At 42.0% G+C, this 115,343-nt stretch carries 99 protein-coding genes and 2 tRNA genes (2 of these 101 running past the window's edge); 44 read left to right on the top strand and 57 right to left on the bottom strand.

Features of this window, described 5'->3' with window-relative positions; all coding sequences use genetic code 11:
• The 9 genes from HDC92_RS13675 to cmk all read right to left on the bottom strand — a co-directional run.
• Window positions 1-18: the 5' end (the start) of a GlxA family transcriptional regulator gene (locus tag HDC92_RS13675; RefSeq protein WP_012781344.1), read on the bottom strand. The gene continues 957 nt to the left of window position 1, outside the view; the window shows 18 of its 975 coding nt (coding positions 1-18); its start codon is at window positions 16-18; its stop codon lies off the left edge, out of view.
• A gap of 161 nt (window positions 19-179) precedes the next feature.
• The gene (locus tag HDC92_RS13670) at window positions 180-371 is read right to left on the bottom strand and encodes a hypothetical protein (protein ID WP_183875273.1); all 192 of its coding nucleotides are present in this window, start codon (window positions 369-371) and stop codon (window positions 180-182) included.
• Between the two features lie 84 nt (window positions 372-455).
• Window positions 456-1,766, bottom strand: coding sequence for a sensor histidine kinase (locus HDC92_RS13665; RefSeq protein WP_183875271.1), 1,311 nt, complete (start codon window positions 1,764-1,766; stop codon window positions 456-458).
• A 23-nt stretch (window positions 1,767-1,789) separates the two neighbouring features.
• A complete protein-coding gene (locus tag HDC92_RS13660) occupies window positions 1,790-2,467 on the bottom strand; it encodes a response regulator transcription factor (protein WP_012781347.1) in 678 nt (225 codons plus the stop codon).
• A 75-nt stretch (window positions 2,468-2,542) separates the two neighbouring features.
• Window positions 2,543-3,949: an efflux transporter outer membrane subunit gene (locus HDC92_RS13655; protein ID WP_183875269.1), complete on the bottom strand. Its 1,407-nt coding sequence runs from the start codon at window positions 3,947-3,949 to the stop codon at window positions 2,543-2,545.
• Between the two features lie 10 nt (window positions 3,950-3,959).
• Complete coding sequence (locus HDC92_RS13650) at window positions 3,960-7,136, bottom strand: efflux RND transporter permease subunit (protein ID WP_012781349.1); 3,177 nt, start codon at window positions 7,134-7,136, stop codon at window positions 3,960-3,962.
• Between the two features lie 42 nt (window positions 7,137-7,178).
• Complete coding sequence (locus HDC92_RS13645; RefSeq protein ID WP_012781350.1) at window positions 7,179-8,348, bottom strand: efflux RND transporter periplasmic adaptor subunit; 1,170 nt, start codon at window positions 8,346-8,348, stop codon at window positions 7,179-7,181.
• 26 nt (window positions 8,349-8,374) lie between these two features.
• The gene (locus HDC92_RS13640) at window positions 8,375-8,962 is read right to left on the bottom strand and encodes a TetR/AcrR family transcriptional regulator (RefSeq protein ID WP_012781351.1); all 588 of its coding nucleotides are present in this window, start codon (window positions 8,960-8,962) and stop codon (window positions 8,375-8,377) included.
• A 152-nt stretch (window positions 8,963-9,114) separates the two neighbouring features.
• Window positions 9,115-9,792 (bottom strand): (d)CMP kinase, encoded by a 678-nt coding sequence (cmk, locus tag HDC92_RS13635; RefSeq protein ID WP_183875267.1) that lies wholly within the window; start codon window positions 9,790-9,792, stop codon window positions 9,115-9,117.
• 271 nt (window positions 9,793-10,063) lie between these two features.
• On the opposite strand from cmk, the gene arfB reads away from it, so the two are divergent.
• On the top strand, window positions 10,064-10,474 hold the full coding sequence (arfB, locus tag HDC92_RS13630; protein ID WP_183875265.1) for an alternative ribosome rescue aminoacyl-tRNA hydrolase ArfB: 411 nt from the start codon (window positions 10,064-10,066) through the stop codon (window positions 10,472-10,474).
• A 19-nt stretch (window positions 10,475-10,493) separates the two neighbouring features.
• On the opposite strand, the gene HDC92_RS13625 is transcribed toward arfB, so the two are convergent.
• Both HDC92_RS13625 and lon read right to left on the bottom strand, forming a co-directional pair.
• Entirely contained in the window at window positions 10,494-11,444 is a 951-nt protein-coding gene (locus HDC92_RS13625; RefSeq protein WP_183875263.1) for a lipid A deacylase LpxR family protein, read from the bottom strand.
• Complete coding sequence (gene lon, locus HDC92_RS13620; RefSeq protein WP_183875261.1) at window positions 11,441-13,900, bottom strand: endopeptidase La; 2,460 nt, start codon at window positions 13,898-13,900, stop codon at window positions 11,441-11,443. Before lon ends, HDC92_RS13625 begins: the two co-directional genes overlap by 4 nt.
• 263 nt (window positions 13,901-14,163) lie before the next feature.
• Here lon and HDC92_RS13615 point away from each other — a divergent pair, with 263 nt between their 5' ends.
• Window positions 14,164-14,790, top strand: a complete 627-nt coding sequence (locus HDC92_RS13615; RefSeq protein ID WP_012781356.1) for a tetratricopeptide repeat protein — start codon at window positions 14,164-14,166, stop codon at window positions 14,788-14,790.
• 10 nt (window positions 14,791-14,800) lie between these two features.
• On the opposite strand, the gene HDC92_RS13610 is transcribed toward HDC92_RS13615, so the two are convergent.
• Window positions 14,801-15,328 carry a hypothetical protein gene (locus HDC92_RS13610; RefSeq protein ID WP_183875259.1) on the bottom strand — a complete coding sequence of 176 codons (528 nt, stop codon included), beginning with the start codon at window positions 15,326-15,328 and terminating at the stop codon, window positions 14,801-14,803.
• Window positions 15,328-16,848 carry a 2,3-bisphosphoglycerate-independent phosphoglycerate mutase gene (gene gpmI / locus HDC92_RS13605; RefSeq protein WP_012781358.1) on the bottom strand — a complete coding sequence of 507 codons (1,521 nt, stop codon included), beginning with the start codon at window positions 16,846-16,848 and terminating at the stop codon, window positions 15,328-15,330. The genes HDC92_RS13610 and gpmI overlap by 1 nt, the downstream gene beginning before the upstream one ends.
• Window positions 16,849-16,983: 135 nt before the next feature.
• Between gpmI and HDC92_RS13600 the strand changes: the two genes are divergently transcribed.
• The 4 genes from HDC92_RS13600 to HDC92_RS13585 are packed head-to-tail and all read left to right on the top strand — an operon-like array spanning window position 16,984 to window position 19,746.
• A complete protein-coding gene (locus HDC92_RS13600) occupies window positions 16,984-17,379 on the top strand; it encodes a DUF4783 domain-containing protein (RefSeq protein WP_143715706.1) in 396 nt (131 codons plus the stop codon).
• A 36-nt stretch (window positions 17,380-17,415) separates the two neighbouring features.
• Window positions 17,416-18,258 carry a carboxylating nicotinate-nucleotide diphosphorylase gene (gene nadC / locus HDC92_RS13595; protein ID WP_012781360.1) on the top strand — a complete coding sequence of 281 codons (843 nt, stop codon included), beginning with the start codon at window positions 17,416-17,418 and terminating at the stop codon, window positions 18,256-18,258.
• 3 nt (window positions 18,259-18,261) lie between these two features.
• Entirely contained in the window at window positions 18,262-18,909 is a 648-nt protein-coding gene (gene plsY, locus HDC92_RS13590; RefSeq protein WP_183875257.1) for a glycerol-3-phosphate 1-O-acyltransferase PlsY, read from the top strand.
• Window positions 18,910-18,918: 9 nt separating this feature from the next.
• Complete coding sequence (locus HDC92_RS13585) at window positions 18,919-19,746, top strand: M48 family metallopeptidase (RefSeq protein ID WP_012781362.1); 828 nt, start codon at window positions 18,919-18,921, stop codon at window positions 19,744-19,746.
• 30 nt (window positions 19,747-19,776) lie between these two features.
• On the opposite strand, the gene HDC92_RS13580 is transcribed toward HDC92_RS13585, so the two are convergent.
• From HDC92_RS13580 to HDC92_RS13565, 4 genes are all read right to left on the bottom strand, one after another.
• On the bottom strand, window positions 19,777-21,030 hold the full coding sequence (locus HDC92_RS13580; RefSeq protein WP_183875255.1) for an anthranilate synthase component I family protein: 1,254 nt from the start codon (window positions 21,028-21,030) through the stop codon (window positions 19,777-19,779).
• A 69-nt stretch (window positions 21,031-21,099) separates the two neighbouring features.
• The gene (locus HDC92_RS13575) at window positions 21,100-22,377 is read right to left on the bottom strand and encodes an adenylosuccinate synthase (protein ID WP_012781364.1); all 1,278 of its coding nucleotides are present in this window, start codon (window positions 22,375-22,377) and stop codon (window positions 21,100-21,102) included.
• A gap of 34 nt (window positions 22,378-22,411) precedes the next feature.
• On the bottom strand, window positions 22,412-22,906 hold the full coding sequence (locus HDC92_RS13570) for a Fur family transcriptional regulator (RefSeq protein ID WP_012781365.1): 495 nt from the start codon (window positions 22,904-22,906) through the stop codon (window positions 22,412-22,414).
• Window positions 22,907-22,969: 63 nt separating this feature from the next.
• Window positions 22,970-25,177: a RelA/SpoT family protein gene (locus HDC92_RS13565; protein ID WP_012781366.1), complete on the bottom strand. Its 2,208-nt coding sequence runs from the start codon at window positions 25,175-25,177 to the stop codon at window positions 22,970-22,972.
• Between the two features lie 238 nt (window positions 25,178-25,415).
• On the opposite strand from HDC92_RS13565, the gene HDC92_RS13560 reads away from it, so the two are divergent.
• The 4 genes from HDC92_RS13560 (at window position 25,416) to HDC92_RS13545 (ending at window position 28,676) form a co-directional block, all read left to right on the top strand.
• Window positions 25,416-26,033, top strand: coding sequence for a DUF4294 domain-containing protein (locus tag HDC92_RS13560; RefSeq protein ID WP_012781368.1), 618 nt, complete (start codon window positions 25,416-25,418; stop codon window positions 26,031-26,033).
• Window positions 26,034-26,038: 5 nt separating this feature from the next.
• Window positions 26,039-26,515, top strand: coding sequence for a glutathione peroxidase (locus tag HDC92_RS13555; RefSeq protein WP_012781369.1), 477 nt, complete (start codon window positions 26,039-26,041; stop codon window positions 26,513-26,515).
• Window positions 26,516-26,530: 15 nt separating this feature from the next.
• Window positions 26,531-27,247, top strand: coding sequence for a bacillithiol biosynthesis deacetylase BshB1 (bshB1, locus tag HDC92_RS13550; protein WP_183875253.1), 717 nt, complete (start codon window positions 26,531-26,533; stop codon window positions 27,245-27,247).
• Window positions 27,248-27,314: 67 nt separating this feature from the next.
• Window positions 27,315-28,676 (top strand): acyl-CoA dehydrogenase family protein, encoded by a 1,362-nt coding sequence (locus HDC92_RS13545; protein WP_183875251.1) that lies wholly within the window; start codon window positions 27,315-27,317, stop codon window positions 28,674-28,676.
• A gap of 3 nt (window positions 28,677-28,679) precedes the next feature.
• Here HDC92_RS13545 and HDC92_RS13540 read toward each other — a convergent pair whose 3' ends face one another.
• The 6 genes from HDC92_RS13540 to HDC92_RS13515 form a co-directional block, all read right to left on the bottom strand.
• A complete protein-coding gene (locus HDC92_RS13540) occupies window positions 28,680-29,084 on the bottom strand; it encodes a hypothetical protein (RefSeq protein WP_012781372.1) in 405 nt (134 codons plus the stop codon).
• Window positions 29,084-30,415, bottom strand: coding sequence for an L-lysine 6-transaminase (gene lat, locus HDC92_RS13535; protein WP_183875249.1), 1,332 nt, complete (start codon window positions 30,413-30,415; stop codon window positions 29,084-29,086). Before lat ends, HDC92_RS13540 begins: the two co-directional genes overlap by 1 nt.
• Window positions 30,416-30,484: 69 nt before the next feature.
• Window positions 30,485-31,825, bottom strand: a complete 1,341-nt coding sequence (gene gdhA, locus HDC92_RS13530) for an NADP-specific glutamate dehydrogenase (protein ID WP_012781374.1) — start codon at window positions 31,823-31,825, stop codon at window positions 30,485-30,487.
• Window positions 31,826-31,940: 115 nt separating this feature from the next.
• A complete protein-coding gene (locus HDC92_RS13525) occupies window positions 31,941-33,167 on the bottom strand; it encodes an RNA polymerase sigma factor (protein WP_183875247.1) in 1,227 nt (408 codons plus the stop codon).
• Window positions 33,168-33,212: 45 nt separating this feature from the next.
• Window positions 33,213-33,551 carry a YciI family protein gene (locus HDC92_RS13520; protein ID WP_183875245.1) on the bottom strand — a complete coding sequence of 113 codons (339 nt, stop codon included), beginning with the start codon at window positions 33,549-33,551 and terminating at the stop codon, window positions 33,213-33,215.
• 54 nt (window positions 33,552-33,605) lie between these two features.
• Window positions 33,606-34,079, bottom strand: coding sequence for a carboxymuconolactone decarboxylase family protein (locus tag HDC92_RS13515; RefSeq protein ID WP_012781377.1), 474 nt, complete (start codon window positions 34,077-34,079; stop codon window positions 33,606-33,608).
• Between the two features lie 172 nt (window positions 34,080-34,251).
• Here HDC92_RS13515 and HDC92_RS13510 point away from each other — a divergent pair, with 172 nt between their 5' ends.
• A complete protein-coding gene (locus tag HDC92_RS13510) occupies window positions 34,252-34,809 on the top strand; it encodes an NADPH-dependent FMN reductase (RefSeq protein WP_183875243.1) in 558 nt (185 codons plus the stop codon).
• Between the two features lies 1 nt (window position 34,810).
• On the opposite strand, the gene HDC92_RS13505 is transcribed toward HDC92_RS13510, so the two are convergent.
• On the bottom strand, window positions 34,811-35,683 hold the full coding sequence (locus tag HDC92_RS13505) for a 1-aminocyclopropane-1-carboxylate deaminase/D-cysteine desulfhydrase (RefSeq protein ID WP_183875241.1): 873 nt from the start codon (window positions 35,681-35,683) through the stop codon (window positions 34,811-34,813).
• 328 nt (window positions 35,684-36,011) lie between these two features.
• Here HDC92_RS13505 and HDC92_RS13500 point away from each other — a divergent pair, with 328 nt between their 5' ends.
• Both HDC92_RS13500 and HDC92_RS13495 read left to right on the top strand, forming a co-directional pair.
• On the top strand, window positions 36,012-37,040 hold the full coding sequence (locus tag HDC92_RS13500; RefSeq protein WP_012781380.1) for an RluA family pseudouridine synthase: 1,029 nt from the start codon (window positions 36,012-36,014) through the stop codon (window positions 37,038-37,040).
• 17 nt (window positions 37,041-37,057) lie between these two features.
• Window positions 37,058-37,894 (top strand): aminotransferase class IV, encoded by an 837-nt coding sequence (locus tag HDC92_RS13495; protein ID WP_183875239.1) that lies wholly within the window; start codon window positions 37,058-37,060, stop codon window positions 37,892-37,894.
• 21 nt (window positions 37,895-37,915) lie between these two features.
• On the opposite strand, the gene fmt is transcribed toward HDC92_RS13495, so the two are convergent.
• On the bottom strand, window positions 37,916-38,830 hold the full coding sequence (gene fmt, locus HDC92_RS13490) for a methionyl-tRNA formyltransferase (RefSeq protein WP_183875237.1): 915 nt from the start codon (window positions 38,828-38,830) through the stop codon (window positions 37,916-37,918).
• Between the two features lie 60 nt (window positions 38,831-38,890).
• Between fmt and HDC92_RS13485 the strand changes: the two genes are divergently transcribed.
• Window positions 38,891-39,940 carry a DNA topoisomerase IB gene (locus HDC92_RS13485; protein ID WP_012781383.1) on the top strand — a complete coding sequence of 350 codons (1,050 nt, stop codon included), beginning with the start codon at window positions 38,891-38,893 and terminating at the stop codon, window positions 39,938-39,940.
• Between the two features lies 1 nt (window position 39,941).
• Here the strand turns inward: HDC92_RS13485 and HDC92_RS13480 are convergent, their stop codons facing one another.
• Both HDC92_RS13480 and HDC92_RS13475 read right to left on the bottom strand, forming a co-directional pair.
• Window positions 39,942-40,154 (bottom strand): hypothetical protein, encoded by a 213-nt coding sequence (locus HDC92_RS13480; protein WP_183875235.1) that lies wholly within the window; start codon window positions 40,152-40,154, stop codon window positions 39,942-39,944.
• A gap of 28 nt (window positions 40,155-40,182) precedes the next feature.
• A complete protein-coding gene (locus HDC92_RS13475) occupies window positions 40,183-41,409 on the bottom strand; it encodes an exo-beta-N-acetylmuramidase NamZ domain-containing protein (RefSeq protein WP_012781385.1) in 1,227 nt (408 codons plus the stop codon).
• A gap of 80 nt (window positions 41,410-41,489) precedes the next feature.
• Here HDC92_RS13475 and HDC92_RS13470 point away from each other — a divergent pair, with 80 nt between their 5' ends.
• On the top strand, window positions 41,490-42,710 hold the full coding sequence (locus tag HDC92_RS13470) for an ABC transporter permease (RefSeq protein ID WP_012781386.1): 1,221 nt from the start codon (window positions 41,490-41,492) through the stop codon (window positions 42,708-42,710).
• 200 nt (window positions 42,711-42,910) lie between these two features.
• On the opposite strand, the gene HDC92_RS13465 is transcribed toward HDC92_RS13470, so the two are convergent.
• Both HDC92_RS13465 and HDC92_RS13460 read right to left on the bottom strand, forming a co-directional pair.
• On the bottom strand, window positions 42,911-45,274 hold the full coding sequence (locus tag HDC92_RS13465) for an ATP-binding protein (protein ID WP_183875232.1): 2,364 nt from the start codon (window positions 45,272-45,274) through the stop codon (window positions 42,911-42,913).
• 192 nt (window positions 45,275-45,466) lie between these two features.
• Window positions 45,467-45,895 carry a VOC family protein gene (locus tag HDC92_RS13460; protein ID WP_012781388.1) on the bottom strand — a complete coding sequence of 143 codons (429 nt, stop codon included), beginning with the start codon at window positions 45,893-45,895 and terminating at the stop codon, window positions 45,467-45,469.
• Between the two features lie 117 nt (window positions 45,896-46,012).
• Between HDC92_RS13460 and HDC92_RS13455 the strand changes: the two genes are divergently transcribed.
• A complete protein-coding gene (locus HDC92_RS13455) occupies window positions 46,013-46,996 on the top strand; it encodes a GlxA family transcriptional regulator (protein ID WP_012781389.1) in 984 nt (327 codons plus the stop codon).
• 64 nt (window positions 46,997-47,060) lie between these two features.
• On the top strand, window positions 47,061-48,350 hold the full coding sequence (locus HDC92_RS13450) for a DEAD/DEAH box helicase (RefSeq protein ID WP_012781390.1): 1,290 nt from the start codon (window positions 47,061-47,063) through the stop codon (window positions 48,348-48,350).
• Between the two features lie 366 nt (window positions 48,351-48,716).
• Here the strand turns inward: HDC92_RS13450 and mazG are convergent, their stop codons facing one another.
• The 6 genes from mazG to HDC92_RS13420 form a co-directional block, all read right to left on the bottom strand.
• Window positions 48,717-49,523: a nucleoside triphosphate pyrophosphohydrolase gene (gene mazG / locus HDC92_RS13445; protein ID WP_183875230.1), complete on the bottom strand. Its 807-nt coding sequence runs from the start codon at window positions 49,521-49,523 to the stop codon at window positions 48,717-48,719.
• 10 nt (window positions 49,524-49,533) lie between these two features.
• Window positions 49,534-49,830: a hypothetical protein gene (locus tag HDC92_RS13440; RefSeq protein ID WP_183875228.1), complete on the bottom strand. Its 297-nt coding sequence runs from the start codon at window positions 49,828-49,830 to the stop codon at window positions 49,534-49,536.
• A gap of 3 nt (window positions 49,831-49,833) precedes the next feature.
• Window positions 49,834-50,946, bottom strand: a complete 1,113-nt coding sequence (locus HDC92_RS13435; RefSeq protein WP_183875226.1) for an AI-2E family transporter — start codon at window positions 50,944-50,946, stop codon at window positions 49,834-49,836.
• Window positions 50,947-51,040: 94 nt separating this feature from the next.
• Window positions 51,041-51,994, bottom strand: coding sequence for an aldo/keto reductase (locus HDC92_RS13430; protein ID WP_183875224.1), 954 nt, complete (start codon window positions 51,992-51,994; stop codon window positions 51,041-51,043).
• A gap of 24 nt (window positions 51,995-52,018) precedes the next feature.
• Window positions 52,019-52,699: a tRNA (5-methylaminomethyl-2-thiouridine)(34)-methyltransferase MnmD gene (gene mnmD / locus HDC92_RS13425; RefSeq protein WP_183875223.1), complete on the bottom strand. Its 681-nt coding sequence runs from the start codon at window positions 52,697-52,699 to the stop codon at window positions 52,019-52,021.
• Window positions 52,700-52,729: 30 nt separating this feature from the next.
• Window positions 52,730-53,035: a hypothetical protein gene (locus tag HDC92_RS13420; protein WP_183875221.1), complete on the bottom strand. Its 306-nt coding sequence runs from the start codon at window positions 53,033-53,035 to the stop codon at window positions 52,730-52,732.
• A gap of 212 nt (window positions 53,036-53,247) precedes the next feature.
• On the opposite strand from HDC92_RS13420, the gene HDC92_RS13415 reads away from it, so the two are divergent.
• Together HDC92_RS13415 and HDC92_RS13410 are read left to right on the top strand one after the other, a co-directional pair.
• The gene (locus HDC92_RS13415) at window positions 53,248-53,964 is read left to right on the top strand and encodes a gamma-glutamyl-gamma-aminobutyrate hydrolase family protein (protein WP_183875219.1); all 717 of its coding nucleotides are present in this window, start codon (window positions 53,248-53,250) and stop codon (window positions 53,962-53,964) included.
• A complete protein-coding gene (locus HDC92_RS13410) occupies window positions 53,961-55,325 on the top strand; it encodes an aldehyde dehydrogenase family protein (protein WP_183875217.1) in 1,365 nt (454 codons plus the stop codon). The genes HDC92_RS13415 and HDC92_RS13410 overlap by 4 nt, the downstream gene beginning before the upstream one ends.
• A 7-nt stretch (window positions 55,326-55,332) precedes the next feature.
• Here the strand turns inward: HDC92_RS13410 and HDC92_RS13405 are convergent, their stop codons facing one another.
• Both HDC92_RS13405 and HDC92_RS25325 read right to left on the bottom strand, forming a co-directional pair.
• The gene (locus HDC92_RS13405; protein ID WP_183875214.1) at window positions 55,333-57,369 is read right to left on the bottom strand and encodes a M13 family metallopeptidase; all 2,037 of its coding nucleotides are present in this window, start codon (window positions 57,367-57,369) and stop codon (window positions 55,333-55,335) included.
• A 250-nt stretch (window positions 57,370-57,619) separates the two neighbouring features.
• Window positions 57,620-58,492 carry a DMT family transporter gene (locus tag HDC92_RS25325; protein ID WP_012781400.1) on the bottom strand — a complete coding sequence of 291 codons (873 nt, stop codon included), beginning with the start codon at window positions 58,490-58,492 and terminating at the stop codon, window positions 57,620-57,622.
• Between the two features lie 76 nt (window positions 58,493-58,568).
• Here HDC92_RS25325 and HDC92_RS13395 point away from each other — a divergent pair, with 76 nt between their 5' ends.
• The 5 genes from HDC92_RS13395 to HDC92_RS13375 all read left to right on the top strand — a co-directional run bounded on the left by HDC92_RS13395 (window position 58,569) and on the right by HDC92_RS13375 (window position 66,227).
• Window positions 58,569-60,731, top strand: coding sequence for a S9 family peptidase (locus HDC92_RS13395; RefSeq protein WP_183875212.1), 2,163 nt, complete (start codon window positions 58,569-58,571; stop codon window positions 60,729-60,731).
• A gap of 98 nt (window positions 60,732-60,829) precedes the next feature.
• Window positions 60,830-61,945 carry a FecR family protein gene (locus HDC92_RS13390; RefSeq protein ID WP_183875209.1) on the top strand — a complete coding sequence of 372 codons (1,116 nt, stop codon included), beginning with the start codon at window positions 60,830-60,832 and terminating at the stop codon, window positions 61,943-61,945.
• Window position 61,946: 1 nt separating this feature from the next.
• On the top strand, window positions 61,947-62,510 hold the full coding sequence (locus HDC92_RS13385) for an RNA polymerase sigma-70 factor (RefSeq protein WP_183875207.1): 564 nt from the start codon (window positions 61,947-61,949) through the stop codon (window positions 62,508-62,510).
• 64 nt (window positions 62,511-62,574) lie between these two features.
• Entirely contained in the window at window positions 62,575-65,238 is a 2,664-nt protein-coding gene (locus HDC92_RS13380; RefSeq protein ID WP_183875205.1) for a valine--tRNA ligase, read from the top strand.
• Window positions 65,239-65,243: 5 nt separating this feature from the next.
• Window positions 65,244-66,227: an N-acetylmuramoyl-L-alanine amidase gene (locus HDC92_RS13375; protein WP_012781405.1), complete on the top strand. Its 984-nt coding sequence runs from the start codon at window positions 65,244-65,246 to the stop codon at window positions 66,225-66,227.
• A gap of 4 nt (window positions 66,228-66,231) precedes the next feature.
• On the opposite strand, the gene HDC92_RS13370 is transcribed toward HDC92_RS13375, so the two are convergent.
• Complete coding sequence (locus HDC92_RS13370; protein ID WP_183875203.1) at window positions 66,232-66,843, bottom strand: helix-turn-helix transcriptional regulator; 612 nt, start codon at window positions 66,841-66,843, stop codon at window positions 66,232-66,234.
• A 264-nt stretch (window positions 66,844-67,107) separates the two neighbouring features.
• Between HDC92_RS13370 and HDC92_RS13365 the strand changes: the two genes are divergently transcribed.
• Genes HDC92_RS13365 through HDC92_RS13355 form a run of 3 tightly spaced genes read left to right on the top strand, consistent with a single transcriptional unit; the run spans window position 67,108 to window position 72,832 of the window.
• Complete coding sequence (locus tag HDC92_RS13365; protein WP_255484528.1) at window positions 67,108-68,253, top strand: efflux RND transporter periplasmic adaptor subunit; 1,146 nt, start codon at window positions 67,108-67,110, stop codon at window positions 68,251-68,253.
• 31 nt (window positions 68,254-68,284) lie between these two features.
• Window positions 68,285-71,419 carry an efflux RND transporter permease subunit gene (locus tag HDC92_RS13360; protein ID WP_183875199.1) on the top strand — a complete coding sequence of 1,045 codons (3,135 nt, stop codon included), beginning with the start codon at window positions 68,285-68,287 and terminating at the stop codon, window positions 71,417-71,419.
• A gap of 30 nt (window positions 71,420-71,449) precedes the next feature.
• Window positions 71,450-72,832 carry an efflux transporter outer membrane subunit gene (locus HDC92_RS13355; protein WP_183875197.1) on the top strand — a complete coding sequence of 461 codons (1,383 nt, stop codon included), beginning with the start codon at window positions 71,450-71,452 and terminating at the stop codon, window positions 72,830-72,832.
• A gap of 381 nt (window positions 72,833-73,213) precedes the next feature.
• Here the strand turns inward: HDC92_RS13355 and HDC92_RS13350 are convergent, their stop codons facing one another.
• Window positions 73,214-73,675, bottom strand: a complete 462-nt coding sequence (locus HDC92_RS13350) for a type I restriction enzyme HsdR N-terminal domain-containing protein (RefSeq protein ID WP_012781410.1) — start codon at window positions 73,673-73,675, stop codon at window positions 73,214-73,216.
• 56 nt (window positions 73,676-73,731) lie between these two features.
• Here HDC92_RS13350 and holA point away from each other — a divergent pair, with 56 nt between their 5' ends.
• A complete protein-coding gene (gene holA / locus HDC92_RS13345) occupies window positions 73,732-74,757 on the top strand; it encodes a DNA polymerase III subunit delta (protein ID WP_012781411.1) in 1,026 nt (341 codons plus the stop codon).
• Here holA and HDC92_RS13340 read toward each other — a convergent pair.
• Entirely contained in the window at window positions 74,741-75,328 is a 588-nt protein-coding gene (locus HDC92_RS13340; protein WP_183875195.1) for a DUF4230 domain-containing protein, read from the bottom strand. The two genes, holA and HDC92_RS13340, sit on opposite strands and share 17 nt — an antisense overlap.
• A gap of 241 nt (window positions 75,329-75,569) precedes the next feature.
• Here HDC92_RS13340 and HDC92_RS13335 point away from each other — a divergent pair, with 241 nt between their 5' ends.
• Complete coding sequence (locus HDC92_RS13335; RefSeq protein WP_183875193.1) at window positions 75,570-76,883, top strand: sialidase family protein; 1,314 nt, start codon at window positions 75,570-75,572, stop codon at window positions 76,881-76,883.
• Window positions 76,867-78,921 (top strand): beta-L-arabinofuranosidase domain-containing protein, encoded by a 2,055-nt coding sequence (locus HDC92_RS13330; protein ID WP_183875191.1) that lies wholly within the window; start codon window positions 76,867-76,869, stop codon window positions 78,919-78,921. The genes HDC92_RS13335 and HDC92_RS13330 overlap by 17 nt, the downstream gene beginning before the upstream one ends.
• A gap of 39 nt (window positions 78,922-78,960) precedes the next feature.
• Here the strand turns inward: HDC92_RS13330 and HDC92_RS13325 are convergent, their stop codons facing one another.
• Window positions 78,961-80,334: a thioredoxin family protein gene (locus tag HDC92_RS13325; RefSeq protein ID WP_012781415.1), complete on the bottom strand. Its 1,374-nt coding sequence runs from the start codon at window positions 80,332-80,334 to the stop codon at window positions 78,961-78,963.
• Window positions 80,335-80,557: 223 nt separating this feature from the next.
• Here HDC92_RS13325 and HDC92_RS13320 point away from each other — a divergent pair, with 223 nt between their 5' ends.
• The 6 genes from HDC92_RS13320 (at window position 80,558) to HDC92_RS13295 (ending at window position 90,420) form a co-directional block, all read left to right on the top strand.
• Window positions 80,558-81,007: an SRPBCC family protein gene (locus HDC92_RS13320; RefSeq protein ID WP_183875189.1), complete on the top strand. Its 450-nt coding sequence runs from the start codon at window positions 80,558-80,560 to the stop codon at window positions 81,005-81,007.
• Between the two features lie 201 nt (window positions 81,008-81,208).
• Window positions 81,209-81,751, top strand: a complete 543-nt coding sequence (locus HDC92_RS13315; RefSeq protein ID WP_012781417.1) for a hypothetical protein — start codon at window positions 81,209-81,211, stop codon at window positions 81,749-81,751.
• 18 nt (window positions 81,752-81,769) lie between these two features.
• Window positions 81,770-83,935 (top strand): cation:proton antiporter, encoded by a 2,166-nt coding sequence (locus HDC92_RS13310; protein ID WP_183875187.1) that lies wholly within the window; start codon window positions 81,770-81,772, stop codon window positions 83,933-83,935.
• A 405-nt stretch (window positions 83,936-84,340) separates the two neighbouring features.
• Window positions 84,341-87,661, top strand: coding sequence for a SusC/RagA family TonB-linked outer membrane protein (locus tag HDC92_RS13305; protein ID WP_183875185.1), 3,321 nt, complete (start codon window positions 84,341-84,343; stop codon window positions 87,659-87,661).
• A gap of 24 nt (window positions 87,662-87,685) precedes the next feature.
• The gene (locus HDC92_RS13300; protein ID WP_183875183.1) at window positions 87,686-89,734 is read left to right on the top strand and encodes a RagB/SusD family nutrient uptake outer membrane protein; all 2,049 of its coding nucleotides are present in this window, start codon (window positions 87,686-87,688) and stop codon (window positions 89,732-89,734) included.
• A 266-nt stretch (window positions 89,735-90,000) separates the two neighbouring features.
• Window positions 90,001-90,420 carry an EVE domain-containing protein gene (locus HDC92_RS13295; RefSeq protein ID WP_012781421.1) on the top strand — a complete coding sequence of 140 codons (420 nt, stop codon included), beginning with the start codon at window positions 90,001-90,003 and terminating at the stop codon, window positions 90,418-90,420.
• A 25-nt stretch (window positions 90,421-90,445) separates the two neighbouring features.
• On the opposite strand, the gene HDC92_RS13290 is transcribed toward HDC92_RS13295, so the two are convergent.
• Window positions 90,446-90,970 carry an acyl-CoA thioesterase gene (locus HDC92_RS13290; RefSeq protein WP_012781422.1) on the bottom strand — a complete coding sequence of 175 codons (525 nt, stop codon included), beginning with the start codon at window positions 90,968-90,970 and terminating at the stop codon, window positions 90,446-90,448.
• 120 nt (window positions 90,971-91,090) lie between these two features.
• Here HDC92_RS13290 and HDC92_RS13285 point away from each other — a divergent pair, with 120 nt between their 5' ends.
• Window positions 91,091-92,575 carry an alpha-amylase gene (locus tag HDC92_RS13285; RefSeq protein WP_036674249.1) on the top strand — a complete coding sequence of 495 codons (1,485 nt, stop codon included), beginning with the start codon at window positions 91,091-91,093 and terminating at the stop codon, window positions 92,573-92,575.
• Here the strand turns inward: HDC92_RS13285 and HDC92_RS13280 are convergent.
• Together HDC92_RS13280 and HDC92_RS13275 are read right to left on the bottom strand one after the other, a co-directional pair.
• Window positions 92,564-93,832, bottom strand: a complete 1,269-nt coding sequence (locus HDC92_RS13280; protein ID WP_183875181.1) for a DUF5103 domain-containing protein — start codon at window positions 93,830-93,832, stop codon at window positions 92,564-92,566. The two genes, HDC92_RS13285 and HDC92_RS13280, sit on opposite strands and share 12 nt — an antisense overlap.
• Complete coding sequence (locus HDC92_RS13275; RefSeq protein WP_012781425.1) at window positions 93,829-95,745, bottom strand: ABC-F family ATP-binding cassette domain-containing protein; 1,917 nt, start codon at window positions 95,743-95,745, stop codon at window positions 93,829-93,831. The genes HDC92_RS13280 and HDC92_RS13275 overlap by 4 nt, the downstream gene beginning before the upstream one ends.
• A 90-nt stretch (window positions 95,746-95,835) precedes the next feature.
• Here HDC92_RS13275 and HDC92_RS13270 point away from each other — a divergent pair, with 90 nt between their 5' ends.
• A complete protein-coding gene (locus tag HDC92_RS13270; RefSeq protein WP_012781426.1) occupies window positions 95,836-96,870 on the top strand; it encodes a quinone-dependent dihydroorotate dehydrogenase in 1,035 nt (344 codons plus the stop codon).
• A 72-nt stretch (window positions 96,871-96,942) separates the two neighbouring features.
• On the opposite strand, the gene HDC92_RS13265 is transcribed toward HDC92_RS13270, so the two are convergent.
• The 3 genes from HDC92_RS13265 to HDC92_RS13255 form a co-directional block, all read right to left on the bottom strand.
• A complete protein-coding gene (locus tag HDC92_RS13265) occupies window positions 96,943-97,119 on the bottom strand; it encodes a hypothetical protein (RefSeq protein WP_012781427.1) in 177 nt (58 codons plus the stop codon).
• A gap of 28 nt (window positions 97,120-97,147) precedes the next feature.
• Window positions 97,148-97,221: transfer RNA gene (locus HDC92_RS13260), tRNA-Cys, on the bottom strand.
• A 48-nt stretch (window positions 97,222-97,269) separates the two neighbouring features.
• A complete protein-coding gene (locus HDC92_RS13255) occupies window positions 97,270-98,019 on the bottom strand; it encodes a TrmH family RNA methyltransferase (RefSeq protein WP_183875179.1) in 750 nt (249 codons plus the stop codon).
• On the opposite strand from HDC92_RS13255, the gene HDC92_RS13250 reads away from it, so the two are divergent.
• Entirely contained in the window at window positions 98,010-100,388 is a 2,379-nt protein-coding gene (locus HDC92_RS13250) for a BamA/TamA family outer membrane protein (protein ID WP_049772221.1), read from the top strand. The genes HDC92_RS13255 and HDC92_RS13250 overlap by 10 nt on opposite strands.
• Here the strand turns inward: HDC92_RS13250 and HDC92_RS13245 are convergent.
• The 5 genes from HDC92_RS13245 to HDC92_RS13225 form a co-directional block, all read right to left on the bottom strand.
• On the bottom strand, window positions 100,385-100,915 hold the full coding sequence (locus HDC92_RS13245; protein ID WP_183875177.1) for a hypothetical protein: 531 nt from the start codon (window positions 100,913-100,915) through the stop codon (window positions 100,385-100,387). The two genes, HDC92_RS13250 and HDC92_RS13245, sit on opposite strands and share 4 nt — an antisense overlap.
• Window positions 100,912-103,200, bottom strand: coding sequence for a patatin-like phospholipase family protein (locus HDC92_RS13240; protein WP_255484527.1), 2,289 nt, complete (start codon window positions 103,198-103,200; stop codon window positions 100,912-100,914). Before HDC92_RS13240 ends, HDC92_RS13245 begins: the two co-directional genes overlap by 4 nt.
• A gap of 60 nt (window positions 103,201-103,260) precedes the next feature.
• Window positions 103,261-103,734, bottom strand: a complete 474-nt coding sequence (locus tag HDC92_RS13235) for a TspO/MBR family protein (protein ID WP_012781432.1) — start codon at window positions 103,732-103,734, stop codon at window positions 103,261-103,263.
• Window positions 103,735-103,777: 43 nt separating this feature from the next.
• Window positions 103,778-104,542, bottom strand: a complete 765-nt coding sequence (locus HDC92_RS13230) for a glycoside hydrolase domain-containing protein (RefSeq protein WP_183875173.1) — start codon at window positions 104,540-104,542, stop codon at window positions 103,778-103,780.
• Window positions 104,543-104,622: 80 nt separating this feature from the next.
• On the bottom strand, window positions 104,623-105,912 hold the full coding sequence (locus HDC92_RS13225) for a PAS domain-containing protein (RefSeq protein WP_183875171.1): 1,290 nt from the start codon (window positions 105,910-105,912) through the stop codon (window positions 104,623-104,625).
• A 144-nt stretch (window positions 105,913-106,056) separates the two neighbouring features.
• Between HDC92_RS13225 and HDC92_RS13220 the strand changes: the two genes are divergently transcribed.
• Window positions 106,057-106,572, top strand: coding sequence for a DUF2911 domain-containing protein (locus tag HDC92_RS13220; protein ID WP_012781435.1), 516 nt, complete (start codon window positions 106,057-106,059; stop codon window positions 106,570-106,572).
• Between the two features lie 45 nt (window positions 106,573-106,617).
• Window positions 106,618-106,689: transfer RNA gene (locus HDC92_RS13215), tRNA-Arg, on the top strand.
• A gap of 375 nt (window positions 106,690-107,064) precedes the next feature.
• Here HDC92_RS13215 and HDC92_RS13210 read toward each other — a convergent pair.
• Window positions 107,065-107,205, bottom strand: a complete 141-nt coding sequence (locus HDC92_RS13210; protein ID WP_221270963.1) for a hypothetical protein — start codon at window positions 107,203-107,205, stop codon at window positions 107,065-107,067.
• A gap of 115 nt (window positions 107,206-107,320) precedes the next feature.
• On the opposite strand from HDC92_RS13210, the gene HDC92_RS13205 reads away from it, so the two are divergent.
• Together HDC92_RS13205 and HDC92_RS13200 are read left to right on the top strand one after the other, a co-directional pair.
• Entirely contained in the window at window positions 107,321-108,151 is an 831-nt protein-coding gene (locus HDC92_RS13205) for a hypothetical protein (RefSeq protein WP_183875170.1), read from the top strand.
• Between the two features lie 53 nt (window positions 108,152-108,204).
• On the top strand, window positions 108,205-109,731 hold the full coding sequence (locus HDC92_RS13200) for a WG repeat-containing protein (protein ID WP_183875167.1): 1,527 nt from the start codon (window positions 108,205-108,207) through the stop codon (window positions 109,729-109,731).
• On the opposite strand, the gene HDC92_RS13195 is transcribed toward HDC92_RS13200, so the two are convergent.
• The 4 genes from HDC92_RS13195 to HDC92_RS13180 all read right to left on the bottom strand — a co-directional run bounded on the left by HDC92_RS13195 (window position 109,725) and on the right by HDC92_RS13180 (window position 114,822).
• On the bottom strand, window positions 109,725-111,239 hold the full coding sequence (locus HDC92_RS13195) for a WG repeat-containing protein (protein WP_183875165.1): 1,515 nt from the start codon (window positions 111,237-111,239) through the stop codon (window positions 109,725-109,727). The two genes, HDC92_RS13200 and HDC92_RS13195, sit on opposite strands and share 7 nt — an antisense overlap.
• 1,034 nt (window positions 111,240-112,273) lie before the next feature.
• Entirely contained in the window at window positions 112,274-112,774 is a 501-nt protein-coding gene (locus tag HDC92_RS13190; protein ID WP_183875162.1) for a DinB family protein, read from the bottom strand.
• 114 nt (window positions 112,775-112,888) lie between these two features.
• Window positions 112,889-114,034 (bottom strand): FAD-dependent oxidoreductase, encoded by a 1,146-nt coding sequence (locus HDC92_RS13185; protein WP_183875160.1) that lies wholly within the window; start codon window positions 114,032-114,034, stop codon window positions 112,889-112,891.
• Window positions 114,035-114,063: 29 nt separating this feature from the next.
• Window positions 114,064-114,822: a helix-turn-helix domain-containing protein gene (locus HDC92_RS13180; protein ID WP_183875158.1), complete on the bottom strand. Its 759-nt coding sequence runs from the start codon at window positions 114,820-114,822 to the stop codon at window positions 114,064-114,066.
• A 390-nt stretch (window positions 114,823-115,212) separates the two neighbouring features.
• Between HDC92_RS13180 and HDC92_RS13175 the strand changes: the two genes are divergently transcribed.
• Window positions 115,213-115,343 carry the 5' end (the start) of an RNA polymerase sigma factor gene (locus HDC92_RS13175; RefSeq protein ID WP_183875156.1) on the top strand. It continues 454 nt past the right edge of the window, so 131 of the gene's 585 nt are visible here — the first part of the coding sequence; its start codon is at window positions 115,213-115,215; its stop codon lies off the right edge, out of view.

Here is a 115,343-nt window from a genome sequence, read left to right as displayed (position 1 = left end):
CAAAGCTACTTGTATCATTTCATTCGGGCTTAAACGAAATGCAAATTAAAAAAAAATCATGCTTTTACTGTTTTTTCTTTTTACATGACACCCTGAAAATCAAAAGCCACAAATTATAGACATAAAAAAGGCCGCCTGCTATGGATGATGCAGACGGCCTAAAACTACATTTGTAATTATTATTTACCTGATTTTTTAGTTTCAGCTGGTTTAGCCTCTGCTTTAGCTGCTTTTTTAACTGCTTTTTTGTGATGTTTTGGTTTTGCAGTTTCAGTTGTAGCTGTTGCAGGTTTTGTCGCTGGAGTAGTGTTTTGTGCAAATGCGCCGAAAGTTGTTGCAACTAATGCTAACGCTAAGATTGTTTTTTTCATGTTTATAATTTTTTAGTGTTTTTTGTTATATCAAAGTTGCAAACACAACATGAAGATTTGATGAAGAATAGATGCTGGTCTTTTTTATGCAGGAAAGCTAATGTATACCTGAGTACCCTGGCCTTTTTTTGATTTGATGTCAATCTGCAGGTCATGAAAAGCGGCAATGCTTCTTACAATGGCCAGGCCCAGACCATGACTGTCTTCTTTTTCCGATTGAAGTTTTTCAAAACGGATGAAAGCATCCTGTACCAATTCGGCATCCATGCCTATCCCGGTATCAGCTATAACCAGCATATAGGCCCCGGCGGTTTCTTCACTGTAAATATTTACGTTACCTGATGGTATATTGTATTTTATGGCATTATTGATCAGGTTCATCAGCAGGGTATGGAACAGCGATTTATTACCCCTAAGACTATGGTCTTCAGGCAGGTCAATATTAATTTTAAGCTTCATCATCAATAACCGGTGTTCCAGTTCTTCGTATACTTCCTCCACTGTGTGTTTTACAGAAATGAGGTCGGGTTTACTGTACTGGTTATTTTCTACTTTTGAAATGAGCAGCAAACTGTTGATGATTGCTTTCAGGCGGTTTAATGTTTTTAAACTGGCAAAAAGTTTATTCTCTCCCTCCTGTGTCAGCTGTTCATCGTTAAGCAGGTTTTCCAGGCGCGTATTAAGTACTGATATGGGGGTAAGCAACTCATGAGAAACATTGGCAATAAACTCTTTTTCGGTCAGAAAGAGTGTCGCAATCTTATTCATCAGTACACTGATGCTGCGGTCAAGGATCCTGAAGTCTTCTGTAGTGGTTTTTACCGGCTGATAGTTAAAATTTATAGGGTCATTCACCTTGTTTAATTTCTGATCGATGATCTGATAAAAGGGGGCCAGTAAAAATTGGGTAAAGGCAAGATCGGTAATCAGGGTAAGAATGACGGCCGCGACCAGGATGCCAAAAGTAAACATGGATATGGTCCGCTCCAGTTGGGCCAGGGTAGACATCGTTTCGCCAAGTTCAAGCCGGTAGTTTTTTCCCCCGTAAGTAAAGTCAGACATCAGGATCTGAAATTCATCCTGGTTCCCTTCAATGCTGCGCAATTCTCTGCTGAACTTTTGCTTTATGGGCTTTTCACTTTTTTTAATCTCTTTTAGAATGATGTACTCTTCACGCAACAGGTTATAATCTGTATAGATTTTCTGTGTGAGCAGGTCGTTGATCTCTATACTGGAAAGATTGGTTACCAGTCTGGCCTTTTTTTGCAACAGCCGCTGCTGAATGTGATTTACAGAAATCCGGTTGATGGATACCAGGATCAGGATGCCGAGCATGGTAATGATGGCTACCTTGGTTAAAGTATTATATAAAGCAAGTTTGAACTGGAGCTTCATCGGGCCGTTTTTCTCATGGTGCACTAAAAATTAATCCTGTAACCAATGCTCCTTACGGTTTCAAACCAGTTTATCGTAGCATATGCAGTTAGTTTTTTACGCAGGTTTTTTACATGAACATCCACAAAATTAGAATCCGAATTCACTTCAAGTATATCTCCCCAAACATGTTCGGTTAAGTTCACTCTGGATATTACCCTGTTTTTGTTCAGCACCAGGTAGTTGAAGATCTCAAATTCTTTATTGGTAAGGTTAACCCGTTTCCCTTCAAAACTTACCTGATGGTTTTTAATGTCGAGTATGAAATCATGCACATTTACTTCATTCCGCTCCAGTTTATGTTTGCGCCGGATGATGGCATGCATCCTTGCCAGTAACTCTGTTAAGGAAAAGGGCTTTGCCAGGTAGTCATCTGCCCCAGCTTCCAGTCCTTTAATGCGGTCGTCAACCTCGCCGCGTGCAGTAAGTATAATTACTGCATCTTCACGTCCCGGCATCTTTTTTAACTGGTGCAGCAGCTCAAATCCATCTCCTCCGGGCAAACCCAGGTCCAACAGTATAAAATCGTAGGAGTTGACAAAGATCTTCTCTTCTGCTGAAGCTTTTTTCCAGGCATGTTCAATGGTATAACCTTCTTTACCTAAAAAATCGGCCATTTCCAGGCCCAGGTTTTTTTCATCTTCAACAATCAGGATGTTCATTGGCATTACAATATAATGGTATGAAGCTAATAAAAATAGCTGATAAAAAAAGAAGCGCTTTAAGCGCTTCTTTTTTTATTCCTTCCATCCACCTCCCAGCGCCCGGTATAAATTTACTACCGATTGTAGCTTTTGCAGCCGGTCGTTAATGCCGCTCAATTGTGCTGCCAGTAAACTTTGCTCAGAGGTGAGCACATCAGTATAATTTGTAGCAGAACTGTAGCGCAGGAGTTCCTTGGTATAATCTACGGCTTTGGTCAGTGATGCCACCTGCATTGCCCTTGTTGTTTCTTTCTCTGCTGCCGTTTGATAGGCATATAAAGCATTCGACACTTCCTGGCCACTGGTCAGCAGCGTTTGCTGAAAGCTGTAAAATGCGATCTGCTTTTGGGCTTCAGCTGTTTTTAACCTGGCCTTATTCTGTCCTTTATTAAATATCGGCTGGGTAATGCCGCCGATTAAATTGTAGAAAACCGAATTGTCGAAAAAGTTTTTGAGGCTCAGACTGGATAAGCCACCATTGGCTGTCAAAGTTAAGGCGGGATAAAAATAGCTCCGGGCTACATTTTTATTCTCGAAAGCTGCCCTGAAGGCAAACTCAGCGGCCTGCACATCAGGTCTGTTCTGTAACAGCTGGGCCGATACGCCTGTTTGCAGGTTGCTGTAAACAGTTTGCTGATCAATTGTGCCCCGTTCAATTTTTCCAGGGCCTTTTCCTAAAAGGATACTCAAAGCGTTTTCTGTTTCCCTGATGTTTCTTTTCAGATCGGGCAGGGTTACCTGTGCGGCATATAAATTGGCCTCACTTTGCACCACGGCAGCACCATTTACCACGGCACCTTCCTTTAAAGATTTCATGGTCTCTACATCTGTCTGCCTGATCCTGATGGTCTGCTCTGTAATGGCCAGCTGCTTATCTAAGGCCAGCAAATTGTAATAGCCATTGGCAATATTGGCAATCAGTTGCGTTTGCACAGCCCTTTTTGCAGCATCACTTTGCAATAAAGAGGCATAAGCCGATCTTTTAGCACTGCTCAGTTTGCCCCATATATCGGCTTCCCAGCTGGTGCTCAGCTGTGCTTTGTAGGTTTGGGTTTCCGTATTGATGTTGATGCCGGGAGGGAAGTTTAAAGCTGCCCTGGACTGTTTGGCATCTGTTACCGATAAATCAGCGGTCAGGCTCGGCAATAAAGCACCCTTGCTTTGCAATAAAGTAGCTTCGGCAATTTTAATCCTTTCAATGGCCTGTTTTAAATCCAGGTTTTCGTTGATACCCTGCTGTATCAGTGCCTGTAAAGCCGCATCAGCAAACAGGTTTTTCCAGGGAAGGCTGGCTATGGTCGTACTGTCGCCAGTAGTATTGTCGCGGTATAAATCGTTACTGTTTACTGCCGGGCGTTCATATTTTCTGCTTACGCAGGCCGTTAAGGTCAGTATAGAAAAACCGATAATGAAATAATATTTATGATATCTGGTGTTCATGTTCTTTAAATTAATGTTCACGGGTGTCAACTTCAGGAAATTCTATAACCTCTTGCCTCGGACCGTAGCCTTCATCGAAAGGCGATTTGCTGCTCACTTTTTCCTGTATGCTCTGGAAAACGATAAATAATGCAGGAATCACAAATACACCAAATAAAGTTCCGATAAGCATGCCACCTACTGCACCTGTACCGATAGATTTATTACCTGCAGCACCTACACCGGTCGACAGCATTAAAGGTAGCAGACCAAGGATAAAAGCAAATGAGGTCATCAAAATGGGACGTAAACGTGCGGTGGCACCGCTAATGGCCGCGCCTACAATGCTCATTCCTTTTCTTCTCCGGTCTACTGCAAATTCAACAATCAAAATGGCATTTTTGGCCAGCAAGCCCACCAGCATGATCAGTGTAATCTGGGTATAGATGTTATTGTCAACTTTAAAGATCTTATCGAAGATGAATACACCTGCCAAACCGATAGGAAGGGATATCAGTACTGCCAAGGGTAAAATATAGCTCTCATATTGAGCACATAGCAGGAAATAAACAAAGATCACGCAAAGCAGGAAGATAAAGATCGTCTGACTGCCGCTCGACATTTCTTCACGCGATAAACCTGAAAATTCATAACCATAACCTGTAGGAAGGTGTATCGCTGCTTCTTCCTGCACTGCCTTCAGGGCATCGCCAGAGCTATAGCCCGCATTCGGGTTTCCGGTTACGGCAATAGAAGTGAAGAGGTTAAAGCGTGAGATGGCCTGAGGACCGTATACCTTTTTTAAGGTAATGAAATTGCTGATCGGCGCCATTTGTCCACCCGAGTTTCTCACGTAAATATTGTTCAGTGTCTGCTCATTTGCACGGTACTGGGCATCTGCCTGGTACATTACCCGGTATTGTTTTCCAAATTTGTTAAAGTTTGAAGCATATACCCCACCATAATAACCTTGCAGTACGGCCAGCACATCGCTTACCGATAAGCCAGCCTGTTTTACCGTAGCCACATTTACATCAATCTGGTACTGGGGGAAATTGGGGTTAAATGAGGTAGATGCATATTGGATCTCGGGCCTTTTGGCCAAAGCTGCCAGGAAGCCGTTGGCAATATTACTGAATTTATTGATATCGCCACCGGTTTTATCCTGTAGCTGGAACTCAAAACCACCACCGGTACCAAAACCCTGGATGGTTGGGGGGGCAAAGAAAATGATCCTGGCTCCTTTTATACTGGCTGTTTTGGCAAAAAGTTCTGCAATAATCGCTTTTACATCCCGCTGGCGTTCATCCCAGGGTTTCAGTTTTCCGATCACCATTCCATAGGAACTTCCCGTACCACTGATCATACTTCGGCCCACTACGGTCAGTGAAAATTTAATCTCAGGAATGGTATGGGCTATGCTGTCAATCTTTTTAATCACCAGGGCTGTTTGCTCCTGTGACGTGGCCGGAGGTAAAGAAATATCCGACATCACTGTGCCCAGATCTTCGTTGGGTACAAAGCCTTTTGGAGTGGTACTCATTGTCCAGATCAGCACTATAGTAAACAATACAATACCCAGGCCTGCAATCCATTTTCTGCGCGCTAAAAAGCTCACTGACCTTTTGTACCTGTTGGTCATGGCATCAAAAGAAGCATTAAAAGCGGTGTAAAAACGCTGCATAAAGTTTTTAGGCTTGTTGTGGTCTTCTGCATGTGGCTTTAAAAATAAAGCACAAAGTGCAGGGCTTAGCGTTAGGGCATTGATGGCTGAAAGAATAATTGCAATGGCAAGGGTTAAACCAAACTGTTTGTAAAATACGCCTGATGAACCTTGTATAAAACTTACAGGGATGAACACTGCCGCCATAACCAGGGTAATGGAAATGATGGCACCTGTAATGTCCTCCATCGCATCAATAGTTGCCTTTTTTGCCGAGGTATAGCCATGGTCGAGCTTGGCATGGACTGCTTCTACCACCACAATAGCATCATCTACCACAATACCGATGGCCAGCACCAGTGCAAAAAGCGTAAGCAGGTTAATGGTAAAGCCAAATAAGCTCAGGAAAAAGAAGGTACCTATAATGGCTACCGGTACACTGATGGCCGGAATTAAGGTAGAACGGAAATCCTGAAGAAAAATAAATACAACAAGGAAAACCAGGATAAATGCTTCAATCAGGGTATGGATCACTTTTTCGATAGAAGCGTCCAGAAAGTCGTTTACGTTGATCAGCGCCGTATAATGAACGCCTTTAGGGAAATTGACAGACGATTCATCCAGTACCTTAATGGCCCCTTCAATTACCTCTTTGGCATTGGAACCCGCAGTCTGGTTAATGGCGATACCTAAAGCCGGTTTACCATTAAACTTTACCGAACTGGAATAACTTTGTGCACCCAATTCGATACGGGCGATATCTTTTAGCCTTAAAACCTGTCCGTTTTGGGCAGTTCTTACAATGATATTGCTAAACTCGGTCTCATTTTTTAAACGGCCGGAATATTTTAAAGTATACTGGAACGACTGGTCGCCCTGCTCTCCAAACTGGCCCGGAGCAGCTTCAATGTTCTGCTCGGCAAGTACCACACTAATGTCGTTAGGTACCAGTCCATAAGTTGCCATTACTTCCGGCTTCAGCCAGATGCGCATGCTGTAATCCATCAATCCGAATGCTGTAGCATCACCAACCCCGTTGATCCGTTTGATCTGGGGGATCAGATTGATATTGGCATAGTTCTGCAAAAACTTCTGATCATAAGAGGCGCTATCGCTATAAATAGCAAATATCAGTACGTTACTGGCTTGTTTCTTTGCGGTAATTACACCGGCACGCGTAACCTCTGCGGGTAGCAAACTGGTAGCCCTTGCCACCCTGTTCTGTACGTTTACCGCTGCCAGATCAGGGTTAGTGCCCAGCTTAAAGTTTACAGTAATGGTTGCTGTCCCGTCGTTACCGGCGCTAGAAGTCATATAGGTCATGTCCTCCACACCGTTGATCTGCTCTTCCAGCGGTACCACCACACTACTCATTACCACATCGGCATTGGCGCCCTGGTAAGAAGCCGAAACCTGCACTGTGGGCGGTGCAATTTCAGGATATTGTGATACGGGCAGGGTAATTAAACCCAATATCCCCAGTATAACAATGATAATGGATATGACCGTTGATAAAACCGGTCTTTCTATAAATTTCTTAAACATATCGGATAATTTTCGATTGTGGATTTAGGGTTTACGATTTGTTTATTTGTTTTGGAGATCAGCAAAGACAGAATCTGCACTTTTTTCTTCAGGTTTGATCTGTGTACCATCTTTCAGGGACTGGAAGCCTTCAAGTACCACTTTATCGCCGGTCTTAAGGCCTTTGGTAACCACATAAAAATTACCTTTCGTAAGCTCCATAACCTCCACTTCCGTATTTTTTACATTTCCCTTTTCATCCAGCACATACACAAATTTTTTGCCCTGCAGGTCGGTCGTAACCTTTTGGGGAATAAGGATGATGTTCTCCAGGTGCTGCGGAATCCGCACGGATGCACTTGCACCACTCCTTAAAAGCGTTGCCGGGTTCGAAAAAGTAGCCCTTAAACTGGCCGAACCCGTGCTGGTATTGATCAGGCCGTTTATAGATTCTATCTTACCGTTTTCAGCATAAATTGTGCCGTCTGCCAACACCAATGATACCGCAGGGATGTTTTTTAATTTGGTTGCAAGGTTAGTGCCTTTATAATGACGCGAAAACTCCAGCAGTTGTTTTTCATTCATAGAGAAATAAGCATATACCCTGGAAATGTTGGATACTGTAGTTAAAGGGCTTGCGCTGCTGCTACTTACCAGGCTTCCGGTTTTAAAAGGAATGCTGCCTATTACACCGTCAACAGGACTGGTGATGCGGGTATAGCCTAAATTTACTTTGGCATTTACCAGTTCTGCTCTGGCTTGTGCCAGGGCTGCCTTGCGGCTTTGCAGGGTTAACTGGGCGGCATCAAGATCGTATTTGCTGATGATGTCCTTATCTACCAAGGGCTTGGTCTTGTTAACCTGCAACTGGGCACTGTTTACATCGGCCTCGGCACTGCTGATGGCAGCGGTGGCTGTTCTTACCAATTGTTCGTATTGTGGTGCATTGATACTGAACAGCAGCTGGCCTTTTTTAACGGTAGCTCCTTCGTCAACATATATCTTTTCAATAAAACCATCCACCTTCGGTCTGATGTCTACATTCTGAATCCCTTCAAGTGTAGCCGGATAATCTGTTTCCAGGTCGGTAGATTGTGTTGTTATGGTAAAAACCGGGTACGACTGTACCTGGTCAGCAGCTGCACCGGGTTTTTTCTGATCGCTGTTGCCACATGAACTGATGATCAGTAATACAGGGATTAATAAATAAAAAGATTGGATTGTAGTTTTCATATTTTAGCGTGGTATTGTGTATGTATTTAGGGAAATATAAATTCAAATATCAGTTGTTTTCTTTCTTCCATTAAGATGTTGTATTCATCATCCTGCATGTCATAAAGTATTTTATAGAGCGGTGCGGTAATCAGCGGGTAGGCCATTAGCGAGAAAAGATTCATACAAAAATGCCTTGGATTCATTTTTTTGATGTTACCCTTATCCATCTCCTGCTGAATTTCTTCCAGAAACGCGTTTACCTTTTTAACACGTGCCCGCTTGGCATCGATCACATCGTTCCTGTTCATTTGGGTAATGATAAAGATTTCCCGGTAGGGGAAGTGCATGGCTTCTTTGAGAAATACATCGATCAGGTTTGCGATCTTTTCTTTGAAAGGCCGTTCAGATTCCATCACCCCGTCAAGAATTTTTACTACTTTTTCCTGTGCTTCATTGAATACCTGGTCGAACAGCGCATCCCTTGATCTGAAATAATAATTAACAAGTGTACGATTTACACCAGCTGCATCTGCAATTTCCTGTGTGGTTGCATGTATTTTGCCTTCTGCAAAAAACAAACGTTTGGCCGTATCCTTAATTAATTGTTCTGTACCGGTATCTTTTGCGGTCATTTACCTGAGTTTGACAAAATTGTTAAACAAAAGTATTGATCGGATATTTTAGTTAAAACATCGAATTGTAATGTTTACATTAAGCTGCTTATTGTAACCAAATATTTGCAGAAAAGAAGAAGGTATAATTGTGGGATTTAATACTAAAATTATTAAGGGAGATGCTGGTGTACCATGTTCAGGGCAAAATCAAGTTGTTCGGTTTCTGTAAGCTCGGTGTTGTCCAGTACAATCGCGTCTTCAGCCCTGGTAAGCGGACTTTCTTCTCTTGTGGTATCGGCATAATCCCTGTGGGCCAGGTTCTCAAATACTTCTTCCAGTGTGGTTAAGGTATCGCCCTTGCTCTGCAGTTCCTTATAACGGCGTTCGGCCCTTATTTTTGGATCAGCGGTCATAAAAAATTTAACCTGGGCATCTTCAAATACTGTAGTACCTATGTCACGCCCGTCCATCACTATGTTTTTCGATTTTCCCATACGTTGTTGCTGCCTTACCATTTCCTTCCGTACCTGCTTATTGGCCGAAACTTCACTCACGTGTTCAGAAACAGGCATTTGCCTGATCTCCTCAGATACTTCTTCACCGTTAAGCGTAATGTGCGACTGATAGTCCCTGGAATGAAAGTTCAGTTCTATATGTTGCAGGGCATCGGTAACCGCCTCAGGATTTTTTACGTCTACCTTGTTGCGGATAAAATAAAGGGTTACTGCGCGGTACATGGCACCGCTGTCAATATAGATAAAACCCAGTTTCTTAGCTAAAGCTTTTGCCAGGGTGCTTTTTCCACAGGATGAATAGCCATCAATGGCTATAACGAGGTTTTTTCTCATACAGGGCAAAGTTAGCGTTTTGCCCAATTGTTTTAGCTGAATTTTAATTAAATGTATTCAATTTGCATGGTAATGCCGGGATTTCTTTCTTTGGATAAAGAAAGAACATCACTGACCACTTTTTCACGCAATTTATTTACTAGGGCAAGACCTATCCAAATGTTCTGGTGCTGGAACTGTAGTGGATTGGAGGGGCTGCATACACACCAGTCTGTTATCAGGACAAGGGCTACAGGGTAACGGAAATAGAATAAATTGCTATTTTTGCGGCATGATACCCGTTAAAGAAGATATACTCAAGGCTGTTACATTCAAAACTTCACGTAGTGGAGGAAAGGGTGGGCAAAACGTGAATAAAGTTTCCAGTAAGGTTGAGCTGATATTTAACATTGCCGAAGCCCCCTTTTTTAATGAGGATGAAAAGACCTTGTTAAGCCAAAGACTGGCCGGGCGTCTGGATCAGGAGGGTAACCTGCATGTGGTGTCACAGGAAGACCGTAGTCAGCTGCTCAATAAGGAAAAAACAATTGCCAAGCTGATTGTTCTTTTAAAATGGGCACTGCATGTTCAAAAAAAGCGAAAGCCTACTAAAATACCCAGGGCTGTAATCAGGAAAAGGCTGGCAGACAAACAAGTTGTTGCTGAAAAAAAAGCCTCCCGAAAACGTCCCGCTATGGAGTAGGGTTTATAACCTTGTGTGCTTAATTAAACCTGTAAAACATACTGATAGACCCATACTGATGGGCCTTTGCCGTACTTTTTACTTCTTTGGTTTTGAAGATCATCCCAAAATCAAAGGTAAAGCGCTGTGAACTGTAGTTAAAGCCAATTTGCTGGGCAAATACTATGGGTTTTACGCCGAAGGTAACCGGATCGTTGTTGCTGAACATACTGCCTTGTATAGTGGCATCGTAAGCCACAAAATTAAGCTGTGGTTTGGCGTAAAAAAAGACTTCTCTTTTTACCAGCCCTTTGGTTTTTGGGTTATGGCCAATTACAGCATTGGTATAGGCCGAATTGAACAGCTGGTTCAATCCGCCAGCCCTGAATAAAATGCCCCCACCTGCCCCGCTAAATGTTGTTCCTGCATTTGCGTAACCCTCAACAGAGAAATCTGTTGCATTGTTTGAGGCCCGGTGCAGCAATTTGGTGTACTGGGCCGAGAGGTTAAGGGCTATTGCATTTTTGATCTGGTACTGCCAGCCGTCAAGCGCATAAAAACCCACTACATCGTGTAACAGTTCCTGTCCGTCTTCGGCCAGTGAATTCGGACCGGTAGTACCCACTTCAGCGCTTATTTTTAAAATATTTTCATTTTTGCGAAACCAGCTCAACGCTCCGCCCGCATATAAATAACCGGCAAAAGGCCTGTCCTGTCTGGCTGGATCGGGGGCATAACCAGACATGGGGTTGTACATTTTCTGACCTGCCGAGATCTCGTAAATCTTTTTCTCCAGTTTATCGTTCAGCTTTTCCTGGTTAAGGGCATGGCGAAAATAAATAAACAGACCGTTGGTATAATAACGGTCTGATCCCTGTGCCAGGTAAGAATCGTTGTCACTGCGAAAGCCAAACTCATTTTTATAAGTTTGGGCACAGGCAGCTGTGCCCAACAGGATCAATATAACAAGTGCCGGAAATTGGTATTTCATTTGGGCTTTACAGTTAAATTTTGCGGGTTCCTTACTTTTTCTTTAGTTAAGGCCAGGTTTATCACTTCCTTCATTTCTGTAACATAATGGAAATTCAGGTCTTTGATATAGCTTTCTTTAATTTCCAGAATGTCCTTACGGTTCGACTTACATAAAATAATGTCTTTGATATTGGCACGTTTTGCCGCAAGGATCTTTTCTTTGATACCACCAACAGGTAAAACTTTTCCCCTAAGGGTAATTTCGCCTGTCATTGCCAGGTTAGATTTTACTTTACGCTGGGTAAAGGCCGATGTAAGTGCTGTTAGCATGGTTATCCCTGCCGACGGGCCATCTTTAGGTGTTGCACCTGCCGGAACATGCACATGCACATCCCATTGATCAAACAGGGCATAATCTATGTTAAACAATTCGGCATGGGCACGTAAATAGGCTAAGGCAATAATAGCTGATTCTTTCATTACCTCGCCCAGGTTACCTGTAAGGGTCAGTTTGCCCTTACCAGGGCTTAAGCTGGCTTCAATGAACAGAATGTCGCCACCTACCTGTGTCCAGGCCAAACCGGTTACCACACCCGCTACTTCATTGCCTTCGTATAAGTCTTTATCATAAAGGGGGGCACCTAAAATGCGCTCTACATCATCCAGGCTAAGTGCCGGATCATAGCTTTCCTCCATAGCAATTTTTGTGGCCACACCGCGTACCAGTGAGCCGATCTTTTTCTCGAGTCCCCTTACACCAGATTCCCTGGTATAGTCTTCAATCACCTTTTCAATTAAATTATTTTTTAAGGTAATATCTTTTGTTTTTATGCCATGTTGCTCTTTTTGCTTAGGTAAAAGATATTTTTTGGCAATCTCTATCTTTTCTTCAATGGTATAACCATTTACTTCAATGATCTCCATACGGTCTAACAGTGCCGGATGGATGGAGCTGAGTGAATTGGCCGTTGCAATAAACAGGACATTGGACAGGTCATAATCTGTTTCTACATAATGGTCGTTAAAAGCACTGTTCTGTTCCGGGTCCAATACCTCAAGCAGGGCAGAAGAAGGGTCGCCCCTGAAGTCTGAGCCCACTTTATCAATCTCATCCAATACAAATACTGGGTTAGATGCCCCGGCCTTTTTGATCGACTGTATAATACGGCCCGGCATGGCCCCTATATAGGTTTTTCTATGACCACGGATTTCAGCCTCATCCTTGATACCTCCCAAGGCCATACGCACATATTTACGGTTCAACGCTTTGGCAATTGATTTTCCCAGTGAGGTTTTACCTACTCCCGGAGGGCCAACCAGACAAATAATCGGGGCCTTCATGTCACGTTTTAGCTTCAATACTGCTAAATATTCTATAATGCGCTGCTTCACCTTTTCCAGTCCGAAGTGGTCTTTGTCGAGTACACGCTGTGCACGTTTAAGGTCGAAATTATCTTTGGTAAACTCGCCCCATGGCAGGTCAAGCAACAGTTCCAGGTAATTGATCTGAACAGAATAATCGGGGGCAGCAGGGTTCATTCTGCCCAGTTTTTCCAGTTCTTTGTTAAAATGGTCCTTAACATGAATGTCCCATTTTTTCTTTTTTGCACGGCTTTCCAGCGCTTCGTATTCCAGGTCGGAAGAGTTGCCGCCCAGTTCTTCCTGAATGGTTTTTAACTGTTGGTTCAGGAAATAATCCCTTTGCTGCTTGTCGAGGTCGGTACGTACTTTCGACTGGATCTGGTTTTTAAGTTCCAGCATCTGAAGTTCCAGGGTAAGCAGCTCCATTACCATCATGGCACGTTCGCGCAGGTTTGTCATTTCTAGCATCTTTTGTTTATCAGTTACATCTGCATTCATGTTAGAAGAGATGAAGTTGATTAAAAAAGAGGTGCTTTCTATGTTTTTTAATGCAATTCCGGCCTCGCTTGGAATATTAGGCGATAGCTGGATGATCTGGGCAGACATTTCCTTGATAGAGGCCACCAATGCTTTAAATTCTTTATCGGATTTGTGCTTGGTCTCGGCAAATTTGCTGATGGTAACTTTAATATAGGGCTCAGATTGTACCTCTTCCAGTAAGCGGAAACGTTGTTTTCCCTGAATAATTACCGTAGTGTTGCCATCTGGCATTTGCAGCATTTTGATGATATGGGCAACGGTACCTACACTGTTCAACTGCTCAAATGTAGGGTCTTCGATAGAAACGTCACGCTGGGAGACCACGCCAATGATCCTGTCACCTTTGTAGGCTTCCTTTATAAGTTTGATAGATTTGTCGCGGCCCACAGTAATGGGGATAACCACACCCGGAAAAAGCACCGTGTTCCGGAGCGGAAGTATAGGCAGAATTTCAGGGGTATCCTCATTATTCATCTCATCTTCATCCTGTTGGGACATCAATGGAAAGAATTCAGTGTCTTCGTTTATGATAGGTAATGCATTGCTAAAATCGAACGGATCTTGTTTACTCATTAAATAAGTCTTTCTAAATAAAAAACGACAATCTGACAGCATGTCGTTTAAAAATTATTAATTGTATTGTACAGGGATATTTTCAACTCCTGTGCCAAAAAAGGTTTAGGGGCTTTTCCCTGTTAAAAAGTCATGCCGGCAATAATAATTAATTAGTATATCATAATTTGAATTATTTGACGTTTTAGTTAGATATTTGCAAATGGTATGATAGTTGACAGTATCGAACCTTTTAGATATATTTATTTTTTAAATAAAAATTGATGAACTATTTCAAGCAAACAATCTTATTGTTATTTGTTTTTTCTGCAGGTACCACTTTAGCGCAAAACAGCGGATACGACAAACTGGGTATGCAGGCAATGATGAAGGGCGATTATAAGGTAGCTGTTAACCAGCTGGAGAAAGCGGATGCGAAAAGCCCAAACAATGCAGCTGTGCTGAAAATGTTGGGATATTCTTATTTTCAATGTGGGGATTTTGAAAACTCAATTAAAACCTATAGCAATCTGATTACACTGAAACCTTCGGATTACTCTGCTTATTATTACAGGGGCAAGGCCAGACAAAATGTAGCCAACGATCCTAAGGAATCTTTAAATAACTTAAGAGAGAACTTTTATCTGGCAGCAATTAAAGATTTTGGCAAAGCCATAGAGATCAATGGGGAAGAAGATCCTCAATTGCTCCAGAACAGGGCATTGGCCTACAAGGACTACGCCATCTATAAATCGTATAAGATTAAAACAAAAGCCGAAAAAGCGGCCTGTATTGCCCTTTTTAACAATTCTATTGCCGATTTTCAAAAGGTTTTATTGGTTCAGCCGCAAAGAAAGGACATACTTTCTTTAATCGATTATGTAAAAGCCCAGGTGGCCAGTTTAAAATAGCCGGCGGCTATCATTTAAATTTTCCTGTGATACTGTAATTTTTTTCAGAAAGCAGTTTGATGTGTTGCTTTTTCTTCACCTGGTACAGGCTGTCGGGGTAATAGGATAGTGTGTCTGCAGAACTGTATAAAACATTGGCATTCCTGACAAGGATTTGTATACCATACAGCTGAGTACCCTTTTTTAGGATCAATACTTCTTTTACAGGTACCTTTTCATTATTGGACGTGTAAAGCTCCCTTTCCTTACTTTTTTCTGTGCTGAACAGGCCTGCCCATGCTGCCCGGTTGATGTCAGCATCCAGAAATATGGCAAATTCTTTTTCCCAATCGGCAATTCTGATCTTTTTTTTCTCAGCAGCGCCATTTACCGATACGGTTTTTGTAAGCACAGGGTTGTTTTTTTTAAGCCTTTGCGCTTCTTTCTGAAAATATCCTTTAAGGTCAAAATAGGTTAAATTGTCCTGTTGTTTTTTTACGGATGGTGTGCAGCCGTAAAAAAACAACAAGACAAGGACTGATGATAATTTTTTCTTCATTATACCAGACTGTTACCAGTCATAATTGCCGGTTTGGGAATGTCCATAATGCTTAAAATGGTAGGCGCAATATCACCCAGTTTACCATCAGCAATACTGCTGAAATCTTTATCCACCAAAATACAGGGTACCAGGTTGGTGGTATGCGCAGTGTTTACCGAACCGTCCCCGTTGATCATAAATTCAGAATTTCCGTGATCGGCCAGGATGATGAACGAATATCCGTTTTCAAGACCTTTGTTTACCACAATTTCAGCGCAGCTATCGGCCGTTTCAACAGCTTTAACTACTGCGTTAAAAACACCGGTATGACCAACCATATCCGGATTGGCAAAGTTCAGGCATACAAAATCTGCCCAGCCGGTTTCCAGCTCTTTGCAAATGGCCTCGGTAATTCCCGCTGCGCTCATTTCAGGCTGTAAATCGTAGGTAGCTACTTTAGGAGAGGGGATCATGATCCTTTTTTCGTTTTCAAAAACCTGTTCCCGGCCTCCTGAAAAGAAAAAGGTTACATGCGGGTATTTTTCAGTTTCCGCAATGCGGATCTGGTTTTTATGGTATTTCTCTAAAACTTCTCCCAGGGTTTCAGAAAGGTCATCTTTGGTGAAAATGACTTTTACATCTTTAAAGTTTTCATCATAAGTGGTCATGGTCACATAATACAAGGGCAGTTTATGCATCCCAAATTCAGGATAATCATTCTGGGTAAGTGCTGCCGTAATTTCGCGGCCACGGTCTGTCCTGTAGTTAAAGCAGATGACCACATCGCCAGGTTGTATAGTGGCAACAGGTTGTCCGCTGGACTGTGTAACTACAACGGGTTTAATAAACTCATCCGTTATGCCAGCTGCATAAGACTGTTCAATAGCCATAGCCGGATCTGTAGCCGGTGTCCCGATGCCCTGAGTAAGCAGGTCGTAAGTCAGTTTAACCCTTTCCCATCTGCTGTCCCTGTCCATTGCATAATAACGGCCAATCAAACTGGCTATTTTAGCTGAGGTATTTTGCAGGTAATGCTCCAGGTCTTTAATAAAATTTAGCCCCGAGTTCGGATCTGTATCGCGCCCGTCCATAAAGGCATGTACAAACACTTCTTTCAGTCCCTGTTCTGTTGCTGCATCACACAAAGCCTTTAAATGGTTGATGTGGGCATGAACGCCCCCATCAGAAGTCAGGCCTATAAAATGAACCGCTTTATTGTTGTTTTTTGCATAGCTAAAGGCAGCTGTTAAAACAGGGTTATGATGCAATGTCCTGTCGCTGATCGCTTTATTGATCCGGCCAAGTTCCTGATATACTATTCTTCCTGCACCAAGGTTCATGTGGCCAACTTCAGAGTTTCCCATCTGGCCGGCCGGTAAACCTACTGCTTCACCGGAGGCTTCTAATTTCGAATTAGGCCATTTTTGTAATAAAGAATCAAAAAAAGGGGTGTTTGCCGCATAAGCTGCATCAGAATTGTCTTTTTTTCCGTATCCCCAGCCATCAAGAATAAGTAGTACTAGCTTTTTATTGTTCATTCACGTCTGCTTTAATTAAGGTGTCGATAGACACCACAAATATAAGGGTATTGCTTGTTTTTTTTGAACCAATTTGAGTTTTATGATCTATTAATGGCATAGTTTATGTGCGTTCAAAACATTAGCTATATAGAGATGATAAAGCCCTTACTTTTTTTGTTTGTTTTTTTTCTTGAAATCCCCCACTCTTATACGCTTCAAGGCGATATTATAGATAATTTATCTGCGCATTTTAAGGCCGGGAACGCAAAAGAGATCGCGGCAAACTTCTCTTCTTCTGTCGAATTAATCATCATAGATGAGGAGGATGTCTACTCAAAAGCTCAGGCCGAACAAATTTTAAGAAATTTTTTTACCAAATATGCACCCCAGAAATCGACGGTGATCCATCTCATTAATACCAATCCAAATTTCCGCTTTGGTATACTTTCGCTCCAAACTAAAAATGGTAAATTCAGGGTCTCCATCACCATGAAAAAATCAGGGGCTGCTTTTTTTATTACAGAATTAAGAATAGAACCTGATAAATAATGCTAAAAATACTATTTTTGGGTTTAAATATTAATTTTGGATAAACAAGTCATAGATCAATTCATAAAGAATGCTATTGCCGAAGATCTGGGCGATGGCGATCATACCTCTCTTTCTACCATTCCTGCCGATGCAAAAGGACAGGCAAGGCTGCTGATTAAGGACAACGGAATTATAGCCGGAGTAGAACTTGCACTTGAAATATTCAGGCAGGTTGATGCAGGCCTGGTTACGGAAGTATTTATTCATGATGGTGCTGAAGTAAAGCACGGAGATGTGGCCCTTACTGTTTCAGGAAATACGCGCGCTATTCTTTTGGCCGAACGTTTGGTATTGAACTGCATGCAGCGCATGAGCGGGATTGCCACCAAAACCCATCATATTGTAGCGCTGCTGACAGGTTACGGAACGCGCTTACTGGATACCCGGAAAACAACCCCGGGGTTAAGGTATCTGGAAAAATGGGCGGTGCGGATAGGTGGCGGTGTAAATCACCGTATTGGCCTGTACGATATGATCCTGATCAAAGATAATCATGTAGATTATGCCGGCGGTATAAGCAATGCCATTAAAGCCGCCAACCAATACCTGGCAGAAAAAGGCAAAAAACTCCAGATAGAGATCGAAGTCAGAAATATTCAGGAACTTAATGAAGTGATGGCAACAGGTGGTGTAAACAGGATCCTGCTTGACAACTTTAGTTTCGCCGACCTGAAAAAAGCCGTTGGTATCATTAATAAACAATACATTTCAGAAGCATCAGGCGGCATTACAGAAGAAAATGTAGCTGAGTATGCTGCCTGCGGGGTAGATTACATTTCCATGGGCGCATTAACTCATTCTGTTAAGAGTTTAGACATGAGTTTAAAAGCCTTTTAGGTTATGATTTCTATCTATTCTATTTCAGCGGTTCTCCTGGCCTATTTATTTGGCTCTATTCCTACTGCGGTTTGGCTGGGACAGGCATTTTATGGTGTTGATGTAAGGGAATATGGCAGTGGCAATGCCGGTGCAACCAATACATTTAGGGTATTAGGTAAAAGAGCAGGTATTGCTGTAATGACCATTGATATTGCAAAAGGGTACACTGCCACTAAACTGGCCTATTTTATAGGCCTGTCGGTTACGGGGCCCCAGCACTCGGCTCAGTTTGTAAATTATGAACTTGCATTGGGTGTAACTGCTGTAATGGGGCATTTGTTCCCGATATTTGCAGGATTTCGGGGCGGAAAAGGGGTGGCCACGCTTTTTGGAATGATTTTGGCAGTTAACTTTCCGGCAGCGATGCTTTGTGTTCTGGTATTTATTACCGTCCTGTTGATTACAAAATATGTATCTCTGGGCTCTATATGTGCAGGTTTTACCTTTCCATTGAGCATAGTGTTCATATTCCAGTCGTCCATAAAATCAGAAGTACTGTACGGTATGTGTGTATGTGTCCTGATTTTGGTAACCCATCAGAAAAATCTGGAACGGTTGCTTAAAGGAAAAGAATCCAAAGTATATCTGTTTAATAAGAAAACTAATTAAACAAAACTTATGAAAAGATTATTGATTGTTGGCACAACCGCTGTATTGCTGGCGCTATCATCCTGCTCTACAGTTCCGCTGACCGGCAGGAGCAGATTAAACCTGGTTAGCAATGATCAGGTATTACCGATGGCCTTTCAGGCTTACAACGAGTTTTTAACGGAAAATAAAGGTGCGGTGCTCTCGGCCTCTAATGCAGATGCCCAAAGGGTAAAGCGGATCGGGAATACCCTGATCGCATCGGTTAAAAATTATATGAACAACAATAACTATGGAGATCTGATCAAAGATTATAAATGGGAAGTGAATGTAGTTCAGAGTAAAGAGTTAAATGCCTGGTGCATGCCGGGCGGTAAAATAGTCGTTTACACAGGCCTGTTGCCCGTTACAAAAGACGATGCTGGTTTGGCTACTGTAATGGGGCATGAGATTGCCCATGCCATAGCCGGGCATTCAGCCGAACGGATGTCGCAGCAAATGGTTGCGCAGGGGGTTGGTGTTTTAGGTAATGTGGCTACAGCCAACAATGAAAAAAAGCAATCTGTATTTAATACGCTTTATGGTGTAGGAACACCCCTGGTGATGTTAAGTTATGGTCGTAACCAGGAGCTCGAAGCAGATAGGCTGGGGCTGATCTTCATGGCAATGGCAGGTTATAACCCTCAAACTGCTATTGCTTTCTGGCAAAGGATGGCTGCAGCATCGCAAAGCGGACAAAAACCACCTGAATTTTTAAGTACGCACCCCAGTGATGCGACCAGGATTGCGCAGATACAAAGGATTTTGCCCGAGGCCCAGCGATACTATAAATCTACCAACGGGAAACCGGTTAACTGATAGAGAAAAAGACAGCCTAAGGCTGTCTTTTTATGTTTTAAGGGTTTGGATAATTGCTGATGCCTTGAGCAGGCATTCTTCATATTCATCCGCTGCATTGGATGCAAAGGTAATAGCCCCGCCTACCTGAAAGGACAGGTAGCGTGTATCAGCATGGTACAATATACTGCGTATGATGACATTAAAATCGAAATCACCCTGGGGATTGATATAGCCCATTGCCCCTGAATAGGCACCCCGCTTGCTGGATTCATAGGTTTCTATGAGTTCCATGGCTTTAACCTTTGGTGCCCCTGTCATAGAGCCCATAGGGAAAGCCTGTTTAATGGCATCAACAAAATGGACAGCAGGGTCCAGTTTACTGCTGATGGTAGAGATCATCTGGTAAACCTGCGGAAAGCCGTAGATGCCAAAAAGTTCATCTACTTTTACACTTCCTTTTATGGCACTTTTAGTCAGGTCGTTGCGTACCAGGTCTACAATCATCACATTTTCAGCCTGTTCTTTTATATTTTTACGCAGTTTATTTTTAATGCGGGCATCTTCTTCTTTATCCGGGCTTCGCTTTGCTGTACCTTTAATGGGCTGCGAAATCAGCTGACCGGCCCTTTTACAAAGGAACCTTTCCGGACTGGCAGAGAGGATATACTGGTCTCTTATTTTAAAGAAGCCCGAAAACGGGGTGGGTGAAACTTCTGACAGTTTGCAGTAAATGGCTACAGGGTCTACGGCAGCGTGCATGGCGTAGAATTCCTGACAAAAATTAATTTCATAAATGTCGCCGCGTGCAATGTGTTGCTGTAACGTTTCAACGGTTTTTAGGTACAGTTCTTTCGAAATCCGGCTTTGTATAGAAATATCTTTATTATAGGGGGCAATAAGCGGGGATATGCGGTCAATGGTATCAATAATTGCTGGCTCGCCAACCAGTACTTCTGCTTTTCCGTCTTTAACCCTCAGCAGGTAACGTGGTACAAAGAAAAACAGGTCGGGGAAGCCAAGCTGATCAGCATTGCAAGAGCTGAGCTGTTCTACCTCATTTTTCAGGTCGTAACTCAATAAGCCAAACATCCAGCTTTTGTGTTGTTCGTAAAATGCTTTCAGTTCCGTAAACTTATCTTCAGACCGCGCATTTAACTCTTCTTTTACCCCTACTGCCAGTATCAGATCAAATGCACTGTAAGGGTCGGTATAGTCGTTGGAATCGAGCACACAGCATACTTCAAAGGAACTGGCCCAGGTCAGCGCTTTTTGCTTAAATGAATATAAATCCTGCAGGCTCATTTTATTTGCGCAAATGTAGAACAAAAAAGGCAGCCAATGGCTGCCCTTTGCTAATTTATGTATATAAAATTAGTTCAATATTAATGTTTGTACCCTGTCTGGTCCAACAGAGAGGTACTTAACAGGAACTTCCAGTTCTTTTTCCAGAAAAGCAATGTAATCTGCCAGTTTAGCCGGAATTTCTTCAACCTTGCTTACCTTGGTGACATCAGTTTTCCAGCCTTCTATTGCTTTTAACACAGGTTTTGGTTTAACTGTAATGATGTCATAGGGCATATAGTCGATCGTTTCCCCATTGTGCTCATAATGTGTACAGGCATAAATGGTATCAAAACCATCCAGTACATCAGCCTTCATCATGATCAGTTCCGTAACCCCATTCAGCATAATGGCGTATTTTAATGCAGGCAGGTCAATCCACCCGCAACGGCGTGCACGTCCGGTTGTTGCCCCAAATTCATGGCCAACTTTACGCAGGGTTTCGCCCACCTCATCATCCAGTTCTGTAGGGAAGGGGCCACCGCCAACACGTGTGCAGTAGGCTTTGAAAATGCCATATACACTGCCCACTTTGTTTGGTGCAATACCCAATCCGGTACATGCACCGGCAGTTGTGGTATTAGAAGAAGTTACAAAAGGATAAGAGCCGAAATCCACATCCAGCAAGGTGCCCTGGGCACCTTCGGCCAGTACGGTCTTTCCTTCTTTCAGATAGCCATTTACGAAATGCTCGCTATCTACATGCGGAATATTTTTAATAAATTCTATGGCTTCAAAGAAGGCTGCTTCTTTCTCTGTAAGATCGTATTCAAACTCATAATGAGAAAGTATTTCTTTGTGTTTTTCAACCAGCTTGTTGTAACGTTCTTTAAAATCAGGAAGGGTAGTGTCGCCAACCCTTAATCCGTTGCGGCCGGTTTTGTCCATATAAGTAGGGCCAATTCCTTTCAGGGTAGAACCAATTTTATCTTTACCCATTTTTTGTTCGTTTGCTGCATCCAGCAACTGGTGCGTAGGTAAAATCAGGTGGGCTTTGCGGGCAATAACCAGTTTGCCTTTGGCAACAGGATCATGACCTGCTTTTTTCAGGTTATCCAGTTCCCTTTTTAAAATGATGGGATCTATCACCACACCATTTCCGATCAGGTTCATTGTTTTTTCATTGAAAATCCCGGAAGGAATGGTGTTTAAAACGAATTTTTTGCCATCAAACTCTAAAGTATGGCCGGCATTCGGACCGCCTTGAAAACGAGCTATCAAATCATATTGCGGACTCAGTACATCAACAATTTTTCCCTTGCCTTCGTCGCCCCATTGCAGGCCCAGAAGCACGTCTACTTGCGTCATTATTTAAATTTAAAAATGGAAATATTATAATTGGTTAACTTGCATGCTTAATACCTGCGGCAGTTTGATTGTTCATTGATGCTTTTGCAGAGCAATCAAAACAAACGCCATAAAGATTTAAAGAGTGGTGCTTGATGTCAAATTTCAGCAGTTCACCTACCATACTCTGGATTTGCTGGATACGCGGATCGCAGAATTCCACAACTTTGCCGCAATCAATACAGATCACGTGGTCGTGCTGGTGGTAACCGTAAGATTTCTCAAACTGGGCCATGTTTTTACCAAACTGGTGTTTGGTAACCAGGTCACACGAAACCAGCAACTCTAAAGTATTGTATACTGTAGCCCTGCTTACACGGTATTTCTGGTTTTTCATGTGGATGTAAAGGGTCTCTACATCGAAATGGTCATCTCTTGAGTAAATTTCTTCTAAGATGGCAAAACGCTCCGGTGTTTTTCTGAGACTTTTATTTTCGAGGTAGGCTTCGAATATTTTTCTAACCAACTCGCTGTTGTGGTTTGTCGACATAGTTTTTAAACTCCTTTCAAAGGTATCAATTTTTTATATAAACGCTATGATTTATTGTTATTTTTAGGCATCAAAACGTGTAACTCCAGTTACCCCTTTAACTTCTAACAGATTTTTAATCAGGTTGTCCAGGTGGTCCTTGTCGTTTACAAAGATCATGATAGAGCCATCGAAGATCCCATTATCAGTGTCTACAGTTATAGAGCGCATATTTACCTTAAAATCGTTCGAGATCACCTTGGTGATGTTATTGATCAGCCCCACATCATCAATACCTATAATGTGCAGCCCGGTCAGGAAAGTAAGCTCTTTTTGTCTGTTCCATTTTGCTTTAACCACCCGATAACCATAGTTCGCCATCAGCTGTGCCGCATTCGGGCAATTGGTGCGGTGTATTTTTATGCCTTCATTAACGGTTACAAAACCAAAAACATCATCACCCGGAATTGGGTTACAACAGGCTGCCAGTGTATAATCTATTTTTTGCAGGTCTTCGCCAATCAGTAAAATGTCCGATTCAGGTCCTTTTACCTTGTTCAGCAGCGCATCTATCTGCTGGTGCTCATTTTTCTCGGCACCACGGTTCTCTATTTCCTTTTCACTGGCCAGGTAATCTTTCAGGTCTTTTAATTCAATTTTTCCCTTTGCCACCGCAATAAACAGTTCCTGGGTAGAAGGCAGTTTAAAGAAGTAGCTGAGTTTATTTAAATTATCGGTATTGTAGGTGATCTTTAATGATTTCAGCTTACGTTCCAGTGTTTCCTTGCCCAGTTCGGCAATTTTTCTCTTTTCTTCTTTTAAAGAAGATTTGATCTTTGATTTTGCCTTGGCAGTAACAACGATATTGAGCCAGTCTTCTTTTGGCGATTGCTTGCTGGAGGTAATGATCTCTACCTGGTCGCCGTTCTGCAATTTATAAGACAGGGGCACCAGTTTATGGTTCACCTTGGCCCCGATACATTTTGCGCCTACATCTGTATGGATCTCAAAGGCAAAATCGAGCGCAGTAGCGCCCAATGGCAGCTGGAGCAAAGCCCCCTTGGGCGTAAAAATAAAGATCTCATCCGAGAAGAGGTTCATTTTAAAATCGTCCAGAAAATCTAAGGCATTGGCTTCCGGGTTGTTCAGCATTTCCCTTACTTTCATGATCCACTGATCCAGTCCGTTGTCGTTGCTCGACTCTTTATATTTCCAGTGCGCAGCAAAGCCTTTCTCTGCAATTTCGTTCATGCGCTGTGTACGGATCTGTACTTCAACCCATTGCCCTTTAGGGCCCATTACTGTGGTATGTAACGATTCATATCCGTTTCCTTTGGGCGATGATACCCAGTCGCGCAAACGGTCGGGATTAGGCCGGTAAAGGTCGGTCACAATGGAATAGGCTTTCCAGCAATCTGCTTTTTCATTTTCAGGCGGGCTGTCCAGAATAATCCTGATGGCAAAAAGGTCATATACTTCCTCAAAAGGTATGTTTTTGCTTTTCATTTTATTCCATATGGAATGGATGGACTTTGGCCGGCCATAGATATCAGCTGTCAGGCCCTGTTCTGCCAGGATCTCGTTGATCGGTTCCACAAATCTTTTGATGAACAGTGTCCGTTCTGCTTTTTTCTCGTTCAGCTGAGTGGCAATGTACTTATAGGTATCCGGTTCCAGGTATTTCATGGAAAGGTCTTCCAGCTCAGATTTAATGGCGTACAATCCTAAACGGTGTGCCAGTGGTGCATACAGGTAAATGGTTTCAGATGCAATTTTAAGCTGTTTTTGCCTCGGCATAAAATCCATGGTACGCATGTTGTGCAGCCGGTCGGCCAGTTTAATCAGGATTACCCTTACATCATCTGCCAGGGTCAGCAACATTTTTCTGAAATTCTCTGCCTGCAAAGAGCTGTTATAGTCAAAAACGCCCGAGATCTTTGTCAGCCCATCAATAATTTTTGCTGTCTTTTTACCAAACTCCCGCTCAATGTCCTCCAGCGTAATGTCTGTATCTTCCACCACATCGTGCAATAGCGCACATACTATGGACGTGGTGCCCAGCCCAATTTCTTCTGCTGCAATCTGGGCCACAGCAATTGGATGATAGATGTAAGGCTCCCCGGATTTTCTCCGCATGTTTTTATGGCTCTCCAATGCCATGTCAAAAGCCTTCCTGATTTCCTTTTTATCCCCTCTTTGCATTGTTGGCTTACAAGCACGCAAAAGGGCACGGTATCTTTTCAGTATCTCCTGCTTTTCTGCTTCTAAATCAATAACTAATGCATTCTTCATTTATATTCCTTTGTTTTTCGTTAACAGTTGATCCCCTTAATATAATGTTTTTCTATGGCATTGTGTAAAATAATCCATACAGCGGGGTTTTTAGGGGTATTACCCCATTGCTGTTGGTCAATTGTCATTTTGTATTATTTACGTAAAAATTATACCCGTTTATCGTTAAATGGGTATATTAGATCAGTAAAGGAACAAAAATATAAAATTAGCCCTAAATTTGCCTGGGTATAAAATTATGAATTTTTATAGGCTGTTTATTCTTTCAATTGTCATTATTTCAGGTGCTTCCGCTAAAGCGCAGGTAAGCACTGTGCCTGTTAAAATGCCGGTATTGGGAAAGAATGATACGATCAGGGTGGCCTCAACAAATGACAACGGAGAAATGATCCCCTGGATTCCGCTTAATGAAGTAGAGATCTTTGCCATGCGGCTCTTTAAATCGCCGGCGGACCGGGCTGCATTTAACAGGTTGCGTTATAATGTAATGAAGGTGATGCCTTATGCCTTATTTGCCAAAAGAAGATATGAGCAGCTGGAAAGGGACCTGGCACTGACAACGGAAAAAAAGGAACAGAAAAAACTGGTTAAGCAGTGTGATAAAGAGATCAAGGAAATGTTTAACAGGGAGATTAAGGAACTGACAATTACCCAGGGACAAATTTTAACCAAACTTATAGACAGGGAGCTGGGCAGAACTACCTACGATATTATAAAAGAAACAAAAGGAGGGGTTACTGCGTTCCTGTACCAATCGGTTGCAAGGGTGGTAGGCCACAACCTGAAAAGCACATATAGCCCGCAGGAAGATAGGGACATCGAATCCATTATCGTTTCCTCTGGGTTTTATCAATAGAAACTATGTCTGACCAATCTAAAAGCATACACCAGTTTAAGGTGAAACTTATTAATGGGGCTGAAAAGAACCTTTCTGCATATAAAAACAAAGTGCTGCTGATTGTAAACATTGCTTCAGCCTGTGGTTTTGCTCCGCAGTTAAAGGATTTACAGGAACTCAGGGAACAATTTGGGACAGAACATTTCGAGGTACTGGCTTTTCCCTCTAACGATTTTGGCAGGCAGGAGCCTTTAGAGGGGGCAGCCATTGGTAATTTTTGTGAAGCAAATTATGGTGTACACTTTCCGGTTTTTGAAAAGATTATGGTCCGGGGTGAGCAGGCACACCCTCTGTTTAAATTTTTAACACAAACGGCTACGCCACGCTGGAACTTTCACAAATACCTTGTAAATAAGGAAGGCGAGGTGGTAGATTATTTTTTTCCCTTCACCAAGCCGCTTTCTTCCAAAGTGAAGAAGAAAATTCAACGCTTGCTTTAAATTAAAAAGAACTTTATGAAGTTAGATCTATTGGTGCTCGCTGTCCATCCGGATGATGCTGAACTGGGCTGTTCAGGAACGATTGTAAAACACATTGCCATGGGCAAAAAAGCTGGGATAATTGATTTTACAAGGGGCGAACTGGGTACCAGGGGTACTGCCGAAACCCGTGACGAAGAAGCTGCGGATTCGGCGAAGATTATGGGCCTGCATGTACGTGAGAACCTGAGGTTCAGGGATGGTTTTTTTAAGAACGACGAGGCCCATCAGCTGGAAGTGATCAGGATGATCCGTAAGTACCAGCCCGAAATCGTGCTGACCAATGCACTGCATGACCGGCACCCGGATCATGGCCGGGCAGGGGATCTGGCCGAAGAGGCCTGTTTTTTATCGGGCCTGGCCAAAATAAATACAGCACTGGATGGGGCTGCACAAGGGGCCTGGCGCCCGCGGCTAGTGTTGCAGTACATTCAGGACCGTTACATTAAACCGGATGTAATTGTAGACATCACGCCTTATTTTGAAACCAAACTGGCTGCCATTAAAGCCTTCAAAACCCAGTTTTTCAATCCTGATCTCGACGCACCGGATACTTATATCTCCTCGCCGGAGTTTTTTGAGAGTGTAATTGGCCGTGCAAGGGAATTTGGCAAAACCGTTGGGGGTACTTATGGTGAAGGATTTACTTCACGTAAGCTTTTAGGGGTTGACAACCTGTTTAACCTGAGCTAGTTTTGGTAAAAATTGAGGCCGGGCCAACAAAAAGTGGTATATTCTGTTTTATTCTAAACAATTTACTATGGCCAATATTTTCTCTTCCTTAAAAAATGCTTATACTCTTTTTAAACATGTAGACTTCCGGAAACTGGAAGCTTTATCTAAAAAAGTAGACCTCACCAAAATGGTTGATTCTGTTTCCAACCTGGATGAGACCCAGTTACAGGGGCTGATGAAAATGATGGGCGGCCAGGGTAAAAAAAGGGAACTGCCACCAATTGAGGGCGATTTTTATCAACTCGGAGAGGAGGCCTTAAAAGATGAAGACCGGGCCCTGCAGCTAAAGGTAAGGACGTTTTTAGAAAAGGAAGTAAAACCTGTGGTGAACAAATACTGGCTCAAAGCGGAATTCCCATTTGAGCTGATCCCTAAAATTGCTGAGTTGAACATTTGTGGTTTAACCTATCAGGGCTACGGCTGTCCGGGTAAATCTAACCTGATGGAGGGCATGCTGGCCATGGAAATGGCCCATGTGGATACCTCTATGTCCACCTTTTTTGGCGTACAAAGCGGACTGGCCATGGGCGCTATCTATTTATTGGGTTCGGAAGCTCAGAAGCAGCAATGGTTACCGGATATGCAGCAGATGAAAATTATTGGGGCCTTTGGCTTAACAGAACCTGAAGTAGGCTCTGGTGTTGCAGGGGGCTTAACCACCACAGCCAAAAGGCAGGGAAATAAATGGCTGTTGAACGGACAAAAGAAATGGATAGGTAATGCCACGTTTTCAGACATTACCGTAATCTGGGCAAGAGATGTTGACGATAACCAGGTTAAGGGCTTCCTGGTAAGAAAAGGGAGCAAAGGCTTTGCAGTAGAAAAGATGCAGGACAAAATGGCTCTGCGTATTGTCCAAAACGGTCTGATTACCTTAACCAATTGTGAGGTAGATGAGGAAGACCGCCTACAAAATGCAAATTCCTTTAAGGATACAGCCAAAGTGTTAAAAATGACCAGGGCAGGAGTAGCCTGGCAGGCTGTGGGCTGTGCCAGGGGTGCTTATGAAAGTGCTTTAAATTATACGCGGACCAGGAAACAGTTTGGCAAACCCATTGCCTCTTATCAACTGATCCAGAATCACCTGGTAGAAATGTTGTCTAACCTTACCGCTATGCAAACCCTGTGTTTCAGGCTCTCGCAACTGCAGGACCAGGGCCTGTTGACCGATGAACATGCCTCGCTGGCTAAAGTATTTTGTTCAATGCGCACAAGGGATGTAGTAAGCAGGGCCCGTGAAGTAATGGGTGGCAACGGTATTTTGCTGGAATACGATGTCGCCCGCTTTGTAGCCGATGCTGAAGCCATCTATTCCTATGAAGGTACGAAAGAGATCAATACCTTGATTGTGGGGCGGGCCATTACTGGCTTTTCCGCATTTGTATAGACTTTATCTGAAAGGATTTTTTTCAATACTTGCATTGCCCATAGCTGTTTTCTCATACAGGGCAATGCAATAAGGATTAAATGCCGGGTCAAAGTTCGGCTTTCCCGGATATAGCTCATCCGGCACTGGATTTCCTGCTGCAAAGAAATAAACTTTGGTATTACCGCCCTTATGGTGGGGCATAAAGTTGCCATAGGCCTCAAGCTGGGCCGCCGCCGTATCTTTTACCGTAACGGTAAAAACATGCTGTATCGGGCCGGTATTGTTCTCGTTCCGGTAATGGGCTACTTCTGTAAACCCACCTTTAAGGCTGCTGATGCCGGGCTGCATAAAGGTACCCCTGATCATCCATACCACTAAAACTACAACCAATATCCCTAAAAAGGTGTTCAGTTTTTTATTACCCATTATAAGGCAGGTAATATACGTTCCATCACTGCCATACCTTCATCAATGTGTTTTTTCTCTATACATAAGGCCGGCCTGAAACGTATGGTCTGGTTCCCGCAGCCTAAAAACATCACATTGTTTTCCATTCCTTTTTGTATAAAGGCATCACGCATGGCCTTACTGGCAAAATCGAAGGCACAAAGCAAACCTTTTCCTCGCACATTGCCCATTTTATCGTATTTAGCAGCAAGCTGTTCCAGCTGCTCCTGCAAGTAACGGCCAACTACAGCGGCATTGTCACATAAATTGTCTTCCGCTACAATCTGCAGGATCTGTGAAGAACGTACCATATCTACCAGGTTACCACCCCAGGTAGAGTTAATGCGCGAAGGAACTTTAAAAACATTACCTTCCACCTGCTCCACCTTATGGCCAACCAGTATGCCACATACCTGCATCTTTTTGCCAAAGGCGATAATATCCGGACGTGCTTTTTCGCTGAAATGCTGGTGGCACCAGAATTTGCCGGTCAGGCCAACTCCGGTTTGTACCTCATCATAGATCAGGAAGGCATCCTGCTCATCAGCAATACTTTTCAGACGTGCCAGAAACTCTTCCCGCAGGTGGTTGTCGCCCCCTTCAGATTGTACAGGTTCTACTATAATGGCGCAGATATCATCTTTATGTGTGGCAAAAGCCTGTTTAATCTGGGCAATTGAGGTCTCTTCAGTTTCGATGGCCAGTTTTAAGTTTTCAGCCTGTAAAGGAAATTTAACTGTGGGTACCGACACCCTTGGCCAGTCGAACTTGGCAAACCATTTGGTTTTATCAGGCAGGGTATTGGTCAGGCTCAAAGTATAACCGGTACGGCCATGAAAGGCTTTTTCAAAATGTAAAACCTTAAAGCCTTTTTCTTCTTTATAGCCTTTGGCAAAATTCTTTTGCACCTTCCAGTCCATCGCTACCTTAATGGCATTCTCAACAGCCAGTCCACCGCCGGCAATAAAAAAAGCATGGGGCAGGTATTCAGGAATACCATGTTTAGAAAATGTATCTACAAACTGTGCATACTGCTGCGTATATACATCAGAGTTGGAAGGGTTGGCCAGTGCTGCCTGTAAAAGGTTACTTTTGAAAGCTTCATCATTGATCATTTTAGGATGGTTGTAACCTAAAGGGACCGAAGCAAAGCAGGTAAAAAAATCGAGCAGCTTACGGTTATATTTGGAATCATAAATATAAGCCCCCTGACTTTTTTCCATGTCGTAAGTCAAATCAAAACCATCAGCCAGAATGTGTTTGCTTAGCGTTTCGTTTACCTTATCGGGAGCTACAGTGAGTTGATACATAAATTCTGTTCTTGGTGTATTCCAAATGTAACTAAAACCGCCAAATTAACAAATCCGGCCCATTTAGTTTTACACGATTCCCTGCGCAATCATTGCATCAGCTACTTTAACAAATCCGGCAATATTGGCCCCTTTGCCGTAATTGATATAGCCATCTGGTTCTTTGCCATATTTCACGCAGGCAAGATGGATCTGTTCAATGATCAGTTTTAGCTTGATGTCTATTTTTTCCCGTCCCCATGAATAGCGTAAAGAATTTTGGGACATTTCCAGTCCGGAAACCGCTACACCACCTGCATTTGCGGCCTTACCTGGCGCATATAATATCTTAGCCTTTTCAAATACGTGTATGGCTGCAGGTGTAGTTGGCATGTTTGCCCCTTCAGCTACACAAAAACAGCCATTTTCCGTTAGCAAAACGGCATCTGCCTCGTCCAGTTCATTCTGTGTAGCATTCGGAAATGCAATGTCACATTTTACGCTCCATGGTTTCTGGCCGGCAAAGAATTCGCAGTTAAATTTATCTGCATATTCTTTGATGCGTCCCCTGCGGTTGTTTTTAAGGTCCATAATGAAAGCAAGCTTCTCCTTGTCAATTCCCGCCCGGTCATATATATAACCATCTGAATCTGAAATGGTAAGTACTTTGGCGCCAACTTCAATACATTTTTCTACCGTATACTGTGCAACATTTCCTGATCCCGAAATGATGACATTTTTACCTTTCAGCGAATCGCCCCTAAGCTTCAGCATTTCTTCTACAAAATAAACTACGCCATAGCCGGTTGCTTCAGGTCTGATCAAACTACCGCCCCATTCAGGTCCTTTGCCGGTTAACACTCCTGTAAACTCACCCCTGATGCGTTTATACTGCCCAAATAAATAGCCGATCTCTCTGGCACCTACACCAATATCTCCGGCCGGAACGTCCATGTCAGCGCCAACATATTTATACAGTTCGGTCATAAAGCTCTGGCAAAATTTCATGATCTCATGATCTGATTTTCCTTTCGGATCAAAATCAGCACCACCTTTTCCGCCACCCATTGGCAGTCCGGTCAAACTGTTTTTAAAAACCTGCTCAAATGCCAGAAACTTCAATACACTCAGGTTTACCGAAGGATGAAAACGCAAGCCTCCTTTATACGGGCCTATGGCACTATTCATCTGTACCCTAAAACCACGGTTCACTTCTACTTCGCCTTTATCATTTAACCAGGGTACCCTAAATATGATCACCCGTTCCGGTTCAGCAATGCGTTCTAAAATTTTATGGATCTTATATTTTTGATTTTCTTCACTAAACGGAATAATTGATTCTGCTACCTCAAATACTGCCTGTAAAAATTCTGGTTCATGTGCATTCCTGAGTTCAAGTTTATCCATGAACTCCTTTATCAAATTATTCATTGCTCGTTTAAATTTTTAGGTTTTTTTTATTGTTTGTCGGCTAAAAATAGTTTTTTTTAAAAAATAATAGTGTAAAAAAGAGATTTTTATAATTAATCTCATCCTTGATCATTTTTTATAGCTCCTTTATTTTCTGACGGATGAGCTGTTGCTCTGCCGATGTCTTTGCCAGTGCCAGTGCCCTTTCAAAACAGTTCATCGCTTTGCTTTTGTCTATGTTTTTATAGAGTTCTCCCAGCAATACGAAATAGAAATGGTTGTCTTCAAGTTTTAACTTTTCTGCTTCCCTCAGGGCCGGTTCTGCTCCGTTTGCCTTGTATAAGGCAAATGTCCTGTTCAGTGCAGCAGCAGGAGAATAGCTGATCATTAAAAGCTGGTTATAAAGCTGTAAGATCTCTTCCCATTTTTCTGCAGTATCTTCTTTGCTGCAATGGCAATAAGCAATTTTGGCCTCCAGGTGGTAAGAGCTCAATTCTTTGCCACTGGCAGATAAGTTCAAAAAATGGATGCCCTGGTTGATGAGTGCTGTGTCCCAGCGTTTTTCATCCTGCTCTTCGTATAAAACCAGCTCGCCTTCAGTATTTCGCCGGGCATCAAAACGTGAAGCGTGGAAACACATCAGGGCAATAAGGGCATTTGTTTTTGGCAGATTGGTCTTTTCGTATTCCGTAAGCATTAAGCCCAAACGTAAGGCTTCGATGCAAAGTTCTTTTCGCAGGATCTGGTTCTGGGTTTTGGAATAATAACCTTCGCTAAACAGCAGATAGATGATATGGAGCACATTGTCCAGACGTTTGGTGATTTCATTCTCAGGAGGAAATACCAGCTGGATCTTCTCGGAACGCAGCTTTTCTTTGGCCCTGAACAGCCTTTTGTTAATGGTCTCTTTGTTAGACAGGAAAGCTTCTGCAATTTCATCGATACCAAAGCCACAAAGGATGCGCAATGCAAGGCCTATTTGTGCCTCACTGGCAATTGCTGGCATACATATCGCAAAGAGCATTTGCAGCTGGCTGTCTTTAATATTTTGTTGTGAGAAATTCAATACTTCAGGTTGGTCCGGCAGTTCTTGTTTACGCCGGATTTCGGGAATTACCTTGTCTTCAAAAATTTTATTTCTCCTGAAATAGGAAAGGGTCTTTTGCCTGGCTACAGTATACAGCCATGCCGCCGGATTTGCCGGCAGCCCTTTTGTTCCCCAGGTCTCCGTAGCCAGCAAAAATGTTTCACTCACAATGTCTTCTGCTGTTTCTATGTGCTGCAGGCCAAAGCGCCTGCTGATTACAGCAACCATTTTCGAAAACTCCTGCTGAAATAAATGCTTTAGAAATTCCTGTTCCATCCAAATGATCAGCGCAGCCGTAGCTGAACACGGCTGCGCTATAATTTAAGCAAAAATAGGCCTTATTTCAACGCTGCCATCCGCCTCCAGGGCCGGACAGCCATGCGCCAATGTAGTTGCCTCATCAAAAGTGTCGGCTGTAACCACAATAAAACCACCTAATCTTTCCCTGATCTCAACGAAAGGGCCATCGGTAACTACGCCACCTGGTTTAAGTACTTTACCAGCCGGGTCCAGATGGGCGCCGTGATTTTTTAATTTTCCCTGTGCAGCTATCCCGCCTATCCAGTCGTTCCATTTCTTGTTAATGGTGTCCGCCTCTTCGGCTGAAACACTGTTTTGTCCCGAATCGGCCTGGCGAAATATGAATACGAAATCTTTCATCCTATTTGTTTTTATAATGTTTGAAGATATGAATTTGATCTGTTGTACTGCTATTTATTTTACCTGTACTTTATGCTGGCCTACGGTATAACTGCCGGCAACCGTACGGAAAGCAATATTGATGCGGTTATAAGTATTAATGGTTGTAATGCCTAGTGTCAGGTCGATCAGTTCTTCTTCAGAAAACTGTTTGCGTGCCCTTTCATATACTTCATCGGCTACATTGCCATCCCTTATCCGGGTTACTGCTTCTGCCCATGCCAGGGCTGCACATTCGCGCTCACTAAACAAGGGGGCCTCTCTCCAGGCATCCAGCACATACAGGCGCTGTTCTGTTTCTCCCGCTGCACGCAGGTCTTTAGAATGCATATCCAGGCAATATGCACAGCCATTGATTTGCGATACCCTGAAATAAAGCAGGTGTAAAAGTTTCGGTTCAATTGATGATTTGCTCAGATAAGCACCTATACCGTACATTGCTTTCATTGCATGCTGACCTTTTTCGAAGGCATTGATTCTCTGTTCCATGTTATTGTTGTTTTTAAATTTATTGATTTATACCACCATAATGCATGGCTTTAAAGAAATTGGACAGCAAGCTTAATTTTTTTTTAAATAAAATATAAAAGGCTGATCATCAGGCATACCGGCTGTCAAGAAAAAACACGATATTTAGTGTTAAACCCTAATCAGAAAAGAAATGCCACATATTGCCATCCTATCCGCCAGTGTAAGAAAAGGGCGCAACAGTCACCGCACCGCCCTGTATTTCAAAAAATTCATAGAATCGGAAAACCTGGCTTCGGTCGAAATTCTGGACCTGCAGGAATATGATTTCCCCATTTTTGAAGAACGCCTGCGTTTTTTTGAAAACCCGACTACGGAGATGCTGGATTTTGCTGCAAAAATTAAAGCTGCTGACGGAGTGCTTATCGTTACGCCGGAATACAATGGTGGCTATCCGGCAAGTTTAAAAAATGTGGTCGATCTGCTGTATGATGAATGGCGTAAAAAGCCTGTTGCCATCTGTACCAATTCTGCCGGCCCCTTTGGCGGGGCACAGGTGATGGCCTCTATACAGTTTTCCTTATGGAAAATAGGGGCCTGGACAGTTCCTGCCATGTTCCCTGTGCCAAAGGTGCAGGAAACATTTGATGAAAGTGGCCAGCCCGCTGATCAGGCTGCAACAGATAAGCGCGCTATTGTATTTATAAATGAACTGCTGTGGTGTATTGAAGCAAAAAAAAGAATGACATGATCTAATGAAATTTCTCTTTCATGCCCAGCAGGCCTAGTAAGCCGCCGGTATGAAGGGCTACTATTTTATCATCAGGTTTGAAATGGTTATGTTTCAGCAGATCAGCCAATGCATAGCACATTTTTGAAGTATAAACCGGATCTATCATAATGCCGGTATGTGCAATGAAGTACTTTATAAATTCAATTAAAGCCGGACTTGTTTTGGCATAGCCACCAAAATGGTATCCGGTATGTACCCTGAGCCGATGGTCAGGACCTGTATATTTTAAAATTTCAGGGCTAATAAAATCGTCGCCTTTTAGCACGGGAACCACATGCAATATGGTTTTTAGCTGAGCAGCCTGTATGCCTTTTAGTAAACCAGCTGCCGTAGTCCCGGTTCCGGCGGCACAAAATAAATGACTTGTATCTGCAGGCAATTCCGCAATAATTTCTGCGCAGCCCTTCACCGCATGGGGGCCTGCACCGCCCTCGTCAACAAAAAGAGCGGCATGGTCGCCCCCAAAATACCGGTCAAATAATAAAGGTTTATTCTGGTAACTTAAGCGGTCGGTAAACCGCAGTTGCATACCATAAAGTTTACATAGCAGGAGCATTTCATTTTCAACTGCTTCTCCACGTACAAAGGCGGTACTTTGTAAGCCATTCCTGGCACAGGCGGCTGCGGTAGCTACCAGGTGATTGGAATAGGCACCACCAAAGGTAACCAGGTGATTTTTTCCGGTCCGGTCAGCTTCGGCTAAAATGTATTTCAGTTTGCGCCACTTATTCCCCGATATAAAAGGATCAATCAGATCATCCCTTTTTACCAGTACCTGATAGCCATGAAAGAAATTTAAGGGTTGTAAGGGGCTATGTATATCTGCAAACATGCTGGCAAATATAAATCCCTTTTACGCTACAGCTATACTTATTGTTTAAAATAAATCTTTTTAAGCAGGTAGGGGAAGAAGTTAAGTATGATTTTGACGTTTTGAGTAAAGTTTTTCATAAGCGTAGTCTTTTGTTTTTCATTGTTTATACAGCCTTATCATTAGCTCCATAAACGTTTATATTAGGTATGTGGGTAGGGTTCACAAAAAGCAGACCAATTTCTTTTTTAAATATGTAATTGTTAAAGATTAGTTTTGCAGCCTGGAACCTGTAAAGCTACGAAAGCAGCGGAGGCCCCCATTATCTGATCAAAACAATAGAAACTCAATGGAAAACAGTTATACCGGACCGGAATTAGAAGAGCAGGATTTATACGAACACTTTAATATTGTTGTTGATAAAGGACAGTCTTTATTGCGGATAGACAAGTTTTTGATGCACCGTATGGAAAATGCGTCACGAAACCGCATACAGAATGCAATAGAGGCAGGCAACGTACTGGTCAATCAGAAAACGGTTAAAGCCAGTTATAAGGTTAAGCCTGCCGACGAGATTTCTATCGTGTTTCCCCATCCGCCACGTGATACCGAAGTTTATCCGGAAGACATTCCTCTTGACATTGTATATGAAGACAATGACCTGCTGGTGGTTAATAAACCTGCAGGTATGGTGGTGCATCCCGGATATAACAATTATACAGGCACACTGGTCAATGCACTTGCCTTCCATTTTGAACAATTGCCCCAGCTGCCGGGCAATGAGGGCCGTCCGGGCCTGGTGCACCGGATTGACAAGGATACCTCCGGATTGCTGTTGATCAGCAAGAATGAAATTACAATGACCAGGCTGGCCAAACAGTTTTTTGACCATACCATTACCCGTAAATACGTGGCGCTTGCCTGGGGCGATATCGAAAAAGATGGCACGGTTACAGGCTATATTGGTCGCAGCGCAAAAAACAGGATCGTGATGGATGTATACGATGATGAAGAAAAAGGTAAGTGGTCTGTAACACATTATGCCGTGTTGGAACGTTTAGGTTATGTAACCTTAATCAGCTGCCAGCTTGAAACTGGCCGTACACATCAAATCAGAGCGCATATGCAACATATTGGCCACCCTTTGTTCAACGATGCCAACTACGGCGGTGATAAAATTTTGAAAGGCACTACTTTTAATAAGTACAAACAATTTGTACAAAACTGCTTTGAATTGCTCCCCCGACAGGCACTTCATGCACAAACACTAGGGTTTATTCATCCAGGTACTAAAAAGTATATGGAATTTGAAGCACCTTTGCCTTCCGATTTTGACTCGGCACTGAATAAATGGAGAAATTATATCGTACAACCCTAATACATCGTACCCAATAAATGCAGGAATATATTTTACATAATGATGAGTTTGTGGCCATCAGCCAGCCTATCCTTACAGCCCATAACCGGGGGTTTAAATATGGCGACGGCCTCTTCGAGACCATGCGCATGTGTAACGGTAAGCTGCAGTTTGCCGGGCAGCATGCCGACCGGTTACATGCAGGGATGAAAGCCCTGAAAATGGATGGCAGCACTTTGCTGGATGAATATTTTTTAAAACAAAAAACCGCAGAACTCTGTAAAAAGAACAAACTGAAAGAGAATGTGCGTTTCAGGCTGTCAGTTTACCGGGATGGCGACGGGTTATATACCCCAAACAGCAATAAGTCGGGCTATGTGCTGGAAGCCGGCCCACTCCCCGATAACCATTATGAACTGAACAAAAGAGGACTGATCATTGATGTATACGATGAAATTACCAAACCGGTAAACAAATTGTCCAATTATAAAACCACCAACTCCCTGCTGTACGTAATGGCTGGCCTGTACAAAAAACAGCACCGCTTAGATGATGCATTTATATTGAACCAAAGCGGATTTTTATGTGAAAGCATCAGCTCAAATGTATTTGTTGTCTATGATAAAAAAATATATACACCGGCCTTGTCCGAAGGTTGTGTTGCAGGTGTAATGCGGGCTGTGGTCATGAACATGTGCAGGATAAACGATATTGAAGTGGTAGAGGCACAGATCAACCCCGAGATCTTAAAAGCAGCAGAAGAGGTATTTGTAACCAATGCGATTAGTGGCATCCGCTGGGTAATGGGCTATGGCCGCAAACGGTATTTTAATGAAATGACCAAACTGCTGAGTGTAAAGCTGAACCTGCTGTAAGCACATTTCTTTTTGTAGCTTTTACAAGCGCATCCCTCTCAAAAATTCATCTACGGTCATCCGTTTTTTGCCTTCATATTGCAGATCTGTGAGTTTAATGAACCCATCTTTTGCGGCAAACTTAAGATAGCTCTTTCCGTCAGACAGGAAGGCACCGGCAGCCAGGCCTGTTTCTTTTTCTTCCAGTTCTGCTTTAAATATCTTAAGGGCCTTGTCGTTCAATCTGGTAAAAGCGGTAGGATAGGGGCTTAACCCACGGATAAGGTTGTAAATGTTTTTTGACGGCTGGTTCCAGTCAATCAGGCAATGCTCCTTAAATATTTTAGGGGCATGTTTTAATTCCTCCTGTGCTGCATCAGGCTGGGGCTGTTCTTTATAGTCCCCGGCTTCAATGGCTTTTACGGTCCTTACCAACAGGTCGGCACCTGTATGCATCAGTTTGTCGTGCAGATCTCCGGCGGTATCTTCATCAGTAATTTCAACTTTTTCCGAAAAGATCACATCACCCGTGTCAATTTCGTGTTTCAGGAAAAAAGTGGTTACACCGCTCTCTTTTTCGCCATTTATGATGGCGTGGTTAATGGGCGCAGCACCCCGGTACTGGGGCAGTAGTGAAGCATGCAGGTTAATCGTCCCTTTTGGGGGCATGTTCCATACCACTTCGGGTAACATCCTGAAAGCCACCACCACCTGTAAATCGGCATTTAGTGCTTTCAGGTCTGCCAGAAACAAAGGGTCTTTTAATTTTAAGGGCTGCAGTACTTTCAGACCATGGGCAACAGCATATTGCTTTACCGCACTTTCCTGTAGTTTTTGTCCCCGGCCGGCAGGTTTATCCGCCGCAGTAACCACACCTGCTACCTCAAATCCGGCTTTTACAAGCGCATCCAGCGCAGCAACAGCAAAATCGGGCGTACCCATAAAAACTAATCTCATTGTCCTTTGTTTTAGCTAACAAAATAACTAAAAATTTAACGCATTTTTTAAACAAACCGTATGACAGGCAGTCCCGAGGAAATTAAAGAAATTGGTCTGGTTTACCTAACAGATAGCCAGCCAGGGATATACAGAAAGGGGAAGCCCGGAAAATTTTATTATACAGACAACCATGGTAACCGCATTACCGATCCCGGTCAGCTCGACAGGATCAAAGCATTGGTGCTGCCCCCGGCATGGACCGGGGTTTGGATTGCACCAAAGAAAAATGCGCATTTGCAGGCTACCGGTATGGATGCAGCGGGTCGGAAACAGTATAAATATCATGCAGTGTGGACTTCCCGCAGGTCGGACAGCAAATATTTCAGACTGCTGGAATTTGGTAAAGTTTTGCCCCAGGCCCGTAAAAGGATAGCTAAAGATTTGCGGAGAAAAGAGCTGGATGAACAGAAAGTGCTGGCAATTTGTGTACAGCTCATGCAAAAAACATTGATCCGTGTAGGTAATGAGGCTTATAAACAGCTATATGGGAGTTACGGATTAAGTACTTTAAAAGACAAACATGTGAAAATTAATGGCCATGCCATGAAATTGAGTTTTGTGGGAAAAAAAGGCGTGAAACAAGAGGTCGTACTGAACGATAAAACCCTCAGCAGGCTGGTAAAAAAGTGCAGGGACATTCCCGGGCAGGATCTTTTTCAGTATTATACCAATGGCAATGAACATAAGCCCGTAGATTCCGGACGGATTAACAACTACATCAAAGAAATTACCGGAAGTGATTTTACGGCAAAAGATTTCCGTACCTGGGGTGGTACACTGGAGGCCCTTAGGCAGCTGGCAGTTTGCAGTATTGCCGCTGATGAAAGGCCAAAAAAGAAATTGGTAGTGGAAGTGCTGGATTGTGTGGCCGCAAAACTGGGCAATACGCGTGCAGTTTGCAAAAGTTCGTATGTTTATCCCTTACTGCTGCAGACCTTTGAGGATAATCAGCTGGACAAGTACCTGAAAATGATCAGTACAGATCAGCCGGATACAATTAAGGCCCTGGAAAATGATGAAAAAGTATTGATGAAGTTTTTAAGGGCCGCCCAAAAGAATAAATTGTAGTTTATTCTTTTGGCGCTTTTTTTATAGGATGTACGGGTTGCTCGCTTTCCTCGCGTTTTTTAGCAGGGTTTTTAAAGTGTGCGTTTTCCCGGTTATAATCTTTGTCTTCCGGTTTTTTTACGGCTTTATTCCCGGCAGGAACTTTACCTTTTGGGATTTCTTCCCGGTAGTTGCTGCCCGGGCTTTCGTTTTTCTTTTTCGCTGTGTTGTTCATCGTGGTATGCTTTAGTTGTTAGCAGATACTACGGATACAACAAATATTTTTTACGCATTGTTTTATACTTGCTTAAGCCGGGTTCCCAGCTGGCCCTGATCTCTTTTTCTGATTTACCTGCAATGATCTGTTGCCTGAATTCTGCCACCCCGATCAATTTTTCAATAGTGCCCATCTGATTGCTCAGTTTGGAGTTAAAAAAATCTGCCTTATTTGGCGAATTCTTATAAAGTTCTATCATCCAGCCCAGATTGATCTGTTTGGTCTTCCTGAAGTTACCGGTGTCATAATTTCTAAGGTCCAGCCCGTAACAAACCTGGTTCATGAACAATGGGCTTTCCGACATACCCTTGATGCTTACAGGTGTAAAAGAAAAACTGTATTTACCTTTTAAGGCGGGGGCACCTACAATGGTAAAGGGAAACTGGGTGCCGCGGCCATAATTTAAGTACGTGCCTTCAAACAGGCAGGTAGTTGGGTAAAGCAAAATAGATTGCGGGGTATTTAAGTTTGGTGAAGGGCTTACCGGCAGCTCATAGGGGGTATCATGGGTATAATTGGCTACTTTAATGATCCTGATCTTGCATTTTAGCTTGTTGTCCAGCCAGTTTTCACCATTTAACATCTGGGCATATTCACCAACTGTTAAGCCATGTACTGCCGGAATTGGTTTTAACCCAATGCCCGATTTAAACTTGGGGTCCAGTATAGGGCCATCAATATAAAAGCCGTTGGGGTTGGGCCTGTCCAATATCAGTACCTCTTTGTTATTGGCAGCACAGGCTTCCATTACGTGTTGCAAGGTATTGATATAGGTGTAAAAACGTACACCAACATCCTGTATGTCGAACACCATAATGTCTATGTTTGCCAGCTCTTCTTTAGTCGGGATAGCGTGCTTTCCATATAAGGAGATCACCTTGATCCCTGTCTTTTGGTCAACTTCATCGTCTACATGTGTACCGTTACTGGCGTTCCCCCTAAAACCGTGTTCGGGGCCAAATATATTCACAATGTTCACACCAAGCTTAAGCAGGCTGTCGACCGTAGTTTCTTTGCCAATAATTGAAGTAGGGTTTACCACCATCCCTACCCGTTTACCTTTTAAATAAGGTACGTAAAGGTTTGTTTGCTCTGCACCGGTAAGTAGTTTTCTTTTCCCTGGATTGGCTGCTACCGATGTTGAAGGACCACAAGCCTGAAGCAGGATCGATACCAGAACAATGTGCAGGGTGTTTGTGAAGAATTGTGCCATTTAAGAAGCTTTTTTATTTTAAATACTTTAAATCAAAATCAAATAACCATTTTTGCTAAGTTACAATTTATTGCAAAAGATTGAATACAGAATATTTTATTGCAGGACGCATAGCCATTAAATCGGAGCGTACCTTTTCTAAACTGATTGTTCGCATTGCCATAGCGGGGGTAATGCTCAGTCTGGCTGTGATGATGCTTTCTGTAGCCATTATAAAAGGTTTTAAAACCGAGATACAGGAAAAAGTAAGAGGATATATAGGCGATGTAAGGGTTTTTAAATATGATCTGAACAATTCTTTTGAACTCTCCCCTTTTGTACCTGCCAAAGAGACTTTGGCCCAGCTTAAAAATAACCCTGATGTTGAGTTCTTTCAGCCCTACGCTACTAAACCAGCTATAATTTCAGCCAACAATGAAGTTGAAGGGATCAATTTCAAAGGGATCGACAAGACCTTTAACTGGGATTATATCCGCAGACACCTGGTTAATGGTAAGGTCATCGATTTTACCGATAGTGTGAAGGCCAGTAAAGAGATCCTCATCTCGCAGTTTACCGCCAACCGCTTAAAGCTAAAGGTAGGCGATGATTTTATCATGTATTTTGTACAGAACCCACCGCGTAAGCGACCTTTTAAGATCGTGGGGATTTATGATATCGGCGTAGAAGAAATCGATAAGAATTTTGTAATCGGTGATTTAAATATCATCCGCAGGTTAAACAACTGGAAAGCCAATGAAATAGGCGGACTGGAAATCAGGATTAAAGATTTCTCCCGATTAAAGGAAGTCTCAACACACATTTATGAAAATATGGAGCTGAAGCTGAAATCGGAGTCGGTTTCTGATTATTTTCCTGCAATTTTTACCTGGCTGTCCTTACTCGATGTGAACACCAAAGTGTTATTGGTTTTAATGATGGTGGTTGGTGTCATCAATATGGTTACCGCCTTGTTGATCATGATCCTTGAACGTACCAATATGATCGGTATCATGAAGGCATTTGGCATGACGGATTACAGTGTGATGAAAATATTTTTGTACAATGCCGCTTATCTGGTAGGGCTGGGCTTATTGCTGGGCAATATACTGGGGCTGGGGCTGGGCTTCCTGCAAAAATATACACATATTTACAAACTGGACCAGTCTTCTTATTACCTGTCGTATGTGCCCATCGAGCTTCATTTGGCAGATGTACTGCTCCTGAACCTGGCTACTATGGTGATCTGTGTGCTTGTACTGATCCTGCCCTCTATGCTGGTCAGCCGGATCAGCCCTTTAAAAGCCATCAGGTTTAAGTAAGCAGCTTGTTATAAAGTTACATCATCCACGATCTTTACTTCCCCAACTTTCATTACACGGTCTTCAAACAGGTGGGTTTGCGGACCGCAATAATCTCCGGACAGTCTTTACCCAATACCAAACTTTTTAAGCTCATTTAGATATTTGTATTTAGTTGGTGTAAATAACCGATTTTTTTTCGAAGAAACCGGTAAATGGAATTATAGACTAAAAATATGGTGCAGTACTTTCCTGTACAGCTCATCAGGCAAAAAGGGTTTGATCACCATATCGTTAATGCCTGCTTCCTTTACCCGTAATGCTATTTCATCAGGCAAGTTGGCTGTAAGGGCAACAATAGGGATGGTCACTCCATTCTCACGCATGGTTGCAGCAGCTTTATAGCCATCCATTATGGGCATGTGCAGGTCCATCAAAACCAGCTGATGTCTGTTCACATCCAGTTTTTCCAGGGCTTCCTGTCCGTTTAGGGCAACATCTATCGTTGCTCCCCAGCGTTCCAGATATTTTTGCGCCACCAGTACGTTCATCAGGTTGTCCTCTACCAGTAAAATAGGTATGCCTGTAAGCGGTTTATCATTCTCGTTGGGCAGGTGTTCCGGATCCAGACGCTTTAAAATTTTGGTGCTTTTCTCAAAAGTTTGTATAAAATAGAAAGTAGAGCCCCTGCCCTCGTCGCTAATCAGGTTTAGGGATGAATTTTGGAGTTCCAGGATCCTTTTACAAATAGAAAGGCCCAGTCCTGTACCACCAAATCCTCTTGATGTAGAAGAGTCAACCTGCGTAAACCTGTCGAAAATAACTTTTTGCTTATCTTTTGAAATGCCGATACCGGTATCTTTAACCTGGATATTTAAGGTAATATCAGTTTCCGTCTGCGCAGCTACAATCAATCTCACTTCTACAGAACCCTTATTTGTAAATTTTATGGCATTGTGTACCAGGTTGGTAATGACCTGAGAACTGCGGGTCGGGTCGCCCATTAGTTTGTTCTTTAAAGCCGGGTCTACATGCAATGTCAATTCAATCCCTTTATCATGCGCAGAACTTTGAAGTCCCGAAACAATATTTCCGGCAATGGCCGGAATGTCCATTTCTATGTGCTCAAAAGAAACTTTTCCCGCCTCAATTTTATTATAATCCAGAATGTCATTTACAATAGAAAGTAAATTATTGGCAGAAAAGAGCATCACATCAAGCTGTTCTTTCTGGTCTTCCCTTGGCCCGTTTTTCAGTAGCAAATGACTCATTCCGATCACCGCATTCAGTGGTGTCCTGATCTCATGGCTCATGGTACTCAGAAATTCACTCTTGGCTTTTAAGCCCTGCTCTGCCTCGGCCCTGGCCTTTTTCTGTTCAAAAGAAACCCTGTGCGAGAGTATCAGTGACTGAAGGAAGAAAAAACTGATGTAAAAAATGAAAGAGACCAGCTGAAAGGCTGGTACGACATTCCAGTAATGCAATAATGAAATGGCAAATACAGGCATAAGGGCAAATGCGCTCATTAAGGTATAAATAGCTCCCGGTCTCTTTTTTCTATAGGCCATTGTATATACATAGGGAACGTACACCAGACAAAAGATCATGATAACCAGAAAAGGATTTATCAATTGGGTAAAATACAGGGGGTTCAGACAAAGTACGGCCAGGGAAAAGCCAAAGCAAAGGCTGGAAATGGTGCCTATAACGATTATACTCGTATCCTGAGGGTATAAATACCGGGTATACAAGGCAAACATGCCTATGCCTAAAAACAAGCTCAGGTATTCCATCCTTACCGTAAGGTACCAGTCCATCTGGGGTAGTACGGTATGCAGTACATAATTGTCTATCCCAATAATCCTGTAACTGTAAACAATAGAGTATAAGGCAAACAATAGGATGGCCTTGTCCCTGCTCCCCATCAGGTAAAGGCCAAGAAAGAAAAGTCCGCCCATCATCAGACAGCCGGTCAACAATAGGTCAACTGCTTCAGCTTGTTTTCTTTTTAAAATGACAAAACCTTTTTCCCCAATTAACAGTGGCTTTTTAATTCCGCCTTTGCTATGGCTAAAATTTGCAATTTGCAGCAGGATGTTTAAGGTATCGGTATGCTGCGGGATTTCTATGATCTTATTTTCCCAGTAGGGAATAAAATCGGTTGCGGTCCTGGCCACGCGTCCGTTGGAAGCGACCTCCTGCGCGTTGATAAACAGGCGATAGGCCGAATAAGCTTCGGGCATGGACAGGCGTAATGATGGCGTGTTTTTTGGCAGCAATACAGTAAGCCGGTAAGTGGCGTAACCATACGAAGGATAGGTTTTTCCGGAAGGTGAGCGGTCGGTCCACCTGTAAGGAAAGTCTACCAGTTCCCCTTTATGTTTAAGGTGGTCATTTGGGCCTATAAGCTGGCCCCAATAAAAAAGCCACTGACCATTGAGCGCAATTTTTCCATCCATTGACTGCGCACGAAGATCTATTATGCCACCTTTTGCAAGTTGAGCTGTTGTCTCAGCTGCAAAACCATAATTTGTCAAGCAGCAAAGCAAAAGCAATGCGCTATAAAAATATTTCCTTACCCTCATTAAGAATGATTATCTCACTTAATTAAAAATGTAGTGTTTTTAATTTGCGCGCAAAGATATGGTAATTAAAAAGTTAATAACCAATGAAATTTACAATATTCACCTGACATTCGTCAGGAAATATCTTTTTAAGAGAGTAAGGCGTATGGAAATTACCCCTGAAATACTAAAAATATTGCAGGGGTAAGTAGATTATTGTGCCTGACCTGAATTGTAGCTGATCATCCACTGGGTGCCAAATTTATCGGCAACGATGCCAAAATAATCGCCCCAGAACATGTTTTCCATAGGCATTTCTACCTTACCACCATCCGCAAAGGCCGCAAATATACGGTCTGCATCTGCAGTGCTTTGTACGCCGAGCGACAGGTAAAAATTATTGCCCGGGGTTAACTTCTGGCCCAGAGATTCCAGCGTATCGGTAGCCATCAGCATGGTGCCGTTAGGAAGCTGGAGCGACATATGACAGATTTTGTGCTTTTCATTTTCTGGTGTCTGATCATCCGGCATATCGCTGAAACGCATGGTCATCACAATTTCGCCGCCAATTACCGATTTATAGAAATTAAAGGCTTCTTCGGTTGTTCCCGGAAAGTTTAAATAAGGGTTAAGCGTGATCATAGTATCTGGTTTTATTTTGTTTATCCAAATGTAGTGTCAATAACCCAATATTCAGGGGTGCTAATACGCCAATATGAGGGGTTGACTGCGACAGATTTTTACCTTAAATTTGATAGAATGAAACACATATCAGTTCTGGTACCAACAGGGGCTGCAGCATTAAGCTGTATTGAAGGCCCGTTTACTTTGTTCAATAAAGTGAATGATTTTTTAGCTGCTATCGGTAAACCCCCAATGTTCATTGTCCAGCTTGTTGGCCTCAGTAAAGAGCCCCGGGTTTACGACAGGTTGTTCAGGGTGTACCCTGATCTGGTGCTTGCTGAGGTTTACAAAACAGACCTGATCATTATACCCGCTGTAAATGGGGATATGGAAACTGTCATTGCCGAAAACAATGATTTTTTTCCCTGGATAACGGCCCAATATAAAGCAGGGGCAGAAGTGGCCAGTTTATGCGTGGGTGCTTTTTTACTGGCGGCAACGGGTCTGGTAAAAGGAAAACGCTGTGCCACGCACTGGCTGTCGGCCCATCAGTTCAGTAAAATGTTCCCCGATGTGGAAATGGTATCTGATAAAGTGGTAACCGATGAAAACGGAATTTATTCGAGCGGCGGGGCAAACTCTTTCTGGAACCTGTTGTTGTACCTGATCGAAAAATATACCGGCCGCGAAATGGCCATCCTTTCTGCAAAATACTTTGCCATTGAAATAGACCGCAGTAACCAGTCCTCCTTTATCATGTTTAAAGGGCAGCGCGACCATCAGGACGATTCTGTAAAAAAAGCCCAGGATTTTATAGAACTTAATTTCCAGGAAAAAATAAGTGTAGACCAGTTGTCGGATATGCTGGCCATTGGCCGTAGAAGTTTTGAACGCCGTTTTAAAAAGGCCACCACCAATACGGTGGCCGAATACATACAGCGTGTAAAAATAGAAGCGGCAAAGAAGGATTTTGAGACCAGCCGTAAAAACATTACAGAAGTGATGTGCGATGTGGGCTATTCAGATACCAAGGCCTTTAGAACGATTTTTAAGAAAAACACAGGGCTATCACCTATAGAATACCGAAATAAGTACAATAAAGAGGCCCTGGCACTGTAAAGGCACCCTGCTTATTGAAGTAATTTCCGTAAATTTGCAGCTTCATCAATTAATTAAAGATACTGTGTCCTTAGATAAATTAAAATTAAGCAAGCCGCTGGTAACAGCAATGAATGATGCCGGGTACATCTCTGCAAAAGAAATTCAGGCAAAAACCATGTCCCGTATTATTGGGGGGCAGGATATCATTGCGGTTGGTCCCGAAGGCTGTGGTAAAACCACAACTTATGTGCTTGGCGTTTTAATGAAGCTAAAGTACAGTACAGATGAGGCACCAAAAGTGCTGATCCTGGTGCCTGATGGCGAACGTGTGGAAGCGGTAATTGCAGAATTTATGCTGCTCAGCAAAAACAGGGACCTGCGCATTATAGGTTTGTATGGTACCGGCGGGATGGAAGAAGAGATCAATACGCTTTTAGATGGTATCGACATTGTGGTGGCCACGCCCACGAGGGCAAGGGCAGTTTACCTTAAACTGGGCCTGAACCTGAACAGGCTGCAGACCTTTATTGTAGATGATGCTGAGGTAATTGTAAAACAAGGGATGCAACTGCCTGTGGCCGAGCTGGCCAGAAGTGCGGGTAAAGTGCAGCACCTGATATTTACTACAGTAGTGCACGATAAGCTGAACCTGATGATCGATCAGTTTATGAATTTCCCTGTTACCATTGAAGTAGAAGACCTGGGTGAAAGCAAGGCTGAAACGCATGCGCTTCTGTTGTACCAGGTGCCTAATTTTAAGACAAAGATTAACCTGCTGAACCTTTTGTTAAGGGATGATGAGGTATTTGATAAAGTGATCGTATTTGTAAACAGCCGTTTAACGGCACAAAAACTGTCCAATAACCTGCATGCTGCAAAGCCGGGCGCTGTAGCTGTATTGAACCCCCTGTTTTTTGATGAGGAAGGTTTTGACCATATTGACGATTTTAAAGTTACACCTGAAGCAAGGGTGCTGATTGTGGCCAATGAAGGCTTTTCCGGGCTAGACCTTTCGGGCATCCATTTTATGTTCCATTTTGAGCTGCCTGAAGAAAAGGAAACCTTTTTAAGCAGGGCCGTAAAAGAGGGGGAAGAGGAAGTAGTGGCCATTACCTTTGCTACCGATCTGGAGCTTGCAGAAGTAAGAAAGATAGAGCAGTCGCTAGGCAAAAAGATCGAGGTGGCAGCATTGCCGGATGACCTGGTGATCGATAAATCGGTAAAGGTGCAGGCCGTTAAAACCAGGAAAGAAACTGAGGACGCGCCTAAAGGCGGCGGTGCTTATCATGAAAAGAAAGAAAGCAACTCCAAAAGCTACAATTACGGAATAGGGCAGAAGGCCAAAATGACGATGAAGAAAAAGCACGGTTAACTCCTGGTTACTCATACAGCTCCCCAACATACAAGCTATCCCCCCTGCAATTTTCCATTGGCCGAGGCAAAGCTCTTGTGATAGTATTAAATCAAGAGAAGGCCTAATACAGGGTTACATATAAAGATATAGTAACAATTAAATGATTATAATATGAATACATAATTATGATACTGTTAAAATACCCTTGAGATACCGTTGGAATACCCTATAAGGTATTCCAACGGTATCTCAAGGGTAAGGGAAAGGTAAGTTAAAGGTATTTTAATTCTGTATTCATTATGTTTTGATATTGTACTTACTATATCTTTATATGTAACCCTGTAGTAAGAGAGATCCGATCGTTTCCGTTAGCTCAAAAATTGTTTATATCTTCTTCGCCTCGTTCCAGTATACATCCATTTCTGCAAGTGTCATGTCCTGTAAAGCTTTGCCATTTTCTTTGGCCTTGCTTTCCAGGTACTGAAAGCGCCTGATGAATTTTTTATTGGTTTTCTCTAAGGCATTCTCCGGATTGATGTTGATAAAGCGGGCATAGTTGATCAATGAAAACAGCAGGTCGCCAAATTCTCCTTCTGCCTTTTCAATATCAATGGCGCTGTTGTACACCACATTAAATTCTGCTTTAAACTCCTGCATCTCTTCTTCCACTTTTTCCCAAACCTGGGCTTTGTCTTCCCAGTCGAAGCCAACACCACGTGCCTTTTCCTGGATGCGGCTGGCTTTTACCAGCGAAGGTAGTCCTGCAGGTACACCCGCCAGAACAGATTTATTGCCCTCTTTTAGTTTTATCTTTTCCCAGTTTCGTTTCACATCCTGCTCATCGGCTACTTCAACATCGCCATAAATATGCGGATGGCGGTTGATCAGCTTGTCGCATACACTGTTCAGCACATCTACAATGGTAAAATCATTGGTTTCTGAAGCAATACGGGCATAAAATACCAGGTGCATCATCACATCTCCCAGTTCCTTTTTCACTTCTTCCAGATCGCCTTCTAAAATGGCGTCCGACAGTTCATAGGTTTCTTCAATGGTCAGGTGCCTTAAAGTTTCCATCGTCTGTTTTTTGTCCCAGGGACATTCGGTACGCAGGGTATCCAGAACATTTAACAATCTGAGGAAGGCTGAAGCAGGGTCTGCGGCAGTTAAAGGTGCGATGTGGTTGGGCATGGGGAACAAATTATTTGATGACGTTAAAGGTAACCATCATTGTGGTTAAAAAAAGAACAATGAGGCCGGATAAGAACATAAAATCTGCTATCTTTTCTAAATGGTCTTCCATACCTGCATCTTTTCTCATCGAAAGAAAGGAAAAAATGGAACTTGCCATAAACAAAATGATGGCCAGGGCAGTGGTTTCATCAATCAGGGTGCTGTCCTGCATTTTCGATACTTTAATTGAGGTAAGCACAACAAAACACAGGCCCAGTAAAGTTGCAGAAGTGTTCAGGATATGCGGTGATCTGTTCTCGGCCATAAATTATTCTTTTTCTTCCAGTTTGATCTTTTTGGTAATGCGGTATACCCTTCGTTTCTTTTGCGGCCTCTCTTCCCCACCCAGTAAAATTCCCCAGGGCCTAAGCTGCTCTATCTTATCAAAAATAATTTTAAGCATGGCCAGGTAGGGGATACATAAAAACATACCAGATATGCCCCAGATCATTTCGCCCACTACAATGCCGATGAAAGCAAACAGTGCATTGATCTTTACCTTAGAGCCCACTACCAATGGCATCAGCACATTTCCATCAAGTGCATGGATGCTTACAAAAGCAATTAAAACCAGCAATACCTTGGCCGCTCCGGCAGTCGCAAAAGTGATCAGCACACTGATCAGTAATGCGGTAAATATACCCAGGTAAGGTACAATGTTAAAAATCCCCGAAATAAGGCCCAGCAAAACGGCATATTTTACGTTCAATACCCACAGGGTAAATATCATCAATACGGTAACGATAAACATTTGTAAAAAAAGCCCTGTGATGTATTTTTTTATGATGTACTGGATCTGTCTTACAATTTCGCTTACTTTTTGTTTATGTTTTTCCTCGAACACAGAACTCAGGAAGTTAAACAGAATGCCCCTGTAATTGAGTATAAAAAAGGTGAACAACAGAAGGAAAGATAAGAACAAAAGGGTAGAGGAAACGGTAAGCAACGTAGCGCCCAGCACCGTTGCACTGGTGGCTACAGCGCTGCTGGCACTATTCTTAAGGTAATCTATCTGTTTCTGTGCATTTACGCCAAATGTTCTGGAAATCCAGTGTTGCACATCATGGAACGAGGTTTCGGCCTGGTGCTTAAGCAAGGGCCAGTCTTTCCACAAATCGGTCAGCTGGTTGGCCAGGAAGTACAGGATGGAAGAGATTACCCCAATCATCAGTACCACTGATATGATGGCTGCAATGCTCCTTTTAAAGCGCCATTTTTGTTCCATAAAATTGGCCATCGGTAACAAGAGCAGGGCCAGTAAAAATGAAGTAAGCAGTGGCGCCAGGATGGTTTGTCCTAAAATGGCCAGGTAACCTGCACTTATGATGGAGAACAACACCATAGCCAGTTTGGTGTAAAAGGGTAGGGAAACTTGTGTCATGAGCAGCAGGATTAATAATGATGTAAATTAACCAAAAACAAATGCCCTGCCAAAATATTTTGACAGGGCATTCTATTCATTTTTCGGGATGTGTTTACTGCCAGTCGCTGGCCTCGTCAAGTATCGCTATGTCTTCCACATTTAATTTCAATGTGGCGGCTTTAACCAGGTCTTCCAGCTGCGCCAGGCTGGTTACACTGGCAATAGGTGCAGTAACGGATGGCCTTGCCAGCAGCCAGGCCAGGGCTATACTGGCCGGATTGGCATTGTACTGTTCGGCAACCTGGTCCAATGCCTTTAATATTTTAAAGCCCCGGTCGTCAAGGTATTTTTTGATGCCGGCGCCACGCTTGCTTTTGTCCAGATCAGCTTCAGACCGGTATTTTCCGGTTAAAAAGCCACTGGCGAGTGCATAATAATTGATTACGCCCAGCTGATGGTCTACCACTACCTGTTCCAGCTCTTTTTCATAAGCCTCGCGCTGGTAAAGGTTATATTCGGGCTGAAAACTCTGGTACCTGGGCAGGCCCAGCCTGTCGGCAGTTTCCAGTGCAGTGCGCAGGCGTACCGCCGAAAAATTGGAGGCGCCTATCCAGCGTACCTTTCCGGCCCTGATCAGGCGGTCATATACTTCAAGTGTATCTTCAATTGGTGTTTCCGGGTCGTCATAATGCGACTGGTACAGATCGATATAATCGGTTTTCAATCTTTTTAAAGATGCATCAACAGATTTAAGGATATAATGTTTGGCCAGGCTTTTTTTATCTGAACCAGGTATAGAACCTACTTTGGTGGCCAGGATTACCTGCTCACGGTTTTTTCTCTGTGCCATCCAGTTGCCGATGATGGTTTCAGATTCACCACCTTTATTTCCGGGTACCCAATGCGAATAGGAGTCGGCCGTATCAATAAAATTGAACCCGGCTGCGGTAAACCCGTCCAGGATTTCGAAGGATTGCTGCTCATCTATGGTCCAGCCGAATACGTTTCCACCAAAGGTGATGGGATAAACCTGCAGGTCTGACTGGCCTAATTGTCTTTTCTTCATGAATTTAGATTTATGGTCTTTAGCTTAACAACCGAACCCGCCTTTTGTTGCCCTTAACATCTCTCTTTTTCCGGGAGCGCCGGGCAGTTTTTCTATGCTGAACCCAATGGTCTTCAGGGCACGTTTAAGCTTACCGGTAATGGCATAGGTAACAAAAATACCGCCTGGCCTTAAAAAACTGCAGGCATGGGCAATCACCTCATCTGTCCACATTTCAGGCTGGTGCTGTACTGAAAAAGCATCGTAATAGAGCAGGTCAAACCGAAGGTCCGTTTCATACCGGTGAAGGTAGGTATGCACAATCCTGAGTTGCTGATCTGCACCAAGGTTTACAGCTTGCTGAAAGGCTTTTCCGTAGTTGCCGGTCAGGCCATTCCATATATTTTCGGGTACGTACTGATCGTAACCTGTTGATTCCAGTTCTTCTATCGTGAGCGGAAAAGCCTCCAGTGAAATGTATTTAAGCGCGGTTTGATGTTTTTCACACCAGGCGGCACTCAGCAAAAAGTTTAACCCTGTGCCAAAACCAATTTCCAGCACCTTGATTTCCTGGCCGGGAAAACAGCTGAGGGCATGTTGTAGGCCGGCATCAATAAATACGTGTTTGCTTTCCTGCAGGGCACCGTGTTTGGAATGGTAATGTTCGCCAATGGTTTCATTGTACAGCGTATTTGAGCCATCGGCAGTTAAGGTAATTCTGTTCATTGCCTACAAATTTAACCAAAACTGGTTAAATTATTTGAACTTATACAGATCGATCCCTTTCCAGGCAATGTAGCCCAGCTTTGCACACTTGTCTGCCACCACTTCAGCAATATATGCCGGAACATCACTTACAATTGTCCAGCGAATGGCATAGTTGCTATTGTAACTCATATAGATGACCAGATCGCCGCCATCGGGGCTTTCCAGCAGTTGTTTATCCAGATAGGCCTGTAAATCTGCTGCAAAACCTTCCAGCCGCTCATTCATCATTCTTGTCAGGGGCGCTTTAGGCCTGGCCTCAAAATCAATAATAGGTACTACGGTAATGGTGGTCATCAATTGTGGTTATGGTTTCAAATATGCAAGAACTTTGCCAATATAGGAAGGGAGGCCAGCTATAAATTGAAATATTTATCCGGATTGCCCTTATGCACCTTTAATTAAAGGAATGCTTATATCCAAATAATCCAAAACCTGTATCGCTGGAAGATTTTAAACAGTTATATTTAAAGGCACTTTAGTCATGGTAGAATTGTTAAAAGCAGCCAATGAAGAAAAAAATAGGCATAAGTTACACGGAAACCAATTTTCAGAACTACTGGAACTGGTTTACACCAGAGGACCTGGGAGGAGAGCTGGAACTGTTAGAACTTTCATTTGAAAAGAACAACAGGGACGACATTGAAAAATGTGATGGCTTTGTGCTTACCGGTGGTATTGATGTACTACCAGCTATATACGGCGGGGCAGAAGAATATCCCTACCGCCCCGACGAGTTTTTACCGGAAAGGGATGAATTTGAACGGTTGATCTACAACTATTCGCAGGAGGCAAAAATTCCGGTATTGGCCATTTGCAGGGGCATGCAGTACATCAATATCATGGAAGGCGGAAAAGTTTTTGAAGACAATGGCGAAAAGCTGAACCGCTTACATAAAAAGGGAACGGAGGATAAGGTGCATGAGGTAATTGTGAATACCCATAGTTTGCTTTATGCGGTAACTGGCGAAAAAAGGGGGCTGGTAAACAGTGCGCACCACCAGGCGGTAAGGCCCGATAAACTGGGCAATAACCTGATGGTTAGTGCTTATGCGGATACCGAGGACCCGATTATTGAAGGCTTGGAATTTAAGGATAAAACGGGCAAGGCCTTCATGATAGGCCTGCAGTGGCATCCGGAAAGGATGAAAGAAAAGGAATCGAATCCCTTCTCCCAGAAAATTAAGGAAGAGTTTGTTAAGGAAGTGAAAAAACATACACGATGAACATTGTAAACCCTGCTACAGAAGAAGTTATTGCAAGCGTAAAAGAAGATGACAGTAAATCGCTTGCCCATAAGCGCAACCTGCTTAAAGTAGGGCAAAAAAACTGGGCAGCCAGAAGTTTAGCAGAACGTCTGAGGATAATTACGCAGTTTTATAATTTGCTGGATGCAGAAAAAGAGAGGCTTGCAGCGCTGCTTACTTCGGAAGTGGGTAAACCTTTGCAGCAGTCGCGCAATGAAATTAACGGGGCCGGAACAAGGATCAAATGGATGCTGGACCATGGGGCAAAGTACCTGTCGGACGAGCTGGTAACCGATACGCCGGAGCTGAAAGAATACATTTCGTACAACCCGCTGGGCATTGTCTGTAACATTTCGGCCTGGAATTACCCTTACCTGGTGGGGGTAAATGTTTTTATCCCGGCCTTAATGGCGGGCAATGCTGTGCTGTATAAACCATCCGAATATGCCACTTTAACAGGATTGGAAATAGAAAAACTGCTGAAGCAGGCAGGTGTACCCGATGATGTGTTTAAAGTTGCGATTGGGGCCAAAGAAACCGGCGAACATTTGCTGGACATGAACTTTGACGGGTATTTTTTTACCGGATCTTATCGTACCGGAAAGCATATTTATGAGCGTGTGGCACCCAAAATGGTTCCCTGCCAACTGGAACTTGGAGGTAAAGACCCCCTTTATGTTGCAGGTGATGTAAAGGATGTTGCAGCGGTAGCTGTGTCGACGGCCGATGGGGCTTTTTACAATAACGGACAAAGTTGCTGCTCGGTAGAGCGTATTTATGTGCATGAAAAAGTGTATGACGATTACCTGGCTGCTTTTGTAAAAGAAGTAGAATCGTGGAAAACAGGACTGCCTGACGAAGAAGGGGTGTACATTGGGGCGCTGACCAGGAAGGAGCAGCTTAAGGTACTGGAACTGCAGGTTAAAGATGCGCTGCAATATGGTGCGGTATTGCTGAGCGGAGGTAAAAGAAAGGGAGAAAAAGGCAATTATTTTGAGCCCACGGTATTGACCAATGTGACCAACCAGATGAAGGTGATGCAGGAAGAAAGTTTTGGCCCCATCATTGGTATCATGAAAGTAAATGATGATGCAGAAGCACTTTATCTGATGCAGGATACAGCTTACGGACTAACGGCATCAGTTTATTCTGACAGCTGGGAAAGGGCGGAAAATATTCTTTCACAGATAGACTCGGGCACGGGGTACTGGAATTGCTGCGACCGGGTAAGTGCTGCACTGCCATGGAGTGGCAGGCGGCACTCAGGAATTGGCGCAACCCTTTCCCATCAGGGCATAAGGGCTTTTACCAGGCCGAGGGCCTGGCATTTAAAGCGCTGAGGGCTGGTTACCACAACCTGATCCGCTCTTCCGGTTTTTTATAGAGTTTATCCCCTGGCTGCACATCAAATGCCCTGTACCAGGCATCCATATTTACAGGGGCACCAATGGTTCTGTACGGGCCCGGGGAATGCGGATCTGTTTTGATCATCTGTGCAGCTATTTCGGGTAAGATATTGCCTCTCCATACCTGTGCCCAGGAAAGGAAGAAACGCTGGTCTGGTGTAAAACCATCAATTTTTTCGTCAGACTGGCCTTGCCTGGTCATTTTAAACGCTTCATAAGCTGCGTTTAAGCCACCTAGGTCGCCTATGTTTTCGCCCATTGTAAACTTGCCGTTCACCGGGATGGTGTCCAGCACTTTGTAGCCATCAAACTGTTCGCCCAGTTGTTTGGTCTTAGCATTGAATTTTTCACGGTCTTCGGCAGTCCACCAGTTGCGCAGGTTGCCATCTTTATCGTACTGGCTACCACTATCGTCAAAACCATGCGACATTTCGTGACCGATAACGGCACCAATGCCGCCATAATTTACGGCATCATCGGCATTTGGATCAAAGAAAGGGAACTGCAAGATCCCGGCCGGAAATACGATCTCGTTCATGGTAGGGCTGTAATAGGCATTCACTGTGGGTGGGGTCATCCCAAATCGGGTACGGTCTACCGGTTTACCCAATTGGCTAACCATTTCCTTATAAGCCCAGGTGCCGGCATTCCGCAGGTTCTGCAGATAGGCATTAGGGCTGATGACCAGTCCCTGATAAGTTCTCCATTTTGAAGGGTAGCCTATTTTAGGTACAAAAGCATGCAGTTTTTCCAGGGCCTTTTGTTTGGTCACTTCGCTCATCCAGTCCAGGTTTTTGATCCTGATCTCGAAAGCTTTTCTCAGGTTGGCGATCAGCTCGTCCATCCTCACTTTGGCATCGGGCTTAAAGTACCTGGCTACATACAGCTGTCCTACCAGATCTCCGATGGTACCATCTGTGAGCTGCGACATCCTTTGCCAGCGTGGGGTTTGTACTTTTTGTCCGGTTTGTGCCTGGTTAAAGGCAAATGTAGCATTTACAAAGGGGCTGCTCAGATTGGGGGCGGCACTTTTCAGTACGTTCCATTCCAGATAGGTTTTCCATTCGTTCAGCGGGACATTTTTCAGCATGTCATTCAGGCTGACAAAAAACTTTGGAGAGGAAACAAGTACTGTATCCTGTCCGTTTACCAGAAGTTTGCTGAACAACTGGGGCCAGCTGATCCTGGGTGTAGTTTTATTAAAATCAGTCAGCGTAAACTTATTATAGGTTTTATAAGGATCACGCATTTCCAGTCTGGTCATCTGCGCTTCAGCAAACTGCTTTTCTATCGCCATTACCACTGCTGCTTTTTTGGTAGCCTCGGCCGCAGTGCTTCCCGTTAATTTAAACAGGGTAGTCAGATAGGTGGTATAAGCTTCGCGGATCTTTACACTTCTGCTGTCATCTTTCAGGTAATAATCGCGGTCGGGCAGGGTGGTGCCACCCTGGCCCAGCTGTGGAAGGTATTTGTTTACATTTTTGCGGTCCTGGCCAACACCAAAGCTGAACATAGGAGCGGCAATGCCATTTACACGCAGGTAAGCGGTCTGGTCGAGTACCCCGCTTATATTTTTGAGCTGCCTGATCTTTGCCAGTTCTGCTTTGATGGGGGCATAGCCCAGCTTTTCGATGGTCAGGCTATCCATTGCTGCAGTATAGAAATCGCCCACCCTTTTTACTACCGAGCCTGGTTGGGCCGATTTGCTGGCGGCGGCATCTTCTACCAGGCCTTTTACGGCATTGATGTTGAAATCCCTTAAGGCATTAAAGCTGCCCCATCGGGTTTCTTTAGCAGGGACCGGATTGTTTTTGATCCAGGTGCCATTCGCATACCGGTAAAAATCATCTCCGGGTTTTACGGAGCGATCCATATTTGCAGGGTCGATAAATTTTGTGGCAGATTGTGCATGGGCAGAATAGCTGATAGCAGCAATTCCCAAAACGGTAAAACAAGTTTTGAGTGATAAAAATTTCATAAATGATAATTGAAAGGATAAAAGTAGTAATTGTGCCTAAATAAGCACCTTGTATCCCAAAATTATTACTTGTTAAACCAATAGTAAAGCTTGGTGAGGCCAAGTTTTCTGAGGATGGTATGGGTTATAGAAAATACATTTATAGATTTCATCTCTTCGCATTTTATATCTATTTAACATATTTTAACAAAAAATATTGTGCAGACCTTTAAATTTTTGTTATAGCCGCCAGCGGGTTTAGCAGGTAATTTTAAGCTTTCAGCTTTTTGCGCTGACCAATATATAAGCCAACGATAACCAGGCAGGTTCCGAAAACTGTATACAGTGTAATGGGCTCATTGAGCAGCCACCAGGCATAAAAGAAACCGAAAAGCGGACACAGGAACAGCCACAGGGAAGCTTTTACGGTATCTATTTTTAAGAGGTAGAACCAGCAGATGAGGCCGGCTACAGATACGGAAAGGCTAAGCCACAATACAGAAGAGATGAACCTGTGGTCGAAATTTAAAGCAGAGAAATCGCTAAATGCCAGGGTAAAGGGTAAAAGGAATAATCCACCCAGGGTTACCTGCCAGCCATTGATCAGCAGGTTGGGTAAGGTCCATTGTATCCTTGCATAATAAACACTGGCAAAGGAAACGGCAACCATGCTTAACATGAGTATGGCTACACCTGAAATGGTAGTATTGCTGTTTTTAAGCAGGGGATAGGTAGCCAGAGCAATGCCCAGCATGCCAATGATGATGCTGATGATTTCTGCCTTTGCCGGCCGGCGGCCCATCAACCAGGAAGAAAGCAGCACAATGAGCAAGGGATTGGTAGAGGTAGACAAACTGCCGATGCCTGCTGCAGTATATTTCATGGCGTATACATACAAACCAAGGTATACTGTTGTGTTCAGAAAGCCAAATATGGCCAGCTGACGCCATTCGGTATACGTAGGCAGGCGGTATTGCTTGTCCCTGCTGATCAGGTAACAAAAGCCCAGCAGCACAAAACCTGCGATAAAAAAACGCAGGTTGCCCAGGATTAAAGGGGGCGATGACAATATGCCGAATTTAGTTGCTACAGATGCTGATGCCCACAGCATGGCAAAAAGTAAACCGATAAAGATGTTCTTCACACATCAAAGGTAAGGCAAGAAAGGATGATAATTGCTACATTTTATCTAAGTTTGGCGCAACTAATTTTTTTTTATAATGAAAAGACTGATTTTACTGATCTATCTGTTGGCTGTAGCATCTGGTAGTTTTGCACAGCAGCAGCAATTGAGCATGCAGGATGCGATGAGCAATGCCCGGACAACGCTGGCACCCGAAAACTTATCCCAACTTCAATTTATTTATGGAACGGAGGATTATGTATATGCCAAACGCATAGGCAATAGTCCGGTATGGTTAAGGGGTAATGCCAAATCAAAGGAAGACCAGCCTTTTCTGACCTTAACACAATTAAACCAGAAATTAAGGAACGCGAAGAAGGATACTTTGAAGATGATGCCCGTGATCCAGTTTAACCAGGGGCCGGAATGGATTTTAAACCTTAACGGTAGTAAAGTAGCGATCAACCCGGTTAAAAATACGGTAGATGTACTGGTAGACCAGTCGTTAATGGCAAAAACAAACGCAGAGGAAAGCAAGGCCGGTTATGTGGCTTATCTGGATAATTTCAACTTGTTTGTTGCTAAAGACGGGGATCGGAAACAGGTTACCACTGATGGTAACAGTGATATTGTTTACGCTTCTTCGGTACACAGGGAAGAGTTCGGGATCAGTAAAGGAACTTTCTGGAGTAATAATGGTAAGGTGCTTGCTTTCTACAGAATGGACCAGCAAATGGTTACAGATTATCCGATCATCGACTGGACCAGCCGGCCTGCTCACAATGTAAACATCAAATATCCTATGGCGGGTGACAAGAGCCATCATGTTACTGTGGGGGTGTATCATGCAGAAACTAAAGCTGTAGTGTATTTGAAAACCGGCGAGCCGGCAGAGCAGTATTTAACAAATATTGCCTGGAGTCCGGACGATAAATATGTTTATATAGCGGTATTGAACCGTGGACAAAATCACATGAAGCTAAACCAGTACGACGCCGCTACAGGCGATTTTGTGAAAACCTTATTTGAAGAGAAAGATGATAAATATGTAGAGCCACTGGTGCCGATGTTATTCCTGAAAAATGATCCTTCAAAATTTATATGGCAAAGCAACAGGGATGGCTGGAACCATTTATACCTGTACGATTTAAAAGGCAGGGTGGTAAAACAACTAACGAGGGGGGCATGGGAAGTGCTGGAGGTAAAAGGTTTTGATGCTAAAGGTGAGCGGCTGTTTTACGTTTCAACAGAAGAGTCGCCGGTAACCAGGAATTTATATGTATTAAATGTGAAATCTGGTCAGTCGCGCAGGCTTACATCTGCTTTTGCGGTACACAATATGCAGGTAAGCATTTCAGGAAATACTGTAATTGATGTTTACAGTACACCTGATGTGCCCAGGGTGATCCAGCTTGTAGAAACAGCGGGTTCAAAAGCTAAGTTATTGTTGAAGTCTGCAAACCCCTTGTCGGCTTATGCTACAGAAAATTCATCGATATTTACCATAAAAAGTAAATCGGGTGAGGACTTGTATATGAACCTGTACAAGCCGGTAAATTATGATGCCGGTAAAAAATATCCTGTAGTGGTTTACTGGTATGGCGGTCCGCATGCACAGCTGATCACCAACAGCTGGAATGCCGGTGCAGGCGATTACTGGTCGCGGTATATGGCGCAACGGGGTTATGTAGTGCTTACGGTTGATGTAAGGGGTAGCGACAACAGGGGCAGGGCCTTTGAACAATCTATGTTCCGCAGGGCAGGTGAGGTACAGATGGAGGATATGATGAGTGCCGTGGATTATCTGAAAGCCCAGCCTTATGTAGATGCAGCCAACATGGGCTTATTTGGCTGGAGCTTTGGTGGCTTTGCCACTACAGATTTTATGCTGACCCACCCGGGTGTGTTTAAAGCTGCCGTAGCTGGCGGGCCGGTAATAAACTGGGCCTTTTATGAGATCATGTATACCGAACGCTATATGGATACCCCACAGGAAAACCCTGAAGGTTATGCCGCTACCTACCTGAGTAACCGTGTTGATCAGCTGAAAGGAAAGTTATTGCTGATCCATGGATTACAGGATCCGGTTGTAGTGCAGCAGCATTCGGTCGATTTTGTGAAACATGCGGTTGATAAAGGTGTACAGGTAGATTACATGATCTATCCTGGTCATGAGCACAATGTATTGGGTAAAGACCGGGTGCAGCTGTATCAGAAAGTAACGGATTATTTTGAACTGTATCTGAAAGGGGGAAAATAACCAGCCATATTTTTATTTTACTAAAGAATGCAGCTTTTTTAGGTATGGACTAAGGGATTGTGTATTTTCAGGAGACCTATGGTTAAAGGAACAGAAATATGAACCATTCAGATGAAAATGACCACTATCCTGAACTTGCAGCCAGATGGCTTGATGGAAGTATAAGTGAGCAGCAAAGGCATACGTTTAATGCCTGGTATAACCGGGATCAGGATCAGCCGCTTATTATTCCGGCTTCTTTTGCCGCCGATGCGGAAATCCACAGGGCACGCATCTACCAAAAAGTCCTGATGGGCATGGAAGATAAAAATACACCTGCGCCGGTAAAGTTTTGGATTAAGCTGGGCATTGCGGCATCAATTTGCATTTTGTTTTCGGTAGCCCTGTATTTTTATATGCACCAGTCTCGGGTATTTGACCTGGACCAATTGGCCAGACAATATGGTTATGGCAGCGATGTAGCTGTTTTAACAGATCAGAATGGGAAACAGCACCTGCTGGAAGGTTCTGTTTTCAATATGTCCGAAGGGAAGAGCAGCCTGACCTCCGGAAATGGCTTTGCCAGAATTGCAACACCCCGGGGATCACGTTATCAGATACAGCTGGAGGACGGGACGCAAGTTTGGCTGGGGGCCGCCAGTTCCATTACTTATCCTGTTACATTTAGGGGCCAGACCAGGACCGTCCGGCTTTCGGGAGAAGCTTATTTTGAAGTTGCACATCAGGCAAAAAAGCCTTTTCAGGTTAAAATGATGTCCAATAAACATCAACTTGATCTCAGGGTAATCGGAACCAAATTTAATGTAAATGCTTATCCGGAAGATCAGGAAGTACAAACACGTGTGTTTGAAGGTTCGGTAAAACTGAGTTCGGGTAGGTATACCGCTGTTTTAACAAAAGGGGAGAAAGTAGTTTTTAAGAATGGGGTGCTGCAGCCTAAGGTACAGCACCTTGAGGAAGACTGGATGCGGTCTGGAACGTTGCATTTTGATAACGATAATATGAAACAGGTGATGCGTATGCTGGCGAGGGAATATAATGTAGAACTGGTGTATAATGGCAGGGGAGGGAAGAGGATGTATCTGACAGGTGAGATTAGCCGGAAAAATCCACTGAAAAAGGTTTTGCATCTTATTGAACTGGCAACTGATTATCAGTTTTTGCTTGAAGACGGGCGTGTAACAGTTTTTGAACCCCATAAAACCCCTTACTGATATGGACCGATACAAGATTTTTACAGATGTTGAATTGGTAGCGTTATTAAAGAAGGGCGATAAAGTAGCGTTTGCAGAAATTTACGACCGTTACTGGGATAAACTTTTTAGTATAGCCGGGCATAAGCTGGAACAGTTGGAAGATGCAGAGGAAGTGGTACAGAACATCTTTATTGCTTTGTGGAACCGGCGTGAAACTTTGAACATCACCTCTACCTTGAACAGCTACCTTGCGGTATCAGTGAAGTACCGCGTAATTAAGGTGCTGGAAAAGCTGTATCGTCAAAAAAAATATGCAGACAGTTTGGGAAAGGAATGTGGGCTGGATGATTCTACCCAGGAATGGCTTGAGTTTACGGCACTTAAAGCATCGTTGGAACAATTGGTAAAAAAACTTCCCGATAAATGTCAGCTGGTTTACCGGATGAGCAGGGAAGAGGGCTTTAGCCAGAAAGAAATTGCCGGAAAACTGGATATTTCTGAAAAAACAGTGGAAGCTCATTTAGGTAAAGCTTTAAAAACAATCAGATCAGGTTTGAACATTTTGATATCAATGCTTTTGTAAGCTCAAAGCTTTGTATTTTTTTCACTAATTTTACGCCTTCAAAAATCTGATACTTTTCAAAATAATGAGCATTTCAACAAAATACGATCCGGCGGCAACAGAAGATAAATGGTACAGTTACTGGCTTTCAAAGAAATTTTTTCACTCTGAGCCAGATGAACGCGAACCTTATACCATTGTTATCCCTCCGCCAAATGTGACCGGTGTTTTGCACATGGGGCACATGCTGAACAATACCATTCAGGACGTATTGATCCGCAAGGCACGTATGCAGGGGAAAAATGCATGCTGGGTTCCGGGTACCGACCATGCTTCTATTGCAACGGAGGCAAAGGTGGTTGCCATGCTTAAAGAAAGGGGTATCAACAAGGCTGATATCAGCCGCGAAGAATTTTTAAAATATGCCTGGGAGTGGAAAGAGAAATACGGAGGTATTATTCTTGATCAGCTGAAAAAACTGGGGGCCAGCTGCGACTGGGACCGCACGCGTTTTACCATGGAAGACGATCTTTCGGATGCCGTGATCGATAGTTTTATCCACCTGTATAAAAAGGGCTGGATTTATAGGGGGATCCGTATGGTAAACTGGGATCCGGCAGGCAAAACCGCTGTTTCTGATGAGGAAGTGATCCGTAAGGAAGTAAACCAGAAACTGTATTACATTAAGTATACGGTTTCCGGGTCAGATGATTTCATTACGATAGCCACTACACGCCCTGAAACCATTATGGCAGATGCGGCAGTCTGTATTAACCCAAATGATGAGCGTTATACCCATCTTAAAGGCAAAAAGGTGTTTGTGCCTTTAATTAACCGCGAAATTCCGGTAATTGAAGATGAGTATGTGACGATGGATTTTGGTACGGGCTGCTTAAAAGTTACGCCTGCGCATGACCTGAACGACTATGAACTGGGTGTAAAACATAAGCTTCCGGTAATTGATATTTTAAATGATGATGGTACATTAAACGAACTGGCTGTTGTTTTGGTTGGTGAAGACCGTTTTGTGGCCAGAAAAAAGATTGCCAAACTATTGGATGAAGCCGGTCATTTAGACAAGGTGGAAGACTATAAATCGCAGGTAGGTTTTTCGGAACGTACAGATGCGGCTATAGAACCTAAACTGTCTATGCAATGGTTCTGTAAAATGGACCAGATGGCAAAACCAGCTTTGGAAGATGTATTGAATGGTGATGTAAAGCTGATCCCTGAAAAGTTTGTGAACACTTACCGTCACTGGATGGAGAATGTGCGCGACTGGAACATTAGCCGCCAGCTGTGGTGGGGCCAGCAGATTCCTGCCTGGTACGATAACCAGGGCAACTGGGTAGTGGCCAAAACCAAAGAAGAAGCTTTGGATGAGTTTTTAAAACTCAAAGACCCTGAGGGACAATTTACAGCAGAAGAGAAAGCTGGTTGCAAAAATCAGCTTGCAGCCTTTATCAAACAGGATCCGGATGTAATGGATACCTGGTTCTCGTCCTGGTTATGGCCGATCTCGGTATTTGACGGTTTTAAAAATCCCGACAATAAGGACATCAACTATTATTATCCGACCAATGACCTGGTTACTGCACCCGAGATTTTATTTTTCTGGGTAGCCAGGATGATTATGGCGGGGCATGAATTCAGGGGGCAGAAACCTTTTACCAATGTTTATTTAACAGGAATTGTTAGGGATAAACTGGGGCGTAAGATGTCTAAATCTTTGGGGAACTCTCCTGACCCGATCGGGCTGATAGAAAAATATGGTGCAGATGGTGTCAGGGTAGGGATGTTATTGTGTTCACCTGCCGGTAACGACCTGATGTTTGACGAAAGCTATTGTGAACAGGGCCGTAATTTTGCCAATAAAATCTGGAATGCCTTCCGTCTGGTGAAAGGCTGGGAAGTAGAGCCTGCATTGGAAAACCCTAATCAGCAGGCCATATTGTGGTTTGAAAACCGCTTTAATGAGGCCATGGCTGAAATAGAAGATAATTTTAAACAATATCGTTTATCGGAAGCCTTAATGGCTACCTATAAACTGGTATGGGATGATTTCTGTGCCTGGTACCTGGAAATGGTTAAACCAGCTTACCAGCATCCTGTAGACGCAGAAACTTTAAAGGCAACCATTGCTTTCTTTGAAAAGATATTGACATTGCTGCATCCATTTATGCCCTTTATTACAGAAGAGCTATGGCATGATGAGCTGTTTGGTGAAAAAGGAGAAATGGACTGCTGCATTGTAGCCAGCTATCCCGCTGTAGGTGCTGTTGATACAGCTTTGCTGAAAGATGTTGAAGTTGTTAAAACACTGGTTGCAGAAATCAGAAATGTGAGAAATACAAAGCAGATCTCGCCTAAAGAAGCTTTGCCACTGGCTATTAAAGTGAACTCTGCACTGGATTATGAGAAATGGCTGAACATTGTTTTCAAACTGGCCAATATCAGTGAGGTAGAACTGGTGAATGATAAGATTCCTGGTGCCGTAAGCTTTATGGTAGGAAACGACGAGTTTTTTATCCACCTGAATGAAGCCATTGATATAGATGTGGAAAGAGAACGTTTAAATGCCGAACTGGTGTATTTACAGGGTTTTTTAAAATCTGTAAATGCCAAGCTTGGAAATGAGCGTTTTGTACAGAATGCCAAGCCGGAAATTATCCAGAATGAGCGGAACAAGCAGGCAGATGCAGAAGGGAAGATTAAGATCATTGAAGAAAGTCTGGCGGCTTTAAAATAGAAGGTATGTACAACTACACAAGATTTTTTATCCTGTTGCTGCTGGGCATAATCTTGAGTGGTTTTGGATTAAAAGATAATGTGCTGAAGGGAAAAGTGATTTGTATAGATGCAGGACATGGAGGTACCGCGCAAACAGATCTTTACAGGCAGGGACCAACTGGTGAACGTGAAGAATGGGTAAATTTAAGGGTAGCCATTTTACTGAAAGCGCTGCTGGAAGCTGAAGGTGCAAAAGTGGTCATGACGCGTACCAGCGATGATTTTGTACCCCTGGCAACCCGTTCCAAAATAGCAAGGGAAAATAAGGCGCAGCTGTTTCTGTCCATTCATCACAATGCTACTGCCGATTCGACGGTAAATTTCCCTATTGTTTATTTTCACGGCAAATCCTCAGAAAACAAAGCCGGGGTTGCTTTTGGAAAGGAAATTGCCAGGGCCATGCAATCGGAATTTTATGAGGTTAAAACACCGGTAAGTGTGGTCTCAGACCATACCGTTTTTGCTCTTGAGGGTGCAAGTGTGCTGCGCAATACCTACGGTATCCCGGGTGTACTTTCTGAAGCTTCATTTTTTACCAATCCAAAGGAAGAGAGACAGCTGAAAGATCCTGAGCATAACAGGAGGGAGGCTGTAGCTTATTTAAAAGCCATAAGGTTTTTTTTCAGCAATAAGGTCGAAATCATAAAAGACAAGGACCCGAACTTTGTTATTCCGCCCTTTCAGGGCTTACAGGAAGCTGAACGGATGAGTGAAGTGGCTAAAAAATGGCTGGATGATTACCGGAAGGGATCATTGCTGATGAAAAGTAAAGATACTGCTGCCCTACAGGAGGCTTATGAGCTATTTACGCGTTCCGCACGATCTTTTCCTGATTCCTATGTAGCCAGGCAATGCCATGAGCAGCGGGTTTATTTATTGAAAAAGTTGGGGAAAAAGGAAGAAGCCAGACAGGAAAAACTGCGTTCAGCTGAGTTTTATGTAAAATAAGGCTTTAAAGAGAAATCCTATAGGCACACCTTCTGTCGCCTGCAATGATGTGGCTTACCCTGCTGATGTTTACATCTTCTCCAAGTACAAATTTAAAGGTGTTGAGTTCTGAAATACAGAAGCCCTGACAGATCTGCGCTGCGGCACAGATAGGGCAGTGGTTTTCTATCAGCAGAAAACCTTTGTCATCTTTGGTGTATTCGGCCATATATCCTTCGCGGCTTCGGATTTCGGCCAGTGTACGGATTCTTTCTTCCAGTGAATTGTTTTGGTTCAGTTGCTGCTGATAGCGTTGTTTCGCTTTTTGTTCTCCGGCTGATATGACCGTTTGCAAGGCTTCCTCTCCAAGTGTATCTTTCATCAGCTGGATGAGCTTTACGGTAAGTTCTGCGTGCGTGTCCGGAAATCCCTTATTGCCCAAATCGGTTAGACTGAAATATTGGGTAGGCCTGCCTACGCCTTTCGACTCCTGACTGGATTGGATCAGTCCTTCTTCAGTTAGTTTAAGCAGTTGAAGCCTGGCACCCTCAGTGGTGATATTCAGTTCTTTAGAAATCTCGGTCGCCGTTAAAGCACCTCGTGTCTTCAACAACATCAAAAAACGATTTGTCTTCATAATCTAATAAAACAAGTCTTTACTTGTTTTATTGACAAAAGTACTAACTTTGCTGAACAATTAAGCACATAAAGGAATTATAGTTTCGCCATGCAAGTCAGTATACTCCTTTATCATACCGGACCACCGCTAATTTAACCCTGGCCGTAGCAGGTATCCAGTACTAATTTTAATGATAGCTGATTCCGGAAACCCTGGTTTTTTGGGTTGAAGGGAAGTATTGGCTTTTTTTTTAAGACAATGCATAAAACAAACACAATAAATATGAAAGCAACAATACAATTACCACTATTTATAACCCTGCTTTTTTTAATACAGTCCTGCGGACCAGAGCAGCAGACTGCGCAGCAGGAAAGCATACAGGAATATCCTGTGACAACGATCGTGAAGGGGGAGACGATCATCAATACAGAATATCCGGCCACAATTGAGGGGCAGCAGAACATAGAGATCCGTTCTAAGGTAGACGGTTTTGTGGCGCAGATTTTTGTAGATGAGGGTGCGGCCGTGAAAAAAGGGCAATTGCTGTTCAGGATCAATGCCCCTCAATATGAGCAGGAGGTAAGGACTGCCAGTGCGGCCATTAAAAATGCGGATGCTGAAGTAAATACGGCTAAAATGCAGGTAGAAAAAACCTTGCCACTTGTAAGGGAGGGTATTGTAAGTGAATATGAACTGAAGTTGGCAAACTTTAATTTACATGCCAAAGAAGCCGCACTGCTACAGGCGAGGGCTGGTCTGGCCAACGCCCGTACCAATTTAGGCTATACAGCGATCAGCAGTCCGGCCGATGGTGTTGTAGGTAGTATTCCCTACAAAACCGGCAGCCTGGTAAGCAGTACCTCGGTGCAGCCACTTACTACAGTATCCAATATTGCGCATGTTTTTGCCTATTTCTCTTTCAATGAAAAGCAATTTCTGGACTTTACCGACAGTTTTACAGGGAAAAATATGAAAGAAAAACTGAAGCATTTTCCCGCCGTTACGCTGTTACTGGCTAATGGAGCTGAATATAAAGAAAAAGGCCGTATGGAAAGTATTGGCGGACTGATCAATACAGAGACCGGTGCGGTAAATTTAAGGGCAGGTTTTCCTAACCCCGAAGGCATCATCAGAAGTGGCGCCAGTGCTACCATCCGTATCCCTTTGCAGGTAAAAGATGCCTTGTTGATTCCGGCCAAAGCGACCTATGAAATGCAGGAAAAGCTGATGGCTGTAACCGTAAATAAGGATGGAACAGTAAAGGTTACGGAGATAGAGGTTATGGATAGCCCTGCAGGTGAATTTTATGTGGTAAAAAAGGGCCTGAATGCGGGCGACCATGTGGTAATTGAAGGTATGGGTGGTTTGAAAGATGGTACAAAGATCAAACCCGTATTTGCCAGTAAGCTCAGCGCTGCTAAAAAATAGACCACATTTTAGACAAAATATTTAAACAACGATGTTAAAGAAATTTATAGACAACCCGGTATTATCTACAGTAATATCGGTGATCATTGTCATACTAGGCTTACTGGGCCTGTTTTCCCTGCCCATATCCCAATATCCGGATATTGCACCGCCCGCTGTTGAGGTCAGTACAGCTTATCAGGGCGCAAGTGCGGATGTGGTGATGAAAAGTGTGATTATCCCTCTGGAAGAGCAGATTAACGGGGTGGAAAACATGACTTACATGACCTCTAAGGCCAGCAATGATGGCAGTGCAAGCATTACGATTAATTTTAAGCAGGGTACCGATCCAGATATGGCCGCTATTAACGTACAGAACAGGATTACCAAGGCAACCAGTTTATTACCTGCAGAGGTGGTAAAAATGGGTATTACGACCAGCAAAAGGCTGAACAGCGAGGTGTTTAGTTTTCTACTGTATAGTGAAGATGGAAAATATGACCAGAAGTTTCTGGACAATTACCTGAAGATTAACATTATCCCTCAGATCAAAAGGATCCAGGGTATTGGAGATGCACAGGTTTATGGGGGTAAAGATTACAGTATGCGAATATGGCTGAAACCAGATGCCATGGCAGCTTATGGTCTTATTCCGGCTGATATTGTGAATGCCCTGGCAGAGCAGAATATTGAAGCCGCACCAGGTAAGGTGGGTGAAAACAGCAACCAGAGCTTTCAGTATACCCTAAAGTACACCGGCCGCTTTGAAAAAGCGGAAGAATTTGAACACATCATCCTGAAATCGGTAGGTAACGGGCAGGTGTTAAAACTGAAAGATGTAGCAGACATCAACCTGGGTTCATTTACCTATTCCAGCACACTGACGGCACAGGGGCAAGAGTCACCTTATGTTGCTGTGAGCCAGACTTCAGGTTCGAATGCGCATGATATTATCAGGCAATGTGAAAAGATATTAAAGGATGCGGAGAAAAGTTTTCCAAAAGGGGTGAAGATAGGGGTATTTGCAAATGCCAATGAATTTCTGGATGCTTCCATTTCCAAACTGATCTTTACCATTATAGAAGCCTTTATCCTGGTATTTATTGTGGTATTTATTTTTCTTCAGGATTTCCGTTCTACGCTGATACCGGCCATTGCAGTTCCGGTAGCTATTATTGGTACTTTCTTTTTCCTGAAGTTATTTGGGTTTACCATAAACCTGCTTACTCTATTTGCGCTGGTACTGGCCATTGGTATTGTGGTAGATGATGCCATTGTAGTGGTAGAAGCGGTGCATGCCAAGCTGGACCATGGGGCTAAGTCGGCCAAAAAAGCGACCCTGCATGCGATGAGCGAGATCAGTTCGGCCATCATTTCCATTACCCTGATCATGGCTGCGGTATTTGTTCCCGTAACCTTTGTGACAGGATCGGTAGGTGTATTTTACAAGCAATTTGGTTTAACACTGGCGGTAGCCATTATCATATCGGCAGTAAATGCGCTTACCCTGAGCCCTGCTCTTTGTGCTTTGTTGCTTAAGCCACATCAGGGACATGACCAGGTTAAAAAAGGCTTTATGCAGCGGTTTTATGACGGCTTTAACGCCTCATTTTCAGCCATGACCAACCGCTATAAAAAATCTGTGGTGTTCCTGGTGAACAGGAAGTGGATTGCTTTTATGGGTATAGCCTTGTTTTCGGTATTGTTCTGGTTTTTGGTGAAGACTACCCCAACTGGTTTTGTACCCAATGAGGACAGTGGTTCTATTTATGGTAACGTGATCCTTCCACCGGCAACATCACTGGAGCGAACAGAGGTAATTGCCAACCAGATTGACAGCATAGCACGTTCCATCCCTGAGGTAGAATTGTCGTCGCGGCTGGCGGGCATGGATTTAATGAGTGGTACGGGAAGTTCTTACGCCGCTATATTTATCCGTCTTAAACCCTGGAAGGAAAGAACAAAGGAGGGGCAGGATATTAAAAGCATAGTGGGACAGCTGTTTGCCAAAACTGCCAATATTAAAGGAGCCAGTATTATATTTTTTGCAGCGCCAACCTTACAGGGCTTTGGAAATAACGATGGGTTTGAATTTCAGCTGCAGGATAAGACCGGTGGTAGTTATAAGGCTTTTGATGCTGTAATTGGCAAATTTATGGGTACGCTGAACCAGCGGCCAGAAATTATGTATGCTGCTACATCCTACAATACCAGCTTCCCGCAATATGAAGTAAGTGTAAACGTAGCGAAATGTAAGGAAGCCGGTGTTGCGGTGAGTACTGTATTGGGGACCTTACAGGGTTATCTGGGTGGTATTTATGCTTCTGATTTTAACCGTTTTGGTAAGCAATACCGTGTCATGATCCAGGCAGCGGCCGGACAGAGGAGCAATAAAGAAGCGATCAGCAAAATATTTGTCAGAAATGAGCGCGGTGTAATGGCGCCGATATCAGCGTTTATAACTTTAAAGAAAACCTATGGTCCGGAATTCATCAACCGCTTTAACCTGTTTACGGCTGCTGCGGTAAATGGTGCACCTAAGCCAGGATACAGTTCTGGTGATGCAATTAAAGCCATACAGGAAGTGGCGGCGCAGACTTTACCACAGGGCTATACTTTTGAATTCTCGGGACTGACGCTGGAAGAACTATCGAGCGGAAACCTGACCCTGCTGATCTTTATACTGAGTTTGCTGTTCATTTACTTTTTGCTAAGTGCCCAGTATAAGAGTTATATTCTGCCCTTTTCGGTTCTGCTTTCGCTGCCTATTGGTTTGGCCGGTGCGTTTTTGTTCGCCCGTTTATTTGGGCTTGACAATAACATCTTCCTGCAGATCAGCCTGATCATGCTGATCGGATTGCTGGCTAAAAATGCAATCCTGATTGTAGAGTTTGCCCTGATGCACAGGTTAAGTGGAAGAAACCTGGTCCAGTCGGCCATAGCTGGTGCCACGGCCAGGTTAAGGCCTATTCTGATGACCTCATTTGCCTTCGTTTTTGGTTTGCTCCCTTTAATGGTTGCAACAGGTGCGGGGGCCATCAGTAACCGCTCGATAGGTACTGCAGCTGTTGGCGGGATGCTGATCGGAACAGTGTTTGGGGTGTTTGTGATCCCTGTGTTATTTGTGGTTTTCCAGGCCCTGCAGGAAAAGATCAGTGGTAACCCAAAAACTGTTGACATAGAATAATAAGAGAAATAAGAACTAAAATATACACTGATGAAACCATATATAGGACTACTGCTGCTATTGATAACGCTTGCTTCCTGCCGGATATCAAAACCCTATCAGCAACCGGAGTTTGATACGGGTAAACTGTACCGGGATGCTGAAGGTAGAGATACCACAAACATAGTATCGGTACACTGGAACAAGTTTTTTGGTGATACCATTCTGACAGGGCTGATTGCAGAAGGTTTAAGCCGGAATATTGATATGAAAATTGCTTTGCAGCGTATTGATGCGGCAAGTGCTAATTTTCAACAAAGCAAAGCGGCCTTTTTACCGGATTTAAATGGCAATGCCAGTATTAAACAATCTAAACTCGCTTTTCCGCAGGGTTTCGGACTCATCAACTCGTCTACGCAGTACGATATTGGCCTGAGTGCAAGTTGGGAAGCCGATATCTGGGGTAAACTAAAAAGCACCAAGCGAAGTGCCCTGGCAGGACTGCTGCAAACAGAGGTGGCACGAAAAGCTGTGCAAACCCAGTTAATTGCGGATATTGCCAATCGTTATTTTACTTTGCTAGCCCTTGATCAGCAATTGCAGGTTTTGGAACAAACTGTAAATAACCGGAAAACTGATGTGCGTACAATGAAGGCCTTAAAAGCCGCCAATATAGTAAACGGTGCAGCAGAAGTGCAAAGTGAAGCCAGTCAGTATGCGGCTGAAGTGGCTGTCCCACGCTTAAAAAAGCAGATCAGGGAAACGGAAAACGCATTAAACATATTGTTGGCGAGACCTCCATCGGCAATTTATAGGTCATCTTTGGATGAACAACAACTTTTGATAGATTTAAAAGCCGGTATTCCGGCACAACTGCTGCAAAACCGCCCGGATATTAAACAGGCTGAGTATGCTTTTATGGCTGCTTTTGAAAATACCAATGCTGCCCGTAAATTGTTCTATCCCTCGCTTAACCTAACAGCAGCGGGTGGTTTTACCAGCTTCAGTTTAAAAGACTGGCTAACGCCAGATGGTTTATTTGGCAATATTGCGGCGGGCTTAGCGCAGCCAATTTTTAACAAAGGCTTAAATAAGGCAAGGTTAATCACTGCCCGGACTGTGCAACAGGAAGCGGCCTTAAATTTCCAGCAATTTTTACTGAAGGCCGGAGAGGAAGTGTCTAATGCATTGTTTGCTTATCAGACGGCTAAAACGCAACAGGAAATCAGGGTAAAACAGTTAGCCGCACTTCAGAAATCAGTTGATTTTACAAAGAAACTGCTGCGTTACAGTTCGGCTACCAATTATACGGATGTGTTGACCTCTGAGCAGAATCTGCTGTCGGCACAAATGGAGGATATTGACGATAAACTGCAGCAGTGGCAGGCGGTAATTGCATTGTACCGTTCTCTTGGCGGAGGTAGTGAAAATTAGGTATTCTCTTCGAAGTCTGCATAATTGCGCTGAAGAAGCGCAAAGACGCCAGGACTTCTCTGAGAAATCAAATTTTCTGTTGAGCAGGGGTACTAGCTTGGTGTCCGGTTATGCGGTGTTGGCGTTACATTCAGTTATATGGGTTAGCATTGCGGTCAGTTATAATTGTAATATAGGCCATTAAAACTGGATGGTCTTTTTAAGCTGTTCGTGTTTTGCCAGAATGACCGAACAATAGATGGTGCTATAGTGTTAAGTATCCCGCTAAAAGAAAAATCTGCCTTCTGTGAAGGGGCATAGCGTCTTCGCGCTTCTTCAGCGCGATTATGCAGCCCCTGAGCAGAATGGCTTTATTTTTCTCAGAAAAAGCTGGGAAAATCTTTACAGCATTCCGTAATCTGGTAATTCGGAAACAAACGCGAACTGCCCCTCCTGGTGGTTTATGGTAGCGTAGCAATGCTTTAAACCATTGGTTACCACAAGCCACCTGGTTTTGTGTACAGAGTTGTACCTGGCGGCCTGGTCAAACACAGATTGGGTAATTTTTACAGCGGGAGCCTTACATTCTATGACCATGATCCTTTGGCCCTGGTTGTTAAAAATTACAATATCTGTTCTTTTTTGCAACTGGTTGAGGTTAAGCCCGCCTTCTATCTGGATGAGGGATTTGGGGAATCTTTTTTCAAGGATAAGGTACTGGATAAAATGCTGTCTTACCCATTCCTCTGGTGTCAGTACCAGGTGCTTTTTCCGTATTTCATCAAATATAAAATGCCTGGTGTCCTTTAAAGTGATTTTAAAAGGATATTGGGGTAGGTTTAGCGGGGTTGGTATAAATGACATTTGTGCAAAAGTAGATATTTTTTTTATCTAAGTTTTATCTAAGTTTACGCCATCATATGAGTGCGGCCGACATAATAAAAGACATCAAAGCAAGGAAGTTTAAGCCCATTTACCTATTACATGGTGAAGAGCCTTATTATATAGATCAGATTATCCATTATATGGAAGAACATATCTTGAATGATATGGAAAAGGGGTTTAACCAGACGGTATTATATGGGAAGGATACCGATATGGCTACCATTATGAATGCAGCCAAGCGTTATCCGATGATGTCTGATTACCAGTTGATTGTAGTGAAGGAGGCCCAGGATTTAAAATGGGCCAAGGAAACTGAGGGTAGCAGTAAGCAGGCAGAATTTGTACTGAATTATTTTGAAAAACCTTTGCCGAGTACCATTCTGGTACTGGGATATAAGTATGCCAATTTCGATAAGCGTAAAAAGATCTATAAGGCAATAGACAAGCATGGGGTGGTTTTTCAGTCAGACCTGGTGCGAGATTATAAACTTGCCCAGTGGATAGAGGAGCTGGTTAAGGAAAAGGGCTATAAAATAGCACCTCAGGCATCGGCATTGATGGCTGAATACCTGGGCGCCGATCTTTCTAAAATAGCCAATGAGGTTGAAAAGCTGCTGTTAAATATTGGTAAGGAAACTATTATTGATACCGATATTGTTCAGAAAAACATTGGGATCAGTAAGGAGTACAATGTTTTTGAACTGCAAAAGGCATTGGCTGTAAAAAATGTATTGAAATGTAACCAGATCATCAATTACTTTGGTGATAATCCTAAAGCCAATCCAATGGTGATGGTAATGGCTAACCTGAGTGCTTATTTTACTAAAATACTGAAATACCACTACTTACCGAATAAAGGCGATGCAGCTAAGGAGCTGGGTGTGAACCCCTATTTCGTAAAAGATTTTGAAACAGCAGCCCGAAGTTACAGTTTGCCCAAAACTTTTGATATCATTAGTCTGTTGAGGGAATATGATTTGAAAAGCAAGGGTGTAGACAGCACAGGAAATACCACTGATGGTGAACTGTTAAAAGAATTGTTGTTTAAAATGTTGCATTAATTTTTCCGACGTTTTCAAAAGTCAGGTTCATTTTGCTGAAACCCAAACCGGTTAAAATAGGTCTGAGTACATTTAAAGCATTTACACGGGTTTGTTGCAGGATATCGGATTTTCGAACTTCATCTGCAATTTTTTGTTCCGCATTTTTATAGGCTTCATCCACCAGATCAGCCTCTCTAAAAAATGCCATTTTTGTATCGTATACACGCGAAGCTTTATGGTCTATTTTAATGTAACAAATTTCAGGTTGTGGCAACTTGATCACTGCTGAATCTCCATAGACCTGGATGTCTTCCGATTTGAGCTTGGTTAGGTCTATACAGCCCACCGCATCGGCCTTAATGATCAGTAACACACTGGCCTCCGGTAAAAAGGGGGTTTTGTTTTTATGTTCCAGGATATCACTGATGCGGTATTTTATCAGTTCCAGCTTACCCATGGATTCTACACGGTCTAATAAAAGCTGATGTTTGCTTTCTACTGTTGTTTTTAAACTGAATTTAGCTGCAATAAACCAGGCGATGGCACCGATAACCGCTACAACAACTGATATTTTTAATAACTTAATCATATTTTAAAGCTACCAATTTACAGACCAGTTTTTGTGTTTTCATATAAAATGTCTTTGTTTCTGCTAATGCCGGTAATATTGCAAGATATAATAGGATAGGGTATTATTTTACCGGAGCAGCAAAAGAGTAGATAGATATTTGCAAATAGTCTAAAATATTCATTATCTTCGGTTACGTAACCGAACTAATCCCAATCCGTTAATTTGAATAAACTTCAAATTAACTGGATCAACCATAACTATGACCAAACCTGAAATCCAATCGGATGAATGCTTATTCAAATTGCTGAAGCTGGGTGGCAGTATTGCGTTGTGCTTTGTCATTTTTGCTACAGACCTCCCGGCACAGCAGGCCCATAGGCAACAAACTGCATTAAGGATCTCGAGTAGAAAAGTAACCAATGACATGCCACATATCCATGGAAGTATATATACCGATAGCAAGGCATCCAGTTTGCGTTCGGGAGATTTTATTTCAACGGATAATGGAGAAAGCTGGGAAAATCGTCCAATGACACCTGATTTTGGCCTGAAACTTCCTGTTGGTTTTCGCAGAGACCTTGTTGCCTCTATATTTGATGCACGTCATGGAAGGATCTTGGCAGTGCTTAACGCCTTAGATCTTGAAAATCTGGATCCTGGTATCCGCGAACCCCCTATAGCGCAAAAGTCCTATTATCTGAGATACAGGGTATCGGATGATGGGGGTAAAACCTGGAGGTTTGATGAACCTATTATTCAAAAAGGTGATTTTACGGCAAAAAATCCTTTACCCGGTGTTTTTATCGGAAAGAATTCTATCTATATAGGGGATAAGGGATCAATGCCCCTCATTACCAACAAGGGAAAAATTCTTGTGCCTGCGCAAACGACTATAATAGGGGAGAAAGGAGAACTGTTTAATCCCGGCAATGGCCATACCTATACCGATGCGGTTGTATTGATCGGAAGCTGGACAAAAGACAATAGGATTGCCTGGAAAATGTCTGAACGTATAGTAGGTGATCCAAAACGGTCAACCAGGGGAATGATTGAGCCCACGCTTATAGAACTTAAAAACGGGCATTTGGTTATGGTAATGCGGGGTAGTAACGAGCAAAAAGGAAGCAAGAGTCATACCTTACCCGGCTACAAATGGTTGTCGGTCTCGAAAGATGGCGGAGAAAGTTGGGCCAGGCCTGAGCCACTTACTTTTGAAGGTGGAAAAGAACTATATTCTCCTTCTTCCATGTCTACTTTATTTAAGCACTCCAGTGGTAGATGCTTCTGGATAGGAAATATGACTAAGGATAATAACCAGGGAAACCTGCCCAGATGGCCGCTGGTCTGTGTCGAACTGGACACAAAAAGCTTTAAGTTAAAGGATAAGACTTTATTGATCTTAGACACCCAGCAGGAAGACGATAAGTCCAAAGGAAGGTTAGATATTTCGCATTTCTCGGTGATGGAAGACCGGAATACAAAAGAGATCATCATCACGTATCCACGGTCCTATAATGCTTATAAGTCACAAGAATGGGTCACTATCCGTATGACAAATGAATTTAAGAAATAAACTGTTTTTGACCATAGCATCTGTAGTACTTAACATTGGATTTGCCAAAACCATGGATAAGACTGTCCAACCGATTCAAAAGCCTTCAAAAGCAAATATTTCCAAGCCACATTATCAGCCAGTTTCTTTAGGTGATATTAAGCCTAAAGGCTGGCTTTTAGAACAGCTAAGGGTAATGAAGAACGGCTCTACCGGCCAGATGGATAAAATTTATGATAAAATAAAAAATGATAATGGCTGGTTGGGCGGCAAAGGGGACAATTGGGAAGAAACACCCTATTGGCTGGATGGTGCAGTTCCATTGGCCTACCAGTTGAATGATACAGAACTAAAAGCTATCGTGCTCAAATATATCAATTGGTCCATACATAATCAGCGTCCATCTGGCTATTTTGGCCCGATCACCAAATGGGAAAGAAAAACAGGAAAGCAGATTGACCTTGCCAATTGCGAACAGGGAGAAGACTGGTGGCCTAAAATGATTATGTTAAAAGTGATACAGCAATATTATTCTGCTACACAGGATGAAAGCGTAATCCCTTTCATGACCAAATATTTCAACTATCAAAAAGAGGCATTAAAAAAATGCCCTATTGGAAAATGGAGTGAATGGTCACAATCTCGCGGAACAGATAACGTAATGATGGTACAATGGCTTTATGGCCATACAAAAGATGAGTCGTTATTGGAGCTGGCCGGCCTTATCAATTCTCAGTCTTTTGCCTGGAGCCAATGGTTTGGTGGCAGAGATTGGGTAATCAACGCTGCCGCCCGCCCTAATGGAAAGAAATGGATGAGCAGGCATGGTGTAAACGTTGCTATGGGTTTAAAAGATCCGGCTATTAATTTTCAGCGAACGGGTGACAGCACTTACCTAAAAAGTTTAAAAACTGTTTTTAATGATTTGATGACTCTGCATGGCCTGCCCAACGGCATTTTTTCGGCCGATGAAGATTTACATGGCAACCAGCCGACACAAGGCACTGAGCTTTGTGCTACCGTAGAGGCGATGTATTCATTAGAAGAAATTATAAACATTACCGGAGATACACATTACATAGATGCATTGGAAAGAATGACTTTTAATGCCATGCCTTCGCAAACAACCGATGATTATCATGAAAAACAGTATTTTCAGATGGCCAACCAAATAGAAATCAGTCGTGGTGTTTTTGCATTTACTTTGCCTTTTGACAGGAAAATGAATTGCGTTTTAGGCGCAAAAAGCGGATACACCTGTTGTTATGTAAATATGCATCAGGGCTGGACAAAGTTTAGCCAAAATTTATGGCATAAAACCGAAAATGGTTTAGCTGCTTTAATTTACGGCCCCAATACCTTAAGTACAAAAGTTGGTGCTCAACAAACCGATGTAACAATTGAAGAAGTAACAAACTATCCTTTTGAAGATCAGATCAATTTCAATTTATCATTAAAAAAAGCAGTAGCTTTTCCTTTCCAGCTACGCATTCCGACCTGGTGTAAAGAAGCGGTGATTTTGATCAACGGTAAAATATACAGTAAAGAAAAGGGCGGAAAGATTATTACCGTAAACAGAACCTGGCAAAATAAAGACCGGTTGACTTTGCAATTGCCAATGGAAATCGCTGTTTCTGAATGGGCAGATAATTCAAGAGCGGTAGAACGTGGTCCATTGGTTTACGGTTTAAAAGTTCAGGAAAAGTGGACTGAAGGAACGGATGAAAAAGAGGGAAAATATTTCGAAGTTCATCCGGCATCGGCCTGGAATTACGGCCTTTTAGAGGCAGTAAGTAAAAATCCTGTTAAAGAAACAACAATAACGGTTAAAGCGCTTAAAAAAGATTTTAGGTGGAATTTAGAAAATTCTCCCATAGAAATTATAGTAAAAGCGAAAAAAATACCGGGATGGAAATCACAGAATGGTTTGGCCTATCTTCCGGTTACTGGTCGGGAGGGGTTTTACAAAGGAGCAGTAGACAGCGATATAGAAAATGTTGCTTTAGTTCCTGTCGGCTTTACTAAATTAAGAATTATAGCATTTCCGATAGTAAAATAGGTGATAGGAATAAACGCTGTACTATTATGGGAAAGAGGCTTATAGCTGCCTTTGCTTCATTTTTTCTGCTGCTGCCCGGAGCCTTGCAAGCCTTTCTTTTGCATTTTTTTGTTTAGCCGCAATCTCAATTGCCTTGTGCTGGTTAATCAAGGCCTCATCATAGAGCTGCATACGGTAAAATATATGGGCCATGGTATCGTAGTACTCTGCTGCAGGTACCAATTCAATAGCGCGTTTACTCCAAAGCAATGCCTTGCTTAAATAATCTGTTTTACCGGTACCTAAAATATAAAAATCCCATGCCGCATTATTCAGGATCATTGCTAAGCTTTTTGCCGGATCAGGACTGCTACCTACTGACGTATAGGTGTAAGTAGTGCTTTCTGTTTGAGGGGCCTGCTTATCGGCAATTATTTTACGTTCTTTAAATGAGGCCATCAGACTATCTCTTTTGCCTTTTAATCTTTTTGTCAGGTTGTTGATGGAATCGGCAGTAATCCTCATATAATACTGATCGTAGTAGTACTGGGCCTGGCGATAATAATTGTTGGTGTCTTTTACAGCTTTGTAATAATTGAGCAGAATGTAGGCGGACTGCTTATTTGCTGCTGCATAATTTTTTGAATAGGCGCCACGTACAAAATTGGACAATGAGTTGGCCAGCGTTAAATTTTTGGTAGCAATTGCTTCGTTTTGGGTATTGTTGATGATCCTGGTGTTCAGGTCAACCCGTTCCCTTAAAGGAAGCGTCTTATAAATGCTATCTACGATCTTGCGGTTGGTATACGCCAGCCGGTATGCTTTGCCATAGGCAAATGGTCCTGCTTTTAAAACAAACAGTACCTCATTATAATCGTTAAAAGAACCTACAGTTAAATATTCAACATATTCATCAATTAATTTAGCATTATCGAACAGGCCAAGTTGCTGTTTTGCACTGATGTATTCTTTTAAAAAATCTTTATTCCGGTTTCCATTTTTGTATTTCTCTTCATAATCGGCCAGGGAAGAACCACTTGAAAGCCTGGTTAATGCCTGATTTGCGAGTTCTAAATAATGTTTTGATGCGTTGCTGCTTTTGGCACCTTTGGCAATTAACTGTCCCTTCTGATCAAGGAAAATATAAGCAGGGAACATTTTAAGCTGGTATTTTTTCATGAAAGCTACTGCTTCTGTATTGGGCAGGCTAACCATATAACTCACAAAATTGTTATTATAAAACTCAATTACATCGGGATTATCAATTGCACTTTTACCCGGTACCTTGGTGGTGGCGCCTATATTTAAGAATAAAGGTTTGTTGGTTTCGGCAGCTTTCTTTTGCGCGCTGTTAAAATCTTTCTGGTATTTGATCTGGGCGAATGAGAAACTGGTTTTAACCAATAGGAGGGATAGCAGCAGGATTTTATGCATAGCGCAGTTGTGTTAAATTTTTGGTTAAGATAAGGATTATGGCGAATATTTCTTGGACAGTAAGTTAAAATTCTGTCGTAAATAGCCCTTAAATTGTCGTATTATCCCCCGCCTGATATCTGTTTTTACCAGCATCTTTGTTAAGTAATGGTGGAGCAGCAACCACTTGTAAAAACGGGCGGGCCGAAAAGCCAAAAGAGTAGGAACACAAAAAAATAATTTTATGTCAGAAAATAAAGTTTCATTGCACAGAGTTATTAAAGCATCTCCTGAAAAGGTATATCGTGCTTTTACGGAAGCCTTAGCTATCGCTTCATGGTTGCCACCTTATGGCTTTCTTTGTACTGTACACAGTATGGATGTTAAGGTAGGTGGTACATTTAGGATGTCGTTCCAAAATTTCACAACCGGCAATGGCCATTCATTTGGCGGGGAATATTTAGAGGTTAAAACAGCTGAGTTTTTGAAATATACAGACAAATTTGATGATCCAAACCTGCCAGGGGTAATGACTACATCGATATGGCTTCAAAAAACATTGGTAGGTACGGAGTTAAAAGTATTGCAGGAAGGGATTCCTGCTGTAATACCAGCCGAAATGTGTTATCTGGGTTGGCAGGAATCACTGGAAAAACTGATAAAATTGGTAGAACCTGAGATACCGGATGCTTGATAAGAGATTTGGTGTTGGATGAAAAACAGGCTTTAGGTGTACCCTAAGGCCTGTTTTATATAATCTGGTTTTTGAAAAAGCCATTATGCGCCGGCCCGCAAACAAATCTGTATATGCGGATAGCCTGAATATCCCTGCCACCAATGCTGTGTATTCAGGCAGATTTTTGTAAGTTTATCCGAAAACAGGAGAACGACAATTATGAAGCCGATATACATCCCTCTATTTTTTTTGGCAATTTGTCTGCAAAGCTGCGGATTAAACGAACGTGAAAAGAAAGCTGCTCAGAAAGAACAGGAACTGCTGGCCTGGGAACAACGTTTAAAGATAAAAGAGCAGGATTTAGACAATATTAAACATGCTTTGGACAGTGCAAAAAAGCAAATTGATTCGGTTTCTACGGACAATCCGGCAATTATTGGAAAATGGAGTGTTAAAATGAGCTGTACTGAAACTTCTTGTGAGGGTTCTGCGTTAGGTGATACGAAGACAGAGCAATGGGAAATGAGTTACAAGGAAAATCACATCGTCGTTAAAGCATATTCGGGATTGGTGCTGACCAGGGTATATACGGGCAGTTACAAGGATAACGTATTAAAAATAGTAGAAGAGAAACCAAATTCAGATGCTTTAATTAGCGCTACACTTAATTTCCTCGCAGAAGGAAGAATGGATGGAAGCAGGGAAATTGTACAAAAGGATTGCAAAATTGTTTATGCATTGAACGCCAAAAAGTTAAAATAACGTTCACAACAGCTGCTTATGATCTTATTATCTTCATTAGACTTTTCCTTACCACTGCAAAATCCAGTGATTATTTTTTCGCTGGTTCTGTTTATCATCCTCTTTGCACCTATATTACTGAACAAAATAAAAGTACCACATATTATCGGACTGATTGTTGCCGGGGTAATTGTTGGGCCTTATGGTTTAAACCTGCTGAAAAGGGACAGCAGTATTGTTTTGTTTGGTACAGTAGGTTTATTGTATATTATGTTTCTGGCCGGACTGGAAATTGACCTGGCCGAGTTTAAAAAGAACAGAAAACGAATCCTGGTATTCGGACTGCTCACCTTTGTATTTCCGTTGGTTTTTGGCTCACTGGCCAGCTATTACTTGCTTGGATATGGATTTTTGTCATCATTGCTGCTGGCCAGCATGTTCTCTACGCATACACTGGTCTCTTATCCCATTGCCAGTAAATATGGTGTGATCAGGAACAGAGCGGTAAGCATGACGGTAGGAGGTACGATGATTACCGATATACTTGCCCTGCTTATTCTGGCTGGGATTGCCGGGATGACCAAAGAAAGCGTAACCACGTCGTTCTGGTTACAACTGGCGGGCTCTACAATTGTTTTTGTAGTTATTGTTTTTGCGGTATTTCCAATCATCATCAGGTGGTTTTTTAAACATTTTGAGGACAGCATTTCTCAATATATTTTTGTGCTGGCAATGGTGTTTCTGGCTTCGTTTTTGGCGGAAGCAGCTGGTATTGAAGCTATTATCGGGGCCTTTTTTTCGGGTTTGGTGCTCAATAAGTTTGTTCCACATACTTCGCCCTTAATGAACCGGATAGACTTTGTAGGCAATGCCCTGTTTATTCCTTTTTTCCTGATCAGTGTGGGTATGTTAGTTGATGTTACCGTGCTGGTAAAGGGCTGGGGTGCACTTAAAGTTGCCGGTATCATTATTACTGTTGCCCTGGTAACCAAATACCTGGCAGCCTGGCTTACACAGAAAATATTTAAATTAAGTACAGCTGAAGGAACAATGATATTTGGTTTGAGCTCTTCCCATGCTGCGGCTACACTGGCAATTATCCTGGTGGGTTACAACATTATTACCGGTGAAACAGCTGCAGGTGAGCCCATCAGGCTGCTGAATGAGGATGTGCTGAACGGAACAATTCTGCTGATTCTGGTTAGCTGTGGAGTGAGTTCTTTTGTTGTAGAGGGTGCATCAAAAAAACTGGCATTTGAACAGGATGAACTGGACACAAATGTGGTGGATGGGCAGGACGATGAAAAGATCCTGGTTTCGCTGGCCTATCCGGACATGGTGACCCGGTTGGTAGATTTTGGGATCGTCCTTAAATCAAAAAAAAGGCACACCTCAGTGTATGGTCTCAATGTAATTGACGATGAGACACCTGGAAATAACCATGCGGGAGCTTCAAAGAAGATATTGGAAAAAGCGATTTCGCATGCTGCTGCTTCGGAGAACAACATTATTCCCGTAACCAGGTACGATTCCAGCATCAGCAATGGGATTGTATATACCATTAAAGAGCACAATATAAGTGACATTGTCATTGGTATGCACAAACAGGCAGACCAGCATACTTTTCTAGGCACCAAGGCAGAGAATATCATCAAAAGGGTATATGAAACCATTTATATCTATAAGCCCACCCAGCCGCTGAATACGTTTAAGCGGATTGTAGTAGCCCTGCCACCCAGAGCAGAAACCGAACCCGGATTTTTACATTGGCTGAAGAAACTGGTAATGATTGCCAGGGAGGCAGCAATACCGGTGATCTTTTATGGCCATGAGGAAACAAATGATGCGATAGCCAGGATTGCGGAAAGAACACCTGATATGGTGAAAATACAGTTTAATGAATTTAACAACTGGGATGATTTTCTGATATTTACGAGGGAATTGAAGATGAATGACCTTTTTATTATCATATCGTCCCGTAAGGGGCACAATTCTTATGTCCCGCAAATGAGCAAGCTTCCTTATTACCTGTCAAATTATTTTGTGGAACAAAGCCTGATCGTCCTTTATCCTAAACAACTGGAATCTGGTATCAATATGGGAAATATCGAGCAGACCGATAGTTACCTGATAGAAACCATTTCTGAACAGTTTGGTGTCATCGGAAAGGCCGGAAAGTTTGTGAAGGGCCTTTTTAAAAAATAGAATTTGAACGGCTTCGGCTACCGTTTTGCTTCGTGTTAAAGAGGGTAATCGAAAAAAAAAGAAAAAAAAAGAAGATTTTCGAAGGTTTTAAATTTGGATTATAGAAATATTCTGTATATTCAACGATTGTTTGCCGGAGGTATGGATAAAATGGGGGTGATTGATTGTCAATGTAAAGTAATCGAAGATAATCAAAGGAAATAGAAAATACTTGCTGAAGGTAAACAATAGTTAAAAGTATTAAAAGGATACTGCTTTATTCAGGACCCTAAGACCAAGTATAAACATCGCTGCGGCATTATTATGAATGTAGTGTTCATAAATACGAAAATGAAATGTTTTTTCTTCTGGTTGGTAAGGTATTGGATTTTGCGTTTTATAAACCAAATATTTAACCAATTATTGATGAAAACTATGAAAGAAAAACTACTCAGTAAATGCCATTGGAGAACACAATCAGGCGCCAGGTTACTGGTAGCGATGGCAATTTTACCGCTTGCCTCTTTTGCAGCAGAAAAATCTACATCGGCTAAACCTAACAGTGCCGTTTTTTTTGTGCAACAACAGATAACTGTCAAAGGGACGGTTGTTGATAGTAAAGGTCTTCCTCTTATTGGGGTAAGTATCAGGGTTAAAAATGCAACCGGGGGAGCTTCAACCAATAATAAAGGTGAATTCAGCATTAATCTGGACAACCAGAACAGCATACTGGTATTCAGTATGATCGGCTTTAAAACATTAGAAGTTGTTGCATCCAACAACATGAAGGTAGTATTGACAGACGATGTTGCCGAACTAAGCGATGTGGTGGTTATTGGTTATGGTACTACCAGAAAAAGAGACCTGACCGGTTCTGTTGTATCGGTAAAGACTGAAGAAATCACGGCCAGGCCAGGTCCTAACCCTATGGAGTCGCTACAAGGGCGTGTGGCTGGCTTGGACATTACCCGTTCATCCGGGCAAGCCGGAGAGGGTGTTAACCTGCAATTACGTGGGACCAGGTCAATTGCCGCCAGTGGCTTGCCTTTATTTATCATCAATGGTTTGCCAGGGGACTATGCTACTTTAAACCCTTATGATATAGAAACTATCGATGTTCTAAAAGATGCTGCGTCAACTGCTGTATACGGTGCAGCTGGAGCAAATGGGGTAATCATCATCACTACAAAAAGTGGAAAAGCAGGCAAATTAAACATCGATTTCAACGCTTATTATGGCTATAATGGCTGGTCGGTTGTTCCAAAAGCACTTAACAAGGATCAATATTTAACAGCTAAAAGAGAGGCTTATAAATACAACTTCGATGGCGTAACCAGAAGCTGGGTGACCACTGCAGTTACTGCAGCAAATGGATTTCCTGCAGCTGCCCAACCGCTATGGCAATCCCCGGCGAACGACGCAGATATTTTTGGGGCTGAAAGATATAAATTGTTTAATGAAGGTAACTTTGTGAATTGGGCAGATATTTTCATGAGAGATAATGCTGCTTTGCAAAACTATAGCTTAGCTGCTTCAGGGGGTACTGATGCTACAAAAGCTTACGTTTCATTGAACATGAATAATGAAAAAGGCCAGTATATTGGAGATGATTATAAGCTCTATTCTACCAGTATGCGTCTGGATCATAAGATCAGGAAATGGCTTTCTATAGGGGCTAACCTTCAGGCTTCTTATGTAGACAGAGACAAAGCCCAGGACAAATTGGAAAATGCAATTGTTACTGATCCCCTGGTGAAGCCTTATAGAGCTGATGGATCTATAAACCCTGACCTGGGTAGTAATGTATACAATCTTTTACTTGATTATCAGCCTGGTGTTTATGGCAACGTAGACAACAATACAAAAATATTTTTTAATCCATATATAGAAATCAGACCGATAAAGGGATTAACTATTTTAAGTCGTGCGGGTGCACGTATGGATTATTCAAATACCTATCGTTTTGATGGGGTGGGTTCAGTGAATTATACCTATATTAATTCAAATATTGCCAGAGCAAGGATCAACCAGAACCGTTATCAGGAGTATCAGTGGGAGAATGTGTTGACCTACAACTACCTGCTTGGAAACGATCATGACTTTACCTTTACGGGTGTTACTTCTTACTTCCATAAGCAGACTACGTCCACTGAGATGGGGCAGGCCGTCGCCAATAACAATTTTAAATGGTACAGGTTTACCGGCGATGTAAACAGTACTGCGATATCCCTTTATTCGATGCAAAAGACATTTGGTTTGATGGGACGTCTTAATTATGCCTATAAAGGCAAGTACCTCTTCTCGGCTTCAGTACGCAGAGACGGGTCTTCGGTATTGTACAAAACCAATCAATGGGATACCTTCCCGGCAATGTCTGCTGGCTGGAGGATTTCTGATGAAGACTTTATGGCGGGTACGAAGAAATATATCAATAACCTGAAAGTTCGTGCTTCATGGGGTGTTGCGGGAACCGCCTATATTCCACCTAATTCTTCTTCGGCTTTTGTTGAGCAAGCTAACATGTCATTGGGTGGTGAACTTATTCCAATTTACCGTAATTCGCAGTATATTACTAATCCGAACCTGGAATGGGAGAAATCTAAAACCTTGAACCTGGGTCTGGATCTGGGCTTATTCAACAATCGCATTGATATGGCCGTAGATTATTACAATACCAGTACCAAGGGGGTAATTTATGACTTCAACTCTCCTATTATTTACGGAGCATACAGGTCTGGTAGTACACCTTACAAGACCTATCTCAATATCGCAGAGACCAATAATAAAGGTTTCGAAGTCAGCATGAATACACGTAATATTGTAAGTAAAAATTTTGAATGGAGTTCTTCTATTGCCTTTGCCCGAAATAATGAGAAAATTTTAAAATTATCAGATGGTGTAGCTAACAACATTACCAATAATGTGGCGGCAGGAGAGAACCGTGCAGGGGGAAACTATGCATTGACGATTGGCGAACCCATTGCTACATTTAGAAATTACAAAATTGATGGAATCTGGCAAATAGGCGAGGAAGCTGATGCTGGTGCGTTTGGAAGACGTCCGGGAGACTTAAAGGTAAACACTCCTGGTATTGTTAAACTGGCTGACGGCGTATTCAGAAGAGAGGGTACCGAGCTTTATTATTATACCAATCTTGCTGATGCGCAAAAATTTAACCCTGCATTAACAGCAGCATCTTCTCTTTATACCTATAACAATACCAATGATTTTCAAACCATAGGACATAATACGCCTGATTTTTCGTTGGGTTTCCAGAACAATTTTAAATACAAGAACTTTGATTTAGGGATCTATTCTTATTTGCGTTGGGGACAGACTATCAACTATGTGATGATGGGATGGTACAATCCAAGTGCATTGGCAACTGTAGCCAGTCCTGCAAGAACTTTCCTTTCAGATTTCAATTACTGGACACCGGAAAACCCTTCCAATGATTTTCCAGTAATGAATATTCTTGCATCACCTACAAGTATGCTGGGATTTTCAGGACTGAATTATGTAGACGGTTCCTTCTTTAAAATTAAAAACATCACGCTGGGCTACACCTTGCCTGAAAACGTTGCAAAAAAGATTGCCATGCGTAAAGTACGCGTTTACAGTACCCTGACCAATCCGTTGGTGATTACAAAAAGCCATTTCTTAAAAGACTACGATCCGGAAATGAATGGGGAGATGGATTACCCCTTGACGAAGCAGTTCGTATTTGGCTTGAATGTGTCATTTTAATTGTTCAAATAAAAAAAATTAAACATGAAAAATCAATTTATAAAGAGTGTATTTTGTGGATTAGGCTTATTGATGATATTGAGCGTATCATCCTGTAAGGTAGATGAATATAATCCTAATGCGCTGTCGGAAGAAGATGTAATAAGAGATTTTAACGGTTTCAGATCTTTTCAGTCTAACATTTACACGGGGCTTTGGGGCTCATTGATCGGGATGCCGTATGGATTTCTAGCGGAAACCGGAACCGATTTATGGACATCACCAACCAATAGTGTGAGCAACAGACAAATAATGCGGTATGAAGAATTCACCAACAATTTTAACCTGGTTACCAATACCTGGGATTTTGCCTGGGGTTCTATCAAAGACTGTAACAAAACCATTCAGATTGCTCCCCTGATTAAAGACGGAAATGCCAACGATATCAAAACTTTGGTTGCAGAGGCAAAGGCAATGCGGGCTTATTATTATTCTGTACTGGTAACCCAGTTTGGTGATATTCCGCTGATCACAACTGATGATCCCGTAAAAAATTTAAATCCTACCAGAAATAGTGTTGCTGAAATTTATACCCAAATTGTGGCAGATTTAACTGCGGCAGCACAAGATCTTCCTGTAGTACCTTATCAGGGCAATCTTCAGCGTGTGACCAAAAAAGGAGCGCTTGGTTTGCTGGCCCGTGTATATGCACAGGGAGGGGGAGAAGGATTGATGGAAGGAACAAAAAGTTACTGGCTGAGGGCAAAAGAAGTTGCAGAAGACCTGATTACGAATAAGGGGGCGTATGGCGCCACATTGTATACTGATTTTGCGCAGGTATTTGCCTATGCCAACAATAGAAATAATGCGGAAGCCTTATTTACGGCGTATGGCCTGAACCCTTACAGTCCGTCATATGATGCTGCTACATCGAACTCAAAACCCAACTGGTACCTGCACTTTTATCCATCACTTGATAACGCATTTGGCGCAGGTACAGACCTTTTAAAAAGAGGTGTAGGTTCTAATACGTCAAACGCATATTATGGACGCCTGAACCAATCATTTATTGCACCTACAAAATACCTGATCAATTGTTTTAATGCGACCTATGATAAGCGATGGGAAAATTCGTTTCAAACAGCGTTTACAAACTATTCAGGGGTACAGGCAAAAACAACTAATCCATCCCCGCCCGGTCCTGCAAATGTAACTTATGCTGATGCTACAGTAACGCTAACAGCTGCCATGTGTACCAAATATGGTATTAACTCCGCATTTGTTGGTCAGAAGATTTACCCTTATGTAGATGTAGATGCTAAAAATGCTTCTGCAAATGCGACCTGGCAATATCCGCCAAAAGTTTGGCCAAAAGGAGTAACTACCGGCGCTATTACTTCTTTGCAAACCGTTGCAAATGCCAATGTGCACCCCTATCCGCTGGATGTTGATGAAGACAGGTTTTTCGCCTATTTAAGTAAAGATCCGCTAACGCCAGCAGAAAAAGCACTGCGCAAATATGCAGTGGTGAATATCAATGATCTTTTTGATCCGGCAGATCCGACAGGGGCCAAATACAAAGACCCCACAGGTAATGGATTAACACCGATAAATATGGCAAATCTTTTCCCGGCTTTAAGTAAGTTTAATCATAATTTTGATGGTGGATGGTTAGGAGGTAATTTCCAGCAAAAACTAGGTAATATAATGGTAATGCGTATGGCAGAGGTTTATTTGCTTGCAGCTGAAGCCACGCTTAAATCTGGTGGAAGCGGGGCAGTTGCTGCAGGATATTTAAATGAGTTGCGCAAACGTGCATGCCGCAATGCTGCCGACTTTAATACAGGTACCGGAATGCAGTTAACCAATGCGACAATGAACGATGTTTTTGATGAATACGCACGTGAATTATGTGGTGAGTTTACCCGTTGGGCACTTTTAAAACGTCATAGAGCATTCGAGACACGCCTGGCGCAATATAATGCCAGGGCGGCAGCCAGCTTTGTTCCTGCAAAACACTACAACAGACCTATTCCTTTCTCTTTCCTAAACACAATTAATAACGGAAACGAATTTGGTAATAACGGTTACTAGTTAAAATAAAACCATTTAAAATGAGCAGAGGTTGTATCACATGATACAACCTCTTTTTATTTGCAATTTAAGGCCTTCAGACTGGCGCCTTTAGCCGACCCCGATTATGGACTGCTTCTGCCTTTCTTCCAAGAAATGGTGCTGTTTGAGAGCAATGGCCCTATGGTCTCCGAACAAAAGGAGAAGCTGGATGATTTATAGGACAAAATATACAAATGGTTAGTGATAGTTTATTAATTTTGGACATTCAGAAATCTTTTTAAACTATGAGTAAAACACAACATTGGCTGGTAAAAAGTGAACCTTTTAAATATAGCTGGGAAAAATTTAACAAAGATGGCAGGACCTTTTGGGATGGCGTGCGCAATTACCAGGCAAGAAACAACCTGAAAGAAATGAAAGAAGGCGATCTTGTGCTGTTTTACCATAGCAACGAAGGTAAAAATGTTGTTGGTATCGCTAAAGTGGTTAAAGAGTTTTATCAGGACCCTACAACTGATGATGCCAATTGGGTAGTGGTAGACCTGGCACCAGTTGAAGCACTTAAAAATCCGGTAAGCCTGGAACAGATCAAGGCAGAGGAAAGTCTTAAAGATATTTCTCTGGTCAGACAAGGTCGCTTATCTGTAATGCCGCTCAAAGCCGAAGAATTTGATAAGATACTGGAAATGTCGACTGGGGAATAACACAAAAGAATGGTTTATTTTGGCTTTATTCTTCAGGAAAAAACAACGCCTTTAGCTCTTTTGCATCATTAGGTTTCATTTTACCGCCTAATATCAAGCGCAATTGCCTTCTTCTTAAAGCTCCGGCAAACAATTCCTTTTCCGCTTCGGTTTCCGGTTTTAGTTCAGGAACAGGTATGGTTCTGCCGCTCTGGTCTACCGCCACAAAAGTATAATATGCTTCGTTGGATTTGGCCCTGCTTCCAGAAGGGATATTTTCAGCCCATACATCCAGTCTTACTTCTACTGAAGTATTAAAGGCACGAGTTACTTTAGCCTCAATGGTAATCACATCGCCAAGTTTAATGGGCTGCTGAAAGGATACATTATCTACTGATGCAGTAACTACAATCCGGTTACAATGTTTCTGAGCAGAAATGGCCGCTGCAATGTCCATCCAATGCAGTAAACGGCCTCCCATTAAATTGTTCAGCGTATTGGTGTCATTGGGTAATACCAATTCATTCATGATGGTGAAAGAGTCTTTCGGGCTTTTTATTTTTATACTCATAACTGCTGCAAAAGTAAGTAAAATTGAACAGACAGCCCAAATTGTAAAAATACCGCATAAAGGTTTAATAATTTGCAACTGCCGACAAACAATTCATGTCTGCTGATGTATATTCATTATATGGATAATCAAACGCTGTTGCAGTATTTTCACTGGTATTATAATGAAAATGAAAAATTATGGGTAAAGGCTATGAAAGATGCTGTTACATTAGCTGGTGCTGGTATAACCGGTGTGTGGTTGCCACCGGCTTATAAAGCAAATTCGGGCGGACAATCAGTGGGGTATGATCCTTATGATCTTTTTGATCTGGGGGAGTTTGACCAGAAAAATACGTTGGAAACCCGTTACGGAAGCAAAATGGAATATCAGCAGGCAATAAAGGCATTTCAGGAGCATGGCATTGCGGTAATTGCCGATGTGGTGTTTAACCATAAAGCCGGTGGTGATGAACTTGAAAAAATAATGGTAAGGACAGTAGACCCTGATAACAGACTGGAATTTACTTCTGATATATTTGAAATTGAGGCCTGGACTAAATTTACATTTCCGGGCAGAAATGGGCAGTATTCGGAATTTATATGGGATAAAAACTGTTTTAGTGGAATAGATTGGGCAGAAAACCTGAAAGAAACAGGGATTTACTCTATTCAAAATGAATATGGGGAAGGTTGGGAAGAGGTGCCCTCAACCGAACTGGGTAATTATGATTATCTGATGTATAACGATATTGAATTTAGAAATCCGGCTGTAAGAGCAGAATTGAAGTATTGGGGGGAATGGTATATTAAAAATTGTGGCATGAACGGTTTCCGGCTGGACGCAGTAAAACACATTTCGACAGATTTTTTAACAGAATGGCTGGATCATATAAGAGATACCTTTAGCCGGGATTTCTTTATCGTAGCCGAAAACTGGAACATTGAAGATCCTGCAGCCTTAACGCACTATCTGGAAATTACTGAGGGGAGGATGCAGCTGTTTGATCCTATGTTGCACCACAATTTTTATCTGGCTTCTACAACAGAAAATTACGATCTGACCAGGATATTTGACCATACATTGGTTCAATCCCATCCCGAATTTGCTGTTACATTTGTGGACAATCATGATTCTCAGCCCTTACAGGCCCTTGAATCTTATGTCGATTTCTGGTTCAGGCCCCTGGCTTATGCCTTAATATTGCTAAGGGAACAAGGCATACCCTGTGTATTTTACCCAGATTTGTATGGTGCAAAATATACCGATAAAACAGAAGAAGGTTATGATGCAGGTGTAGAACTGGTTGCGTTGGCTGCATTGCCAGATATGTTACGCATCCGTAAGGACCTGGCTTATGGAGAACAGCATGATTACATGGATTTTCCTAGCTGTATTGGCTGGACTAGGGAAGGAGTACCTGAAAAAGAAAATTCGGGAATAGCTGTATTGATGAGCAACGGAGATACAGGATTGAAACTGATGGAAATTGGCAAAGTACACACAGGAAGAGTAATGGTTGACGCACTGGGTATTAGGGCAGAAGAAGTATTGATTGATGAAAATGGTTGTGGGGAATTTTATTGTGATGCAGGCAGTGTTTCTATATGGGTTTTATCTTCTTAAAGTATTGACACTGCTATAGCCGATCAACTCTTCCCATCTGGCGCCCGGCTTTCTGTAATAGGCAAATACCTGGTAGGTATTGGCAGTTTCAAAATAGGAGCCTTCAAAAACAGTTTGGTCGGTTTGGCCTGTTTCTTTATTTACCCAGACATATTTATAATCGTACAAACCCTGTTTAAGTAAGACCGTTCCATAGAAACGTTTTTTTGAAGTGTCGAAAGTCATTTTACTATTTTCATCAAGGGTGTAGTTGTTAAAACGGCCAACTACATAGGCATCTCCGTTTGCAGTTGGTGGGCTGGCATTCAGCGTAAAAAAAATACGCGCATAATCACCATCGGTATTGTTATCCCGGCCTTCCTGGTTACGTATGAAAAAGCTGCCATTCTCATCTACCAGGTTGGTGTATTTTGGTTTATTGCCATTTATGTCCTGAAAAAGGACTACTTCATTGATCGCAGCTTTAACGATTTCCTGTACATTTTCGGCTTTATAGCGCAGGCTGCGGATGTCGAATTTTCTGAACTCATTGCCTGCCGGAAAATCGTTGGCCATCAGGTCGTTGTATACCAGCGATTCTGGTCTTATAAAAGTAGGCTTAGTATTTAATATCGCTGTTTGCGGGATGCCGTTCTGCATAACTACGGCCTTCAGGTCTATATATGGATTCTGAATAGGGATTTTATGGAAAATACTGAAGTTTACCTTCTGGTTACTAAAACGTAAAGGTACCTGTGAACTTGCAATTACTTCCGTACCTATATCAACCAGGTTTTCTACTACATAAAACCTTTGCGATATGACCGGCTTTTGCTGATTGCCATCTTCATAGATTTTGAGCAGGTAATTACCGGATATTTTTGGCCTGACCTGTGAGTTGGGCAGGCTAAGCTCATAATGTGTAAATTTTTGGAGGGTGCCAAATGAATATTTATAGTCATTGATCCTGTCATCGGGCAGACCATCAAGGTAATCCAGTACGGACAAACGCGAGGACTTCCAGTCGGATGTACAATGCTCTATCGTATACCAGTAAATTTTGCTGCCTCCGTCTAAATCATCAAATGAAAATAACAACCGTTCATTTGATCTTAATGTGATGACCGGAATAGATTGTTCTTTTTTAGTGTTGTAACATTGTACAGTTTTGATGTTGGGTAGGTATACCTTATTATCGTACACAAAAGCCTGGTTTTGTGCGAACGTACCCTGAATGCTGAACACCAGCAAAAAGAACAATCCTATCCGTTTTGTCATTTACTTTCCAGTTCCATAATCTGCGAAGCCAATTCTTCCCATGTATTTTGTGCGGTGTCCAGCAAAAACTTGGCCGTGGTATATGCTGCATTGGCCTCTGCTAACTTATTCGCATTTGAATAGGTTTCCTCGTCGGCTATTTTAGCTTCTATGGTTTTTACACTTTGCTCAAAAGCAGTAATTTCCTTTTCTGTTTTTTGCAGTTGGTCGTTTAGTTTTTTAAGCTGCTGCTGTGCATTTAAAGAAACTGGTTTCTCCTCAGCTTTAGGTTTTACTTCCTTTTCCTGTTTTACAGGTATTGGGGTAGCAACAGGCTGCGGCCTTTTGGCATTCCACTCTTCATATTCGGCATAGGTTCCAGGATATTCTTTAATGTTCTTCTCTTCTATGAACCAGATCTTATTGGCCACATTATCCAGGAAGTACCTGTCGTGGGAAACGGCAATAAAAGTACCTTCATACTGCTGCAGCGCCTGGATCAGGATATTTACAGACTGGATGTCCAGGTGGTTGGTAGGCTCATCCAGAATCAGGAAGTTAGAATCCGTCGTCAGTGATTTTGCCAATGCTACCCTCGATTTCTCTCCTCCGGAAAGTACCCTGATCTTTTTGAAAACATCATCACCGGTAAATAGAAAACAGCCTAATATGCCACGTAGTTCTGTGTCGGTATGTTTAGGTGCAAAAGCCTGCAGTTCTTCTAAAATGGTATTGTCCAGGTGCAGCGATTCCAGCTGGTGCTGTGCAAAAAAGGTAGTGGTAACGTTATGACCGGTTTCGCATTTCCCATCAAATTTCTCTGTGCCGGCAATGATCCTTAATAAAGTAGATTTTCCCTTACCATTGGCGCCGATCAGGGCAATTTTATCACCTTTTTCGATTACCCCTTCAGCATTTTCCAGAATTTCTACGTTAGGATAGCTTTTGGTGGCATTTTCAATGCGGACAACATGACGGCCTGAAGGTTTAGAAAATTTAAACTGGAAGTTAACTGTAGGATTATCATCGTCTACATCCTCTACACGTTCCAGCTTGTCCAGTGCTTTCATACGCGACTGTGCCATTTTAGCTTTGGAAGCTTTAGCCCTGAAGCGCTCGATCAGCCGTTCTTCCTGTTTGATTTTGGCCTGCTGATTTTTAAATTCACCTTTCTGGATCTCGCCCCTTAAAGCTTTCTCTTCAAGGTAAAATGTATAATTACCTGCATAAGGCGTCAGTTTGCCCTTGCGCGACTCTACAATTTTATTGACCACTTTATCCAGGAAATATCTATCGTGCGAAACGATAACTATGGCACCTTCAAAGCTTAATAAATAAGTTTCCAGCCACTTAATGGAAGGTAAATCCATGTGGTTGGTAGGTTCATCCAGTAACAGGATATCAGGTGTTTGCAGCAGGATCTTGGCCAGCATTACGCGCATCCGCCAACCCCCCGAAAAGGTATTCAAGGGTCTGTGCTGATCCTGGGTACTAAAACCAAGACCTGCGAGGATTTCGTTGGCACGGTATTCAATGTTATAGCCATCAAGTGCTTCAAACTCCTGTTGCTTGTCGCTCAGTTTATTTAAAACTTCTTCAGAATAATCAGTCTCAATTTTTTTTAAAAGTGCTTCAATCTCATCATGTAGCTGGTTTTGGCGTTCAAAAGCCTCCATTGCTACATGTAAAATGCTATGATGCGAATCATAAGAAAGCAAATCCTGGTTGAGGTAGCCGATCTTGAGGTCTTTCGACATAGAAATCGTTCCCGAAGAAGGTGCGTATTCGCCAACAATTATTTTTAATAGTGTAGATTTTCCTGTTCCATTGGCACCAATCAGTCCAATTCTCTCTCCCGGTTTAATGTGCCAGTCTGCTTCGTCGTATAATGCCCTGGAGCCCAGCAGGAATGTTAAGTCGTTTATTGAAATCATTTGGCTGCAAAAATACAACTTTGCAGGTAAAAATGAGGGAATTAGATTGCCTGAATCGCAAATTTGTGCCATTTTTTTTATCTTTGCAGCATGTATCAGCTCATTAAACCTATATTTTTCCGGTTCGATCCTGAAAAAGTGCATTATTTTGTTGTGAAAAGATTAAAATGGTTTCATGATCATTTTCCGCTGGGGAAGACAATTTTGCGTAGCAGCTTTGATGTTAACATTAAAGGACTGGAACGGGAGGTTTTTGGCATTAAATTCAAAAATCCGGTAGGTCTGGCTGCGGGCTTCGACAAAAACGGGGAATATATTGAAGCTTTGAGTGACCTGGGTTTTGGTTTTATAGAGGTAGGTACGGTAACGCCTTTACCTCAACCGGGGAACGATAAACCAAGAATGTTTCGTCTGGAAGAAGATAGTGCGCTGATCAACAGGATGGGATTTAACAACAAAGGGGTGGATACACTTGCTGAAAGGTTAAGGTTGCTGAGAGGTAAACATAAAGATATTGTTGTTGGTGGTAACATTGGAAAAAATAAGAATACCCCCAACGAGGATGCTGTTAGTGATTATGTCAAATGTTTTGACCGTTTGTTTGATGTAGTTGATTATTTTGTAGTGAATGTAAGTTCGCCCAATACGCCGGGTTTAAGAGCATTGCAGGAGAAGGAACCACTAATGAACCTGTTAAATACCCTGCAGCAGCGAAATCAGAAGGACGGCATTTCCAGGCCGATCTTATTGAAAATTGCACCTGATCTGACCAATGAGCAGCTGGATGATATTGTAGAGATTGTAATGCATACAGGGATTGCAGGAGTTATTGCTACCAACACTACCATAGACAGGAACGGTTTATATACTGCTGAAAAAGTAACAAATGAAGCTGGCGGCTTAAGTGGTAAACCTCTGACAATACGCTCTACCGAAGTGATTAAATATCTGTCGGACAAATCAAATAAAGCTTTTCCGATTATAGGTGTAGGTGGGATTCATTCCCCACAGGATGCCAAAGATAAATTGGAGGCAGGCGCATCTTTGGTACAATTGTATACTGGTTTTATTTACGAAGGTCCTGCAATCGTTAAACGAATCTGTAAAGAGTTGCTGGTAAAGTAATACCGGCAAATAAGTTATATGTAAAAGCCTTTCTGTTTTGCAGAAAGGCTTTTAATTTTGTTTGAAAAAAACTTATGCTTTTGCAGTTAATTGAGCAATAACAGCGTTGTTTTTAGCCAACTGATCTTTTGTAGATTGTTTAGATCTGCTGCCTAATTCGATGTTGGTAGCTAATTTTAAGAATTTCACATCTAATTTTGCGAAAGTTTTATTTCTTCTGTCTTTTCTTTTTAATCTGGTAACTGCCATGTCAATCTTTTTTATTTATTAATAAATCTGGAGGTCGAGAGCGGATTCGAACCGCTGTAGGAGGTTTTGCAGACCTCTGCCTAGCCACTCGGCCACTCGACCTGTTGAAATTCAGGCTGCAAAAATAGTAAATATAAGTTAGGATGCAACTTATTTGTTTAAATTTCTGCTAATATCTGCACATAATATAGCGGCAGATATGGCAACGTTCAAGGACTCAGCACCTCCAATGCGTGGAATGGTTACCGGGTGTGTAATTAATTTCATCACCGGGGGGGTAATTCCTTGCCCTTCGTTGCCCAAAATAACCAGTCCTTCGTTGCCCCAGTCCGTCTTATAAATACTTTTGCCATCTAAAACTGCACCAAACACAGGCAGTTTGAAGTTTGTTAAAATTCCGGGCAGATCTTCATAAAAAATATTAACCCTGCTTAAAGAGCCCATTGTTGCCTGTACTGTTTTTGGATTGTATACTTCCACACAATTGTTGGAGCAGATGATGTTTTTAAAGCCGAACCAATCGGCTGTACGGATAATGGTACCCATATTGCCTGGATCCTGTACTCCATCCAGTACTAAAGAGAAAAGATTTTTAAGTGTAGCAGGTTTAAAAAGAGGTGGTTCGGGAATGTTTACCAATGCTAAAATGCCCTGTGGGGTTTGCAGTGTACTAATCTTATCAAGTTCAGCGTTGTTTACTTCAAATAACTTTATATTTGCTGGCAAAGCTGGAAGTAATGATTGGTATTGTGCAAGGTAATAGATGCTGTGTACCTGGTAATTGGAGTGAATAAATTCTTCAATAGATTTTATACCTTCAATAATAAATATCCCGTTTTCTTTGCGGTACTTTTTTTGATGTAACGATTTTATAAAACTTATCTGAGATTTTGAAAGCATACCACGATTATAAAAATAATGTTCTGTTTCCTGCAATATTACTATTTATTATTGTTTTTGTGACAGCTTGTTCATCAACAAAGTACATTGCCGATTACCAGTCGATCGTTAAAAACGTAGAAATAGACAGTATTCCGAAACAGTTTGAAGAAGAAGCTTTTAATTATATCCAGAAAGATATCAGACCTGCATCAAGGCTGGGTATCAATGTGTTGATATATAATATGTTCAATACCAAAGACGGTAAGTATAAAACAACCAATATTAAACCTTTGGGCACCCCGCCACCAATTTTAGACAGTGCGCTGGTAGAGATTTCACGTAACCAAATAGAAAAATACCTGATGAGTAAAGGTTATTTTAATGCTCGTGTCAAATCTGATATTGAAGTGAAAAATCAACGGGCAGCAGTGTTTTTTAAGGCTAATACAGGTTCGTCATTTGCAGTAAATAAAGTTTCATATGAAATTCCCGATGAAAATATCAAAGCGTTGTACCTGTCAAAGAAAAATTCTTTCAGCCATCTGAAAGAAGGGTTGCGTTATGACGATGATTCGCTAGCTTATGAAAGGGATCAGATCTATCAGGTGATGAAACAGAATGGTTATTTTGATTTTGCGCGCCCTTATGTGAAGTTTTCTGTAGATTCTAACCTGAACAACAGTAAGGCTAATGTAACACTGATCATCGACAATCCTATTGATAAACCTAAACATCTTCCCTATGCAATTGGTGAAACCAATATTATTGTCGCGCCAAATGCCGATGGTTTTCCAGATTCTATTCCGATGAACAAAAGGTTATTTAATGGGGTAAGGTATACCGATCTTTCTAAGAAATTCAGGCGAAATCCAATTAACCGATACAATTTTCTGCATCAAGGTGATATCTACGACATCAGAAATGAAAATTTAACCTATGACCGTTTATATGAACTGAATGTTTTTAAGAATGTTAAAATAGATTACAACAAAGCCAAAGACAGTTCAAATCATGTTGAGCCTGTGATTCAGCTGATCCCTCAAAAGATCATGAGCAACCGTATAGAGGGTGAGATCCCCTTTAATGCGGGTACTGTAGGATTCACCCTGAGTAATACCTATACCAATAACAATTTGTTCAGGGGAGCGGAAAAGTTTGAGTTTCAGATTAAAGGTGGCTTACAGTCCAGGCTAGGGGCAGGTACTTCTATTTTTAAAGACATTTATCAGCGGGACTTTTCTGTAAGTGCCACGTTAACTGTTCCACGCTTAATGATTCCCTTTGCCAGAACTAAGCCAGGAAGGGGTGGTATGCCACATACGATATTTTCTGCCAGTTATCTTTACGGACTGCAAAAAAGTGCTTTTCAACGTAAAGTAATCCTTACATCTTTTGCTTACGAGTTTAGGGAAACAAGGTCTAAATTCCACGTTGTGACACCATTAAATTTTGAATATCGTTTTGGAAACTTGTTGCTGGATTCGACCACGACAAATGTGGGGGATTTGATTAACAATTTATATACACTTGAATTATTCAGTAGGAAAAGTGTGACGTTTGGAATTAAGTATGCTTATTCCCTTAATGCAGAAAAACTATCGACGAATAGCAATTTCCTTTACTTTAGGGGAGATATTGATCTTGCCGGTAACCTATTGGAGGGCATTTCAAAGGTATTAAAAACAAAGGTTGATACTGCGGGCAATGCAACTATTTTTGGTGTTCCGTTTAATCAATATGTACGACCTGACATTGATTTTCGCTTGTATAGAAGGCTAGGTGGAGACAGACAGCTTGTTGTCAGGTTAAATACAGGGATTGGTTATGCCTATGGAAACTCTAAGTACATCCCTTTTGAGAAATTATTTTATGGTGGCGGATCAAGCGGGGTAAGGGCCTGGCAGGCAAGAACTTTGGGGCCGGGAAATTACAATAGGGGAGAATCGTTAAAGACCGAAGAGGAACGTAGGTTGTATTATGGTCTTGATCAGACAGGCGAACTGCATATTGAAACAAATATTGAATACAGATATAAACTACTGAATAAGTTTTTTGGTGCTAAATTAAAGGGTGCTGTATTTTTAGATGCTGGAAACATCTGGAATGTTTCCAATGGAACATCAGAAACGAGATTTGATTTTAAAAGGTTAGGCAGCCAGATTGCGCTGGGTGCCGGTACTGGTTTCAGGTACGATGTGCAATATTTTGTTTTTAGATTTGATGTAGGCTTAAAGCTTAAGGACCCCCAGTTTTCCGGTTCCGAGCAATGGGTTATCAGCAAGTTTTTAAGTGGCGGTAAGGCCTTTAGAAGTGCTTATGATGCAATGAACAGCCCGGATAATTACCGTTTTGTACAGTATAACTTTGGTATAGGAATGCCTTTTTAAAACATTCCTTTTAATCCGTCAAAAATGGTTTCAAAAAAAGTAGAAAGATTTAAACCGTTACTGTGGTTGAAATAAATAAAGATTATAAGTATGATGACTGCAGCTATGATGAATTTTCTGAAGGCAAAAGCCAGAAATATAATAAGTGCGGGGAAAATAATGAGCCACATACTATTGATGGTATATGGGTTAAGTGAGCCATCTTTTTTATAAACGTATAGTAACTTACTGTGCGTGCCGCTTTCGTTCTGATGTTTGATGTAAACAAATGCAGAACGTTCTAGCTGAAGTGGTAAAATAGCCACACCATCATTAAATGTAACAGGCTGTGTAAAACCACTTACAGTAAAGGTATAGAGTCCGTTGATCTTTTCTATAGGATTGTCCAGAGAATCAGCTGCTATAATAGCAAGTTTACTGTTTTTAAGCAGGCTTTCTTTAACTATGAAATTATTGATGGCTGCTTTTTGTGCAAAGGCAAAACTGCTGAACGCCAAAAACAGAAGCAATAAATAGATTCGTTTCATTCTGTAGATCGTTTATTGTAAATTAAGTACCCCAAATGTAACAAAACACCGTTTCTTTTTATGGGGTCATCGTATAAATTATAACTCAGGCCAATGGGGCCCAGGGGGGTATGGTAAACCAGTCCGGCTGTTCCGGCATAATGCCATTTGGTAAAGGCAGTTTTATGCGTAATACCCTGAAAACCTACTTTTTCAAATTCCCGGTAAGGTAAGAATACATAGCCTTCTACCCGAATATCCAGACTTCTTTTTAAGCTGTATACATTTTTAATGCCTCCTGCGAGATAGGTAGTTGCCCTAAAATTTTCCAGAAATACGGACCTGCTGTCCTGTAAGGGATAAAATGCCGGGGCAGCCAACAGGGTTGAATAATAGTTGGAGAATAACGGTTGATTGGAGTACACTGCTTCTGCCAGGTAACCCATGGTATATTTGTTCAGGTGCAAAAAATAGTTTTCCTCGCTCATTTTAATTTTTATCCATTGCCGGAACTGTTTATTTACACTGACTTTAGTATTAGCCAGCAGGGGTAAACTGGTGCCGTTAATGTTGCCTGGTGTATAACTTTCTCTTCCGGCAAAATAATCAAAGCTGAGCAGGAAATTGCGTCCTTTATTTGCATATTGTTTACGGTTAAAGGTATATTGTTCGAAGGCAAGGGTAGACATAGCGCCGTTTAACACTGTTTTCTCCAGTATATCGCCAATGGAAAAAGTATTGTTAGGGCTATAGCGGTCGTTATTGTTAATGAAGGCCGTGCTAAGTGTGATTTTGGCATTTCTGTTTAGGGGCATGCCCATTTTTAACTCTATTTTTCTATCCGACTGCTCAATATAGGTTGGGCGTGGGTTTTCTATAAAAATGGAGCTTGTTTTGTAATAATCAAAGTGGTTATAAGTTACATCTGCTGCCAGGAATAGGGGAAGACCGGAAGGGTAATCTATTCGGCCATTCATCTGTAAAGATTCATAGAATCGACCTGAATAGAGGTTTAGGCCAAAAGTATAGGCTTTTCGTGCCAGATAATTGTACTGTAAACCTAAAAATACATTGCTGATAGGTCGGCTGGAAATATTTCCGCCGAAATCAATTTTCAGGCTTTTCCTGGGCTGGGCAATGATTTCGAGGTTGTAGTTATCTGATACCGGATTATAGGATATCCGGGGATAAATGGTTTCAAATGTCTCATCAGCTACCAGCTTATAATACCCTTGTTTGATGTCATTAATATTAAATGTGGGTTTGTTGTCTCTTTTAAAGAGCCGTTCAACGTATTTCTTTTGCTGGTCGTTGACGCCTGATACTGTTACATTGCTGAAAACCAGATCAGGTTTTCTATTGTTGAAATCGTTGCGCCTAGTCATCAGATCATTGATGTTTACCCGTCTTTTTATCTTTTTTTTAATTTCATCCATATTGGCCATCGTTGCATCATAACCTTGTTTGATCAGGGCCTGGACAGGGTTAAAATTAGTCACATTGTAATCTTTAAGGTCGGGTTGTATATAAACGCCATTATCGCCAATCAGGGTAGAGTCAGATTTGGAAAGGAACATAAATACCATAAGCCTGTTTACGAGTCGCTCATCCCGGTTTTTAGGATATTCGTTATAAGTTTTTGAAGAAACATTGGCACCGATCATGACTTCGGGGTTAAATTCCTTTTTCATTACGTCAGCCGGAAAGTTGTTGTATAAACCTCCGTCAAAAACATATTTCCCCTCGAGTTTTATAGGGCGGTAGATTAGTGGGACAGTCATGGTTGCCCTGACTGCCTCGGCCAGGTTCCCTTTTTTTACTGTAATGCTGGTTTGCGATAAAACATCAGAAACCATACAACGATATGGAACAAACAGGTTGTCGAAATTGTCTTTAGATATCGCCGAAGCCTGCGAAAAAAGCTCAAGCAGCGCAAAATTCAGTGGAATATCGTTCACCAGGTTAGACCTGAATGTCATCCTTAAGCTGGTATCCAGAGATAGCTTGGCCGTAACAATAGAGGGGTTTAGTGGTTTCTTTTGAAAGAAAAAAGTATAGTCGCTTTTAAAGCGGCCACTTACCCAGTCTTGAAAGTCCGGACTTAAAGCAATTTTTTCAATCTGGCCAGGGGTATAGCCGGCAGCGTACATAGCCCCCACTATGCCACCCATAGAAGTTCCGGTGATGTAATCTATCGGAATGTTATTTTCTTCCAGTGCTTTTAGGGTGCCAATATGTGCTATTCCTTTTGCGCCGCCGCCACTTAATACCAAACCTACTTTTTGAGCATATAGGGGAAATGTCAAAACAGCAAGGGTAAATACAAGTAGTTTCTTTAAAAACATCACACCCTAAAAATAGGGAAATTAGTTCAGAATGAAGATATTATAAGTAAGTACAGTTGCAAAAGCAACCCATAAAATATAAGGGATAAAAAGCAGGCCCGCCAGTTTATCAATTTTATAAAATACAAGGGCATTGATGATTATTACAATAAGCAATGCTATAATTTCAAACAATGCTACGCCAAGCTGATGGGCATAAAAGAAGATGAACGACCACATCAGGTTTAAAACCAGTTGTATGAGGTAAATGGCAATGGTACGTGGGAAGCGGGTTATGGTATGTCTTTTTTGCCATACCAGGTAGGCCGAAATACCTATCAATACATACAGGCTGCTCCACACCGGAGCAAAAATCTCATTTGGGGGGTTAAACGAAGGCTTTGTAAGTGTTACATACCAGGTTTTTACAGAACTTGCCGTAAAAAATGCTCCTATTGCCCCAATAATAAGTGGTACGGCTAGGTTAACAATAAAAGCAATTGGATTAAATTTCATAAGTTAGTTTCGTAAATAACAACAGCGGATATTAAACTGTTTGCTATTTTGTTTTTTGACTGGCCGTAATGGACATGCTGAAGTTATAATAAAGTACATCTCCCTTTTTCATCCGATGCTCACCACTGTAGTTATCAGCCAGAATGGCTTTGCCTTTTTGTTCGATATGGATGCCTCCTTTATCTCCATTTGACCAGGAGATGGGGGCAGTTTTATGTTGATTGTCTTCCAGAGTATACAACAGGCCACCAGTTATATCGCCAACCCATACTTTAGCCTGATCTTTGCCGGCAGCATCCCATTTCCAGTCAATTACCGGATCACGTTCATCACCCTTCTGGTTAAGTCCTCTTATATATTTTGCTGCTTCGGGTGTAAAGGGAATGTGTAGCCTGATGTTTTCCAGGTCTATATTATTTAATGCAGTGATTTTGACTACATAAATCATTTTTCCATGTAAGTTAAGGCTGCCACTTACTTCCATGTCAAGGCTGTCGGATGTGTTTTTTACGATCCAGCTTGCTTTGTCTGGCCTGCCTTTAGAGATCTCGAGCGGTGTGCTTTTAAATTTAATGTCTTTGTGGTTAGTTAAGCGGGGTATATGAAAATGAATAGGCTCTGTGATGAGTTTAAATGAAGTCTGGATCATTGCAGGAAAGCCATCTGTATTCAGGTCCAGTTGCTTACCAGGAAGGTAAATACTAGTGCCTTTAATTGTAAGAGGGGGGTAAGCAACTTGCAAATCCTGTGCGCCAGAGTTTTTAAACAGAAAAAGAATGATAGATAGGGTAATTATTTGTTTCATCATAGTTATGTCGGGTTTATCCGAAAATATTAAAATGGTAAAGATTTCTAAAAGTAAAACATTTTAAGCTTAGTTTATACATCCTATGATTCAATCTTCCTGGTCAGATGAACAATTTCCTTAATAGATTCATCCATTTGTATGGCTGTATGCTTAACCCTGGCCAGGAGCTCCAGGTTATCCGGATCGTCGGGCTCAATATTAAAAAGATCTACCAGCCCCAGTAAATTAGATACCGGGCCACGGATCTGGTGTGCCTGTACCCATGCTATTTCTTTAAACTTCTTGTTCTGGACCTCTATTTTATGCTGATAATTCTGCTGGGCTGTATTGTCGGTAAAATAAACTGCTAAGCCTGAATCTGTAGGGTAAGCATTAACCGAGAGCCATATATTTAATGGTGGATAAAATTCTTCAAAGTGAACTGAAACATTTTCTGATAAAGCTTTTTGATACAATTGAAAATAGGCCAGGTCTCTGGCCTCTGGAAAATATTCCCAAAGATTTTTTCCAATTATTCCTATCCTGCTTGTTTGAATGATCTTTTCGAATGCTTTGTTAATATAGGTTAATTCCCAGTTTCTGTTTACGGTAAAAAAACCATCTGTTATGCTTTCCAAGATATTTTCTATTTCTTTTGCTTTTTTCTTAAGTGCATTTTCAGCCTTTACTGTGACATCAATATCTATGGCCGTCACCAGTTTACAGATTTTACCGGCAAACCGGATCTGGTGGGTGAATATATGTACATAAAAAATTTCTCCGTTTTTTCGTATATGCTGCCAGATACCCGCATTTGAATAAGCTGCAGGCAGTTCTTCATTGATCTTATAAAAAGCTTCCAGTTCATCGACTGGCCTGATGTCTTTTGCAGTTAGTTCGAGAAACTCCTCTCTGGTGTATCCATATTGACGCAATGCTGCAGTATTTGCTTCCAGAAATTGAAAGGTGCCCTTTTCATAAATGTACATCGGACTTGGATTTTCTCTGAAAATACTCAGGTAGTTGCAGGTGTTTTGCTTTCTTTCAATAGCCAGTTGTATGGTTTTTTTTAAGAGTAAAGGTTGCAGCCAGGATTCGAGCAACCAATCGTCTGTACCAACGGGAAATGGCTGTTCTGCAGTAGTTGTACCAATAATTAAAATCAGGGGGACATCAGGGAAATCTGTATTTATTTGTGGGATGAATACGGCCGTTTGCTCCATGGCTTCCGTAAGTAAGAATATCACTTCGCAGTCAACGAAAGGAATTTTTTGTGCCGGAACTGAAACAATCTGGCTTTGCTGATATCCTATATTTAGGAGCAGGTTGATGAGGTTTTTATCATTGCCAGAGACACTTTCTCTAACAATTAATATATTCTGATGGAACATAAATGGTAGGTATTAACATCAGCTGATGGTATAGCTATTGAATTTAAAGAATTATATAATGAGATCAAAATATGTTTCTATAAATTATTGCAGATTTGATTTATAAAGTATTTTTTAGCATTTTAGGAATAAAAAAGAATATATATGAAGAAAATAATCGCATTAACATGGGTAGCCCTGTTGTTTACTACCTTCACTGTTTCGGCGCAACAGGACAAAAGCAAAAGGCCAAGTCCGCCAGCTAGTGTAAAGGGCACACTAGGTTCCGGAATAGTTGTGAGCATTGATTACAGCCAACCTTCGGTAAAAGGGCGTACAATAGGTAAAGAAATTGCCCCTTATGGTAAAGTTTGGCGTACCGGTGCTAACGAGGCAACCATATTTGAAGTGAGCAAAGACGTAAAGATTGATGGTAAAGTGCTGGCTGCAGGCAAATATGCGCTGCATTCTATTCCCGGTGAAAAGGAGTGGACGTTGATCTTTAACAAAAAATGGCAAAAATCGGGAACAGAATACGCTGAGACTGACGATGCTTTACGTGTAGTTGTTAAACCTCTAAAGGCTACTTCCTTCACAGAAAAGATGACTTTTACCATTGATAAGAATGGTAAAATATCCTTAATCTGGGGTGATGTTGTTGTTCCTTTTACAGTAAAATAATTTGATGTGGATTTTAATTAAATGAATCCCTATATTTGCGCTCCGGTTTCCGTAGTTCAATGGATAGAATTTTAGATTCCGGTTCTAAAGATGGGGGTTCGAATCCCTTCGGGAACACTTCAGAAAGAGGGAATTTCAGCAATGAGATTTCCTCTTTTTTTTATTTATGTATCTGATGTTCAGTTTTTTGTGATTTCTATGGGTTGGTTGAATTTTGACCACAAAAATCTTACTACTTATTGCTGCTTTTGTGGTTTGTTTTGTTTTAAGTGGTTGATTTATAGTTGTTTGGTTTTATTTTTCTGATCGAAGTTATAAAGAAAAGTTCGAACTCCAGGGAGGGTGAGTTAACAGGAGTCGAACTAAATAATATATCCCTAGTAGAGTAAAATTGTCGATTTAATAAAAAGTGGTTAATAGCGGGCGATTAGATGTGTATTACCCCTATATTGCCCACCAACCATGCTTTTAAACTGATCAGATTTTTAAGATCTATGTCAGGATGGCGGCTAAAAAAACTCCATAGCCAGCTCGTGATTTTTTGATATCCTTGGCAATCTTCCGTAAGTCTCCCAGCTTGGTTTTTGTGTTGATCTGGCCCAAAACGTTTTCTGCTTTTGAAGAGAATTTCATAACAAACCTTTTTTTATTAAAATAGCTAAAAATTATGTTTTAGTAAAACTCCAATAATTTTGTCCAAGTTTAATATGATTAAACTTATGTTTGTTTTTTAATTTAATCTATGGTAATGCTCAACCGTTTGATTTGTTTATACTTTTTATTACTGTTCCATCTGACGGCCACTGCCCAGATTTTCGACACGCGGTTCAGCAATTCTTCCAAAGTACTGCTACTTCAGGGAAGAGTCAGGGAAATAACTACCCGGTTATATAATAATGGGAAACAGAGAGATACAACTAAAAAAGTACTCTGGGCCGTAATAGTTCAAAAGTTTAACCACCAGGGAAACTTATCGGAACGCACACAATACCTGGCTGATGGACGTTTAGCGGCCAGGGATGTCTATACCTATGAAAATGGGCAAATATCAGCGCATATATATTATAATAAAGACAGCCTGAAGCCCGCTTTGGTTACCAAATGCAAAGTAAATCTAAAGGAGAATACTATAACCACTGAAGCATTTTCCCGGGATTCAGATCAAGTTTTTTTTACAAAGACTTACAAATATGACGCAAAGGGAAGACTCATATCAATGACTTCTTATGAGCGTAGCGGTAAAAAGGATGTTACCACCTACACTTACAATGCGCTAAAGAATAGTGTAATAAATAGGTCCACTTATTCTAAATCGTATTTCATTCAATACTATGATAAAAACCAGTTTCAAATAGGGTGGGATATTTTCAATGATAAAGGCTATCCCGAAACCCAGTACTATTTTTTAAATGACAAATTTGGCAATCATGTTGAGTATGGTACATATGACCAGATGCGGAAACGACATACTGTACATACTACTGTCTATTCCTATGATAAGCGAAATAACTGGCTAACGATGAAGAATATCGATGGGAGGTCCACACGATGGGAAGAGCGGAATATTCTTTATTATTAAAAAAACTTACTATGAGAAAGACTTACAATATACTAATTTCAAAATCAACGCTTATGCCTAAAATTATCGCAATTTTCCTATTGTTCTTTATCGCTAAAACTTTAACGGCACAAACTTACAAGCCAGATCCAAATGGCTATATCGCAAATCCCAAATTCCATCAACTACTTAAGGACAAGGGGTACAGTCTGGTTGGTAAATTTGATACACTGCAAAAAAATCCTTTGATGCTGGCGGCTAAAGCTGTTTACAATGGAAAGTCGCAATTGATTGATGTACGGGCAAATATTATTCCTGAAGATCAGATTCCTGGTTACAGGACTTATAACGGTGATATGAGTATGGGGGATGCAGGGATAACCATCTCTAGTCATGACTATGGAAGAAACGATCCCTATCAACAGATCAATATCAACGGACGATTAGGCACGGTCCACAAAACCAGTCAGCAAAAAGGATTGGACGCTGCCTATGATAATCTGACGTACATTAGCGAAAACCTCCTTAAAATAGAAAAAGATGGAAAAAAAGGACTTGCTCAAAGTAATGGTGTCATTATAAAAAAACCACAGTATCAAGATATTTCCTTATTCGATTCTTACAATGACCGTAAGAAAAATGAGCTGTTCCAAATCAGGCAAAACGACAAATATGGACTTATCAGCAAAACCGGACAAGTGGTTTTGCCGGCTAAATACGATGACCTTAGCTACCTGCCGTATGCGGATAATAGTGGCAGGTTAATTCTGTTTAGCTCGGAGAAGAAAAAAGGGATAGCCAACAGTAAAGGTCAGGTACTGTTGCTTCCTGCCTACGATGAGATACGGGTAATTACCAAAGGTCTGTTTTTGGTATCCATGCAAACCCAACAGGGCAAACGTTATGGTTTGATAGACACTTTGGGGAAAACCATTTTGTCGCCTGGTCTGAGTCAACCTCCAAAGTATCTTCATGAACAGCGTTTACTCCAGATCAATGAAGGCAATCCAGCAAAAGCACAAGTTGGACTGATGAACCTGAGTGGAAAAATGCTTGTCCCACCGGTTTACCAGGAGCTGGTATATTTCAAAAAGCAAATTGTGGTTGTAGAAAAGGATAGGAAGTTTGGTGCAATATCCCTTCTCGGCACTGAGGTTTTACCTTGCAGCTATGATGTGCTTTACATCGATGAAAAAGCTTCACTAATTGTGGTAGAACGAGGTCAGAAAAGGGGGCTGACCGATCTGACGGGAAAACCCGTATTACCGCTTATTTACGACGATTTATTACTCGCCCGTAATGGTACTGTTGTGATCAGTCAGGCTGGAAAATGGAATAGAATGAACCTAAAAACCAAAGCCGCTGTGTCACTGCCGTACGATTATATTGAGCCTAACAATAACATATTGATTGTTAAAAAGGCAGACAAATCTGGTGTGCTGGACCTTGAAGGTAATGTTCTGTTTCCAGTTCAATACCCCAGAATCAGGGATGCTTATCACGCCCAAACCAGGGGAATCATTACCATAGAAATTGATAGAGAGCGGTTTTTGGTTGATCGTTATGGCAACGAGGTTCCACAACGTGGCTCAGGTTACTGATTTTTGAAGTATAAGAATCCTTTTGGATCGGCAAAACCGAGTACCTTACCCCCACTGTCTTTTAACTCAAATACTGCGTAGCCGTTGGTCATAGGTAGTTTGCGGTTTACGGCATACGGGAACTTCGGTTCAATTCTATTCTTGTACATATCCAGGTACCCAAACTTACCCTGATGGATAATAGAAAAGGAGAGGAAAGACTCTTCCGGAACAATTTTATCATACTTTACCGGAAAAACAATTTTACCTTCATTATCGGCAATACCATAGAGATTTCCTTTTTTCAGTACCCACATTGGTCCCGAGCCATTTGAGCGGATAATCTCGTCATATATGACAGGCTGCACCTCCCTGCCTTGTGCGTCAATCACTCCCCAATAGGTTTTATGGTCTTTGTCCGATATCTGGGCCGCCAGAAATATAGGCTTGCCTGCGGCCGAGCTTTTGAAATAGATCAGGTCATTGTATAACGCCGGAACGGGTTTACCCTCAACAAAAACCCCTTTCTTACCATTTTTGGTATAGCGCAGGTAATTCTGGTAAGTATAGATCGTATCGGTTGCCTTGGTCCAATAGCTATCGGTAGTATGGTATTGCCCAAAACGACCTGAACTAAAATCGGTAAGCATGATGCTGTCGGCTTGTAAACTCAGCTTGATGGTGTCGGATTTGACCCCCTTTTCTCTGTACCGCATGGTTATGGTAACTTGCGACCAACCATCCCGGGTTTTGATGAATTTCTTCTCAAACATCAGGTTATTGCCTTTGTTGCCTGACACCCCGCCATATTCCATGTTACGTGCCTTATAAAGTGCATCACCGGTACCTCCTCTGGTTTCTGGCAGTGCGGCCAGCTGTTTAATATCAAACTTGTTTGTGGCGATATTGTAAATCAGTTCATAGAAAGAAGGTTTGGATTTTTCAGCAGCACCAACAGTGGCGTACAGGCGGCCCTGTTGGTCGGAAAGGTACACATAAGCCATCTTCTGAAAGAACCATTGCGTGATGACCTGCTTTTTATGATCGTATAAAAACGCTCCTGAACAATTTTTGCCAAAGGTTACAAACATCATCATTTGCGGTTGTTTTGAATACTTAACCGGAGTAATTTCCATAATCGAATCGGGGAAGAGCACTGTGCCCTTTAGGTTTCTGACGATTGTTCTGCTACCCCCAACAGTATGATTATTTTCAATCTGCCGGTTTTCCTGGATAAAGACCGAGTCGATGAACAATCGATAGTGCTTAGCAGTCAATATGGTAGAAGTGCCTTGAAGCAAGCCATACTTCTTGTTTTTTTGTGTAATGAAAAAAGGAATTGATTCTTTGCTACCCACCCTTTTTACCTGATCGAGCTCTATTGCATCATAAGCTGGGGTTAATTTAATGGTTCCGGTAGTATCTGCCAGTCCCCACAGTTTACCTAAGCGATATGGAATAAGGGGAGATTGAGCGTTAGTTGTATTGAATGCAAAAAGCATTAATAGTGAAAGTATTAATTTTTTCATGAAAATTTTTGATGTGAAAGTTTAAAGATACAATTTGATTTTAAGTTTTTAAGTAATTTAAATCTAGAGCTTGATGGCGATTCTGTAATAAAGATAAATGGTAATATATCTCATTCTTAAATTTGGGTATTCTGAAATTTACCACAATAACCTAGGTGTATAATAAAATTCCAGAAACTATTGTGGCTCGCAGAGTCGAGTCCAACTCCAACTTCTCCTTTTCCCTTTTGAGGTTCAGGATGCTTGTTATATAAAATGCCAGTTGTGTAATTCAGGTACCATAATTTATCTGAATAGACAAAGATTTGAAGTGGGGCAATACACCCGATCAACTATTATCTGGAACGGTACTAATCGGGGTTGGTATTTCTGTATGGGTTCTTTCTTTCGGTGCTATTGCTGCTTTAATGGATTATTCCCTTCAGGTAGTAAAGTTCATTATGACTGTTATTGAAGTTGCTTTCTTGGTGATTATTTCAGGAGGATCAAAGCAAAAGGCAGACATAAATATGCGATCATAGCAACCGCAAGAAAAATCGCAATTATCTATTACAGAATGGTCAGGTACAAAGAAGATTTTACTCCTTATGACTATGAACAGTATAAATAAAAATTCAGACTGACAAAAATTGCCAGTCTAGAAAAGGTCTTAAAACGGTTAAAAAACGAGGCTGCGTAGTAAGTTATATAGTAGGGATGATTTTGCTAGTGATGAAACTACAAAATCATCCCATTTAGACGATAAATAAATTTTTAATGATTAGTCAGTCTTGTATTTTGTAAAACCATTTTCTGCCCATACTTGCGTTAAAGGCTTATTTTTCCTTTCCTGATTGGTATAATATCGTTTGTATCGAAGTTTGAAATCTCTACTAAGGGGCTCACTATTAACAAGGGTGTCCAAGTTTGCTATTTTCTTCAAATCATCAATAAACTGGTTCGAGAATAGTCCGTTGGGGAACACAAAAAAAAAGCGGCTTTAAGCCGCTTTTTTGCTATAATAGAGATTTTATTTCTATACGAGGTAAACAGAATTACTCTGGTACCATCATTCCAAATTCTTCCCATTCTTCTTTTGAAGGACCATAAAGTCCAGGTACCAATAATCCCAACACGCGCATGATCACAGTCATTTGCCCCCTGTGGTGCGTTTGATGTGCAATCAGTACACGCAATATTTTTCCTTTTTCCCATTGTTCATTGTACATCTCTACCTGATCCGTTAACCCAGAGTCGGTCCATTTCAAACGAACAGCATTTGCTAATATTCTACAATATTGCTGATACAGGCTTACCAGTTCGGTATAATCAGATGGTGGTAAAATATACTCCAGTTCATCCTCTGTAAATAACCCTGCCTTATGTCCCATTTCGGTAATGGTTTGTGTTAAATGCCAGCCAAGCCGCGCAAGCGAGCGAACGTCAGGGTGGATCTTTTCTTTACGGGTACGCTCTGTAATCGCTGAAAGGACTTTTAGGGTTCCCTGGGTTTCCAATTCCCAATCTTTTGTGAAATCTTCAATGCTCCTGTACATGTTTTAAAAAATTAAAATCTATCTCACAAATTTATAAGTTAAAATCGTAAATGCTAAGTTTTTTGGCATAAAATAATTGTTAAAACTAAAATTGTTAGCTTGTAGCGGTGTCTTTTAATGACTGAAAAATGCCAGCATTTGTTCCAATGCGGTTTTTGAGTGCATTATTTCGCTGTTTTCTAATGTATCCTGTGTAGCTTCCGCACCTCTTTTAATCATTTGTTTTTCAAAATGTGAGATTGCAGTTTTCATATCTCTGAATTTCGTGCCGGCTAAACATTCTGCCAATTCAAATGCGTCTTGCATAGCTACGTTTGCACCCTCGCCGGCAAATGGCGGCATACAATGAGCCGCATCGCCAATCATGGTAAGGTTATCCTGCGTTTCCCAGGTTTGGTTGAGTGGAAAATAGTATTGCGGACGCGGAATAAAATGTACATCATCGTTAGTGAAAAATTCATGCCATTCCTCGCTCCAACTTGCATATGTTTCCTTAAACCATGCAAAGACTTGCGCTTTATTTTTAAAGTCAATGCCACTTTGTGTAACCGAATTTTCAGGTGCTTTGCAGCTTGCTACAAACATAATCGAGCCGTCGCCTTTTGTGCCATATCCTATAAATTGCTCATTACCAAAAGCCATAACTTTTCCACCTTTTGTAAATTCAAAAAGTGTTGGTGCATTTTTTTCTGCATCATAAATATTTCCTTCAATCAATGTAATACCTGAATAGACCGGCTTTTCAGCGCTTAAAAACGGACGAACTTTTGATTTTGCTCCGTCGGCTGCAATTACCAGATCGGCATATATACCTGTTCCGTTTTTGAAATGCAGCAGCCAGCCCTTGCTTTGTTTTTCCATAGATTGGAAATGACTGTCCCACACGACTGTATCTGGTTTTAATGCATTCAATAAAATATCACGCAAAGGCGAGCGATCAATTTCAGGACGATCCTCTGAAATTGTTTTTCCACTGTTATGATCATCAAATTTTATTTGGAGGGCTTGATCCACAATACGCATCTTGCTTGCAATTGGGCGATGATATGCGTAAAATTCATCAATTAAACTTGCTCGTTTCATCGCTTCCAAGCCTGAACCTTCGTGTAAATCTAAGGTAGAACCCTGAACCCGGACATCACGATTCATATCTCTTTCGTAAACTTTTACGTCAGTGTTTTTCATTTGTAATAGCCGAGCTAAAGTTAATCCAGCCATTCCTCCGCCAACAATTGCAACCTTTTTATTTTCCAGTAACATTATCTTAGAATTTGTTTTATACTGCAAAACTATTTCCTGGGTAGCGTTGATAATAGTATAAATCGGTCGTTTTTATTTTTAAATAATTCTTTCGGTACTACGCCCGAAAATTTCTTTATTTCTTTGATGAAGTGGTTTTGGTCAGTAAAATTCTCTTCAGGAAAAAGTTTTCCTTGTGCAATGTGTTCCAGCGACGCCCTAAACCTTAAAATGTTGCAATATGTTTTCAGGGAAATACCGAATTGCTGATTGAAATAACGGTTGATTTGGCGGCTGCTCCAAAATACTTTTTCGGAAAGTTCTTTTACTGTAACAGCACCTTTTCCTACGTAAATGAGTTCAAACAATTTGAGTTTGCGTTTATCAATATCTTTCGGCAAAAGCGATTGGATTTTTTTCGTAGCTTTTTCTACAAAAAGGTCAAAATCCTGTAAATCATCTTTTGTAAAGCCCCAAAAACCTTCGGGTAATAATTTCCCATTATTTACGATGTTTGAAATGGTGTCATGGAAAATATATTCTATCGCAAGCAATTTAAAACTAATGGAAAACATCAATCCATTGGCAGGTATAACAGCTGACTCGTGTTGTGCTGTCCCCAAGCCAAGAAGTGCGATACGGAAAGGTTCTGTGGGCGATTGGAAAAGGAATAAATCAACGCGTCCATCGGGCAATCCTGTAGTTTCTTTATTGCTGTCAGATTGATTGTGCAAAAACCAAAAACTATCTACAAAATCCGAAAGCGGTTTGTGGGGTTTTATGATTTCATAATGCAAATCATTGTCCATGTTGTCTGTCCATTAGCAAGGTTTCGCCTTTTAATGACGCCCAAGAGTTTAGCTTGGTAGTCCGGTTTATATTTGAAAAAAAGTCAGTTCAAATTTAGCACTAAAGTTTAATAATAACACAAAGCTACATCTTTGCACATCAGAGTTATACCATTCCAGGCCATAGGATGGGGCTAATGCAATTTCTGTTCATTATGTTGGCAGGTTACACTAAAACAGGGAGGTTACTTTATCCCCTGGATTATTTAATTTATATTTTCTTTTGTTTCAAAATATTTCATACCTTGGTTGTAATTCGTGTACGTACACTTAAATACTGTTTCATTTATGGTCGATAGCGCAGAAATTATAAAAAATAAGCAGAAGAACCCATAATAAAACTTAATGAATATGCCGGAAAAAATAGAACTGAAAGGTGGACTTGCCAAGACCAAGGCACAGGAAATGCTTTTTAGTGAACTGTTCCGGACTTACGAACACCCACTTTATACGCTGGCATTGCGTTTGTCAAAAGATGATTT

Origin of the sequence: Pedobacter sp. AK017 (assembly GCF_014200825.1) — a bacterium.
Classification (GTDB): Bacteria; Bacteroidota; Bacteroidia; order Sphingobacteriales; family Sphingobacteriaceae; genus Pedobacter; species Pedobacter heparinus.
This window is presented reverse-complemented; position numbering and strand designations above follow the sequence as displayed.

Coding starts and splice junctions, on each gene's coding strand:
- HDC92_RS13670 (WP_183875273.1), bottom strand. CDS start 371: ATGAAAAAAACAATCTTAGCGTTAGCATTAGTTGCAACAACTTTCGGC.
- HDC92_RS13665 (WP_183875271.1), bottom strand. CDS start 1,766: ATGAAGCTCCAGTTCAAACTTGCTTTATATAATACTTTAACCAAGGTA.
- HDC92_RS13660 (WP_012781347.1), bottom strand. CDS start 2,467: ATGAACATCCTGATTGTTGAAGATGAAAAAAACCTGGGCCTGGAAATG.
- HDC92_RS13655 (WP_183875269.1), bottom strand. CDS start 3,949: ATGAACACCAGATATCATAAATATTATTTCATTATCGGTTTTTCTATA.
- HDC92_RS13650 (WP_012781349.1), bottom strand. CDS start 7,136: ATGTTTAAGAAATTTATAGAAAGACCGGTTTTATCAACGGTCATATCC.
- HDC92_RS13645 (WP_012781350.1), bottom strand. CDS start 8,348: ATGAAAACTACAATCCAATCTTTTTATTTATTAATCCCTGTATTACTG.
- HDC92_RS13640 (WP_012781351.1), bottom strand. CDS start 8,962: ATGACCGCAAAAGATACCGGTACAGAACAATTAATTAAGGATACGGCC.
- cmk (WP_183875267.1), bottom strand. CDS start 9,792: ATGAGAAAAAACCTCGTTATAGCCATTGATGGCTATTCATCCTGTGGA.
- arfB (WP_183875265.1), top strand. CDS start 10,064: ATGATACCCGTTAAAGAAGATATACTCAAGGCTGTTACATTCAAAACT.
- HDC92_RS13625 (WP_183875263.1), bottom strand. CDS start 11,444: ATGAAATACCAATTTCCGGCACTTGTTATATTGATCCTGTTGGGCACA.
- lon (WP_183875261.1), bottom strand. CDS start 13,900: ATGAGTAAACAAGATCCGTTCGATTTTAGCAATGCATTACCTATCATA.
- HDC92_RS13615 (WP_012781356.1), top strand. CDS start 14,164: ATGAACTATTTCAAGCAAACAATCTTATTGTTATTTGTTTTTTCTGCA.
- HDC92_RS13610 (WP_183875259.1), bottom strand. CDS start 15,328: ATGAAGAAAAAATTATCATCAGTCCTTGTCTTGTTGTTTTTTTACGGC.
- gpmI (WP_012781358.1), bottom strand. CDS start 16,848: ATGAACAATAAAAAGCTAGTACTACTTATTCTTGATGGCTGGGGATAC.
- HDC92_RS13600 (WP_143715706.1), top strand. CDS start 16,984: ATGATAAAGCCCTTACTTTTTTTGTTTGTTTTTTTTCTTGAAATCCCC.
- plsY (WP_183875257.1), top strand. CDS start 18,262: ATGATTTCTATCTATTCTATTTCAGCGGTTCTCCTGGCCTATTTATTT.
- HDC92_RS13585 (WP_012781362.1), top strand. CDS start 18,919: ATGAAAAGATTATTGATTGTTGGCACAACCGCTGTATTGCTGGCGCTA.
- HDC92_RS13580 (WP_183875255.1), bottom strand. CDS start 21,030: ATGAGCCTGCAGGATTTATATTCATTTAAGCAAAAAGCGCTGACCTGG.
- HDC92_RS13575 (WP_012781364.1), bottom strand. CDS start 22,377: ATGACGCAAGTAGACGTGCTTCTGGGCCTGCAATGGGGCGACGAAGGC.
- HDC92_RS13570 (WP_012781365.1), bottom strand. CDS start 22,906: ATGTCGACAAACCACAACAGCGAGTTGGTTAGAAAAATATTCGAAGCC.
- HDC92_RS13565 (WP_012781366.1), bottom strand. CDS start 25,177: ATGAAGAATGCATTAGTTATTGATTTAGAAGCAGAAAAGCAGGAGATA.
- HDC92_RS13560 (WP_012781368.1), top strand. CDS start 25,416: ATGAATTTTTATAGGCTGTTTATTCTTTCAATTGTCATTATTTCAGGT.
- HDC92_RS13555 (WP_012781369.1), top strand. CDS start 26,039: ATGTCTGACCAATCTAAAAGCATACACCAGTTTAAGGTGAAACTTATT.
- bshB1 (WP_183875253.1), top strand. CDS start 26,531: ATGAAGTTAGATCTATTGGTGCTCGCTGTCCATCCGGATGATGCTGAA.
- HDC92_RS13545 (WP_183875251.1), top strand. CDS start 27,315: ATGGCCAATATTTTCTCTTCCTTAAAAAATGCTTATACTCTTTTTAAA.
- HDC92_RS13540 (WP_012781372.1), bottom strand. CDS start 29,084: ATGGGTAATAAAAAACTGAACACCTTTTTAGGGATATTGGTTGTAGTT.
- lat (WP_183875249.1), bottom strand. CDS start 30,415: ATGTATCAACTCACTGTAGCTCCCGATAAGGTAAACGAAACGCTAAGC.
- gdhA (WP_012781374.1), bottom strand. CDS start 31,825: ATGAATAATTTGATAAAGGAGTTCATGGATAAACTTGAACTCAGGAAT.
- HDC92_RS13525 (WP_183875247.1), bottom strand. CDS start 33,167: ATGGAACAGGAATTTCTAAAGCATTTATTTCAGCAGGAGTTTTCGAAA.
- HDC92_RS13520 (WP_183875245.1), bottom strand. CDS start 33,551: ATGAAAGATTTCGTATTCATATTTCGCCAGGCCGATTCGGGACAAAAC.
- HDC92_RS13515 (WP_012781377.1), bottom strand. CDS start 34,079: ATGGAACAGAGAATCAATGCCTTCGAAAAAGGTCAGCATGCAATGAAA.
- HDC92_RS13510 (WP_183875243.1), top strand. CDS start 34,252: ATGCCACATATTGCCATCCTATCCGCCAGTGTAAGAAAAGGGCGCAAC.
- HDC92_RS13505 (WP_183875241.1), bottom strand. CDS start 35,683: ATGTTTGCAGATATACATAGCCCCTTACAACCCTTAAATTTCTTTCAT.
- HDC92_RS13500 (WP_012781380.1), top strand. CDS start 36,012: ATGGAAAACAGTTATACCGGACCGGAATTAGAAGAGCAGGATTTATAC.
- HDC92_RS13495 (WP_183875239.1), top strand. CDS start 37,058: ATGCAGGAATATATTTTACATAATGATGAGTTTGTGGCCATCAGCCAG.
- fmt (WP_183875237.1), bottom strand. CDS start 38,830: ATGAGATTAGTTTTTATGGGTACGCCCGATTTTGCTGTTGCTGCGCTG.
- HDC92_RS13485 (WP_012781383.1), top strand. CDS start 38,891: ATGACAGGCAGTCCCGAGGAAATTAAAGAAATTGGTCTGGTTTACCTA.
- HDC92_RS13480 (WP_183875235.1), bottom strand. CDS start 40,154: ATGAACAACACAGCGAAAAAGAAAAACGAAAGCCCGGGCAGCAACTAC.
- HDC92_RS13475 (WP_012781385.1), bottom strand. CDS start 41,409: ATGGCACAATTCTTCACAAACACCCTGCACATTGTTCTGGTATCGATC.
- HDC92_RS13465 (WP_183875232.1), bottom strand. CDS start 45,274: ATGAGGGTAAGGAAATATTTTTATAGCGCATTGCTTTTGCTTTGCTGC.
- HDC92_RS13460 (WP_012781388.1), bottom strand. CDS start 45,895: ATGATCACGCTTAACCCTTATTTAAACTTTCCGGGAACAACCGAAGAA.
- HDC92_RS13455 (WP_012781389.1), top strand. CDS start 46,013: ATGAAACACATATCAGTTCTGGTACCAACAGGGGCTGCAGCATTAAGC.
- mazG (WP_183875230.1), bottom strand. CDS start 49,523: ATGCCCAACCACATCGCACCTTTAACTGCCGCAGACCCTGCTTCAGCC.
- HDC92_RS13440 (WP_183875228.1), bottom strand. CDS start 49,830: ATGGCCGAGAACAGATCACCGCATATCCTGAACACTTCTGCAACTTTA.
- HDC92_RS13435 (WP_183875226.1), bottom strand. CDS start 50,946: ATGACACAAGTTTCCCTACCCTTTTACACCAAACTGGCTATGGTGTTG.
- HDC92_RS13430 (WP_183875224.1), bottom strand. CDS start 51,994: ATGAAGAAAAGACAATTAGGCCAGTCAGACCTGCAGGTTTATCCCATC.
- mnmD (WP_183875223.1), bottom strand. CDS start 52,699: ATGAACAGAATTACCTTAACTGCCGATGGCTCAAATACGCTGTACAAT.
- HDC92_RS13420 (WP_183875221.1), bottom strand. CDS start 53,035: ATGACCACCATTACCGTAGTACCTATTATTGATTTTGAGGCCAGGCCT.
- HDC92_RS13415 (WP_183875219.1), top strand. CDS start 53,248: ATGAAGAAAAAAATAGGCATAAGTTACACGGAAACCAATTTTCAGAAC.
- HDC92_RS13410 (WP_183875217.1), top strand. CDS start 53,961: ATGAACATTGTAAACCCTGCTACAGAAGAAGTTATTGCAAGCGTAAAA.
- HDC92_RS13405 (WP_183875214.1), bottom strand. CDS start 57,369: ATGAAATTTTTATCACTCAAAACTTGTTTTACCGTTTTGGGAATTGCT.
- HDC92_RS13395 (WP_183875212.1), top strand. CDS start 58,569: ATGAAAAGACTGATTTTACTGATCTATCTGTTGGCTGTAGCATCTGGT.
- HDC92_RS13390 (WP_183875209.1), top strand. CDS start 60,830: ATGAACCATTCAGATGAAAATGACCACTATCCTGAACTTGCAGCCAGA.
- HDC92_RS13385 (WP_183875207.1), top strand. CDS start 61,947: ATGGACCGATACAAGATTTTTACAGATGTTGAATTGGTAGCGTTATTA.
- HDC92_RS13380 (WP_183875205.1), top strand. CDS start 62,575: ATGAGCATTTCAACAAAATACGATCCGGCGGCAACAGAAGATAAATGG.
- HDC92_RS13375 (WP_012781405.1), top strand. CDS start 65,244: ATGTACAACTACACAAGATTTTTTATCCTGTTGCTGCTGGGCATAATC.
- HDC92_RS13370 (WP_183875203.1), bottom strand. CDS start 66,843: ATGAAGACAAATCGTTTTTTGATGTTGTTGAAGACACGAGGTGCTTTA.
- HDC92_RS13365 (WP_255484528.1), top strand. CDS start 67,108: ATGAAAGCAACAATACAATTACCACTATTTATAACCCTGCTTTTTTTA.
- HDC92_RS13360 (WP_183875199.1), top strand. CDS start 68,285: ATGTTAAAGAAATTTATAGACAACCCGGTATTATCTACAGTAATATCG.
- HDC92_RS13355 (WP_183875197.1), top strand. CDS start 71,450: ATGAAACCATATATAGGACTACTGCTGCTATTGATAACGCTTGCTTCC.
- HDC92_RS13350 (WP_012781410.1), bottom strand. CDS start 73,675: ATGTCATTTATACCAACCCCGCTAAACCTACCCCAATATCCTTTTAAA.
- holA (WP_012781411.1), top strand. CDS start 73,732: ATGAGTGCGGCCGACATAATAAAAGACATCAAAGCAAGGAAGTTTAAG.
- HDC92_RS13340 (WP_183875195.1), bottom strand. CDS start 75,328: ATGATTAAGTTATTAAAAATATCAGTTGTTGTAGCGGTTATCGGTGCC.
- HDC92_RS13335 (WP_183875193.1), top strand. CDS start 75,570: ATGACCAAACCTGAAATCCAATCGGATGAATGCTTATTCAAATTGCTG.
- HDC92_RS13330 (WP_183875191.1), top strand. CDS start 76,867: ATGAATTTAAGAAATAAACTGTTTTTGACCATAGCATCTGTAGTACTT.
- HDC92_RS13325 (WP_012781415.1), bottom strand. CDS start 80,334: ATGCATAAAATCCTGCTGCTATCCCTCCTATTGGTTAAAACCAGTTTC.
- HDC92_RS13320 (WP_183875189.1), top strand. CDS start 80,558: ATGTCAGAAAATAAAGTTTCATTGCACAGAGTTATTAAAGCATCTCCT.
- HDC92_RS13315 (WP_012781417.1), top strand. CDS start 81,209: ATGAAGCCGATATACATCCCTCTATTTTTTTTGGCAATTTGTCTGCAA.
- HDC92_RS13310 (WP_183875187.1), top strand. CDS start 81,770: ATGATCTTATTATCTTCATTAGACTTTTCCTTACCACTGCAAAATCCA.
- HDC92_RS13305 (WP_183875185.1), top strand. CDS start 84,341: ATGAAAACTATGAAAGAAAAACTACTCAGTAAATGCCATTGGAGAACA.
- HDC92_RS13300 (WP_183875183.1), top strand. CDS start 87,686: ATGAAAAATCAATTTATAAAGAGTGTATTTTGTGGATTAGGCTTATTG.
- HDC92_RS13295 (WP_012781421.1), top strand. CDS start 90,001: ATGAGTAAAACACAACATTGGCTGGTAAAAAGTGAACCTTTTAAATAT.
- HDC92_RS13290 (WP_012781422.1), bottom strand. CDS start 90,970: ATGAGTATAAAAATAAAAAGCCCGAAAGACTCTTTCACCATCATGAAT.
- HDC92_RS13285 (WP_036674249.1), top strand. CDS start 91,091: ATGGATAATCAAACGCTGTTGCAGTATTTTCACTGGTATTATAATGAA.
- HDC92_RS13280 (WP_183875181.1), bottom strand. CDS start 93,832: ATGACAAAACGGATAGGATTGTTCTTTTTGCTGGTGTTCAGCATTCAG.
- HDC92_RS13275 (WP_012781425.1), bottom strand. CDS start 95,745: ATGATTTCAATAAACGACTTAACATTCCTGCTGGGCTCCAGGGCATTA.
- HDC92_RS13270 (WP_012781426.1), top strand. CDS start 95,836: ATGTATCAGCTCATTAAACCTATATTTTTCCGGTTCGATCCTGAAAAA.
- HDC92_RS13265 (WP_012781427.1), bottom strand. CDS start 97,119: ATGGCAGTTACCAGATTAAAAAGAAAAGACAGAAGAAATAAAACTTTC.
- HDC92_RS13255 (WP_183875179.1), bottom strand. CDS start 98,019: ATGCTTTCAAAATCTCAGATAAGTTTTATAAAATCGTTACATCAAAAA.
- HDC92_RS13245 (WP_183875177.1), bottom strand. CDS start 100,915: ATGAAACGAATCTATTTATTGCTTCTGTTTTTGGCGTTCAGCAGTTTT.
- HDC92_RS13235 (WP_012781432.1), bottom strand. CDS start 103,734: ATGAAATTTAATCCAATTGCTTTTATTGTTAACCTAGCCGTACCACTT.
- HDC92_RS13230 (WP_183875173.1), bottom strand. CDS start 104,542: ATGATGAAACAAATAATTACCCTATCTATCATTCTTTTTCTGTTTAAA.
- HDC92_RS13225 (WP_183875171.1), bottom strand. CDS start 105,912: ATGTTCCATCAGAATATATTAATTGTTAGAGAAAGTGTCTCTGGCAAT.
- HDC92_RS13220 (WP_012781435.1), top strand. CDS start 106,057: ATGAAGAAAATAATCGCATTAACATGGGTAGCCCTGTTGTTTACTACC.
- HDC92_RS13210 (WP_221270963.1), bottom strand. CDS start 107,205: ATGAAATTCTCTTCAAAAGCAGAAAACGTTTTGGGCCAGATCAACACA.
- HDC92_RS13205 (WP_183875170.1), top strand. CDS start 107,321: ATGCTCAACCGTTTGATTTGTTTATACTTTTTATTACTGTTCCATCTG.
- HDC92_RS13200 (WP_183875167.1), top strand. CDS start 108,205: ATGCCTAAAATTATCGCAATTTTCCTATTGTTCTTTATCGCTAAAACT.
- HDC92_RS13195 (WP_183875165.1), bottom strand. CDS start 111,239: ATGAAAAAATTAATACTTTCACTATTAATGCTTTTTGCATTCAATACA.
- HDC92_RS13190 (WP_183875162.1), bottom strand. CDS start 112,774: ATGTACAGGAGCATTGAAGATTTCACAAAAGATTGGGAATTGGAAACC.
- HDC92_RS13185 (WP_183875160.1), bottom strand. CDS start 114,034: ATGTTACTGGAAAATAAAAAGGTTGCAATTGTTGGCGGAGGAATGGCT.
- HDC92_RS13180 (WP_183875158.1), bottom strand. CDS start 114,822: ATGGACAATGATTTGCATTATGAAATCATAAAACCCCACAAACCGCTT.